General features: G+C 35.4%; 123 protein-coding genes, 3 pseudogenes, 1 riboswitch and 1 other annotated feature (1 of these 128 cut by a window edge). Of the genes and pseudogenes, 86 read left to right on the forward strand and 40 right to left on the reverse strand.

Going from position 1 to position 115,343, the window contains the following annotated elements; translation table 11 throughout:
- Positions 1-149 precede the first annotated feature (149 nt).
- From dld to ACQ4QH_RS04055, 7 genes are all read left to right on the forward strand, one after another.
- Positions 150-1,832, forward strand: a complete 1,683-nt coding sequence (dld, locus tag ACQ4QH_RS04025) for a D-lactate dehydrogenase (RefSeq protein WP_439819345.1) — start codon at positions 150-152, stop codon at positions 1,830-1,832.
- Positions 1,833-2,378: 546 nt separating this feature from the next.
- Positions 2,379-3,383: a tryptophan ABC transporter substrate-binding protein gene (trpX, locus tag ACQ4QH_RS04030; RefSeq protein WP_439819346.1), complete on the forward strand. Its 1,005-nt coding sequence runs from the start codon at positions 2,379-2,381 to the stop codon at positions 3,381-3,383.
- Positions 3,380-4,282 (forward strand): ABC transporter permease, encoded by a 903-nt coding sequence (locus tag ACQ4QH_RS04035; protein ID WP_439819347.1) that lies wholly within the window; start codon positions 3,380-3,382, stop codon positions 4,280-4,282. The genes trpX and ACQ4QH_RS04035 overlap by 4 nt, the downstream gene beginning before the upstream one ends.
- Entirely contained in the window at positions 4,272-5,045 is a 774-nt protein-coding gene (locus ACQ4QH_RS04040) for an ABC transporter ATP-binding protein (RefSeq protein ID WP_439819348.1), read from the forward strand. Before ACQ4QH_RS04035 ends, ACQ4QH_RS04040 begins: the two co-directional genes overlap by 11 nt.
- Before the next feature lie 190 nt (positions 5,046-5,235).
- Entirely contained in the window at positions 5,236-5,610 is a 375-nt protein-coding gene (locus ACQ4QH_RS04045; protein ID WP_439819349.1) for a hypothetical protein, read from the forward strand.
- Positions 5,600-7,459, forward strand: coding sequence for an acyltransferase family protein (locus ACQ4QH_RS04050; RefSeq protein WP_439819350.1), 1,860 nt, complete (start codon positions 5,600-5,602; stop codon positions 7,457-7,459). The genes ACQ4QH_RS04045 and ACQ4QH_RS04050 overlap by 11 nt, the downstream gene beginning before the upstream one ends.
- 22 nt (positions 7,460-7,481) lie before the next feature.
- A complete protein-coding gene (locus ACQ4QH_RS04055; protein ID WP_439819351.1) occupies positions 7,482-8,324 on the forward strand; it encodes a metallophosphoesterase family protein in 843 nt (280 codons plus the stop codon).
- Between the two features lie 57 nt (positions 8,325-8,381).
- Here the strand turns inward: ACQ4QH_RS04055 and ACQ4QH_RS04060 are convergent, their stop codons facing one another.
- Entirely contained in the window at positions 8,382-8,807 is a 426-nt protein-coding gene (locus ACQ4QH_RS04060) for an Hsp20/alpha crystallin family protein (protein ID WP_439819352.1), read from the reverse strand.
- Between the two features lie 198 nt (positions 8,808-9,005).
- On the opposite strand from ACQ4QH_RS04060, the gene ACQ4QH_RS04065 reads away from it, so the two are divergent.
- Positions 9,006-10,340, forward strand: coding sequence for a threonine/serine ThrE exporter family protein (locus ACQ4QH_RS04065; RefSeq protein WP_439819353.1), 1,335 nt, complete (start codon positions 9,006-9,008; stop codon positions 10,338-10,340).
- Positions 10,341-10,411: 71 nt separating this feature from the next.
- Here ACQ4QH_RS04065 and ACQ4QH_RS04070 read toward each other — a convergent pair whose 3' ends face one another.
- Positions 10,412-11,263, reverse strand: a complete 852-nt coding sequence (locus ACQ4QH_RS04070; RefSeq protein WP_439819354.1) for a hypothetical protein — start codon at positions 11,261-11,263, stop codon at positions 10,412-10,414.
- A 149-nt stretch (positions 11,264-11,412) separates the two neighbouring features.
- Between ACQ4QH_RS04070 and ACQ4QH_RS04075 the strand changes: the two genes are divergently transcribed.
- Entirely contained in the window at positions 11,413-11,958 is a 546-nt protein-coding gene (locus ACQ4QH_RS04075) for a TetR/AcrR family transcriptional regulator (RefSeq protein ID WP_439819355.1), read from the forward strand.
- 50 nt (positions 11,959-12,008) lie between these two features.
- On the opposite strand, the gene ACQ4QH_RS04080 is transcribed toward ACQ4QH_RS04075, so the two are convergent.
- Together ACQ4QH_RS04080 and ACQ4QH_RS04085 are read right to left on the reverse strand one after the other, a co-directional pair.
- Positions 12,009-12,365, reverse strand: a complete 357-nt coding sequence (locus ACQ4QH_RS04080; protein WP_439819356.1) for a DoxX family protein — start codon at positions 12,363-12,365, stop codon at positions 12,009-12,011.
- A 21-nt stretch (positions 12,366-12,386) separates the two neighbouring features.
- Positions 12,387-13,463 (reverse strand): lipocalin-like domain-containing protein, encoded by a 1,077-nt coding sequence (locus ACQ4QH_RS04085; protein WP_439819357.1) that lies wholly within the window; start codon positions 13,461-13,463, stop codon positions 12,387-12,389.
- A 114-nt stretch (positions 13,464-13,577) separates the two neighbouring features.
- Between ACQ4QH_RS04085 and ACQ4QH_RS04090 the strand changes: the two genes are divergently transcribed.
- Complete coding sequence (locus tag ACQ4QH_RS04090; RefSeq protein WP_439819358.1) at positions 13,578-14,123, forward strand: TetR/AcrR family transcriptional regulator; 546 nt, start codon at positions 13,578-13,580, stop codon at positions 14,121-14,123.
- Positions 14,124-14,187: 64 nt separating this feature from the next.
- Here ACQ4QH_RS04090 and ACQ4QH_RS04095 read toward each other — a convergent pair whose 3' ends face one another.
- Positions 14,188-16,146, reverse strand: a complete 1,959-nt coding sequence (locus tag ACQ4QH_RS04095) for an alpha/beta hydrolase (protein WP_439819359.1) — start codon at positions 16,144-16,146, stop codon at positions 14,188-14,190.
- A 149-nt stretch (positions 16,147-16,295) separates the two neighbouring features.
- Here ACQ4QH_RS04095 and ACQ4QH_RS04100 point away from each other — a divergent pair, with 149 nt between their 5' ends.
- Positions 16,296-16,802, forward strand: a complete 507-nt coding sequence (locus ACQ4QH_RS04100; protein ID WP_439819360.1) for an NUDIX hydrolase — start codon at positions 16,296-16,298, stop codon at positions 16,800-16,802.
- A gap of 371 nt (positions 16,803-17,173) precedes the next feature.
- On the opposite strand, the gene ACQ4QH_RS04105 is transcribed toward ACQ4QH_RS04100, so the two are convergent.
- Both ACQ4QH_RS04105 and ACQ4QH_RS04110 read right to left on the reverse strand, forming a co-directional pair.
- The gene (locus ACQ4QH_RS04105; protein WP_439819361.1) at positions 17,174-17,365 is read right to left on the reverse strand and encodes a TetR-like C-terminal domain-containing protein; all 192 of its coding nucleotides are present in this window, start codon (positions 17,363-17,365) and stop codon (positions 17,174-17,176) included.
- A gap of 31 nt (positions 17,366-17,396) precedes the next feature.
- Complete coding sequence (locus ACQ4QH_RS04110) at positions 17,397-17,729, reverse strand: TetR/AcrR family transcriptional regulator (protein ID WP_439819362.1); 333 nt, start codon at positions 17,727-17,729, stop codon at positions 17,397-17,399.
- Between the two features lie 144 nt (positions 17,730-17,873).
- On the opposite strand from ACQ4QH_RS04110, the gene ACQ4QH_RS04115 reads away from it, so the two are divergent.
- Positions 17,874-18,647: a hypothetical protein gene (locus tag ACQ4QH_RS04115; protein ID WP_439819363.1), complete on the forward strand. Its 774-nt coding sequence runs from the start codon at positions 17,874-17,876 to the stop codon at positions 18,645-18,647.
- Between the two features lie 32 nt (positions 18,648-18,679).
- Entirely contained in the window at positions 18,680-18,895 is a 216-nt protein-coding gene (locus ACQ4QH_RS04120; RefSeq protein ID WP_439819364.1) for a hypothetical protein, read from the forward strand.
- Positions 18,896-19,017: 122 nt separating this feature from the next.
- Here ACQ4QH_RS04120 and ACQ4QH_RS04125 read toward each other — a convergent pair whose 3' ends face one another.
- Positions 19,018-19,932, reverse strand: coding sequence for a glycosyltransferase family 2 protein (locus ACQ4QH_RS04125; protein ID WP_439819365.1), 915 nt, complete (start codon positions 19,930-19,932; stop codon positions 19,018-19,020).
- Positions 19,933-19,948: 16 nt separating this feature from the next.
- The gene (locus ACQ4QH_RS04130; protein ID WP_439819366.1) at positions 19,949-21,334 is read right to left on the reverse strand and encodes an MFS transporter; all 1,386 of its coding nucleotides are present in this window, start codon (positions 21,332-21,334) and stop codon (positions 19,949-19,951) included.
- A gap of 216 nt (positions 21,335-21,550) precedes the next feature.
- Here ACQ4QH_RS04130 and ACQ4QH_RS04135 point away from each other — a divergent pair, with 216 nt between their 5' ends.
- Both ACQ4QH_RS04135 and ACQ4QH_RS04140 read left to right on the forward strand, forming a co-directional pair.
- The gene (locus ACQ4QH_RS04135; RefSeq protein WP_439819367.1) at positions 21,551-22,222 is read left to right on the forward strand and encodes a 2,3-bisphosphoglycerate-dependent phosphoglycerate mutase; all 672 of its coding nucleotides are present in this window, start codon (positions 21,551-21,553) and stop codon (positions 22,220-22,222) included.
- Positions 22,223-22,269: 47 nt separating this feature from the next.
- The gene (locus ACQ4QH_RS04140) at positions 22,270-22,557 is read left to right on the forward strand and encodes a hypothetical protein (RefSeq protein WP_439819368.1); all 288 of its coding nucleotides are present in this window, start codon (positions 22,270-22,272) and stop codon (positions 22,555-22,557) included.
- 54 nt (positions 22,558-22,611) lie between these two features.
- Here ACQ4QH_RS04140 and ACQ4QH_RS04145 read toward each other — a convergent pair whose 3' ends face one another.
- Entirely contained in the window at positions 22,612-23,481 is an 870-nt protein-coding gene (locus ACQ4QH_RS04145; protein WP_439819369.1) for a DUF975 family protein, read from the reverse strand.
- Between the two features lie 187 nt (positions 23,482-23,668).
- Positions 23,669-23,919 (forward strand) — a binding site (T-box leader).
- Positions 23,920-24,038: 119 nt separating this feature from the next.
- On the opposite strand from ACQ4QH_RS04145, the gene ACQ4QH_RS04150 reads away from it, so the two are divergent.
- From ACQ4QH_RS04150 to ACQ4QH_RS04165, 4 genes are all read left to right on the forward strand, one after another.
- A complete protein-coding gene (locus tag ACQ4QH_RS04150; protein WP_439819370.1) occupies positions 24,039-24,863 on the forward strand; it encodes a MetQ/NlpA family ABC transporter substrate-binding protein in 825 nt (274 codons plus the stop codon).
- A 73-nt stretch (positions 24,864-24,936) separates the two neighbouring features.
- On the forward strand, positions 24,937-26,163 hold the full coding sequence (locus ACQ4QH_RS04155; RefSeq protein WP_439819371.1) for an MFS transporter: 1,227 nt from the start codon (positions 24,937-24,939) through the stop codon (positions 26,161-26,163).
- Positions 26,164-26,276: 113 nt separating this feature from the next.
- On the forward strand, positions 26,277-27,524 hold the full coding sequence (locus ACQ4QH_RS04160) for a hypothetical protein (RefSeq protein WP_439819372.1): 1,248 nt from the start codon (positions 26,277-26,279) through the stop codon (positions 27,522-27,524).
- A 501-nt stretch (positions 27,525-28,025) separates the two neighbouring features.
- Positions 28,026-28,310, forward strand: coding sequence for a glycosyltransferase (locus ACQ4QH_RS04165; protein ID WP_439819373.1), 285 nt, complete (start codon positions 28,026-28,028; stop codon positions 28,308-28,310).
- Positions 28,311-28,599: 289 nt separating this feature from the next.
- Here the strand turns inward: ACQ4QH_RS04165 and ACQ4QH_RS04170 are convergent, their stop codons facing one another.
- Both ACQ4QH_RS04170 and yaaA read right to left on the reverse strand, forming a co-directional pair.
- Complete coding sequence (locus ACQ4QH_RS04170; protein WP_439819374.1) at positions 28,600-29,322, reverse strand: SDR family NAD(P)-dependent oxidoreductase; 723 nt, start codon at positions 29,320-29,322, stop codon at positions 28,600-28,602.
- Positions 29,323-29,435: 113 nt separating this feature from the next.
- A complete protein-coding gene (yaaA, locus tag ACQ4QH_RS04175; RefSeq protein ID WP_439819375.1) occupies positions 29,436-30,176 on the reverse strand; it encodes a peroxide stress protein YaaA in 741 nt (246 codons plus the stop codon).
- A 171-nt stretch (positions 30,177-30,347) separates the two neighbouring features.
- Here yaaA and ACQ4QH_RS04180 point away from each other — a divergent pair, with 171 nt between their 5' ends.
- Together ACQ4QH_RS04180 and ACQ4QH_RS04185 are read left to right on the forward strand one after the other, a co-directional pair.
- Complete coding sequence (locus ACQ4QH_RS04180) at positions 30,348-30,737, forward strand: tautomerase family protein (protein WP_206213667.1); 390 nt, start codon at positions 30,348-30,350, stop codon at positions 30,735-30,737.
- 363 nt (positions 30,738-31,100) lie between these two features.
- Positions 31,101-31,367 carry a GtrA family protein gene (locus ACQ4QH_RS04185; RefSeq protein WP_439819376.1) on the forward strand — a complete coding sequence of 89 codons (267 nt, stop codon included), beginning with the start codon at positions 31,101-31,103 and terminating at the stop codon, positions 31,365-31,367.
- Between the two features lie 107 nt (positions 31,368-31,474).
- Here the strand turns inward: ACQ4QH_RS04185 and ACQ4QH_RS04190 are convergent, their stop codons facing one another.
- The 7 genes from ACQ4QH_RS04190 to ACQ4QH_RS04220 all read right to left on the reverse strand — a co-directional run bounded on the left by ACQ4QH_RS04190 (position 31,475) and on the right by ACQ4QH_RS04220 (position 36,838).
- On the reverse strand, positions 31,475-32,026 hold the full coding sequence (locus tag ACQ4QH_RS04190) for a GNAT family N-acetyltransferase (RefSeq protein ID WP_439819377.1): 552 nt from the start codon (positions 32,024-32,026) through the stop codon (positions 31,475-31,477).
- 54 nt (positions 32,027-32,080) lie between these two features.
- Positions 32,081-32,608 (reverse strand): GNAT family N-acetyltransferase, encoded by a 528-nt coding sequence (locus ACQ4QH_RS04195; protein WP_439819378.1) that lies wholly within the window; start codon positions 32,606-32,608, stop codon positions 32,081-32,083.
- Complete coding sequence (locus ACQ4QH_RS04200; protein WP_439819379.1) at positions 32,605-33,426, reverse strand: alpha/beta fold hydrolase; 822 nt, start codon at positions 33,424-33,426, stop codon at positions 32,605-32,607. Before ACQ4QH_RS04200 ends, ACQ4QH_RS04195 begins: the two co-directional genes overlap by 4 nt.
- 2 nt (positions 33,427-33,428) lie before the next feature.
- Positions 33,429-33,977: a GNAT family N-acetyltransferase gene (locus tag ACQ4QH_RS04205; protein WP_439819380.1), complete on the reverse strand. Its 549-nt coding sequence runs from the start codon at positions 33,975-33,977 to the stop codon at positions 33,429-33,431.
- Between the two features lie 142 nt (positions 33,978-34,119).
- On the reverse strand, positions 34,120-34,560 hold the full coding sequence (locus ACQ4QH_RS04210; protein ID WP_439819381.1) for a hypothetical protein: 441 nt from the start codon (positions 34,558-34,560) through the stop codon (positions 34,120-34,122).
- 144 nt (positions 34,561-34,704) lie between these two features.
- On the reverse strand, positions 34,705-36,072 hold the full coding sequence (locus ACQ4QH_RS04215) for an aldehyde dehydrogenase family protein (RefSeq protein WP_439819382.1): 1,368 nt from the start codon (positions 36,070-36,072) through the stop codon (positions 34,705-34,707).
- A gap of 337 nt (positions 36,073-36,409) precedes the next feature.
- Positions 36,410-36,838, reverse strand: coding sequence for an NUDIX domain-containing protein (locus ACQ4QH_RS04220; RefSeq protein WP_439819383.1), 429 nt, complete (start codon positions 36,836-36,838; stop codon positions 36,410-36,412).
- Between the two features lie 177 nt (positions 36,839-37,015).
- Between ACQ4QH_RS04220 and ACQ4QH_RS04225 the strand changes: the two genes are divergently transcribed.
- The 4 genes from ACQ4QH_RS04225 to ACQ4QH_RS04240 all read left to right on the forward strand — a co-directional run bounded on the left by ACQ4QH_RS04225 (position 37,016) and on the right by ACQ4QH_RS04240 (position 40,524).
- Positions 37,016-38,299, forward strand: coding sequence for an IS1380 family transposase (locus ACQ4QH_RS04225; RefSeq protein ID WP_131470631.1), 1,284 nt, complete (start codon positions 37,016-37,018; stop codon positions 38,297-38,299).
- A gap of 443 nt (positions 38,300-38,742) precedes the next feature.
- Positions 38,743-39,231 carry a GNAT family N-acetyltransferase gene (locus tag ACQ4QH_RS04230; protein ID WP_439819384.1) on the forward strand — a complete coding sequence of 163 codons (489 nt, stop codon included), beginning with the start codon at positions 38,743-38,745 and terminating at the stop codon, positions 39,229-39,231.
- A 55-nt stretch (positions 39,232-39,286) separates the two neighbouring features.
- Positions 39,287-39,937: an alpha/beta fold hydrolase gene (locus tag ACQ4QH_RS04235; protein ID WP_439819385.1), complete on the forward strand. Its 651-nt coding sequence runs from the start codon at positions 39,287-39,289 to the stop codon at positions 39,935-39,937.
- A gap of 38 nt (positions 39,938-39,975) precedes the next feature.
- The gene (locus ACQ4QH_RS04240; protein ID WP_439819386.1) at positions 39,976-40,524 is read left to right on the forward strand and encodes a histidine phosphatase family protein; all 549 of its coding nucleotides are present in this window, start codon (positions 39,976-39,978) and stop codon (positions 40,522-40,524) included.
- 432 nt (positions 40,525-40,956) lie between these two features.
- Here the strand turns inward: ACQ4QH_RS04240 and ACQ4QH_RS04245 are convergent, their stop codons facing one another.
- Genes ACQ4QH_RS04245 through ACQ4QH_RS04255 form a run of 3 tightly spaced genes read right to left on the reverse strand, consistent with a single transcriptional unit; the run spans position 40,957 to position 43,171 of the window.
- Positions 40,957-42,105 (reverse strand): MFS transporter, encoded by a 1,149-nt coding sequence (locus ACQ4QH_RS04245; RefSeq protein ID WP_439819387.1) that lies wholly within the window; start codon positions 42,103-42,105, stop codon positions 40,957-40,959.
- Between the two features lie 45 nt (positions 42,106-42,150).
- Positions 42,151-42,477 carry an AzlD domain-containing protein gene (locus ACQ4QH_RS04250; RefSeq protein ID WP_439819388.1) on the reverse strand — a complete coding sequence of 109 codons (327 nt, stop codon included), beginning with the start codon at positions 42,475-42,477 and terminating at the stop codon, positions 42,151-42,153.
- A complete protein-coding gene (locus ACQ4QH_RS04255; protein ID WP_439819389.1) occupies positions 42,464-43,171 on the reverse strand; it encodes an AzlC family ABC transporter permease in 708 nt (235 codons plus the stop codon). The genes ACQ4QH_RS04250 and ACQ4QH_RS04255 overlap by 14 nt, the downstream gene beginning before the upstream one ends.
- A gap of 127 nt (positions 43,172-43,298) precedes the next feature.
- Between ACQ4QH_RS04255 and ACQ4QH_RS04260 the strand changes: the two genes are divergently transcribed.
- The 6 genes from ACQ4QH_RS04260 (at position 43,299) to aroC (ending at position 49,378) form a co-directional block, all read left to right on the forward strand.
- Complete coding sequence (locus tag ACQ4QH_RS04260; protein ID WP_439819390.1) at positions 43,299-43,736, forward strand: hypothetical protein; 438 nt, start codon at positions 43,299-43,301, stop codon at positions 43,734-43,736.
- Between the two features lie 383 nt (positions 43,737-44,119).
- Positions 44,120-45,418, forward strand: a complete 1,299-nt coding sequence (gene aroA / locus ACQ4QH_RS04265) for a 3-phosphoshikimate 1-carboxyvinyltransferase (RefSeq protein WP_439819391.1) — start codon at positions 44,120-44,122, stop codon at positions 45,416-45,418.
- Complete coding sequence (locus ACQ4QH_RS04270) at positions 45,411-46,223, forward strand: prephenate dehydrogenase (RefSeq protein WP_439819392.1); 813 nt, start codon at positions 45,411-45,413, stop codon at positions 46,221-46,223. The genes aroA and ACQ4QH_RS04270 overlap by 8 nt, the downstream gene beginning before the upstream one ends.
- Positions 46,220-46,990 (forward strand): shikimate kinase, encoded by a 771-nt coding sequence (locus tag ACQ4QH_RS04275; RefSeq protein ID WP_439819393.1) that lies wholly within the window; start codon positions 46,220-46,222, stop codon positions 46,988-46,990. The genes ACQ4QH_RS04270 and ACQ4QH_RS04275 overlap by 4 nt, the downstream gene beginning before the upstream one ends.
- Positions 46,987-48,057 carry an MFS transporter gene (locus ACQ4QH_RS04280; protein ID WP_439819394.1) on the forward strand — a complete coding sequence of 357 codons (1,071 nt, stop codon included), beginning with the start codon at positions 46,987-46,989 and terminating at the stop codon, positions 48,055-48,057. Before ACQ4QH_RS04275 ends, ACQ4QH_RS04280 begins: the two co-directional genes overlap by 4 nt.
- 142 nt (positions 48,058-48,199) lie before the next feature.
- A complete protein-coding gene (aroC, locus tag ACQ4QH_RS04285) occupies positions 48,200-49,378 on the forward strand; it encodes a chorismate synthase (protein ID WP_216811154.1) in 1,179 nt (392 codons plus the stop codon).
- 203 nt (positions 49,379-49,581) lie between these two features.
- Here the strand turns inward: aroC and ACQ4QH_RS04290 are convergent, their stop codons facing one another.
- Positions 49,582-50,535 (reverse strand): AEC family transporter, encoded by a 954-nt coding sequence (locus ACQ4QH_RS04290; RefSeq protein ID WP_439819395.1) that lies wholly within the window; start codon positions 50,533-50,535, stop codon positions 49,582-49,584.
- A gap of 25 nt (positions 50,536-50,560) precedes the next feature.
- The gene (locus ACQ4QH_RS04295; RefSeq protein WP_439819396.1) at positions 50,561-52,186 is read right to left on the reverse strand and encodes a malolactic enzyme; all 1,626 of its coding nucleotides are present in this window, start codon (positions 52,184-52,186) and stop codon (positions 50,561-50,563) included.
- Between the two features lie 131 nt (positions 52,187-52,317).
- Here ACQ4QH_RS04295 and ACQ4QH_RS04300 point away from each other — a divergent pair, with 131 nt between their 5' ends.
- Complete coding sequence (locus ACQ4QH_RS04300) at positions 52,318-53,196, forward strand: LysR family transcriptional regulator (protein WP_439819397.1); 879 nt, start codon at positions 52,318-52,320, stop codon at positions 53,194-53,196.
- A gap of 130 nt (positions 53,197-53,326) precedes the next feature.
- Here the strand turns inward: ACQ4QH_RS04300 and ACQ4QH_RS04305 are convergent, their stop codons facing one another.
- Together ACQ4QH_RS04305 and ACQ4QH_RS04310 are read right to left on the reverse strand one after the other, a co-directional pair.
- A complete protein-coding gene (locus ACQ4QH_RS04305; protein ID WP_439819398.1) occupies positions 53,327-54,781 on the reverse strand; it encodes a hypothetical protein in 1,455 nt (484 codons plus the stop codon).
- A gap of 520 nt (positions 54,782-55,301) precedes the next feature.
- The gene (locus tag ACQ4QH_RS04310) at positions 55,302-55,706 is read right to left on the reverse strand and encodes a Fur family transcriptional regulator (protein WP_150222839.1); all 405 of its coding nucleotides are present in this window, start codon (positions 55,704-55,706) and stop codon (positions 55,302-55,304) included.
- A 128-nt stretch (positions 55,707-55,834) separates the two neighbouring features.
- Between ACQ4QH_RS04310 and ACQ4QH_RS04315 the strand changes: the two genes are divergently transcribed.
- Positions 55,835-56,512, forward strand: coding sequence for a VIT1/CCC1 transporter family protein (locus ACQ4QH_RS04315; protein WP_439819399.1), 678 nt, complete (start codon positions 55,835-55,837; stop codon positions 56,510-56,512).
- Positions 56,513-56,523: 11 nt separating this feature from the next.
- The gene (locus ACQ4QH_RS04320; RefSeq protein ID WP_439819400.1) at positions 56,524-57,210 is read left to right on the forward strand and encodes a VIT1/CCC1 transporter family protein; all 687 of its coding nucleotides are present in this window, start codon (positions 56,524-56,526) and stop codon (positions 57,208-57,210) included.
- A gap of 19 nt (positions 57,211-57,229) precedes the next feature.
- Here ACQ4QH_RS04320 and ACQ4QH_RS04325 read toward each other — a convergent pair whose 3' ends face one another.
- The gene (locus tag ACQ4QH_RS04325) at positions 57,230-57,832 is read right to left on the reverse strand and encodes a TetR/AcrR family transcriptional regulator (RefSeq protein WP_439819401.1); all 603 of its coding nucleotides are present in this window, start codon (positions 57,830-57,832) and stop codon (positions 57,230-57,232) included.
- Between the two features lie 136 nt (positions 57,833-57,968).
- On the opposite strand from ACQ4QH_RS04325, the gene ACQ4QH_RS04330 reads away from it, so the two are divergent.
- The 8 genes from ACQ4QH_RS04330 to ACQ4QH_RS04365 all read left to right on the forward strand — a co-directional run bounded on the left by ACQ4QH_RS04330 (position 57,969) and on the right by ACQ4QH_RS04365 (position 63,226).
- Positions 57,969-59,063, forward strand: a complete 1,095-nt coding sequence (locus tag ACQ4QH_RS04330; protein ID WP_439819402.1) for a lipocalin-like domain-containing protein — start codon at positions 57,969-57,971, stop codon at positions 59,061-59,063.
- A 29-nt stretch (positions 59,064-59,092) separates the two neighbouring features.
- Positions 59,093-59,551 (forward strand): hypothetical protein, encoded by a 459-nt coding sequence (locus tag ACQ4QH_RS04335; RefSeq protein WP_439819403.1) that lies wholly within the window; start codon positions 59,093-59,095, stop codon positions 59,549-59,551.
- Positions 59,552-59,901: 350 nt separating this feature from the next.
- Entirely contained in the window at positions 59,902-59,994 is a 93-nt protein-coding gene (locus ACQ4QH_RS04340; RefSeq protein ID WP_219843350.1) for a putative holin-like toxin, read from the forward strand.
- Positions 59,995-60,444: 450 nt separating this feature from the next.
- Positions 60,445-61,095: an alpha/beta fold hydrolase gene (locus ACQ4QH_RS04345; RefSeq protein ID WP_439819404.1), complete on the forward strand. Its 651-nt coding sequence runs from the start codon at positions 60,445-60,447 to the stop codon at positions 61,093-61,095.
- A gap of 38 nt (positions 61,096-61,133) precedes the next feature.
- Positions 61,134-61,682, forward strand: a complete 549-nt coding sequence (locus ACQ4QH_RS04350; RefSeq protein ID WP_439819405.1) for a histidine phosphatase family protein — start codon at positions 61,134-61,136, stop codon at positions 61,680-61,682.
- A 201-nt stretch (positions 61,683-61,883) separates the two neighbouring features.
- Entirely contained in the window at positions 61,884-62,189 is a 306-nt protein-coding gene (locus tag ACQ4QH_RS04355; protein WP_439819406.1) for a hypothetical protein, read from the forward strand.
- A 10-nt stretch (positions 62,190-62,199) separates the two neighbouring features.
- On the forward strand, positions 62,200-62,751 hold the full coding sequence (locus ACQ4QH_RS04360) for a GNAT family N-acetyltransferase (RefSeq protein ID WP_439819407.1): 552 nt from the start codon (positions 62,200-62,202) through the stop codon (positions 62,749-62,751).
- Between the two features lie 382 nt (positions 62,752-63,133).
- The gene (locus ACQ4QH_RS04365; RefSeq protein ID WP_219843350.1) at positions 63,134-63,226 is read left to right on the forward strand and encodes a putative holin-like toxin; all 93 of its coding nucleotides are present in this window, start codon (positions 63,134-63,136) and stop codon (positions 63,224-63,226) included.
- Between the two features lie 225 nt (positions 63,227-63,451).
- On the opposite strand, the gene ACQ4QH_RS04370 is transcribed toward ACQ4QH_RS04365, so the two are convergent.
- Entirely contained in the window at positions 63,452-63,784 is a 333-nt protein-coding gene (locus ACQ4QH_RS04370) for a winged helix-turn-helix transcriptional regulator (protein WP_439819504.1), read from the reverse strand.
- Between the two features lie 189 nt (positions 63,785-63,973).
- Between ACQ4QH_RS04370 and ACQ4QH_RS04375 the strand changes: the two genes are divergently transcribed.
- From ACQ4QH_RS04375 to ACQ4QH_RS04385, 3 genes are all read left to right on the forward strand, one after another.
- Positions 63,974-65,005 (forward strand): zinc-binding alcohol dehydrogenase family protein, encoded by a 1,032-nt coding sequence (locus ACQ4QH_RS04375; RefSeq protein WP_439819408.1) that lies wholly within the window; start codon positions 63,974-63,976, stop codon positions 65,003-65,005.
- Positions 65,006-65,675: 670 nt separating this feature from the next.
- Positions 65,676-67,505 carry an ATP-binding cassette domain-containing protein gene (locus ACQ4QH_RS04380; RefSeq protein WP_439819409.1) on the forward strand — a complete coding sequence of 610 codons (1,830 nt, stop codon included), beginning with the start codon at positions 65,676-65,678 and terminating at the stop codon, positions 67,503-67,505.
- Entirely contained in the window at positions 67,498-69,309 is a 1,812-nt protein-coding gene (locus ACQ4QH_RS04385) for an ABC transporter ATP-binding protein (protein ID WP_439819410.1), read from the forward strand. Before ACQ4QH_RS04380 ends, ACQ4QH_RS04385 begins: the two co-directional genes overlap by 8 nt.
- 156 nt (positions 69,310-69,465) lie before the next feature.
- Here the strand turns inward: ACQ4QH_RS04385 and thiT are convergent, their stop codons facing one another.
- On the reverse strand, positions 69,466-70,035 hold the full coding sequence (gene thiT / locus ACQ4QH_RS04390; protein ID WP_439819411.1) for an energy-coupled thiamine transporter ThiT: 570 nt from the start codon (positions 70,033-70,035) through the stop codon (positions 69,466-69,468).
- A gap of 74 nt (positions 70,036-70,109) precedes the next feature.
- A riboswitch (TPP riboswitch) is annotated at positions 70,110-70,212 on the reverse strand.
- 761 nt (positions 70,213-70,973) lie between these two features.
- Here thiT and ACQ4QH_RS04395 point away from each other — a divergent pair.
- From ACQ4QH_RS04395 to ACQ4QH_RS04410, 4 genes and pseudogenes are all read left to right on the forward strand, one after another.
- Positions 70,974-71,372 carry a hypothetical protein gene (locus tag ACQ4QH_RS04395; protein ID WP_439819412.1) on the forward strand — a complete coding sequence of 133 codons (399 nt, stop codon included), beginning with the start codon at positions 70,974-70,976 and terminating at the stop codon, positions 71,370-71,372.
- 134 nt (positions 71,373-71,506) lie between these two features.
- Entirely contained in the window at positions 71,507-71,869 is a 363-nt protein-coding gene (locus ACQ4QH_RS04400) for an IS3 family transposase (RefSeq protein ID WP_439819505.1), read from the forward strand.
- 22 nt (positions 71,870-71,891) lie between these two features.
- Positions 71,892-72,047: pseudogene (locus ACQ4QH_RS04405) on the forward strand (IS3 family transposase); the annotation flags it as partial.
- Between the two features lie 178 nt (positions 72,048-72,225).
- Positions 72,226-72,447: an IS3 family transposase gene (locus tag ACQ4QH_RS04410; RefSeq protein WP_439819413.1), complete on the forward strand. Its 222-nt coding sequence runs from the start codon at positions 72,226-72,228 to the stop codon at positions 72,445-72,447.
- 12 nt (positions 72,448-72,459) lie between these two features.
- Here ACQ4QH_RS04410 and ACQ4QH_RS04415 read toward each other — a convergent pair whose 3' ends face one another.
- Positions 72,460-72,924 (reverse strand): GNAT family N-acetyltransferase, encoded by a 465-nt coding sequence (locus tag ACQ4QH_RS04415; RefSeq protein ID WP_439819414.1) that lies wholly within the window; start codon positions 72,922-72,924, stop codon positions 72,460-72,462.
- A 338-nt stretch (positions 72,925-73,262) separates the two neighbouring features.
- On the opposite strand from ACQ4QH_RS04415, the pseudogene ACQ4QH_RS04420 reads away from it, so the two are divergent.
- From ACQ4QH_RS04420 to ACQ4QH_RS04535, 24 genes and pseudogenes are all read left to right on the forward strand, one after another.
- Positions 73,263-74,152: pseudogene (locus ACQ4QH_RS04420) on the forward strand (IS30 family transposase); the annotation flags it as partial.
- Between the two features lie 546 nt (positions 74,153-74,698).
- The gene (locus ACQ4QH_RS04425) at positions 74,699-74,935 is read left to right on the forward strand and encodes a helix-turn-helix domain-containing protein (RefSeq protein WP_259705381.1); all 237 of its coding nucleotides are present in this window, start codon (positions 74,699-74,701) and stop codon (positions 74,933-74,935) included.
- A gap of 840 nt (positions 74,936-75,775) precedes the next feature.
- The gene (locus ACQ4QH_RS04430) at positions 75,776-75,961 is read left to right on the forward strand and encodes a hypothetical protein (RefSeq protein WP_288573377.1); all 186 of its coding nucleotides are present in this window, start codon (positions 75,776-75,778) and stop codon (positions 75,959-75,961) included.
- Entirely contained in the window at positions 75,951-76,178 is a 228-nt protein-coding gene (locus ACQ4QH_RS04435) for a hypothetical protein (protein WP_259705379.1), read from the forward strand. The genes ACQ4QH_RS04430 and ACQ4QH_RS04435 overlap by 11 nt, the downstream gene beginning before the upstream one ends.
- 13 nt (positions 76,179-76,191) lie before the next feature.
- Entirely contained in the window at positions 76,192-76,512 is a 321-nt protein-coding gene (locus ACQ4QH_RS04440) for a hypothetical protein (RefSeq protein WP_259705378.1), read from the forward strand.
- A gap of 20 nt (positions 76,513-76,532) precedes the next feature.
- Positions 76,533-76,952 carry a single-stranded DNA-binding protein gene (locus ACQ4QH_RS04445; protein ID WP_439819415.1) on the forward strand — a complete coding sequence of 140 codons (420 nt, stop codon included), beginning with the start codon at positions 76,533-76,535 and terminating at the stop codon, positions 76,950-76,952.
- A 9-nt stretch (positions 76,953-76,961) separates the two neighbouring features.
- Positions 76,962-77,978: a hypothetical protein gene (locus tag ACQ4QH_RS04450; RefSeq protein ID WP_288573373.1), complete on the forward strand. Its 1,017-nt coding sequence runs from the start codon at positions 76,962-76,964 to the stop codon at positions 77,976-77,978.
- A gap of 309 nt (positions 77,979-78,287) precedes the next feature.
- The gene (locus tag ACQ4QH_RS04455) at positions 78,288-78,599 is read left to right on the forward strand and encodes a hypothetical protein (RefSeq protein WP_439819416.1); all 312 of its coding nucleotides are present in this window, start codon (positions 78,288-78,290) and stop codon (positions 78,597-78,599) included.
- Between the two features lie 10 nt (positions 78,600-78,609).
- Positions 78,610-79,398 carry a DNA/RNA non-specific endonuclease gene (locus tag ACQ4QH_RS04460; protein WP_439819417.1) on the forward strand — a complete coding sequence of 263 codons (789 nt, stop codon included), beginning with the start codon at positions 78,610-78,612 and terminating at the stop codon, positions 79,396-79,398.
- On the forward strand, positions 79,398-80,078 hold the full coding sequence (locus ACQ4QH_RS04465; RefSeq protein WP_439819418.1) for a hypothetical protein: 681 nt from the start codon (positions 79,398-79,400) through the stop codon (positions 80,076-80,078). The genes ACQ4QH_RS04460 and ACQ4QH_RS04465 overlap by 1 nt, the downstream gene beginning before the upstream one ends.
- Positions 80,071-80,409: a hypothetical protein gene (locus tag ACQ4QH_RS04470; RefSeq protein ID WP_439819419.1), complete on the forward strand. Its 339-nt coding sequence runs from the start codon at positions 80,071-80,073 to the stop codon at positions 80,407-80,409. The genes ACQ4QH_RS04465 and ACQ4QH_RS04470 overlap by 8 nt, the downstream gene beginning before the upstream one ends.
- Position 80,410: 1 nt before the next feature.
- Entirely contained in the window at positions 80,411-81,862 is a 1,452-nt protein-coding gene (gene mobP2 / locus ACQ4QH_RS04475; RefSeq protein WP_439819420.1) for a MobP2 family relaxase, read from the forward strand.
- Between the two features lie 589 nt (positions 81,863-82,451).
- The gene (locus ACQ4QH_RS04480; protein ID WP_439819421.1) at positions 82,452-82,991 is read left to right on the forward strand and encodes a hypothetical protein; all 540 of its coding nucleotides are present in this window, start codon (positions 82,452-82,454) and stop codon (positions 82,989-82,991) included.
- Positions 82,992-83,110: 119 nt separating this feature from the next.
- Positions 83,111-84,394, forward strand: coding sequence for an IS1380 family transposase (locus tag ACQ4QH_RS04485; protein WP_131470631.1), 1,284 nt, complete (start codon positions 83,111-83,113; stop codon positions 84,392-84,394).
- A 566-nt stretch (positions 84,395-84,960) separates the two neighbouring features.
- Entirely contained in the window at positions 84,961-85,743 is a 783-nt protein-coding gene (locus ACQ4QH_RS04490) for a hypothetical protein (RefSeq protein ID WP_439819422.1), read from the forward strand.
- The gene (locus ACQ4QH_RS04495; protein WP_439819423.1) at positions 85,743-86,366 is read left to right on the forward strand and encodes a TIR domain-containing protein; all 624 of its coding nucleotides are present in this window, start codon (positions 85,743-85,745) and stop codon (positions 86,364-86,366) included. Before ACQ4QH_RS04490 ends, ACQ4QH_RS04495 begins: the two co-directional genes overlap by 1 nt.
- A 499-nt stretch (positions 86,367-86,865) precedes the next feature.
- Positions 86,866-88,194: a DinB/UmuC family translesion DNA polymerase gene (locus ACQ4QH_RS04500; protein ID WP_439819424.1), complete on the forward strand. Its 1,329-nt coding sequence runs from the start codon at positions 86,866-86,868 to the stop codon at positions 88,192-88,194.
- Complete coding sequence (locus ACQ4QH_RS04505) at positions 88,187-88,570, forward strand: hypothetical protein (protein WP_439819425.1); 384 nt, start codon at positions 88,187-88,189, stop codon at positions 88,568-88,570. Before ACQ4QH_RS04500 ends, ACQ4QH_RS04505 begins: the two co-directional genes overlap by 8 nt.
- 166 nt (positions 88,571-88,736) lie before the next feature.
- Positions 88,737-88,829 (forward strand): putative holin-like toxin, encoded by a 93-nt coding sequence (locus ACQ4QH_RS04510; RefSeq protein ID WP_279230067.1) that lies wholly within the window; start codon positions 88,737-88,739, stop codon positions 88,827-88,829.
- Between the two features lie 505 nt (positions 88,830-89,334).
- A complete protein-coding gene (locus ACQ4QH_RS04515) occupies positions 89,335-91,119 on the forward strand; it encodes an SSURE domain-containing protein (protein WP_439819426.1) in 1,785 nt (594 codons plus the stop codon).
- A 76-nt stretch (positions 91,120-91,195) separates the two neighbouring features.
- Positions 91,196-91,882: a response regulator transcription factor gene (locus ACQ4QH_RS04520; protein WP_439819427.1), complete on the forward strand. Its 687-nt coding sequence runs from the start codon at positions 91,196-91,198 to the stop codon at positions 91,880-91,882.
- A 51-nt stretch (positions 91,883-91,933) separates the two neighbouring features.
- Entirely contained in the window at positions 91,934-92,929 is a 996-nt protein-coding gene (locus ACQ4QH_RS04525; RefSeq protein WP_439819428.1) for a sensor histidine kinase, read from the forward strand.
- Positions 92,930-93,006: 77 nt separating this feature from the next.
- Entirely contained in the window at positions 93,007-93,837 is an 831-nt protein-coding gene (locus tag ACQ4QH_RS04530) for a class A sortase (RefSeq protein WP_439819429.1), read from the forward strand.
- A 210-nt stretch (positions 93,838-94,047) separates the two neighbouring features.
- On the forward strand, positions 94,048-94,155 hold the full coding sequence (locus ACQ4QH_RS04535) for a putative holin-like toxin (protein WP_439819430.1): 108 nt from the start codon (positions 94,048-94,050) through the stop codon (positions 94,153-94,155).
- 527 nt (positions 94,156-94,682) lie between these two features.
- On the opposite strand, the gene ACQ4QH_RS04540 is transcribed toward ACQ4QH_RS04535, so the two are convergent.
- The 6 genes from ACQ4QH_RS04540 to ACQ4QH_RS04565 all read right to left on the reverse strand — a co-directional run bounded on the left by ACQ4QH_RS04540 (position 94,683) and on the right by ACQ4QH_RS04565 (position 96,818).
- Entirely contained in the window at positions 94,683-94,907 is a 225-nt protein-coding gene (locus ACQ4QH_RS04540; protein WP_147161852.1) for a hypothetical protein, read from the reverse strand.
- Positions 94,908-95,138: 231 nt separating this feature from the next.
- On the reverse strand, positions 95,139-95,417 hold the full coding sequence (locus ACQ4QH_RS04545) for a hypothetical protein (protein ID WP_115470475.1): 279 nt from the start codon (positions 95,415-95,417) through the stop codon (positions 95,139-95,141).
- Positions 95,418-95,759: 342 nt separating this feature from the next.
- Positions 95,760-95,954, reverse strand: coding sequence for a hypothetical protein (locus ACQ4QH_RS04550; RefSeq protein ID WP_115470474.1), 195 nt, complete (start codon positions 95,952-95,954; stop codon positions 95,760-95,762).
- A gap of 12 nt (positions 95,955-95,966) precedes the next feature.
- Entirely contained in the window at positions 95,967-96,152 is a 186-nt protein-coding gene (locus tag ACQ4QH_RS04555; protein WP_115470473.1) for a hypothetical protein, read from the reverse strand.
- Positions 96,153-96,164: 12 nt separating this feature from the next.
- Complete coding sequence (locus ACQ4QH_RS04560) at positions 96,165-96,584, reverse strand: hypothetical protein (protein ID WP_115470472.1); 420 nt, start codon at positions 96,582-96,584, stop codon at positions 96,165-96,167.
- A 9-nt stretch (positions 96,585-96,593) separates the two neighbouring features.
- Entirely contained in the window at positions 96,594-96,818 is a 225-nt protein-coding gene (locus tag ACQ4QH_RS04565) for a hypothetical protein (RefSeq protein WP_115470471.1), read from the reverse strand.
- A 373-nt stretch (positions 96,819-97,191) separates the two neighbouring features.
- Between ACQ4QH_RS04565 and ACQ4QH_RS04570 the strand changes: the two genes are divergently transcribed.
- The 9 genes from ACQ4QH_RS04570 (at position 97,192) to ACQ4QH_RS04610 (ending at position 108,883) form a co-directional block, all read left to right on the forward strand.
- Entirely contained in the window at positions 97,192-97,590 is a 399-nt protein-coding gene (locus tag ACQ4QH_RS04570) for a hypothetical protein (RefSeq protein ID WP_439819431.1), read from the forward strand.
- A 191-nt stretch (positions 97,591-97,781) separates the two neighbouring features.
- A complete protein-coding gene (locus tag ACQ4QH_RS04575) occupies positions 97,782-98,030 on the forward strand; it encodes a hypothetical protein (RefSeq protein ID WP_439819432.1) in 249 nt (82 codons plus the stop codon).
- Positions 98,020-100,263, forward strand: coding sequence for a toprim domain-containing protein (locus ACQ4QH_RS04580; protein ID WP_439819433.1), 2,244 nt, complete (start codon positions 98,020-98,022; stop codon positions 100,261-100,263). Before ACQ4QH_RS04575 ends, ACQ4QH_RS04580 begins: the two co-directional genes overlap by 11 nt.
- Positions 100,260-100,853: a hypothetical protein gene (locus ACQ4QH_RS04585; protein ID WP_115470467.1), complete on the forward strand. Its 594-nt coding sequence runs from the start codon at positions 100,260-100,262 to the stop codon at positions 100,851-100,853. The genes ACQ4QH_RS04580 and ACQ4QH_RS04585 overlap by 4 nt, the downstream gene beginning before the upstream one ends.
- Before the next feature lie 4 nt (positions 100,854-100,857).
- On the forward strand, positions 100,858-102,747 hold the full coding sequence (locus tag ACQ4QH_RS04590) for an AAA family ATPase (RefSeq protein WP_439819434.1): 1,890 nt from the start codon (positions 100,858-100,860) through the stop codon (positions 102,745-102,747).
- On the forward strand, positions 102,740-104,767 hold the full coding sequence (locus ACQ4QH_RS04595; protein WP_439819435.1) for a type IV secretory system conjugative DNA transfer family protein: 2,028 nt from the start codon (positions 102,740-102,742) through the stop codon (positions 104,765-104,767). The genes ACQ4QH_RS04590 and ACQ4QH_RS04595 overlap by 8 nt, the downstream gene beginning before the upstream one ends.
- A 7-nt stretch (positions 104,768-104,774) precedes the next feature.
- Positions 104,775-105,896 carry a TraM recognition domain-containing protein gene (locus ACQ4QH_RS04600; protein WP_439819436.1) on the forward strand — a complete coding sequence of 374 codons (1,122 nt, stop codon included), beginning with the start codon at positions 104,775-104,777 and terminating at the stop codon, positions 105,894-105,896.
- Positions 105,897-105,922: 26 nt separating this feature from the next.
- Positions 105,923-108,274, forward strand: a complete 2,352-nt coding sequence (locus tag ACQ4QH_RS04605) for a pLS20_p028 family conjugation system transmembrane protein (RefSeq protein ID WP_439819437.1) — start codon at positions 105,923-105,925, stop codon at positions 108,272-108,274.
- 54 nt (positions 108,275-108,328) lie between these two features.
- Positions 108,329-108,883, forward strand: a complete 555-nt coding sequence (locus ACQ4QH_RS04610; protein ID WP_439819438.1) for a hypothetical protein — start codon at positions 108,329-108,331, stop codon at positions 108,881-108,883.
- 116 nt (positions 108,884-108,999) lie between these two features.
- Here ACQ4QH_RS04610 and ACQ4QH_RS04615 read toward each other — a convergent pair whose 3' ends face one another.
- The 3 genes from ACQ4QH_RS04615 to ACQ4QH_RS04625 are packed head-to-tail and all read right to left on the reverse strand — an operon-like array spanning position 109,000 to position 110,076.
- Complete coding sequence (locus tag ACQ4QH_RS04615; protein WP_439819439.1) at positions 109,000-109,275, reverse strand: hypothetical protein; 276 nt, start codon at positions 109,273-109,275, stop codon at positions 109,000-109,002.
- A gap of 2 nt (positions 109,276-109,277) precedes the next feature.
- Positions 109,278-109,676: a hypothetical protein gene (locus ACQ4QH_RS04620; protein ID WP_439819440.1), complete on the reverse strand. Its 399-nt coding sequence runs from the start codon at positions 109,674-109,676 to the stop codon at positions 109,278-109,280.
- 55 nt (positions 109,677-109,731) lie between these two features.
- Entirely contained in the window at positions 109,732-110,076 is a 345-nt protein-coding gene (locus ACQ4QH_RS04625; protein WP_439819441.1) for a ParA family protein, read from the reverse strand.
- Positions 110,077-110,370: 294 nt separating this feature from the next.
- On the opposite strand from ACQ4QH_RS04625, the gene ACQ4QH_RS04630 reads away from it, so the two are divergent.
- Both ACQ4QH_RS04630 and ACQ4QH_RS04635 read left to right on the forward strand, forming a co-directional pair.
- Complete coding sequence (locus tag ACQ4QH_RS04630) at positions 110,371-110,577, forward strand: hypothetical protein (protein ID WP_439819442.1); 207 nt, start codon at positions 110,371-110,373, stop codon at positions 110,575-110,577.
- Positions 110,570-110,755: pseudogene (locus tag ACQ4QH_RS04635) on the forward strand (IS30 family transposase); the annotation flags it as partial. The gene ACQ4QH_RS04630 and the pseudogene ACQ4QH_RS04635, both read left to right, overlap by 8 nt.
- Positions 110,756-111,312: 557 nt before the next feature.
- Here the strand turns inward: ACQ4QH_RS04635 and ACQ4QH_RS04640 are convergent.
- Positions 111,313-112,326: a LacI family DNA-binding transcriptional regulator gene (locus ACQ4QH_RS04640; protein ID WP_439819443.1), complete on the reverse strand. Its 1,014-nt coding sequence runs from the start codon at positions 112,324-112,326 to the stop codon at positions 111,313-111,315.
- 220 nt (positions 112,327-112,546) lie between these two features.
- Between ACQ4QH_RS04640 and ACQ4QH_RS04645 the strand changes: the two genes are divergently transcribed.
- Together ACQ4QH_RS04645 and ACQ4QH_RS04650 are read left to right on the forward strand one after the other, a co-directional pair.
- Positions 112,547-113,914: an SLC45 family MFS transporter gene (locus ACQ4QH_RS04645; RefSeq protein ID WP_439819506.1), complete on the forward strand. Its 1,368-nt coding sequence runs from the start codon at positions 112,547-112,549 to the stop codon at positions 113,912-113,914.
- 49 nt (positions 113,915-113,963) lie between these two features.
- A protein-coding gene (locus tag ACQ4QH_RS04650) for a glycoside hydrolase family 13 protein (RefSeq protein WP_439819444.1) crosses the window boundary here: on the forward strand, positions 113,964-115,343 show its 5' portion. It continues 306 nt past the right edge of the window; only the first 1,380 of its 1,686 coding nucleotides appear in the window; its start codon is at positions 113,964-113,966; its stop codon lies off the right edge, out of view.

Consider the following 115,343-nt stretch of genomic DNA (forward strand, 5'->3'; position numbering starts at 1 on the left):
GTTACTTTAAAAATAAAGGTGTTGACCTTCGTTTGTGAAAAATAGTACAATTGTGGGTTGCTGAATTTCATAATTTTATCGTTTTAAAAGCTCAGAAAAGTGGTATATTAGAGTATAGATTGTACAACTTTAGGAGGTAGGTTAGTTTTATGTCTACAGTGGAGGATTTAAAGGCCATTGTTGGTAGTCACCATATTGTGACTAACGCGGCTAAGTCATTACGTTATCGTAAGGGATATCGTTCAGGTTATGGAGAGGCATTAGCAGTTGTTATGCCCGGAACCCTTGTTGAAATGTGGAAAGTTTTGAAGGTTTTGCATAGAGATAATATTATTATCATCATGCAAGCTTCAAACACTAGTTTGACTGAGGGATCAACTCCAACAGAAGGTTATGATCGTGATGCAGTTATTGTTAAGGGTAGCCGTATTAAAGATCTACAACTAATTAACCAAGGAAAGCAAGTCATTGCCTTCCCAGGAACAACCTTATTTAATTTGGAAAAGTCATTACAACCATTAAATCGTGAGCCACATTCAGTTATCGGTTCATCAACATTGGGTGCATCAGTTATTGGTGGGATTAACAACAATTCAGGTGGTGCGTTGATCCAACGTGGTCCAGCTTATACTGAGTTGGCATTGTATGCACGTATTGATGAAAATGATGAGCTACATTTGGTAAATCATTTGGGTATTGATCTTGGTGAAACCCCAGAAGAAATTTTGGATAACCTTGCAAACCGTCGTTTCGATTTGAATAGTGTACCAAATTCTGATGAGCGTGTCGGGCACAACCGTGATTATGAGAAGCGTGTTCGTGATGTGGATTCAGACTTACCAACACGTTACAATGCTGATCCTAAGGGATTATATGAGGCATCAGGTGCTGCTGGAAAGATTGCGACATTCGCTGTTCGTTTGGATACGTATCCATCAGAAGGTGAATCACAGGTGTTCTACATTGGAACAAATTCACCAGCCGTTTTGGAAAAGATGCGTCGTCACATTTTGTCTGAATTTAAGAACTTGCCTGTATCAGGTGAGTACATGCATAAGGAAGCTTATGATTTGGCAAAATTGTATGGTAAGGATTCATTGATGGTTATCGACAAATTGGGAACAAGCATGTTGCCAACGATGTTCGGTATGAAAGCATCTGCAGAACGTATGCTAGGACATGTGCCATTCTTTAAGCCATACTTCCCAGATCGTTTCTTGCAAAAGGCAGGGCACTTGTTCCCTAACCAATTGCCAAAGCGTATCGAAGATTATGCTAATCGCTTTGAGCACTATGTTCAATTGAAGATGTCAGGTGCAGGTATTGATGAAGCACGTGCATACTTGACTGAATTCTTCAAAGAAGAAGAGGGTGACTTCTTCGAGGCTAACGCTGATGAAACGAATAAGGCATCATTGCACCGTTACGTAACGGCTTCAGTTGCAATTCGTTATCAAGAATTGAAGCAAGATTCAATTGATATCTTGCCACTTGATATTGCGCTACGTCGTAATGATGATGACTGGTTCGAGCACCTACCAAAAGAAATTGATGATAAGATCGAGTACAAGTTGTACTATGGTCACTTCCTTGATCACGTTATGCACCAAGACTATATTTTGAAGCCAGGTGTGGATGGTCACGAATTAAAGCAAGAAATGCTGAAGTTGCTTGACAAGCGTGGTGCCATTTATCCAGCTGAGCACAACGTTGGTCACTTGTATGAAGCAGCTCCTGCATTGATTGAACACTATAAGAAGAACGACCCAACAAACAGTTTCAACCCTGGAATTGGAAAGTCTTCTAAGAAGAAGTGGTGGGGCATTTACTAATAACTGATTTTATCAGTTTAAAAATTTACTGAAAAATGAGGCAATAGTTGTTATTTTTGTTGAGATGACGACTATTGCTTTTTTGTTATAAATTTTTCCTATCCAAGAAGAGTTAATTTTATGAATTTCAACATATTTGAGAAAAAATTTACCGAAATGATTAATACTATGAGGATTTATTGATAAATATTAGAGATTTTTATTTTTTGTATAATTATATTATTATTTTTATTCTTGACAACTCATAAATCTTTTTTTATTATTGATTTAATCAATGAACAGAAAGGACGAAGAAGAATGCAAAAGTCAGTAATTAACAATTTGAACATGGCTTGGCAAAGCCGACACACAGGGTCGTAGTTCCTACAACGGATACGATCTGGCAAACAGTTTGTATCCGTGTCGACTTCTTTTTCGTTTGTTAAAGTCTGCATGGTCCAACATAGCAGGCTTTGATATTACCATTTTTAGGGTAAACCAGAGTATGCTGGTTTGCCCTTTTTTTTGTCAAATTTACTTAATAGTCTATGAATTGGAGTGAATGAAATGAAACGAATGCTTACGTTTATCGGGGCAATCTTAGTTTTTTTGGGATTTTCCTTAGTAACTCAGCCAGCACAAAATGCAAGTAATACATTGGCACAACACAAAATAATCAAGGTTGGTATTTTACAATTGGTTAGTCACCCGGCTTTAAATCAGATTCACCAAGGTATTATTAGTGGCTTGAAAGATGAAGGCCTTGTGGAAGGCAAAAACATCGAAGTTGAATTTCAAAATGCACAAGGTGACCAAAGTAATATGAAAACGATGGCACAACAACTGGCAGATCATAATGATATGCTATTTGGGATTGCAACCCCAGCCGTTCAGTCACTGGTCAACGCGGCTGATAAGTCCACGCCGGTTATGTTGGCAGGAATCAGTAATCCAGTTGGCGGAGGGTTAGTTAAGTCAGAAAAACATCCGGGCACTAATGTGACTGGTACTTCAGGTGATTCTCCTTTAGACAAACAATTGCAATTAATTCGAGACGTCATGCCACAAGCAAAAAAAATCGGTGTCATCTACACCTCTTCAGATTCTGGTGGGCAAAGTAATGCTAAGAAGTTTGAGAAGCTCGTCAAAAAAGCCGGATTGCAGCCAAAGATGTATACAATTGCTAATACTAACGATATGCAACAAATTAGCCAACAGATGGCTAGTGATGTCGATGTCATTTATGCTCCTCAAGATAATGGCGTCGCTTCATCAATGAAGACATTAGTTAATAACGCAAATAAGGCAGGTAAAGCTGTTTTCACAGCTGCTGATACCATGGTTACTGACGGTGGGACTGCTTCTTATGCAATTGATCAACATGACTTGGGTCGTTTAGCGGGCCATATGGCTGCTAAAGTTATACAAGGTAAAAAGCCTGAAAATTATCCAGTTGAACATGTTGTTAAGGGTCAATATGTCATTAACCAAGAACAAGTTGATAAATTACACATTCATATACCAGAAAAAATAATGAAACAAGCACAAAAAAGTGGGAGGGTAATTAAATGAGTTTAATAACATCTAGTATCGGGCAAGGATTACTTTGGGCCATTTTAGGGGTCGCCTTATTTTTGACATTTCGAATATTAGACTTTCCTGACATGACGGTTGAAGGAACTTTTCCACTTGGTGCCGCCGTCACTGTTACTGCTATTACACATGGCGCTTCACCAGTTTTGGCTACGCTTTATGGCTGCTTGGCTGGAGCAGCTGGAGGACTGATTACCGGTTTGTTATACACCAAAGGCAAGATACCAATTTTATTAGCTGGAATCTTGGTTATGACTGGTTGTTTATCGGTCAATCTACGTGTTATGGGTGGATCTAATATTTCCTTGATAGGTAAAACGACCTTTTTTTCAGCCAATATTTTTCAAACACTGCCCAAGTATTTTGATAGTATCATCATCGGCGGAAGCACAATCATTATTATCATCATAATAGTCATTTTGTTTTTAGAAACAAATCTTGGTCAAGCTTTTATCGTAACTGGTGATAACAAGATGATGGCCCGTTCTCAGGGAATCAATACAGATAATATGACGATTTTAGGTTTAACATTATCCAACGGCTTAGTTGGGCTTTGTGGTGCTTTGATTTCCCAAAGCAATGGTTATGCTGATGCAAATATGGGAATCGGCATCATCGTGGTTGCTCTAGCCTCGATTATTATTGGTGAAGTCGTATTTGGTGAGTTGACCTTGAATCAACGCTTAGTTGCCGTTACGCTAGGTAGTATCATTTATCGCTTCGTCTTGTTGTTTGTCTTGCAGCTTGGTTTTTCAACCAATGACTTAAATTTGATTTCTGCAATTATTTTAGCTTTCAGTATGATGTTACCTAATTTACGGCATGCGTTGCACTTAAATGATATTTTACGAAAGGGGCTCAGCACAAATGATAAATAATAATAAGGCAGTCCTAGAATTAAAGGATGTTTCCACAGTTGTAAACCGCAATACGCCTAATCAAACAAAAATATTAAAAGGATTAAACTTAACTGTCTATCCTGGAGATTTTATTACGATCATTGGATCAAATGGTGCTGGTAAATCTACTTTATTTAATACGATATCGGGCGATATTTTACCAGATTCTGGTCAAGTCTTACATAATAATCAAGACATCAGCCACACTTCAGTTGAAAAACGAACAAAGTTTTTAAGTCGTGTTTTTCAAGATCCAAAGATGGGAACCGCTCCTAGAATGTCAGTTGCAGAGAATCTTTTGTTAGCCACCAAACGTGGTAAAAGACGTGACTTACGCTTTCGTCATTTGCATGGCAATAAAGAACATTTTCAAAAACTAGTGGTTGGCATGGGTAACGGGTTAGCACAACGCTTGGACACGCCAACTGAGAATTTATCTGGCGGGCAACGTCAAACGCTAAGTTTTTTAATGGCGACCTTAAATCGGCCAGACATTTTATTACTGGATGAACATACAGCAGCACTTGATCCAAAAACCAGCGCTGCCTTGATGAAGCAGACAAGTCAAACAGTGGCTGAACAAAAGTTAACTTGTTTGATGATTACCCATCACATGGAAGATGCACTAAAATACGGAAATCGGTTAGTAGTACTGCATGATGGACAGATTACTCTAGATGTCAGAGGTGCAGATAAGGATCAAATGACGATTCAACAGATTATGAATCTTTTCGTAGATTAGTAAAAATTTTCAAGGAAAATGGATTTTCTTATCAATCAGGCTAATTTAGTAGGGCAGACTAGTTTCAGCTAGTCTGTTTTTTGTTTGATATTTTATTAAATAATTCCTAGGTAAAATTTAAAATAACTATGCAAGTTTCATAATGTGTCTTATTATTAACATAAAGTGACGGTGCGCATAAGGAGTATTTATGAAAACAAGAAACATCACACAAGTCATAGTTGTTGTTATTTTGTTAATTGCGGCAGTATATAGTTTGACCCCTGACAAACAAAAGCGTCATCAACAATTGACATTAGATAATGGCGGAATTGTTTATCAGGGTAGTTTGTTCAAATATAAATTTAATGGTTCAGGAACGGTAAAATTTCAAAATCATGATCGTTACGTTGGGCATTTTTCTAATGGACAATTTAGTGGAAATGGAAAATTTATTTCACATGATCATTGGGAATTTGATGGTAAGTTTAACAAGAATTTACCTGATGGGCACGGTATTTTAAAAATGAATAAACAAAGCTATCAAGCAACCTTTAAAAAGGGGGAATTGATCAATGCGCATTAAGTGGTTCAGCTTCATAAGAATCGCTGGTTTATTGGCGGTATTGTCCTATCATTTCTTTTCCAATGCCTACACGGGTGGCTTCATTGGTGTAGATATATTTTTTACTTTCTCAGGTTTTTTGATTACGGCGTTAATGATCGATGAATTTTCAAAATCACGTCAATTTCAATTGATGAAGTTTTATCAACGACGCTTTAACCGCATTGTGCCACCATTATTGCTATCGGTCTTGGTGGTAATACCATTTACATATTTTGTAAGTCCAGATTACATTACGGGATTGGGGAAACAGGTTGCGGCAGCAATTGGGTTTACGACAAATTATTTTGAAATTTCGACTGGTGGTAGTTACGAAAGTAAATTTATTCCTCATTTATTTGTTCATACCTGGTCGTTAGCAGTTGAAATGCATTTTTATATTTTATGGGGGTTAGTAGTTGCGTTAATTGCAAGAAAATTACAACGTTCTCCCTTAAGTCAAGGCGAAGCTTTAAAGTCCTTTCGATTCAGACTTTCGGTATTATCATTACTAATGATCATTATTAGTGTTTTGATGATGGGGATACGTAGTTTCAATTTAACTGATTATTCTGCAATTTATTTTTCGAGTCTGACGCACTGTTTTCCGTTTTTTGTCGGATCTTTAACAGCAACATTTACTGGTATTCAGTCAGTTCCTAGACGGTTTAATAAAAAATTAAAGCAGGCAAAATTATTGCCAACGATAAGTACATTATTTGGTGCTTTTATTGTTTTAGGTATTCTTGGTTATTTACTGAAATTTGACAACCAATTGACTTATCTAGGGGGAATTTTATTTGCAAGCATTGTCGCTGCTTTTGCTATTGTTAAAGCCCGTACATTACATCAGTTGACACCAAATATTAATGAACCTAAGTGGGCAACCTTTATTGCAGATATTAGTTATAGCATGTATTTGTACCATTGGCCATTGTTTGTTATTTTTTCACAAATAACGAGTGTCTTTTGGGCAGTTATTTTAACCATTGGTATTGGGGTACCATGTTCAGCGATTTCTTACTATATTATTGAACCAATATTAGCAGGCAAACAACCGCATGCCATCAAACGAACAACAGTGATTCCTAAACTAAAGTCGGCGTTATTAATAATAACCATTGTTTTATTAGGTGTTACAGGATACACGATTCACTCGGCACCAACTTTAACCAGTTTGGAGCAACGGTTATGGGTGGGGAGTATTTACCAAGCTCGTGATAATTTAAATACAACGCGAGACATTGTTGCAGCATCCATTAAACAACAAGAACAAGCAAAAGCGCAGAAAACAGAAAATAAAAAGATTGCAACGATTCCGAAGGGTGTTTCTATAATTGGGGACAGTGTCACATTAGGTACACGTGATTATTTGCAAAAGAACGTTGCTGATAGTACAGTCGATGCTGCTGGTGACCGGACGATGGATTTGGCGTACCAAGTTATGATGCGAGCGCAATCGAATAAAATTTTGCGACAGAATGTGGTCATTTGTATTGGGACTAATGCGCTACCCGGTAGTCAGGAACAATTAGAAAAATTAATCACTGATTTAGCACCTGGACATCGATTAATTTTAGTGACCCCTTACGATCGTCGAGCAGACGCCACTTGGAACTCGTCAAAATTAGCAGACTTTGAACGAACCTTACCGCAAAAATACAATTATATAACCGTTGCTGATTGGCAAAAGATGGCGCAACAACATCCAGAAGTTTTTGACGGCACGGATGGCGTTCACTTTGCGGGTCGACATTCAGGAGATGTTATTTACGCTGAAACAATCAATCAAGGTCTACAACAGGCCGCTAAAGGGCCGCTAAAGAAATAAAGTTGAAAAAGGGTAGTGAGAGATGAAGAAAAGAATTGCGATATTGTCAGATATTCATGGTAATGTGACGGCACTCAGAGCAGTGATAGCGGATTTATCTAAACAAGCGATTGATGATTGCTGGTTTTTGGGTGACTTGGTTATGCCAGGACCTGCGACCAATGAACTATTTGAGTTATTAGAATCTATTGATACATCGGTCTATATTAGAGGTAACTGGGATGATTGCTTTTTAGATGTTCAGCGGAACATCGTTGGCAATCATTTCGATGATCCCTCTGATGTTTATATTGGTGTACTGGGGCAATATGTTGCTAATCACATACAAAGCAACTATCAACAAAAGTTAGCGTCATTGCCAATTCATGCGATTAAAAAGGTTAATGGTCTAACAATTAATTTGTCACATAATCTAAATACACTCAATTCAGGACCAGCGCTACTAGCAGATGCAGACACAACTCATTTTGATGAATTATTTTCAGACAACACCATTGATATTGCAGTGTATGGTCACGTTCATCATCAAATGTTACGTTACAGTAGCCAAGATCAATTAGTGATTAATCCAGGATCTGTTGGTCAACCGTTTTTTAAGCATGGCCGTTTAAATGCTGATCGACGGGCACAATATGCAATTCTGACAATTGATGATACTGGCTTGGCTGAAGTTATTTTCCGAAAAGTGGCCTATGATCTTGAAGAAGAATTAGCAATTGCAAAAGAAGCCGGTTTACCATACTTAAATTTGTACCAAGAAATTTTGTTTGATGGTGTTGCTCATACGCATGATGATGAATTATTGGATAATATAAATGAACAATATGGGTATCTTAAATCATTGCAAAAATTGCTTGATAAATAAATTAAAGAAGCTGATGCATGTATTATATGCACCAGCTTCTTTAGTTTAATAGTAGTACTAGTCAATCGTAATCCGTTGATTATGACTAGTTTCTGACTTTGGTAGTGTTATCTTTAATACACCCTCATTGACTTGTGCCTTTATTTTATCAAGTTCAACAGCTGGTAAGTAGTAACTACGTTGTAAACGACCTGCCGTACGTTCACGAGTAATTACATTACCTTTGTCATCCTTTTCAGTGTTAGAAGTGTGTCTTGTAGCGGTAACTGTTAGCGAATCATTCTGGTAATTCAAATTAATGTCTTGCTTATTAATCCCAGGAACATCAATTGATACTTCGTAATGATCATCTAGGTCTACAACATCACTCTTCAACTGCTGATTTTCAGCACTAAATGCTGGCATTAGATGATTAAAATCATTAAAGAAGTGATCCCAATCATGAAACATACCATTAAATCGGTTTGATAACTCGTTTGCCATTATAACTTCCTCCTAAACTGTTTGATTTTGAGATTGATAATTACATCACTATCTCCAACTACATTGTAGATGCGCAATTTTTTAATTGCAAAAATTACATTCAGTATCAAGCGATTAAGAAATACAGTTGATATGAAAGAGCTATGTTACAATGAAAAGTATTGAAAAAGTGATGTACAGCAAAGAAGGTTTTAAAAAATGGTAGAAACAAATGATGGGCTCGTAGCAAATCATATGCAAATTCCTTGGAAAGAACTTGCCGATAAAGAGGCTAACAATTTAGTAATTAATGCCTCTTTGAAGGAAAAAACAATTATTGTTGGCCGGGTGGGGTTAATTATGTTGTCTTGTGGTACGGGTGCTTGGCGAGTACGTGAAGCAATGAACACAATGGCACGTATTTTAAAAGTTTATTGTTCAGCTGATATTGGATTAATTTCAATTTCATATACTTGTTTTGATGACGTGAATAGCTATACAGAGTCATTATCATTAAAATCAAGCGGTGTGAATACTGATAAACTGACAAATATGCAGCAATTTGTCACTATGTTTCAAAATGAAGGAGCTTTTTTAAAAGTAAAAGATGTTCATCGATTATTAGATCGAATCGATGCAAAAAAGGGCAATTATACGCCCATTTTACTGGGATTAGCTGCAGCATTGGCCTGTTGTTCCTTCGTGTTTTTACTGGGTGGCGGTCCAGTTGAGATGTTGTGTACTTTTTTTGGTGCAGGGTTTGGTAATTATACTCGTGCTAAAATGAATGGTAAGCATTTGACTATGTTTGCTGGCTTAGCTGCTGGGGTGGCGGTAGCTTGCTTGACATATCTTATTTTTTCAAGAGGATTAGAACTGCTTTTCCATATCAATATTGCGCATGAGGCTGGTTATATTGGGGCGATGCTATTCGCTATTCCAGGTTTTCCATTTATTACTAGTGGATTAGATTTAGCAAAATCAGACCTGCGGTCCGGTATTGAGCGCTTAGTGCACGCCGTATCAATAATAGTCATTGCAACCTTAGTTGGTTGGCTAGTTGCATTAGCTAGTGATTTAAAACCAGATAATTTTTTGCCATTAGGTCTGGGACCATGGTTGATATGTTTATTTAGAATTCCAGCAAGTTTCTGTGGTGTTTTTGGTTTCTCGGTAATGTTCAATAGTCCAGTTAAAATGGCGGCAACAGCTGGATTGATTGGGGCAGTTGCCAACACACTTCGCTTGGAATTAGTTGACTTGACACCGCTGCCTGCAGCAGCAGCAGCTTTTTTTGGGGCGCTAACGGCAGGTATCTTAGCATCATTATTTCATAAACGGATGGGATATCCACGAATTTCACTAACCGTACCAGCAATTGTTATTATGGTTCCCGGTTTATATATGTACCGGGCAATGTATTATATTGGTGTTGGTAGTATTTCAAATGGTGCACAGTGGCTTGTTTCAGCGTTGATGATTGTTCTTTGTCTACCATTAGGGTTAATTGTTGCTCGTATGTTAATGGATCCGGATTGGCGTCATGCGGGATAGTTGATAAATAATTTAAAATGAAAAAACCAGTGTTGAATTTGTGATAAACAAACAGCACTGGTTTTTTATAATTATTTATTCTTATTTGCCATATGGTGAATGGCTGTTTCTAGCAATTTCTTTTGAATGAAAGAAGGGTGCTGTTGGGCAGCAATGTGTAATCCATTATTAAACTCAACCATCAAATGCCATTTATGACCTTCTGCAATTTCTTTAGGTGCTCCTTCTGGTAGTAGGACACCTAATTTAATTTTCATGCCATCATCGATACTAGAAAGTTGATGCATACCTAGCATCTTGGTATTTAGACCATTATTCTTTAGGAAAGTGTTTCCTGCCATGACAATGTCAGCATTTTCTTTTGGTTGCACAGAGAAATCGGAATCAATTTTACCTGGTTTTAGATCAAGATATGAGGGATCTTTATACATTCCAAATGTTTCGATAATAACCTGATTGCCAGCTTTATCCGCATCAAAATAGTAATGTTCTGGATGAATTTTTGATGGCGTATATAAGTTGTTTTCTTTTGCCAATAATTGGTTAAACATCATAAATTGTACTAATGAGATACCATGTACTTCGACATCGACATATGCTTCTTGCATATTAACACCTTCACGTGAATTATTGGCAATTTCTGTCCACATCTCATCACCACGTGTAATTTCTGGTTTAAAAAGTTCAAGTGTTTTTTCTTTACCAATGCTTTCGCGAGTTTGAGCCAATGCCTCTTTAGCTTCAGATAATGGTAATCTTAGTAAGTCTTCATAGGGGATGACAGTGTTATCTTTTTTTATTTCAATATTTTTATCATTAAATATTTTAAAAACATGATGGTACCGACTTAATTCCATATCATGAATTTCTTCTTCACTAATTGGTTGGCCATCAACAGAAAAGTTAATTGTATAGTTATCCATCTTATCATGCTCCTTTGTCTATCGTTGCGTGATTACTTATTAATTTATAACCACAGTATATAGAATATGCAAACCAGTTAAAACAGCAATATGCCAATTAGTGTATAATAAAACAACACGTGTAGAATAAAAGTAGAAGGGGATATGAAATGGATTTGAGATTTTTAAGAACTGAGACAATCATAAAGGAAAAGTTTATTGAGCAACTATCAGCGATGTCATTTCACGAGATGACTGTCACTAAGTTGGCAAAGGCAAGTATGATCGATCGGACGACCTTTTATACACATTATGCTAGTACTTTTGAATTAGCCTCAGCATTAATCATGGACTATTTAGCACCATTTAAAAATGCCTTTGAATTAAGTCAGAAGCAGCGACATTTACAAAGTCACTTTGATAGCTATCATTTCTTTTCCGATGAGTTAGTTGATTACTTATTGCAAAATAAACATGATATTCAATTATTGCGAGAAATTTCTTTAGGAAAGAATAGTTTTGATCCACAACTGAGACAATTATTTATTCATGTCTATTCAAAATTGTTTAATCGAAAAGAGTCTGACTTTGTTATTTATTTGATGGTTAGTTTAGCGATGAGTAACCTTGAATTTGTTTTGAATGAAGGTAGATTGCCAAAACGAGATGAGTTGAAAGATGGCATTGACTTAATGTATACTGCTATCAATCAATAAAACGCTCCTAGAGAACGGTTTCTCTGGGAGCGTTTTATTCTAGTAACTAACTAAACAGCATAAATTGCAATAACTAACAGCAATATGAATACGACAGTTACAAAGGTAGCATTTTGATATTCTTTAAATTTTAAATGAGTGAAAAAGGCGCCAAGCATAATGATTATTAAACCAATCGCTGCCCACATTGTTAATACAGGTAGAATATTAGTTGCTTTTGGTAAAATTAGCCCTAAAGCACCAAGCATTTCTGCCGTTCCAATGAACATAATTAATCCCTTTGATTCAAGATGGTCCATCTTTTTCAATTCAGCTTCTTTTTTATTATATTGGAAAGTTTTTGAAAAGCCAGAATTTAAGAATAATAGTGCTAATAAAATTTGTAAAATCCACAAAACAATAACCATGTAAAAATACCCCCTAATAGGTTATTCCGAGATTGTCTTACCAAAGTACATCAATTCCCAAATACCATTGGGATTGACGGCTTCGTCAACAACCTTGTTATCTTCATACTTTGTTACCTTGATTGTACCAGTGAATCGTAGATAAGCACCATCAAAGCCACTTAACTTAGCAAGTAGCTTTTTGAAACCAGACATTTCGTCAATCATTTTAAATCCAGAAATGATTTTTTCCATGCTGTAACTGACGACATAAGTGTTTTTCTCACCTTTAACAGTGTACTTTAAGTTTTTTTGCACAGGTTTTTTTGTTTGTTCATCAATGAAAACATCAGAATCTTCCACAATCATATTACTTTCATCACCACTAATAATTTCACCATGATCAGCAATCATCATAACTGGCATTTTTTCATAATTATAAGCCTTTTCAGCAGTTGTTTCGGTCGAAATGACTTTATAGTCCTCGACGTCTGCACGACCCCAGTACCAGTGATGCATATGTTTGAGCATTAATTCATCACCCCAGTTATGGTCATGATAACCTTTTCCAGATACTTCAACTGATTGTCCATTGGTCACTAGGGTACCAGAAACGTCAGCAGCTGGGACGGCAGGTAACCAACTAAATTGTTTGTTACCAAACAAGTTTGCACCAGCAGCTGGTCGCCATGAAGAAAGGGTATTCTTAATATTTAAATCTGCTTTGAAGTTGTCTTTTTCAAAGTGGAGGGTATAGGACTTTAAGTCACCAGTGAGATAGTTTTTACCAATATGAACATCGCAATAGTCAGTTCGTGCAGAAAAGTTCTCTGCGGTTACATCTTCGCGGTAGCTGGTGGTTTTTCCATTCGCATCAGTGATTTCAAATGAAACCCAAGGTTTTAATTCCGTGCCAAGGTTAAATGAATCCTTTGTCATAAATGTTGCTACGACACTAGATCCATCCGTCAAATTTGCATCGAAATACCACCATTCAAAATTCTTTTCGTCGGCTTTTGTACGCATGCCATCTTCCCAAGGACGAATAATATTAGGTGTAACATTAAAGCGGGTATAGTCTTCAGGTTTATTTGCCGCACGGGCAATCATCTTTGCCATAAAAATCTCCTTATGAATGTGCTTTATAATATGATATCCTTAGAGTAACCGTAGACTTTACATGTGTCAACTTTTCACTGTTAAGTTTGTCAAAAAATAGAAAGTGTCAAGATTATGTACGAAGGAAATAACCCAACTGCTTTGCAATCAAAGCAAATGATCATTAATGCCATGTTTGAATTATTAAAGGAAGAAAGCTATCAAAACATCTCAATAAAGAAGTTAGCTGATCGTGCAAAATTATCACGCCAAACATTTTACGCTAATTTTGCTAATCGTGAAGAAGTGATTCGCAGTGAATTAGATCGCATCTTTGTAGATTATAAGCAAGCAATTGATCAATCTGATAACTCATCAAACCAACTGATTCGTTTATTTTTTAAATTTTATAAGTCACATGAGCAAATGATTGATGTGCTACTTGCTAATCATTTGGAACCATTGTTAACAGAAGTTTCACGTGAATGTATGAATAGTTTGCAAATTTCTAATGAAGCGAATAACCAATATGTTTATGGATTTGTTGCTGGTGGATTGACTCAAATATTATCCGATTGGAACCAGAGAAATAAAGATTTGCCAATTGAGGCGTTAGCAAGTTTGACGGAAAGTTTATTAAACCCCCAATCATTTAATACAACGACTCAAGAAGAAAAATAAAAAGATGATGAACTGGAACAATAGTTAGTTCATCATCTTTTTTGTATCCAAAAATAGGCAAGAATCACTTACCCCATAAGTAATCTGTTAATTTATCGTTGACGACAGGATTATTAATATGTAATCGACTGTGTTGACCGCCTTCGCCTTTAACTTCGAACTCCTGATATGAACGTGCTCTGTCAGAGACTAGGTATCGTAATGATCTAACTGATTGAATTGTTACCAATCCGTCAGAAGCAGTACCATCTTTTAAGTCACCATAGATATTTAGAACACGGGTGTTTGTCGGAAAGTTGGGTTTGCGTTCAAGTAATGTCTGATATTCCTCATGAATAATCTTGGGTCGGCCAGCCTTATTTAGTGAATTTTCATGAGGTGCATCATCCCAAAGATCAGCTAAATTACCACTTGTTGGTTGATTTGCATGACCCTTGTCTAAAATACCATTATAAGGACCTGCTAAAACAACCATTTTATTAAGTTTTGGTAGGCTTGGATCAGCGCCCCAATACATACTGTAATACACCCAAGCATAGGCGCCCATTGAATGACCAACAACGTTGAAATTTTTGATATTGTACCTATTTTTTAGGTAAGCAACGATGCGATGAAGTCCCTGCGCATAGCGTACTTCACCAACACGATTGTTATCAAATTGTACCAAAATAACTGGATTATCATTATTACCAGTTAATCGACCTTGTACTTGTAGCTTATTATCGCGGGTGACATGAATGACCATTTCTTCAGTCACAATATTCTGTTCCGTACCAATCTTAATGAAAGATTGTTCAGCACGCAAACTACTTGACCAACCGTGCATAAAAATGGTCGGCGTAGTTGACATGATATAGTTCTTAGAAGTTTGTGATTGTTGTTGATAAGAAGAAAATGCCCACACAGATCCCAGAGCAGATAGACCAATAGCGACAGGAAAAGCGATTTTGACACGATCGGCTTTCTTTTCTTCGGCACGTTGTTGCCACTTATAATAAAATTCAGTGTCCTTAAATCTGCGAAGTAACCAAGCTAGTAAAATCGGTGCTGTCAGGCCAATAATAATTCTGAAATACCAGTTATTTGTAAAGACAGACAAAGTGGTTAAATCAAATGCTGCCCGATGATAAAACATGATGATGTCCGTATTTTTACCAATAAAAGTTAGCAGTGCAAAATTACCAAGTCGTTCAAGTCCTTCACAAATAATAAATACAACTAAACATAGAATTGGTGGAATAACAAAGGCTTGTAGTCCATTGTGAATATTAGAAGATTTTAACCAGAGGACAAAATCAAGATTATCAGTCGCATACAAGTATAGTAGGATTACGAAGAATAATGTACCAATACCAGCAAAAACTTGTTTCGCATGCCAATTGATTTTTGGAAATATTTTAAATGTGTAGTAACCAAGTAGCATCCAAAAGACGGCTAGAAAAGAAATCTGGGCATCCCAAGGAAAATCAGCACTGCCAAAGAACGTGATGTTTTGTAGGGCAACTCCTAGTGCAAATGAGCCAATAGCAATGGCAAATTGCAGCCAAATTTTTTTTATATAGGATATCAGTAGGGTCGTCATAAAAATGGCAAGCATATAAGTAGTCATGTACCAAAATACACTCAGATAATCATCTAGGGTACTTCCACCATAGATTAGGCGTCCAAAGTACGAAAATGTATACTCCCAGGATTGCTGTCTAAAAAAATGACTTAAAATAATTAAAATTGCGCCATTTAAAAAATAGGCAATTACTAAAGGCTTAATACGATGACCTAGCAAATAAGACCAACCTTTGAAGTCATGACTAATTTTTTTAAGGAAGAAACCACCAATCATGAAAAATAATGGCATATGCCACCAGTAAATGGCATTATAAGTAACATCCAATCCTTTGCCAGCAACATCATTGATTGCATGTCCTGTCACAACAGCGATAATTCCAAAGCATTTGGCATAATCAGCCCACAAAATTCGTTTATTCAGTTTTGGCTTGTTTGTATCTATTGTGTCTGTAGTCATAAAAAGTTAGCTATTCATCTCCTATAGTGATAAATTTTATCTTAAACTTAAAATAACGTATTTTTCCAAAAAAAACATTAAATAAGCTTTATAGTAGTACTAAGGACTACCAAACGTATATTATTTTTAAGAAAAGTGGGGAGAGATATATGAGTAAAGATAAATTTCATCGAGCTTTTGGTGTGTATGGTATTGTCACGATTGACAATGCGTTAGTTGTCATTAAGAAAAATGGTGGGCCGTATATCAATCGGTTTGATTTGCCCGGGGGTAGTTTGGAAGATGGTGAATTTCTAAAGGACGCAATTATACGTGAAATTAACGAGGAGACCGGTCTGAAAGTTAGCAAAGTCAATCAGCTGGGTATCACGAGTTTTAGATATCCATGGCACTATTTAGATTACGAAATGAACCAGCACATTGCGGTATTTTATCAAGTTAGCGAGTATGAGGGTGAGTTATTAGAGACAGTCGCACAATTTGACGGTCAAGATTCTTTAGGTGCTGTGTTGGTCAGCCTAAACGATTTAAATGAACAAAATGCATCCCCACTGGTTCTTAAAGCGAAAGATTACTTGGAACATAAGTCTTTTGAAATAGATGATGTTGAATATCAATCTTGGCACGTTTTAAGTGATGGCGAACAAGTATTTTAAAAGTAATTTTAAAAGCACAGCAATTTCCTTGTGAAAAAGAAGGTTATTGTTATTGTTGTGCTTTTGAGAAGGCAACTAATCAAATTGTCAGTGCAACTATATATGGGGGGATGCGGCTAGTTTGATAAATATTTTAACTTTTGTGATAGACAAAGGACTGACATCAGCTAATTTAGAGCAGTTAATCTTTGGGTTCCCGGCCGTTTCGTATTCTATATTAGGATCACTTAACCCGTGCGGTATGTTAGGATAGCGAACTTTAACTACGCTGGTAAAGAAGACCTTGAAGCACATGGTTAAAGTGTTTATTTAATTGAATAGCTTACCAAAAAAGCAGCTAAATTTTTCATGAATTTAACTGCTTTATAGTTTTAGAAGGCTCTAAAGTCTTCAGACAGTAGTGCTATTAAAACATTTGCCATGGTTTCTGGTGTTTCTTGTGCATCACTTTTTAGCCACTGAATGATTGTATTCAATAGTGCACCCGAGAGAAAATACAAGGTATATCTTTTTACAGAACGTTGTGGGAAATCCCCTAAGATTAATTCAGCGAACTGATTCATATCATCCTGTAAAAAAGTTCCAAACCCACTATCATAACCCACTATCATATAGTAATAATAAACGATCTTTTTGATACAGATAGTGTTGTAGCGCGATAGTTAACTTTTTTTCATTAAAAATATCTGACAAAGATTCAGAAAAAGTAATTAAATCTGCAATGTCATGTCGTTGATTTGCCATGTATGTTTCAATAATTTGTTCTTTAGACCTAAAATTGCGATAATAAGATGCTCTTGCAACACCGGCTGTTTGAACAATATCAGTTACAGTAATTGTGGAAAAATTTTTGCGATTTAGTAGTGTAAATAAAGCATTCTCAATTTTTCTTTTGACCTTTTGGTTTGCTTCAACACGTTTATCCATAGTTTCTCCTTATTTAAAATATATATTCACAATATCTGATACAATATCAGCTAAATTATATCAGATGAAAACGCTTTAATTATATCTAGATATGATACACTTTGTCTACAAAGAGAATTAATTAGACAACAGAAGGAGATCAATATGGAAAATTATCAGGTTGAATTTGAAATCGATGGTTACACTTATTCGCAACAAATGATTGAAGCTTTTGAATTTGAACGAAACAAACATGTTTTACATGAAATGATTTATCTTGGTGCTGATGTTACTGACCACGATAAATCGTTGAGCTATATTGATATTGATTTTTTGAGTAAGGAAGATGCAGCACGAATCAATCTTGAAAATAAAATTAAATATGGTACTGATGGCCTTTTGTCAATTTATCGTGACGAAATTAAACGTACGGATAAAATGTGGAAGAATATTATTTCACATTATCATGAAGGCGATTCCTATGAACCATGTATCACACACATGAAAGTTACTGGTGTATCAATGGATGATCTTGGTGAAGGATTGATGCTAGCAATGGCTGGAGATAATGCTTCTCTGGCTGCGAACCCAGAACATTATGGTCATGTTATAACTGAGGAAGTTCCAGCCGGTTTTGAAGGTATGGGAATGTTTGGTGGTCCAAACCTCATGCGCATTCAATTTGCACCGGATATCGACATTCCTATTGATATCCCATCAGACTATTTACCCTTTACCATTGGCTATTCTGAACTTGGTGATGGTACGAACATGCATACTTTAGCTGCGCATTATATCAGAGATACGGATAATGGGTTAGAGATGCTACTAACTTGTTCTTTCCCTAAAGGAACACCTTTAGAATTGGTTAAAGGTCATGAAATTCATTTAGCCAGCGAGTTTTTAGGCTTGGTAAAAATTGCTGCAAAACAAATATAAAATTAATTGTATTATTAATGAAAGGAGAAATTATGTCAAAATTTAATGAAAAATCGACTTTTGAGGAAGTTTTAAATACACCAGAAGGGAAGGAAATTGCTCGGAAACATCTGGGTAGTTTATTAGATCGACCATCTGTTGGCATGATGAAAAATAAATCACTAGTTGAACTACGTAACATGATTCCGTTGCCACCAATCAAAAAGAAGTTTTCTGCAATGATTGATGAATTACTTACATTAAATTAATGTATTTGTTATTAATTGAGAATAAAATTATAATGTGCATATCCATTGTTAGTATTGTTTTAAGTATAAATAACGTATAAAAAAGGACAATAACCCTAATGAAAAAGGGATATTGTCTTTTTTTAATTAGATTTCAAATTTGACGATATTCGTACAGCTGCTGCCATACCACCATCCCCATACGAAGGATTAGCCATGAACCTCTGAGAGATTGTGCTAATCTCATTTTTTGTTGCACAGGCATGTTTAATTTCGTCCTCCCAATTAGCTAGCCGTTCATCAGAAGTGGTTTCAATATCAAGTAAGACTTTGACAATATTATTTTGATACGATGCCAGGTGCTTATTAATAATTTCTTCCATTAAGGATAAACGATTTGACATACTTTTAACATTTGAGGAAGTTGGAGTTGTGCGATAGGCAATTAAGGGTTGATCTACAATACCGATGGCTGAATCTGTATTTGTCTCAAGTAAGCTTAAGAAAAATTCCCAATCTTCATAACCAGATTGCATTGTTTCATCATAACCTATACTTTGATCGTATGTTTCTCTTCGAAGTAGATGGGTCGCTGGACAACAATTGTGCGATAAAAATGATTGCAAATGTCCACCAGATGGCTTAATAATTGCATCCAGAACACCAAAAGTTTTCAACCAGGATGAGGCTGCCACCAAGTGAGGGTGCTCATTGAGTATATGAGCCGTTGACTCTAGAAAAGTGGGCATTATTTTATCATCACCATCTAACACCAGAACAAACGTAGCACTTGTTTGCTTTATGCCATTGTTTCTGGCGACTGAAACACCTTGATTTTTTTGATAAATCACATGAACTGGGATGGCTGCTTGCTCTTGTTCAAGTGTGTGTAGTACTTCAAGTGATTCAGAATCAGAGGAACCATCATCGATAATATAAATGTTACTAGGTTTAACAGTTTGCTTGAGAACAGATTCAACTGCTTCAAGAATTAAGTTTTTTTGGTTATAGCTGGTAATAACGACATCAATTGTTGGTGCATCACTGATTGGTTCCATGAAATTATCTCCTATTTTATCGTGTTTTGTATTTTCGACTAAGCAAGACAGTACCCAAACTGATTAAAGCTAGCATCACTAGCAGGGCATAATCTATTTTTGTACCTTGAACAGTTAACAGTGCCTTTGAACCATGTTCGAGCTGTTTAACAGAAATGACGGCAGCCAAGACATTTGTTCCAAAAGAACCGGCAAATTGTTGAAAGGTATTGAATAGTGAATTTAAATCGGCATTTAGTTCCGATTCAATATGCATACTAGCATCAGACATTGAAGTACTGAATCCTAAGTTAAAGCCGACTCGTAATAGAATGTAGATAACGGTGATACTGAATGCGGTTGCAGCTGAGGTTGTCACAAAGAACAGACTGGTACCAATCAGAAGCAGGATACTTGAGCTAATCAATGGGACATAACTTCCATGTCTATCAAAAAGTTTACCAGCATAGGGCGAGACAGCGGCTCCTAATAATGAACCAGGTAATAAAATCAATCCAGCTGAAAAAGCACTTAAGTGTAGATTTTCTTCAGTAAATATTGGAATAACGATTGAAATACCAATGTTAATAAATTGCAGTACAAAAAAATTGATTAAGCGTAGTCTTATTACTGGATGATGCAAAATGCTGAAATTTAAAATTTTATTTTCAGATCTTTTTAGATGCAGAAGTAATAAACTTGCAAAAACAATAAAAGCAAGCAAGAGTGAAACGAATTTCAAGCTTTGGAAACCAGCATTAGCAGCGTCCGCAAATGCTAGACTCAGACTAACAAACATAACGGTTAGCAAGACAACGCCCAACCAGTCAAATTTTTGGGTGGTATTTTGGGCCGGTAAGCGAATGTAAGTTTCACCGAGTAAAGCCGTAACTATTAGTAAAAATAGCGCAATAATAAAAATACCTCGCCAAGACCAAAATGCTGTTAATGTACCACCATAGGTAGGTCCAAGTGCTGGTGCCAAGGAAATGATCATGGCCGAAAATCCAATATACACGCCACGTTTGCTTTGTGGAATTAATGATAGTACCAGATGATACATGAGTGGTGTAGAGATTCCAGTTGAGATGGCCTGTAATAAGCGACCTAACAGCAGTACCGGAAAAGCACTGGCAAATAGACAAAAAATGGTTCCGATTAGATTAAAAATAATAGCAACAGTAAATAAGGTACGGGCAGAAAATTTCTTGGTCAAGAAACCGGTCGTACTCATAATAATGGTTACCATTAAAAGGTATCCTGAGGTGACCCATTGCATTGTTCCTAATGATACTGAAAATTCTCGAGTAAGGGAGGGTAAGGCAACGTTTAATGATGTTTCTATTAAAATACCTAGAAACGACAATAAAGCAACTGCACTAATGGCATATTTTGTTTGTTTACTAACAACTTGGCTTTCCATGAAAATCCAACTTCCTTTCAAAAACATTGTTGTATAAATAAAATATCAACACGCATTCATCTTACAACTTTGGTAGCAAAAAACAAATTTAAAAAGCATGTTACATATTTAACAAATAGTAAGTTGCGTTTATAATGGAGTCATTATGGTAATGTTTTACCATCGGAGTAATTGAAGCTTTTTTACAAATTGCACAATAAATTAAGGAGACTGAACATGGTTAAATTAATCCTGATGCGTCACGGTGAGAGTACTGCAAATAAAGACAATACTTTTACTGGCTGGACCGACGCAGCACTTACGGATAAAGGACGTGCACAAGCGAAAGAAGCTGGTGAAATATTAAATAAAGAGCATATTCAGATCGATGATGTGCACACATCATTGTTAAAGCGGACCATTACCACTGCTTATATTGTTTGTGATGTATTGGCGATCAACTGGATACCAATTTTTAAAGCTTGGCAATTAAATGAACGCCATTATGGTGCTTTAGCAGGACTGGATAAGGACGAAGCACGTCGTCGGTTTGGTAAACAACAGGTTGAGCAGTGGCGCCGCGGTTATCAAGATATACCACCACAATTGTCGGTTAGAGACCATCAACCGATTTATGATCGCATTGGTGTAGATGTACCATTGTCTGAGAGTTTAGAGATGACCTTTGTAAGAGTTAAAAATTATTGGGATTTGAACATTGTGCCACGTTTGCAAGCAGGTAGAAATGAAATGATTGTTGCCCATGGTAGCAGCCTACGTGTCTTAATTAAATATTTGGATCAGGTTGCTGATGATCAATTGGACCAAATTGATGTACCAAATGCTAAACCTATTATTTATACGTTGGATGATCATTTACGAGTTGTTAATAAGCAGGTATTTAAGTAGTGTATTGTCAATACTCAGAATATTTTTTGGAAAACAGGGTGCCCATTATGAAATATATTGAAACAGTTGATGGTAGCGAACTCCATATTCGTGAAGGTGTTTTGCATTTGATGGGGAAAAGACGCCACATAGCTAAGGATGTTTGGATTATTGTGGGGGATGATGCACAAATTGAAACAGAGTATTATGAAACCGAGACACCAGATAGACTAGGTTTTACGAAGTTTTTAGTTATTCCACGCAACGATAAACAGTTGATTGAAATAATTGAAGAAGTTGGGTTAGAAAATGCCAGTCAATCAGGCAAGCAACAATTAATCATTGTTGAAAAATAATACTATAAAAATGCGAGCATCACATTTTGGTGATACTCGCATTTTCTATGTGTCTTAAATTTGATTTGAAGGCTTTAATATAATGGGTTGAATCTTTTTTTGTTCGTTTGATTCATCAAGTTGTGATTGTTTATTTTGCGCATTATTTAATACGTCAAAATATCCGGCTAGTGTTAATACCATGTAAGGAATGGTATAAAAACCAGCTAAACCTAATGTAACCAATGTTAACAATCCCCACCAGAAGAAACTTAATTGCATAACAAACAACTCCCAGCGGTGACTGACCATCAATTCACGTGATTTGGCAATTAATTGAAAGCCCTTGAGTGATTGATCATTATAGCCAACAAAGGGTACCAAGATGTACTTGTACCACTTTATAATATAAATAAAGGTAAACACTACTAGCAAGATGACGCCAATCGCTAGTAACCAATAGACAAAACTTGGCACAATTGTATAACTTAATTGTGCAATAATCATAATTAAGGCTGAAGCCTGGACCATTAAGTCGCCTAGAAATGCCAAAATTGCCCAACCGATGAGATAGATTGCAATCATCCAGACACTAAGCCATAATGTTTTTTGCCAAGACTTGGTGAGGTAAGTTTTAAACCACGATTGCATTGGACGTGCTGTTGCTGTTTCATCGCGTAATTGTTTTATAGATTGATAGGATTGAATATATTGGGTATAAATGACGATAAAGGCGCCAACGATTGATAGAATTAGATTTAAAACTAGTGGTGTTGTGGCTGTATTGTTTTCATCCATCAGGAAAGAAACTAAAAATTCCAGATAAAGTATGACAATGATCGGTGCCTGTAGGCCAATATTTCCCCATAAATCTCTATGTAGAACTGTTTTAGCGTTTTGTTTTAATTGTTTGCGAATGGATTTTCTGTCATAAGGTGCGTCCATGTTTTCCTCCTTGATCATTTCTATTACTAGGGTAACATACTTTAATTGATTCGTAATAGAAAGCATACAATCCAATCATTTATTTCCTCGCTTCATGTAGTTTTGTATAACTAATAGCAAGTACATTATGAAAAATGAGATAATTTTAATATACTTATTGACTTTTCATTTTATGCCAAATATAATGTATGCAACGAGGAAGAGGTAAGTAGTTAAACCTAAGTTGTTCAGAGAGTTGTGTGAGGTGGAAAACAACCAATCTTAGTTAACGAAAATGGCCTTAGAGTGTGAGAAATGATGAGTCACTGTGATGAGTTGTTTCCGGTAGTGCCCGTTATAGCGCTAGAGTATCACCGCATAAATGCGCGTACTTAATTTGAGTGTCCATTTTATTTGGACAGAACTCGGGTGGTAACACGATTATTAGTCGTCCCGTTGATATGACATTATGTCGTAGCAACGGGACTTTTTATTTGGAGGGGAAATGAATAGTTGTAGTTGTTAAGCAAGATTTTAAGTATTAAGAAATGGTAGTTTTGATTATTAAGGAGAAGATTATGAAGAATAGTATTAAATTTAGTATTGGCTTAGCCACGGTGACATTGGCTACTTTAGCTGTCGCACCATTAAGTGTTAACGCAGCATCAAGTAAGACAGTAACAGTAGGTGTTGTTGGTGATACATCACGTGAACTTTGGCAAGATATTGGTCAAAGAGCACAAAAAAAATATGGTATCACCATTAAACTAAAAGAATTCAATGACTATGTTAAACCAAATCAAGCGTTGGTTGATGGTAGCTTGGATCTAAATGCTTTCCAAACAAAGATTTTCTTTGATGACCAAAATAAGAAGATGGGCAATAAATTACAGTCAATTGGTAAGACGGTGATTGTCCCAATGCGTCTCTATTCTCTAAAGGCTGATAAGATTAGCGAAATCAAAAAAGGGTCAACAATTGCTGTGCCTAATGACGCAACTAATGAAGCACGCGCCTTGAATGTCTTAGTACAGGCTAAATTAATTAAGTACAATAAGCAGGTCACTGATCCAACAGCTAAGGATATTACTTATAATCCTAAGAAATTGAAGATTAAAGAAGTAGATGCTGGCCAAGCTGTTTCATCATTGCAAACGACAGATGCTGCAGTTATTAATGGTAATTTTGCGCATGATGCAAATTTGAAGGATAAGAACATATTATTAACGCAAAATCTAAAAAAGAACGTTAATCCATATATCAATTTAATCGCAGCCCGCAAGAGTGAAGCAAACAAGAAAGTTTATAAGCAAATTGTAAAGATCTATCAAACAAAGGAAACAAAAGCTGAGATTAAAAAGTTGTTTGGTAATTCGCAATATGCAGCTTGGAATTTGAAGTAGCCTGAATTGGCTAAAAAAGGGTAGAGTGTCGTCTTTTGTCTCAACCTCAAAATTTGTGAAGAGGGTGAACTGGTTGTTAACGAAGCAGAAATCTAAAGAACAATTATACATTGCATCTATAGCTTTATTGGTTGCAAATTTTGGTAGCAGTATTTTTTCATTTGCTATGGGACTATTTCTCTTACGTCAGTATTCATCAGCTAGTATTTTTGGGATTTCTCAGGCTATTGGACCTATTGTCAGTCTTGTGATAGCGCCAATTTTGAGACTTGTTATTGATAAAATAAACAAAAAACAAATAATACTTTTTTCTCAAATATTAAGCATTATTGGGCTTATATTTTTTGCTTTTTTTATTGTTTATTCTGACAATCAAACTTTGTTGTTAGTAATATTCATTCTTGTAGTACTAAAGCTGTCAGATCAAATATTTGATGTTGCGTATATGTCGTCTGCGACATTAATAGTAAATAATGCAGATATTCAGAAACTCAGAAGTTACGAGCAAATGGTTTCTTCGTTTTCAAGCATTATTGGACCAATTATTGCAGCGACACTATTTTCTACTTTTAATATGAATTTTGGAATATTTATCATTACTGAATTAATATGCGAGATTTGTGCTTTACTCTCAATGTGGTTAATTAAGTACACAGATAAAACGTCGCACAAAAATATTGCATACGAAAGAAATGAATTGACATATATTTTTAAAGATAAATTGCTTTTATTTGCAATTTGGTTTGGTTGTGCCATTAATTTTTTCTATACAGTATTCAGTATTGGGTTGCCATATGTACAAATTCACGTCTTAAAGTTACCCAACCATGTCTACGCTTTATCAGAGGCTGCCGTTTCAATTGGCATACTGATAGCCAGTTACGTGCTTTCAAAACGTTCAGAGTTTAGGCATCCGTTGTATATATCTTGGAAAATGACATCGATTTTTAGTGTACTATTTTTATTAATGGGAATGTTTTTATTCTCCAATGTCCATTCAAAATTTGTTTTTTCAATTTTTGTCATCGTTTTTAATTTTATAACGGGCATCATGATAGCTTTGTTAAATACACCAACATTGGTTTGGCTAACGATGCATGTCCCTGAGAACATGCAAGGCAGGGTATTCAATGTGTCACGAACATGTGTACAAGTATTGATTCCAATCGGCATAATTATTTTTAGTTTCTGTTTTGATAAATTAAATGCCGGTACAGTTTTTATTATCTCTGGTCTACTTTTCTTTGTTTTAGTAGTCTTATATCCCAAGTTCTTTAAGTTAGACATTAAAAAGGGTTGAGTTTTGGTAGTGTGAAAGATAAGTAAGTTGTTAAGCATTAAATTTCATGAATATTGAAAAAATCTTGACTTCGAGTACATAAATTTGGTTGGGGGGAGCGAGGAAATTTTAGGATGAAGTTATTACTTAACAACCGTGTTTTTAGAAGTTTGGCATTTTCCAATGTATTGAATATTTTAGGCACGACGCTCTTTAACTTTGCTTTTATTGTTTACATTAATAAGGTCGAACATGCAGAAATTTGGATTACAATTATTTCCGTATTGAATTGGGTTCCGATTCTTATGGGGGCATTAACAGGAGATATTGCGGATCGTACAAAACATAAAGTAAAAGCTTTTGCTATGATTCGCTGGGTTCAAACATTTATATATATTATTGTCGCCTTAATTATCCAGCAACCAACGATATTGTTTATTGTAATTATGCTATTTTTAAATGTTTTGTCAGATTTTTTTGGTGGTGTTCGTTCGGGTATTTACAATCATTTATTAAAGGTTAACTTGGGAAATGATGAGTTCCAAGAGGCAGAAGGGCTTTCACAAAGTGTGAACGTTTTAATTGATCTGGTAGGTGGCGGTATTGGCTTGGCATTGCTTGCTTTAGTTAATCATAATTTTGCATTTTTTGCTATTTTAAATGCGGCGACGTTTGCTTTGTCTGGGCTAATTGTATTTTTGTCGCGGAAACAGATTAGAGAACCAAAAGAAAATCAGACAGGTAATCAACAAACTCAAAATTCATCAAATTTTATGAAGCGTATGCTATTAGGTCTTCAAGAAATACGAAAATTATCGGGGATTAAATCTGTTTTGTCATATTTGATTGTAATCAATGGGTTAGGGGCGTCAACAAATGTATTGTTTGTTTTATCGCTACGTAATCATGTGGTGTTATGGCATTTTAATTTTAGTGAAATGTTTTTCCTGGTTACTTCGATTTTTTCAATCGCTATGTTTGTGAGCTCCTTATGGACATCTGACGTGTTTAAGCGAATAGGTTTATCACATTTATTATTTATCCATTTGCTTGTTCAGTTTGCTATGTCAATAGCATTTTTATCTGGAAATGCCGAGATGATTGTCGTTGGAGTTGCAGCACTAGGATACACGCTAGCTAAATTATCGCCAAGATTCTATGGTAATTTAATGCGAAATTTGGGGAATACGCAAATTGGTATGATATTAGGATTGATTAATTCTGTTTCATTAACTTTGCCAGTCGTGATGATTGCTTTTTTTGGCGCTATATCTTCAGCTGTTGGTGTTCAAATTTCTTGGGGTATTTATGCGCTATTGACAATTATGTTGTTTATACCGCTTGTTATTTTGCGTAAAAATATTAATTCTTTTGAGAAATAGTAATATGAAATACCCCATAATAGTTAGATTGTATTGGCCTAACTATTATGGGGCATTTCATTTTTTCACTTCCAAAATTTAACTGTTAGCCAACTTGCTAAGGCAATCATTGGTACAAAACCAATTAATTTTTATAATCAATTCTGTTTCTGGCAAACTATAAATATAAAGTACGGTCACTACTTTATTCAAAATAAAGACACCGCCTTTATGTGAATAGACCTTTAACAAAATAAATAACTAAAGTTTCAAAAGATTGTGCATAGTCTGGAAATGAAGCATCTGTGATTCTTACGTCAATGGCATATAACAAATTGAAGGCCTGTAACCCCTGAGTTATTTTTTCTTGATCAAAACCAGCTTCTCCCATTTTCTGAAAAGAATAGTGATGGTAAATTATTCAGCTGACTACTTTAAATTAATGGTAAAAATCTGGGAAAGCTTAGCAAAGAACAGTTACGAGAACTATACTACAATTCTGACTTTGGAATTGCGCCATTAATGACTAATTTTTCCTTAGTACCTTTTGAAATGATGAGTTGTGGTTTGCCATTTCTAGACTTTGAAGAAGGGACTGGCAAAGATTTTATTCCTGACGACTGCTGCTACTATACTAAATTCAATGAATATGATTTGTTACATTTATTTGAAGAAATTTGTAATGAGCCCACAAAATTAGAAAGAAAAACTAAGAATGCTAAAAGCTATTTAAACCAAATCACATGGGAAAAAACACTAGCAGATTTCTTAGATATCATTGGAAATATCGAACGAAAAGCCATTTAATATAAGCATTTTCGTCAATACCAACAGGTTGGGTATTTTTAAACCAAAGACGAATCGAGGCAGCAGAAGAACCATACTCCTGAGTAAGTTCATTATAGGATTCGAGCTACGTTTCTTTGTTTTAGTAGTTTTATATCTAAAATTCCTTAAGTTAGATATTTAACAAGGTTGAGTTTTCGATTGTAAATTAGCGGATGAGTTGCTATAAAATGCAAGTCATCCGCTTTTTTATAAAGAGATAAGTTTAATAAAGAAATTACAAAATTAGATTTAAGAAACGGCCGTTTGATCAGTCTTGAATTTCTGAGAGAACGTTACCATTTGGACCAATAATTTTACCATTCTGTTCTTTGTCAGCTAGCATAATATTAATGATATCACGAGCCCCTTCAACAACTGATTTCATATACGGTCCTTGTCTATGACCATTGATATCTGTTGAGACACCGCCAGGAAAAATACCAAAGATTGAGATTGGCAATTTTTTGTTGATAACATCAACAGCTAATGTTTGAATAAGGCCATTCAAAGCTATTTTAGAAACGCGATAAGCTGCTGGATTATACCAAGTTGTTGCTGTGAATGGACCAGTGATAGCTACAATTTTGCCTTTATTTTGCTTAATAACGGGTAAAAAGTGTTGAATAACTTGTAAAGTTCCCCAAAAATTTATATCAAGTGTTTCTTTATAATCCGAAAGAGGTGTGTCTAAGGCTGATTTTTGCATATCAGCAGCAATTCCTGCATTATTTACGAGGACATCTAAATCGGGATGTTCTTTTTCAACATAATTGGTGGCATTTATCAAAGACTCTGAATTTTGAAGGTCAACTTGTACCAAATCAAGCTGTGCACGTGTAATCCCAGCTTGAACCAACTCATGCAGCGCAGTCTGTCCTTTTGATAAATCTCTAACACCTAGAATAACTTTATAACCTTGTAATCCCAGCTGTTTACTCATCTCAAAGCCGATACCACGATTTGCTCCAGTAATTAAAATTTTATGTGTCATTAGTTCTCCTTATATGTTGAGCGACAAAATTATCTTTATTTGGTTGATTTGTCTTCTACTTTGTAGTGATTAAACGAAGGTTATAAAATACGTCTTAAATCTACCATTAGCTATTATTTATTAACAAACACCAATCTTTTTGCAGTTGAAAGGGGTGCATCAAAGGTATATGTTGCGGATTGAAAACTTTTAAGTTGTTCGACGGTTGTTAGTTGATTTTCAACGATAAAACGAACCATTTCACCACGCGCAATCTTTGCCAACGTGGCTTTTATCTTTAGTTTGCCATCTATAAAGTGAGCAAATACAACATCAATGAATTGATCATTTGTTTTTAAATAGGGCGTGATTGCTTGAGAATATTCTTTAGAAGCCAAATTAATGATTGGGCCTTGTTGATGTACGGCACGATACAATTTATCGCCCCAAAATTCATATAGATTTTTATTATCAGCAACTTGTAATTGAGCGTTCATCTCTAATCGATAAGGAACGATTCCATCAAAAGGACGCAAAGCACCGTAGAATCCAGACAAAATCCAGAGTGTTTTTTGCAAATACTCTAAAGCAGTTGAACTAAAAATACTTGGTGCCATATATTGGTATTGAATACCTGAGTAACTTAATATGGCCGGTGTTAAAGGATGCTGTAAATCCATATGTTGTAGGTTTTGGTAGTTTTCTTTCGTCAATTTGTCACTCGTATGCCATAATTTTTGAACATCCGCGTAGGACAAAGTACGCATTTCTTGAAGAATTTCAGCAGTGTTCTGTAAATAACGTGGTGTATTTATTGGCAGAAAGTTTTCTTCGTCAACAATCATTTTCTTTGCGGGTGAAATAATAATTTGCATAATAAACTACCTCAGTTTAGGAATCTTTCTAGTTGTATCAGGTCTTTATTAATAATGCTCTTTAATGAATTAAGTAGTAAAATAAAAAACTAGATACAATAGATATTGCTATGAATATTCTAACGTATTTACTACGATATTTAAAAAGGGACGATGAAAGAGGGGAATATCATGCCACTTGTACGATTTGATTTAATTAAAGGACGCACACAAGAAGATATTGAAAACATTATGAAGATTACTCAGGAAATGGTCGTTAAGGACTTTCATGTCGATCAACGAGATTGTTACCAAATAGTAACTCAGCATGAATCCTATGAGATGAATATTATGGATACAGGGCTGGATATTGAAAGAAGTCAAAATGTGCTAGTTATATCTATTACGAGTCGTCCAAGGGAGAAAAGTGACATAGAGAATTTCTATGCTGACTTAGCGAACGGTTTGTCAGAAAAGAAGCTTGTTGAAAAGAATGATTTAGTTGTCAATATGACTATTAATGGGGATGCTAATTGGAGCTTTGGATTTGGTGAGGCGCAGTTTTTGACAGGTAAATTGTAGAATAGTAGCCATGAGCTATTGATAATTATATTAAACAAACTGGACCTCCTAAGTAGATTTTTTCTTAGGAGGTCCAGTTTGTTTTTAATAAATAGAAATGAAATTTACCGATGAAATAAAAAAATTATAATTTAAAGAATACAAAGTATAACAAGGTGGGAAATAGTAGAAAAATAATTTATGAGATTAATTAAATCATAGAAAAAGCGCAAGTAAGGATTAAAAATATGTCATATTTTGTAAAAAAAACTATTCATTAATTTTCTATATTTTTTGGGGGATAATTACTACAATCATTAATATTTCTACTTAGTTACTATTATTATATGTTAATTTAAATAATCAAATATCTGTTGTTATATCTTGGTTAGTTTCAGTTTTTTTGCTTTTATTTCAAATAAATTATGGGTTTTTGATTCTAAATTTATATTTAATAATGGGCTGGTAATAGAATTTTGCTTATTTCTTTTGACTAGAATTACAACACTATTTTTGGAAATGATAATTATTTGGTATGGTGTCCAATATTTGTGCCAAAGTCCAGTTGTTTGGAAGTTTATAGATAATATTTTTGTTGTAATTATTAATTACTATATCAGTAAATTAATAATTTTTAGAGAGACGCAGTAATAATAGCATCATTTGAAAGTTAATCTTGATTATAAAAAGAGCATCCCGAAAGTCAGGTTTTCTAACTATGAGATGCTTTTATATGATGGTTAAAGGCGAGTACTATGTTAACGACGATTTTTCCACTCATCTTTAAGCACTGTCCAAATATTGCCATCATGAAATCCGTCTGACAATAGTTCATTGGCCCGAATTGAACCATCTAAATGAAAGCCTGCTTTTTGAGCAACATGATTACTACGCGCATTATCAACTGCCGCATGGATTTCTATTTTATTAATCTTATAATCATTAAATCCTATTTGGCACATGCCAGCTACAGCACGATGCATGATACCCTTACCGATAAATTTAGTTCCTAGCCAGTAGCCAATTTCTGCACTTTGATCCATTTCTCTAAATCTATTAAAGCTAATCATACCGGCAGGGTGATTTTTATAAAGGATAATCGTTGTCATTGAGGTACCTATACCAAATTTTTCTAAATCGTTTGATAAAAATTTTTCTTCGTCTACAACGGCCGTTGTACCTGTTACCCAAGGTAACCAAGTTACTAATTCATTTCGACTTTCATCAATTAGTTGGAACACGGTTTCAGCGTCAATTTTTGGTCTAGGTAGTGCCAGACTGACCTCGTCGTCGATTTGATATGTAAACATTTTGTTCCTCCATAGAAGGTTATTAAAAACAGAGTGGTTAATGGTATTTTACGATCATTGCATCCATTCAGAGCGTAAAACACCGTATTTAACTGAATCCCAGTATTTGTTTTGCCAAAATCTAACTTGTCGAACTTCAGCCTCTTTTTTAAGAGATAAACTCTCAGCCAAAGCAATCATGCGATAATTACCAGACCATGTTGTTAAACCAATATGAGGTAGGGGTGTCATTTCAAATAATTCGTCAATCCATTGCTTTAAGGCAGTCTTACCGATGCCATGATGCCAGCTATCTTGTTTATAAATGACAATACCAACATCTAACCATTGTTTTAATGGTTCATCCTCATAGTGAGCCGAGACCATGCCAACCATGGTATTATCAACCCAGATGATCTTACGCATGGGATTTTGTACATAACTATTTTCCAAATCTAAATCAATAAATTTTTGTTTCTCAGGTAGTTTGTCATGAAAATAGGGACCATTCCATTTTGTCCATTCAGCGTCGGGTTTACTAAAAGCTAGATTCCAAAAATCTAGTAATTCGTTACGTTTTAGTTCTTTTAATTGTAAGTTCATGTGTTGTTATTTTCCTTTAAAATTTTAAGGATGGCTTCACTAATTTTTTCGGGAAATTCAAAATGAATATAATGATTTTTCCCTAAGGGTTCGATAGTTGTTTTTTCAGTGTAATATTCTGAATGACTATATTCATTAATTCGATAGGGACGGACAAAAAGAGTAGTTGAAACGGTTTGGTCTAAGCTTAAGTTTGAAAAATCTGGACGTTTTAAAATATCGATTCCAAGATTTAATCCGTGTGGTTTTGTGATTTTGGAATCTTTTTCTTCAGAAATCAGAGCAGTGTTCCAAATTTTATCAGCTAAAGTTTTTTGAAATGAGGTGTAAATTCTTTCATGCATTAGGTTAGTAATTTCATCTTCCGTCATTTCTGAATCTTCTTTTGCGTCTCTATTGTAGTTTGCTTCATCGGGTGGGTCTAAGAGAACTTCTTTCGTTATAGGCTCGATGCCAATGAAACCAATTAACTGATTTAATTTTTGTGCAATGGATAAGGCATAAAAACCGCCTAAGCTATGGGCTATTATCACAATTTTTGAGGCATGTTGATTTTGTATGATTCTCGTAATTAAATCAGCTTCGTCTGTTAATAAGAATGACCTTGTGGAAGAAGAACTTAGTCCAGAATCTAAATAGTCAATTGCTAAAACACCAATTTCTTTTGGAATTTTTTGTATAATGGGCTGAAAAATTTGTGCAGTATCGTAAGGTCCATAGCCATTAAGAAAGATTAACAGTGTATCTCCAGATCTAACTGATATTTTAAAAGTTCCTAGTGAAGTATTTATGTATTTATCTTTTAAAAGGTTAATCATTATTATTGATTCCGCCACTCATGTTCAAGTAATGACCAAAGATTTTCATCATGAAAACGGCCAAAGAGTAAGGCATGATCTCGTAACTTGGCCTCTAGATAGAAACCGGCATTTTTAGGTATTTGATTACTCGCACGATTGTCCGATGCAACATAAATTTCGATTTTATGAACTTCAAACTTATTGAATGCTAAATCGCATACACCCTTTAATGACCGAAGCATGATTCCCTTTCCTGTAAATTCAGTGCCTAGCCAATAACCAATTTCAATTTTTTTATTATTCTTATCCCAATTTTTAAGAGATATTGACCCAACAATTTCATTTTTATACCAAATAACTAGATTTAGGGAACGTGTCGTACCTAAACTGTGCGCGTTTCTTTTTAGCGTTTCTCGTTCATCTGCAATACTTTTAATTTTTAATACCCAAGGTAACCAGGGTATCAGTCCATTACGACTGTCATTGATTAATTTAAACAGGGCAGTTGAATCGATTTCAGGTCTTGGTAAGGATAAATAAATTTCATCATCAATTTTATATGTAAGCATAAAAATAACTCTCCGCTTTGATAGGGAAGATTAGGGTTCATAAAACTTTGTACATGAATTGGAATGTTTTGTACAAAATTTTGATTAAAGTAATTTATACAATAAGTATTCACATATGAAGTGGTTACTAATTATTATAATCTTATTCTAATTTTTGTATACGCTTATTTAATATTTGTCGGCGTGTACTAAAATCAACATCTTGAATATTTTGCTCGATTACCCAAGAATAGTGGAAGGGGTCTTTCACAACACCATTCCATATACCTAATTCTTCATCTTTCATTAAGGGTACAACTACTTCAAATTCTGCACTTATGACTCGTTCAAATAGTGCATTTGCGTCATTAACAACAATGTTGAACCACATGGATTGGACGGCATTCGAGTCTGGCACTTGCCATCCCATCTGAGGATTAGCATCAAATAAGTGAAACTGCATATCTTCAATTTCAAAGATTACTTCGTTAAATGATAAGTTGGATAGGTTCTTGCTAGATTCAATTAACCTAGTTTCAAAAACAGTCGCATATGTTTGATACGCTTTTATTGCGTCTTTAACTACACAATCAATAATAAGCATGCTGATTACTTCCTTTACTGTTTATTTCAGATTTTCTATGTGTGCTGTTCCAGGTATTATTATTTATGGTGAGATTCATTGTATAGAAAAGGATACGCTAAATTTGTTCTAGCGTATCCTATAAAGTAATTTTTTAGTCTTTAATTAATACATTACAGGTTTTATGTTAGCAAATTCATAGATACCCCAGTCGCTTAGTTCACGACCATAACCAGAATCTTTGACACCCCCAAAGGGTACTTGAGCTTGAGAACTCAAAATAGAGTTAATCGTAACTTGACCAGTTTCAATTCGTGAAGCAAGTTTTTTACCACGTTCAATATTTTTGGTGTAGATAGCGCCACCTAGACCATGTCGAGAATTATTTGCAATTTTGATGATTTCGTCGTCTGATTGTGCTTGATAAATTTGTGCTACTGGACCGAATAATTCTTCTTCAAACATAAGATTTTTTTCATCCATACCAGTTAAAATCAAAGGTGAGAAACCTGCGCCATCACCGCTGATAGGTGTCGGATTACCATACAAAACTTTAGCACCACCAGCAATCACTTTTGCCACTTGAGTCTGTAACTGTTGTTGCGCTTTCTTAGATGAAAGGGGAGCTAAGGTTGTATTTTCATCCAATGGATCACCCAATTTATATTTAGTGAATTCTTCTTTTAATGCGGCTAAAAACTCAGGATAAATACTTGAAGAAACAATATAACGTTTAGCAGCTGTACATACTTGACCAGCATTGGTCAATCGTGCTTTGGTTGCATCTTTCGCAGCATCAGCGATATCAACATCATCTAAGACAACAAAAACGTCAGTTCCACCAAGTTCCATAGTTGATTTTGTTAAATTTTCACCGGCACTAGCGGCAATTCTACGACCGGCATTTTCAGATCCTGTTAAGGCAACACCCTGCACACGAGGATCTTCAATAATCCGATTAATCTGATCATAATCAGCAAAGATATTGGTAAAGGCACCTGATGGCAAACCAACATTATCACACGCTTCTTGAAAAGCTAGTGCTGCCTCGGGTACAATGCTAGCGTGCTTGAGAATAATTGGGTTTCCTAAAATGAAATTAGGGGCAAATACACGCATGACTTGCGTATATGGAAAATTCCATGGTTCAATTGCTAAGACAATACCTGTGCCAGAAAATTCAACTTGAGCTTGTCCGTTAGGTAGGTCATTGTATGGCTTAGGCTGCATGAACTTCACACCATTTTCAGCGTAGTAACGTGCAAAAGAGCCGTTTTTTTTAACTTCTTGACGAGCCTCTGTCAATAATTTTCCCATGTTAGTTGATAGTACACGAGCATATTTTTCTATATTTTCTTCGAACTCATCAGCTAACTTATACAGAAAATCTGTTCTTTCTTCGACAGCTTGACTCTGCGATTGCTTATAAAAATCTTGAGCTGTGTCTAAGATAATATCTAATTGCTGGTCAGTTACGTTATCAAAGTCACGAATTTTTTGTCCGTTATATGGATTCACTGCTGCATAACTCATGGATAGTTACCTCCTTAAAGGGAACGGGTTTTCGTTACAACCTCTATGATAGAATTTTTTCTACCAATAATGCCAATTTTTTGCCTACAATTTAATTGTATACATAGCGTATTACACGGAAATAGTAATATATTATTATGAATATAAATAAAGAGTTGTCGTTCTTAAGAGAGTGGAGGATGATAATTCTTTATTTTTTAAAGTAAATTCTACAGGTTGAAAGGCGGTTTGAAATCTTTATTTAAGCAGTCACCATTAAAGTAGCCTGAGCCTCGTGTTTATATGAAGATGATCAGTATGCAGTATATGCTATTAGCAATGTCAAAGTTAGTATAAATTAATTTTCAAAGTAAATTTCTTTAATATCCCCTCTAAGCCATGTATTGTAAACAGTCTCAATAACCCGGTTCAATTTACAAAATCTAATTTTGTCTTTATTGAGCCAATAAGTTTTTCCTTCATACGTCTGTTTTATATCTCCCTTAGAAGTTTTCAAATTATATTCAGCTTCATAAACGAAAATAAATTCCTTATTTTGATTGCCTAAATTAAAATTAACGATGCTTTTCAAGCTTGGTTCTTTTATATCAATTCCAGTTTCTTCTTTGATTTCGCGAATGACAGATTTTTCAATAGATTCATTTGGCTCAACATGTCCTCCAGGAAAGGTAATGGTATTTTCAAATTCGGAATCAATTTTATCCATGACAAGAATATCGTCGCCATTTCTAATAATGCACATATTGGTAAGTTCAATTTGTTGCATTCTTTTCACCCGGATTATTCATCAAGACAAACAAAGACCCGCTGAAACAGCAAGTTAATACCGTTTCAACGGGTTTTGCGCTTTCACCCGTTGGGTGAAAACCATAGGAGCTCTTTTTTATGATATTTTGTTAGTGAAAAACAAACCAAATACTCAAAAATTGGAGCGTCTAAAATTATGACTCAAAAAGTATTACCTAGCAACCCTTTAGTTGCAGTTTCAGACAATGGGGCACCAATTACCTCGGATGGTGGCAACGTGCTGCTTAGTATGTTTCTGAATTCACCTGTAGTTTCCAGGCTCTTTAATAACGTTGAATTCAACGATAATCGCAAAAGTCCACGCTATGCTAAGGTAGAATTATTATTGCAAATGCTCATTCAAGTTATCGAAGGTTATCGCAACGACGACGTTGCAGATTACTTGACCCAAGATATCGAACATCGACTTGTTTATGCGCAAAACATGGCATCTCAACCAACTATTTCCAGATTTCTATCACATCTCACGAACGAAGACATTGATGAGCTACAAGAATTAAATCGTCGTATTGTCTCTTTAATTGATGAAAGATCAGCCAACACTGAACTGGTGCTAGATTTGGATTCAACCTACTTTGAGACCTTTGGTCATCAAGAAAAAATTGGTTTTAATTATCACTACTTGAACGTCGGTTACCATCCGCTTATCATGACCGATGCTTTAACTGGAACCGTGCGTCAGGTATCGTTGCGAAGTGGCAATACCTATACCGGTAATGGTGCAACTGAATTTGTGCAAGGGTATCTGTCAACTAGTCTATCCGCTCAACATCAGACAATTATTTTGCGTGGTGACAGTGGCTTCGCCACGCCAGACTTGATGGAAACATTAGAAGGCAACAATATTTTTTATACCATCCGATTGAAGTCAAATCCTCGATTGAAGCGTATGGCACTTGATGGACGATATGTTAATTTCGACAATCTTTTGATGATTGAAGGTCAGTTGACGACCGATGAATTTGAGTATCAAGCCGCCTCATGGGACAAAGCACGTCGTGTTATCGTTTTAAATGATGAACATGGCGGTACACAGTTCATCGTCACTAACCTAAGTCTTCCACAAAAAGACATCGTCCGTGTTTACCGCAAGCGTGCGGCGATTGAAGATATTATTCGCGAGCTTAAAGGTGGATTTGCCTTCGGCAAAACTGATAGCAGTTCATTTTTCGCCAACAAAGCGCGCATGTGGATCTCAGTGATTGCATCAAACTTGATGCGGTTGATGAAGAGTATTGCGTTGGACGACCAGCAACAATCGTGGACAATCAACACCTTTCGAGACCGTTTGTTAAAAATCGGTGGACGTGTCACTAAGCACGCCCGCAAGGTGATCTTGACGTTAGATAGCCGCAACCAAGAACAATTCGATGGTCTGTTCTGGCGAGCTTGGGAACGACTAAATGCTTTGTGGCAATAAAACAACGAATTATATTTTCAAAAAAATAGCAAAATCTGGCTGGTTTTAGTGTGCCCATTTTTCTCAAAAAACGCTCAATCGAAAAAAACACCCTGAAACTGTGCCAGGGTACCGGCAGTTTCAAGGTGATTTATCGTATTTTACTGATTTAGCTGTGGTTAAAAATTTAGTGCATGAATAATCCGGGTTTCAATGTTTTTCTCCTGCTTTAGTTATAGTTGAAAATCATAAAATTTATTTCTATATATTTTCTAATTAAAATGTAATTTATTTCACGAAAATTATAACTTAATGATGAGTCCATAGCAAGAAAAAGTTAAAAAAGTCGATTATTCAGTTTATACTAAGCCTCATTTTATGCCTCTATGCAGGTTTATATCTATCATGAATGATTTTAGCGTATAATTATCATTATAAATTAATGTTACGTTGAGGGTTATAATATGAATTTAATTAAATTGGAATTTGAACTTGCAAAGATTACTGATGTAAATAGAATCATTAAAATGTATAAGTCAGGATTCAAGGAACTATTTGAACGCTATCATGACATTGATACAAATCCATATATGGAATCAAAAGAAGTTATATCTAGAAAAATTCGTCAACAAAATAGTTATTTCTTTTTCTTAATTTATAATCAACACGAAGTAGGGATTATTAGAGTAATGACAGATTCGGAAGACAAAGCACGCGCCAAGATTTCGCCAATACTTATTTTGCCAAAATATCAAAATAATGGATTTGCTCAGTCAGCATTGTTTCATATTGAGAATAAATTTTCTAATGTTAAGGAATGGGATATTGATACCATTAAGCAGGAAACTAAGTTATTACATTTGTATACAAAAAGTGGATACACACTAACCAGTCAGCCAGAATTACATATCAAAAATGGCATGGATTTAGTTTTTTTGACTAAATATGTATAAGAATATGGCAATTTAAAGCAATTCCATAACTAATTATTTAACAAGAGGTATAAAAATGAAAATAATATTTTTACCAGGTTTAGGCCAAGATGCTGCTGCATGGAGTAAAGTAATAGATAATTTGAATATAAATCTTGAACCAGAATCATTAAACTTATTTTCAACAATTGATGACAGTACAGAGTTGACTTTCGAACTACTGCACAGAGAAATAACACAAAAATTGCAAGTTATAGATGAACCATATATTTTGTGTGGGTTATCATTAGGTGCAATCTTGGCTTTATCAAGTGCACTGGATGGTAATCGATTAGTAAAAGGTCTAATACTTTCTGGTGCCCAATTTGAGAGTCCTAATAAATTATTGATTGACTTGCAAAATCTTATGTTTCGATTTATGCCTAGTAAAAATTTTATTGAATTAGGTATTACAAAGAAACAAATGATTGCATTTTGTCAATCAATGAAGTCATTAAATTTGCGTCTAAAATTAGTTCAGTTAAATATGCCAACCGCTATCATTTGTGGTACTAAAGATAAGGCTAATTTACCGGCATCCAAAGCACTGCATTCTGAAATTCGTGATTCTGAGATAAAAGTCATTGAAGGTGGTCACATGCTAAACGAGGAGACACCTGTTGCGTTTGCAAAAATAATTAATGAATTTTATGCAAAATATTTTTCAGTTAGAGAACAAGTAAGTTGAATTTATAGATTTCAAACATAAAAATGTATGAGGTGAAAATGAAAATAATTGATCTAGTACGACACGGGGAGCCTGACACATCAATACATGACGACTTTCTAAGACCATTAACTTTAACTGGAATTAGACAAGCGGAAATGGTTTCGTCAAAATTACAAAAGCAATCATATACACATATTTTCGCAAGCCCACTGCGTAGATCTGTTGAAACGGTAGTTCCGTTAGCCAAAAAGCAGAATATTTCAGTTGAAACTAATAACCTTCTTGTTGAGCGAAAGATGCCAGAATGGTTTGATTCAAGTCAAAAATTTACAGATTATATTAACCATCAATGGCTAGATTTTAAATATTATCAAGCCGGGGGAGAATCATTACAACATGCTCAAACTAGGTATATTTCTTTTATTAAGGATAAATGTAAAGAGGATGAGCATATTGCCATTGGTTCACATGGAACGGTGATGAGCACTATATATGAACTTGTTCATCCAGGTGAAGGTTTTGAATTTTGGGAGAGTTTACCATATGGTTCAACACTAAGATTGAAAGTCAGTCATGATGCATATATTTATGCGGAATTGGTTTAATAAATTTGTTAAAAAGATAGTATAAATGCTCCCATAAAAAAGTTAATGATAATTATTATCATTACGTCACACTATTGCAGAATATTTAACGGCTAGATAAAAGTAAAAAGTTGTCATTTTTTCATATGACAGAATGACAACTTTTGTATGTTAAAATTCTACAGGTTAAAAGGCGACGGCTGACTTCTGACTATAGAAAGAAGGTGATGTCTATGAATGTTATTCATGAACATCAGATTCCAACTATATCGACAACCACTAAAGGAAGTAAGAAAACTAAAAACCGCCCAATACTTTGACAAGTAGGGCGGTTTTAATTTCATATTAAACAGCCACTGTTGAAGTAGCACGGGGCTTTTCTGATTACAGATAGCGTATCGCATGACTTAAATAACTAACCAAATAGCGGGCATATGTTCATAATCACAATTTCTAATATTTTGGTTTAACATCCCGTAATAACAATAAAAAGAAGACAACAATCAAGTGAATAATAAAGATAGTTAAAAAGGTTGTATCAAAACTAAAACTAGTTATCATAAAACCACCTAGTAATGGCCCTAATGCACGACCAATTGATCCAGAGAGACTGCCAATTGCTTGAATGGTACCACGATTAGTATCATTAGCGTAGTGATTTAACAAACTTGGAATGGCAGTTAGCGCAAGAATTTCACCAATAGAGACAAACGTAATGCCAAGGACAAAACGCCAATAATCGTTAGTATTAATAATAAATAAATATGATAAAGCAAAAGTTAAAACACCTAAAATTACACGTAATTTATCTGCATTAAACGTTTTTGGAAATAGGCGAACAATAAAAGGCTGTAAAGCAACAATCTCTATTGTACTGATTGTAAATAATATGCTGTACTTTTTGACAGAAATACCATTATTAGTCATTAGGACAGAAACATTACTGTTCCATTGTTCATAACATGCCCAAATAATAATCATCGTTAAACTAAGTAATGAAATGTAGCCAAGTGTACGCTTATTAAGTGAATTGTGAAAGCTGTTTTCCGTATCTGAACTACGCAGAGCATCAGTTGAAACAAATTGTGATTTGATAATAAATAAGGCCAGTAAAAAAAGAACTGCTGAGCTACCAAACACTAGCTGAATATTGATACTAAAAAGAATTCCTGATAGGAATGTAGCCAACCCCATACCAATGTTCGCAGCCCAGTAGCCGTTGTTGAAAATATTAGCATCGCTTTTTTGTAAAAAAGCCAAATAACTGTTAATCGAAGCATTTAAAATTCCTAAGCCAGCCCCATACATCGTTAACAAAATTGGATATAATGGCCAATAGGGGTATAGTGCCAGTAGAAATAGTGAAATGATGATAGTAACTGTACTAATATACATCAGTGGCTTAGTTCGCCATTTATCAAATAATCGACCACCTACCAAATTTCCTAGAGCCATAGCACCAGAAAAAAGTAAAAGTGTGTAACCGGCAACAACCAAGCTCATATGCAACACATTGTGAATATAAAGTGTAGTGACTGGCATAATTAAGCCAATTCCCATATTTACTAACATGTTTGTGACTAAAATGTATTTATTTTTCAAGAGAACAACACGACCTTTCGCATTACAAAACATGATTTACCACTATTAATTTAGGATGTTGATTAAACTTAAGGATAAAACACCAATTAGGACAATCAGTAACAGACTTTTTGTAAGTATTGCAGTCATTATGGTGGGAATTGATGCTATTAAGTTTGGCCAATCGATGCTTGGCAAATGGCCAATGTGTTGAATAAATAGACTTTCAAACCATAAACTAGACATTATGGCAATAGGGACAAAGCTTAAAAATTCAATGACTTTTTTTGATAGTGTCATATTTTTTAGGATGACCAAGGGTAGTATTCTTGAGAGCCAAGTAGCCAAGCCACAGCCAATGACCGTGTAGAGTATATAATTAGTTAAGGGCATTTTTAATCACCGTCCCAAAATAACATGCAATAATTGTTGCAAACAGGATAACCAAATTTGCAGGAATAAAAATTAGCCCAAGATAGACAACTGCAAGGGTAAAGATAATGACCATTAATTGGATATTTATTTTTATTGATTGATCAGAGATTATTTGTAAATATAACAAACCAATGAACATCGCAGTAATGGCAAAATTAAATCCAAATTTTTCGGGATTCGTAATTAAGCTGCTTACTGTAGCTCCTAAAAATGTCCCAAATATCCAAGCAAGATAAGAAACGATATTTACCGTATGAAACCACCGGAAATTTAAGTGATTATTAGTGTAGTTTAATTTATTCATGCCCAGGGCAAAGCTTTCATCCGTAAGAAAGGTGCCAATGAATATGTTTTTAATCAATGATTCTTTCTTGAAATAGGGTGCAAGAGTAGCACTCATTAGAATTAAACGTGAGTTAACCAAAAATACAGATAAAACTATCGATAAAATAGGACTATGTGTCAGTAACATGGGAACTAAGACAAATTGGGCCGCTCCTGCGTAAACAATTATTGAAATAAGTAAAATAGTCAAGAGATTCAAACCAGATGATTGACCAATGATACCAAAAGTAGCACTAATGCCAATATAGCCAAAAATAGTTGGTAATGCTTCTTTAAAAGCGGCTTTTGGTGTTAACAAATTAATCACAGTACACCTCCTTATACAAAAATTGTTCCTTTATTTATTGACCGTATTGTATATTATAAAAAATGTAATGTAAATATCAATTGGCTAAATGACACAGAAACTTTTAATTAACTGCCGTTGAAGTTGTATGAGGCTTTCTTTAGATCAATTACTATCTTCAATTTTTAGTGATCAGAAAGGCAAAATTATTTTATTTAAAAACGATGAAATATACAATAATTTATCACCTAAAGGGAAATTGGCTTATTTGAGAGATATTCAAAACGGGTACCAAGTTGATCCTGATGAATTTAACGATGTTAAGCAATTGTATGTTGAACCAGAGGAAATGTACAATCTGGTTAAAACAATTGTTCAACTAACTGATGATCAGAATAATACAGAAAAAGTATTGCAATATATTGATAAGCAAAGTAGTCCGAAATCAATTCCTAGAGTTGTTCAAGACTTGCGTCAAATATTAAAAACAGATATCACTGATAGTGATGGGAGATGGATATTGTCATGTGTCATGGCACGTTCAGATGACTACTGTCAAAAAGTAGTACAGTTAATTGCCAGTTAACATTCATAAAATAACGACATAAGTATTGGGATAATACCTAATACTTGTGTCGTTTAATTACTATTTTCAAATTAGATGTTGACAAAAGATGATAATACGCATAATATTACGACTGTTAGTAAATTTATGAGGAAAGAGTTAATGGATATGACATTTAACAACTCAAAATTTAATAATTTTTATTACTTCTATTTCTAATCATCGTGATTAATGTGCGCGGCACGTCGATCACGACGTGCCCGAAATAGAAGCATTTTCTATTGCGAATCGGGCGACTAAGATAGCTCGATTGGAGATAGAAAAATATAACCAGCTGGATATTTTTCTGAACGAATCGGTGCTATTATGGCATGCCGGTTCGTTTTTTTTATCCGGAGGAACATATGACAGAAAATCAAGGATTGGTTGGCGAAATCCAGGTCGCCAGTGACAAAAGTATGACACATCGGGCAATTATCTTAGCTGCGATGGCCAGAGGAAAAACAATCATCAACAATCCACTAATTGCTGCTGATACAAAACAGACGATACGAGCAGTTCAACAATTGGGAATTAGTGTTACACATGAGCAGTCTAGTGTCATGATAATCGTTAGCCCAGGAATTGTTGCCATTAAAAAAATGGTTAGTGGTAACAGCTTAACTTTTGATTTTGGTAATTCTGGGACAACGACACGTCTAATGATTGGTTTGTTGGCTGGAATTGGTCAGTCAGCAGTTATTACTGGAGATGACAGTTTATCTAAAAGACCAATGGATCGTGTTGTGACATTGTTAGAAAAATATGGTGCTAAGATTGAAACTCATGAAGGTAAATTACCGCTGACTATCAAACAAGGAATTACGGGAAAAGAGATTCGAGAGGATTTACAAATACCATCTGCACAGGTCAAGACGAGTTTAATGCTTGCCGGTCTAGGTGCCAATATACCAGTTATTATTTATGATAAATTTGGGACACGAAATCATACAGAAAATATGCTGCCTACTTTTGGTGTGAATGTAAATCAACAAGCAAGTATGATTTATATTCCTGAAAATCAGTCGTTACATGGAACAAAATTGACTATACCAGGTGATGCATCTTCTGCAGCTTTTTGGCTAGTGGCAGGCACATTGGTATCAAATAGCCAAATCACATTACGTAACATAAGCATTAATCCTACTCGAAGTGGTGCTCTTCAAGTGTTACAAAGAATGGGCGCTGATATTTTGATTAGTAATCAAACAAATGATGCTGGCGAGGCATTTGCGGACATTGTTATCAAAACAGCGAAGCAGCTAAATGCAACAGATATAAATGAACGTGAAATGCCTGCACTTATTGATGAAGTCCCGATTATTGCTTTAGCAATGCGTCAGGCAAACGGCATTAGTCATGTGACGCATGCAGAAGAATTGCGTGTAAAAGAAAGTAATCGCATCATGTCTGTAACAGAGACCTTGAATTCGTTTGGTGCCAAAATTAGGGCAAATCAAGATGGCTTTACGATTAGTGGACCTGCAAGTCTTAAAGTACCTGTGAAAAAGGTATCTGATCATGACGATCATCGAATTGCAATGTTGCAGGAAATTACAGCACTTGTTACGAGTGATGGGACCACAGATTTTAAAAAAAGGGATAGTGTGAAAATATCTTACCCACAGTTTTATGAAGATTTGAAGGAGTTAACGCATGCCTAAAATCATTGTTATTGGTCTTGGTGCTATGGGAGCATCTCTTGCAGAGGCACTCAATACACATCAAAATTATATCGTTTATGGTTATGACTTATTGGATAGTGTCTCACAAACAGCTGTTTCCGATGGTGTGATCCAACAAGCAATTTCTTGTAATCAAATAAATAATACATCTGTTGATTTAATAATTTTAGCGACCCCTCCAACTGCAATCAGTGAGCTATTAAGTCTGCTTGATCCACAACAGTTGATCTTGGATCTTGCCTCTGTTAAAACACCTATTATGCAGGCAAGTGAAAACCATTTCCATTTTGTGGGTGGTCATCCAATGGTTGGTACTGAAAAAAAGGGTTATGGTGGACGACATGCAGTTAACTATAGGTCAGCAAATTTCTTTTTGATGGGTAAACAATTAGATATCAACCATGTAATTGATTTGCTTGAACCAATCCATTCACACTTCATTCAAACAACAGCTAAAGCGCATGATGAAAATGTTGCCATGACTAGCGATATGCCACACATAGTTGCTGATGCGCTTGTTGCAGCCGTCATAAAAAATCAGGAGACTGAAACGACATTATCAGAATATGTTGGGCCTGGATTTAAGGATACCACTCGCATTGCTGGTGCTAATCCAGAACTATGGTCACAAATATTACATGCAAACCGAGATGCGACATATATAGCAGTAACGAAATTTTTAGAAGAATTACAAAAATTACAAGAAGCATTAAGTGAGAATGATCCTTCAGTTTTAACGGCGATATTAACAAAAATACAAAATGGAAGGCGAACATTATTATGAAAATTATTTTAATTGGTTTTATGGGTGTTGGAAAATCAACAGTGGGGAATAATTTAGCAGAAGTATTGCATAAACCATTTATCGATTTGGATAGTATGATTGAAGAACATACTGGGCAGAGTATTCCTAACTTTTTTTCAAAAGTAGGTGAAGGTTCTTTTCGAACAATTGAGGCAAGTCTTCTGACAAAAGCACTTCAAATGGAAGAGGTTGTGATTAGTACAGGAGGTGGAGTTGTTGAAACTCGCCAATGTGTTGACATACTACGGAAATCTGGTGGCCTGGTGATTTGGTTAAATGGCACGTTTTCTACGGTAACTGATCGATTATTAAACACAGTGGTTGATCGTCCACTCTTGTCAGGGAAGCCATTACCAGACTTTTTCAATCTTTGGAAACGACGTCAGAATATCTATGCGGATACTGCTAATTTTGAGGTAATTACAGATCATAAGAACATTACTGAGATTAGTAATGAAATTATTCAACATATGGATCATCCAACAAAATTTGATACGCTCCGAAGCCAAATTGATTCATTTGACAATGCAACTCTGCAACAGCTGGCTGCACGGATGACTGTTGTTGACCAAGTTGCTTTGATTAAGAAGAATCACAAAATTCCAGTCCTTCAAACTGCACGGATGGCAAACATGCGACAAAGATTAAACAAAGCGTTTGTGGGCAAATTATCAAACGAATTAATTGAAGAATACATGTCATTCGTTACTGGAGCCGCAATTTCTAGAGAAGAGCAACAAATATGAAAATAAAAAATTTAAATAGCATCCAGACTCAAATTAGTATTTATCTCATTTATATTGTTCAAGGGTTTGCATTAATTATTTTGGCACAAACCATTGTTTCATTAACACACATATGGCAAACAAATTTAGCAGGTGCAACAAGTGTTGTTTCAGCTATTGGAATTGGTAAATTAATTGCTTATCCGTTGCTTGGTGAATTAGCCGATCATATTAGTCGTAAAAGACTACTCTTTAGTGCAATTTGCACGTATGCATGTTTTTTTGCTTTCATTCCGTTAACAATGGCTGTCTGGCAAGGCATGATTTTAACAACTTTAGCTGGTATTGCGAATGCAGAACTAGACGCGGTTGCTTACCCAACTTTATTACAAGTACATCATGGAAAATCTAGTGGAAATGTACTCATAAAGGCAATGATTTCACTTGGAGAAGGCGTGTTACCGTTAATCATTCTACTATTGGATGACCGTCGTCTGTGGTTCGGATGGGCATTCTGGAGTGCGATTATTTTGCTGATTGGTGCGGCTATTAGTCTGTGGTATTCAAAAATACCTAATCATCTTATGGATGCTACGCATGAGCAAATGCCGGATACAAGTACAAATAACAACGAACATTGGTACCTAATGAATGCAATCTTTTTGTCCTATGGATTTTTTGCAATGTGGTTGATGGTTCATTTCACACAATGGGTAACCCAGTATTTTGAAACTATTGGTCATTATTCGTCAATGCATGCGCATTTGCTAATGACTAGTTATAGTATTGGCTCTGTGATTGGTGTCATAACAGTCTTTTTGTTAACTAATCGGCAGGTACTAAGTGAAAAGTTATTATTGATTGTAATGAATCTTGTATCATTCTTTAGCTTAATTATTATTCTAGTTGATCAAAATCAATCGTCGATGATCGTCACTATAGGTGTTACCTTATTTGGTATCTCTGCAGCGGGAGGAGCTTTACAATTGGGTATTGGTCAATATATTGCGCAAAAACCGGCAGCTAGTGGTCGATTAACTGGATGGTACTTTTTTCAAGTAGTTTGGCTATCTTTATTATGCCATTGATTACAGGTCATTTTGCCGAAAACAATTTGCAACAAGTCATGCAAAGTTTAATTTTCGTGGCCCTAATTAATGTCGTTTTAATTCTTGTGTACTTATGGGTTAGTCGTGAAACTAATCTGAAAAAAGACGGAGGTCAATAATAATGAGATATATGACAGCGGGCGAAAGCCATGGACCAGAGGAAATCGCCATTATTGAGGGGATTCCAGCTGGATTAAAAATTACTCAAGATGATATCAATCATGAACTTGCACGACGGCAGCATGGTTATGGTAGAGGGCAACGACAAGTAATTGAAACAGATAGTGTTAGCATCTTATCAGGTGTACGGCACCAAATAACATTGGGTTCGCCAATTACTCTGAATGTGCATAATGATGATCATAGTCATTGGTCAAAAATAATGGATCCAAACACGCCGGCCACTGCCGAGAATTCAATGCGAAAAGTCTTACGTCCACGACCTGGTCATGCGGATCTTGTAGGGGGAATGAAATATCGTCACGATCAGGATCTTAGGAATGTTTTGGAGCGGTCTTCAGCTAGAGAAACCGTCATGCGAGTTGCTGTTGGGGCTGTTGCCAAAAAATTATTGCAAGAAATTGATGTAGATGTACATGGTTTTGTATGTAATATTGGTCCGGCACACAGTGATATGAGCATATTGACGACTTTTCAAAATCTGGATGAAATTCGTAAAACTTCTGAAAAATTTCCGACAAGAGCGCTGGATGTAAAAGGTGATGCTGATATGCAAGCGGTAATAGATCAAACAAAAATCAATGCTAATACAGTAGGAGGTACTGTACAAGTAATGGCAACAAATATGCCAGCTGGGTTAGGCTCATATGTATCAGCAAATGAAAAGTTGGATGCTAAGCTTGCACGAGCAATTATTAGTATCAATGCATTTAAAGGTGTTGATTTCGGTGGTGGATTTGCCAATGCTGAAAAATTTGGTGATGAGGTTATGGATGAAATTATTTGGGATGCAGATAAGGGCTTTTCCCGTACTAGTAATAATTTAGGTGGATTTGAAGGTGGTATGACCAATGGCGGTGTCATTGTCGTCCGTGGTGTGGTTAAGCCAATTCCTACTTTATATCGACCTATGCAAAGTGTTGATATTGATACACATGAAAATCACAGAGCATCAATTGAGCGGTCTGATACAACGGCAGTTACCGCAGCAGCAGTTATTGCAGAATCTATGGTTGCTATTGAGCTTGCAAAGGCAGTATTGGACAAATTTGATGCTGACAGTATTGATCGTTTAAAGGAACAAGTGGCAGAATATCGTAATGAAATCCAAAAGTTCTAGTCTAGGAACTAAATGTTTAAGAGATTAGTTAAAAAATCCGTGTGTTTGCATGAAAGGTTTTTGCTTAACAAAATAATGATCAAGAGATGGAAAAAACATCGAAACTGAATGAGTTTCGATGTTTTTTAGGGTATTTACACGTATTGATAGTGAAAGTGTTCTGCATATTTGTTTATGTGCATACCACTTGTCTAATTTTTTAATTACAACATCGTAATAATTTGCATCAAAATTGGTACGACAATCACGAATAGGACAGTCGAAGTTGTGACAACATTTGTCGCATATTCGACGTCACCCTTAGCATCACCAACCAAAATTGGCAAAACAGCTAATCCAGGAGCAGCAGCTTGGATAACCAATGTACCTTGTTCAACTGATGGAATGTTCATTGTATGCTTAAACAGCATCATGATAATAATCATAACGGCAGGGGCAAAGACAAATCGACCAATTAGAGCGACAATCGTATCACGATCGAAGTGAATTGACTTTAAACCAGCGTCTGCTAGGACAATACCAATGTAAATTAATGACAATGGTGTTACCACGCCACCAACCATTGAGAAGGTTTTATCAACTAACGTAGGTAAAGGTAAGTCTAGTAACAACCATACTAAAGCAACGATAAAGCCTAACAATGGAGCAGGTAACAATTTCTTCCAGTTAAACTTTCTGGTATTGTCAGACTTTGGTCCGTCATTAGAAACAAAGAAGATACCAATTGCCCATGTTGAAACAGTGTTAGCAAGATAGTAAACCAAGAAGAACGACAATGAATGTTGTCCAAATAATGCCAAGTTTAACGGCAAACCGATAAAGATTGTATTTGCGTTCACGAACATGTTTATGAACGTGCCACGACGGCCTTCTCGAACCTTCAAAATTTTCGTCAAGAGCCAAGCAATTAGGTAGCCAACAGCAAATGAAATAATGACGAAAACTAATGACCCAGAAAGTGCAATCAATTTTGAACGGGTTAAGTTATCCAAAACACCAACGAAGATGTTTAAGGGCAGGGCAACCTTCATAATTAAGAATTCAATATCATGTTTGAATGAGTCTTGGAACTTGCCACCGTTTCGTAGTAAGTAACCCAAAGCAATCACGAAGATAATCTCAACAACGGATGAGATTGATGTTAGCAATGCAGACATTTTACGAAATAACTCCTATATTTGATTAGTATTTAGGTGTCCATTGAGCAGACTTAACAGCAGCTTCAACGTCATCTATTTTAATTTGATTTAATCCTTCAGCAATTGCTTGTTTAACTACAGCAACTGCCACACGAAATGACATTTCTGACAAACGTGATACAGGTGGCAAAACAGGAGCACCAGGTTGAGAAGTGTCAACCATACCGCCTAAAGCATGGGCAGCAGCCGAAATCATACCGTCTGACAATATCTTAGCTTTGGCAACAATTGTTCCCAATCCCAAACCTGGGTAAACTAGCATGTTGTTAGCTTGGCCGATTTCGTAGGTTACACCATTTGAAGCCACAACTGGATCGACAGGTACGCCAGCAGCAACCAAGGCTTTACCGTCTGACCACTTAATCAATTCATCTGGCATTGCTTCGTGTAACTTTGTAGGGTTTGACAATGGAAAAATTTTTGGGTGATCAGTGTTAGCAATCATTGCCGCAACAATCTCCTTGGTAAATGAACCAGGATTAGTTGACGTACCGACCAAAACAGTTGGTTTAACAGTCTTAACAATTGTTAATAAGTCCGTTAATTCATCAGCATTTTCAAATTCTGAACGTGAACGAGCAAAAGGTTTTTGTTCAGGTGTCAACGTTTCATCATCGTCAAATAATAGTCCTTGACGATCAACCATATAGAAGTGCTTACGAGCTTCTTCTTCCGATAAACCTTGTTGCATAAATTCGGCCAAGACACGACTAGCGATACCTGTACCAGCTGAACCACCACCGTACGTCAAGTATGTTTGTGACTTAATGTCTTCACCAGTAATAGCCAAGGCACCCAAAACAGCTGATGTGACAACGATTCCAGTTCCTTGAATGTCATCATTAAACGTTGGCCAGTTTTTCTTATACGTGTTCAAAATTTTCGTTGCCGTTGAACGTCCAAAGTCTTCAAAATGTAGGTACATGTCTGGGAACAGTGATTGTGCAGTCTTAACAAATTTATCAATGAATTCAAAGTATTGTTCACCGTGAACACGTTCGTGGCGGTTACCCAAATATAGTGGATCTTCCAACAACTCTTTACGATTCGTACCAGCGTCAACAGAAACTGGTAAGACTGAGGTAGGGTCGATACCGGCAGCAGCCGTGTAAACCATCAACTTACCAACGGCAATATCAACACCCTGGACACCCCAGTCACCAATTCCCAAGATACCTTCAGCATCAGTGGCAACTAATAATTTAATCTCGCGTCCATCAGCAGCATTTTTTAGCGTAGCTGCAATGTTCTCGGGGTGATTAATATCCAAGAAGGCAGCGTTTTGTGGATTTACAAATAATGCGGAATAGTTTTCGATTGTGTCTGCAATGGTTGGATCATATACAATTGGCATGAATTCAGCAACATGTTGATCTACCAAGTAATAGAATAAAGTACGGTTTGTGTCGAATAATGTTGATAGAAAAATACGCTTTTCAACGTTGTTAACCTTTGTTTCGTATTGGGCATAAGCCTGATCAGCTTGCTCTTTGATTGTTTGAACATGGGCTGGTAACAAACCAGTTAAGCCAAGTTTTGCACGCTCTTCTTCAGTAAAAGCAGTACCCTTATTCAAGAAAGGGTTGTTTAAAATTTCTTGTCCACGCATTGTGTAATTGTCTCCTTAAAATTAAATAATAATTTCTTAACGATGCCTAGTTTACTATCTATAAATTTTTATAGTCAAATTATGCAGATATGATAAAATTTATTTATAAATCAACGGATGGAGGAATTGTTATGAATTTAAAGGATCTGTCATATTTTTCTGCCTTGGCGCAGCTGAAACAGTTCACTGCTGTTTCTGAGCAATTCGGTGTCACTCAGCCGACAATTACATATGCTATCAAACGACTAGAGGATGAGTTTGATAGCGAACTACTCGAACGTCATGCTTCAAAAAAGTCGGTAGAACTAACTCGAACTGGTGAACTTGTGTTGGATCTAGCTAAACAAATTCAAAGTGAAATTACCTTCACGAAGGAAGAGATACGGTTACATTCACTAAAGAAACTGCGATTCGGATTGCCACCAATCATTGGAAATTATTATTTTTTACCGGTCACGCGTGAACTTGCTAAAACGCATTTACTTCCAAATTTTGAGGCAGTAGAACTTGGGAGCGATGATTTAATGGCACAAGTTAAGGATGGTAAATTAGATTTTGGCTTAATTGCATCGATTGACGATGTCCATATTCCTGGTGTTAATGAAAAAAAAGTTGCCTCATTCCCATTTGTATTAGCAACCACGAAATATGACATGCCTGATGAATGCTATTTTGAAGATGTTGCAAGTGAAGATTTCATTTTGTTTAATGAAGGATTTATTCACAGTCGTGTCTTTAAGGAACTAACATATAACACGGAAGTTTTTCCCCATATTTTGTATCAAACCTCAAATGTTGAGGCGCTCAAAAGCGTAGTAAGGGAAGGTTTGGGCATGGCATTGATTACAACTTTGGCGTTGCGTGAAACTGATCATGATATGCATTACATCAATCTATTGAACAAAAACTTACCAACATTCAACATTTTTCTTTTAACACGTGAAAATGTGCCACTAAATGATCCTCAGCAAGCAATTTTGCAAACTATTAATAATTACATCAGTAAGTAAACTAATAATTACATCAATAAGTAAACAGTCATTCACTTAAAATGTGCCTGATAAGTGAAGTAAGACAAAAAAGCCGCCCTCAACTTTGTCGAGTAAGGCGGTTTAAGATTATACTTTGAAGTATACTTATTTAATTTTTATGATGAATAATTTTAACAAAAGACCATGTTTTACCTTCATCTATAGAATGATAAAGAGCTTGTGCAAGACCACCTTCATAATCACCCTGAGTTCCTTGACCAACTTTCATTTGTAGACCATCTTTTGTCTTAGTAGGCATATCAGGTGCAACAAATGGTTCATAATCATCTTGATTGTCTAATGATATTTTTTTTGTATCATAGGTCACTTCGGAAAAAGTTTTTCCAGCATCTTCAGTACGATATAATTTGGAACTAGTACCTGAGTTCTGTGATAAAGCAACAAATCCAAGGGACTTGCTCAAAAACTTTACATTTAATGCTGTACCACCTTCTCCATGAAATGGATCATTATTCAGAGGTGTCCAGGTTCTACCACCGTCATTAGTCTGCATTAATTTGTAATAATACGTACCTAGTGCAGCATTGACCACTTGTAGACGATACCCAATTTTTTTGCTTCTGAATGATTGGACTTCGTTTGTGTTTAAATCAGTTGTTGGATCTGGTGCTGGTAAGTCAGCACTTGCCTTTATGCGACTATCAAAGAATCTAAAGAATGCTTGTGCTGTTTCTCCATGAATGTAAATTGGCACATTATACTGGAATGTTTGCTCAATGTCTGTGGTATCACCATTTTTATTAACATCAATAATTCCTTGTTGTGTAGGCTTTAATTGTGTTATTCCAGCATAGTATAAATCGAAAGTTGATCCAGCTTCATTTTTTAAAGTATTAGAAAACTTTGATGTATTCGTAATTTTTAACAGAGGGTCAATATTGTTAGATTTTTTAACTACTGTAGCATCAAAATCACTTTGACTTCTACGAATTATAATTTTATTACTTTTACTAGTGTCGTAATTGATTAGGTATGTTTGTCCAGATTTATTCTTATTTTGACCGGTTAGATAACCCTCGAACAGGGTGATTTTTCCATTATGATCAAAAGTAATTTTCAACGGGTCATCAGGAGATACATAAAGTTTATTTGGTAAGTTTACTTTTTGTCCTATGCTAGCAAAAAATTCATTTAAACCGTTATTGTATATGTTATCTTTTGTTACTTTTACACTACGAACTTTAAAAATATAATCTAGCCTGTAATTAAGACGGGTACCAATTTCCTGTGCACTTCGATATTGACCAATTACTAGTATAATGCACAATGAAAGAAATATTGCAGGTCCTATAAAATTCCAAGACTTATATAAAGTTCGTGATGAAAAATACTTTTGTACTTTTTTCCAAGAATTAAAATGGATAATACACCAGATGAACCAAGTCAAAATACTGATGCTAATTATGATGACTAAGGGAAGGTTTAAAAGTACATTACCAAAATTTGCTATATTGATGAGTAACCAAACTAAGATAGCAAAAACTACAATGACAATTGGATTAAATAGTCTAGCCCAGAATAAGTATTTTTCTTTTTTAATCAATTATTTTCTCCTACTATTTATTGTTGAGTTTCTAATTAAATTTTAAAGTTATGGTCCTATAAAATTTAGATTCATGAATAAAAACCACTCTTTAACTAGTTGTGTATTAGTGAATCAAATGCAAATATGGTCAATTATAAGATTATATTCAGTAATCGTTTTCACTTTTTAATATACTATCAAAAGTGGCGTAAGCATATAATTTGCTATCATTTGCGAACACAAAACCAATTTCAAAAGTAGTCAAATAATCAGTGATGAGTTACTTATCCCAACACATCGACAACAACAAGAAGTAAGGCAAACTAAAAACCGCCTCATGCTTTGATAGGTAAAAAGGCGGCTTTAAATTCAAATTTAAACAGTCAACGTTGGCGTAAGTAAGGACTCGTGTTATCGCACGGGGCTTTTTTGTTTACGAGTAAATTATAACGTGACTTACGTGGACATAAAAAAACACAGTGATCTGAATAGATTTTACCCTGTTCAAGTTATTGGGTACATCGAAACAGTTGTGTTTTTATTTTGCATCTTTAGGGTCAATACCATATAGCTCAATATGATAACCAGAAATATTGAGACCACTGGCTTTTCGAGCTGCGTCAAGTAATGGTTGTACGTCAAAATTATTAGCATCGATGATTTCGTGCGTTTTCTGATTGATGATGTGGTAGTGTGGTTCACCATAGTAATCAAAATGACGTTTATCATCATTACTATCAATAACAATGACTAACCCAGTATCCACTAATTTTTCAAGTGTGTTGTAAATGGTGGCTAGACTAATTGATTGTAAGTCAGCATGGATCATTTCAGCTGTCGGATGAGTTTTATGAGACATCAGATAATCTAAAATAATCATACGCTGAGTCGTCGCTTTAAGTCCACGCCCTTGCAATATATTTCGTAATTTTTGCTCAAGCATCAGCATCTCCGTTCAATATGACCTCATTATATCACGTCTAAAATATTCTACAAACCAACTTGAATTGTGCGACAAAGAGGGTTATGATTTTAATAGATTAGAATGATTCTAAAATAGGAGTGATGATAATGTCAGAAAAACAAAGTTTGATGCAACGCGACAATATTATTCGTGCAGCAGTAATGGGAGCAAATGATGGCATCTTGTCTGTTTCGGGAATCATATTGGGTGTTGCAGGCGCCACAAGTCATACCGGAACTATTTTGTTAGCTGGATTTGCAGGCACGTTAGCGGGTACTGTTTCAATGGCGATGGGGGAGTACGTTTCAGTCAGTTCACAACATGATGCAGAAGAAAAAGTTCGTCGGGAACAAACAAAAGCATTAGCGGATGATTATAATAAGGAGTTTGACTTTGTCCAAAAAAAATATGAAGCGCATGGTATTTCATTAGAGTTGGCCCAACAAGCAACTCGAGAAATGATGAATATGGACCCCTTGGTGACAACTGTGCGTGAACGTTATGGTTTTTCGTTAGATCATGAGTTAAGTGCAAAAGATGCAGCTCTAGCATCTTTGATTAGTTTTCCGATTGGTTCAGTGCTACCGATGTTGGCAATTTCACTGTCATCACTTCGTGTGCGAGAATTAGTAACTTTTTTTGCTGTTATTGTGGCTTTGGCCATAACAGGCTATACAGCCGCCTACTTAAATGGTGCTGAAAAAAAGCATTCTGCAATTCGTAATGTGTTTGCTGGTGTGTTTACCATGCTTGTAACTTATGCTATTGGTAGCTTATTTAGATGAGGGTAGAGATAATGGAAAAGAAAAATAGTATTAAAATGACTATGGATGAGCGATTGAATACTATACGTGCCGGTGTTCTGGGGGCAAATGATGGTATTTTAACTGTTGTTGGTGTTCTTTTTTCTGTGGCTGCTGCAACAACTAATCATTTTGCCATTTTTATTGCTGCCTTAGCTGACCTACTAGCATGTGCATTATCAATGGCTTCTGGTGAATATGCATCTGTTAGTTCACAAACTGATAGCGAAAAAGTCGTTGTTGCGAAAGAACGACAATTACTGATTGATGACTTTGATGGACAAAAGCTTGCAGTCACTAATTTTTATCAAGAACGTGGTGTTTCAAGACATACGGCTGATAAAATTGCAGATGAACTACTCGCTAAAAAACCGCTAGAAACAGTTTTGAGTGTTAAATATGATTTCACGTTAGGCCATTATATGAATCCTTGGTCGGCAGCGTGGTCATCATTGTTTAGTGCCGCTATTGGTGGTGCTTTCCCGTTAGTAGCTTTGGTATTGGTAACTGGGCACTATCAATTTGTCGCTACAATTGGTGCAACAGTTGTCGCTGTTGCATTAACTGGATTTTTGAGTGCTAGAATCTCTAATGGTCTTATCAAACGTGCGATTATTCGAAATATTATTATTGGTCTTGCAACAGTCGCCATTCATTTTGGTATTGGAAAACTATTTTGAAATAGACTTACCCATGAAATTATTTATCATTATAGAAAAGAATGCCATCAGAAAAGAAGGGTGTCAAAAGTTTCTTCATGATAGCGAGAAATTCTTGTGGCGTCTCTTGGAAATCAGATTTTACCCATTCAGAAATTAAATTAAGTGCCATACCTACTAAGGCTGTTGAGGCATAGCGCTGAGGAATTGCTAACTGTTCTAATAAATGTTTTTCTTGCCAAATTTCTTGATCTGTTTCAATTAATTTATTAATGAATGAGCGATCTTCTGTTGAGTCTAGAAGAGTAGAAAATTTTTTTCCATTACGATAGATATATAACACAAGTTGTTGATAATAATACTCCATCTGGGGTTGTTCTGTTTCTGTTTTTTGTGTTATGAGTGGCGTTGGAACTTGTAGGGTTACTTTTTTAAATTCAGACAGTAAATCATCTTCAATAGCAGTTAACAAATCGTCTTTATTAGCATAGTGTTTATAAAACGTTGCATGATTTACGTTTGCCAAGTTTAAAATTTGTCTAACTGTAATCTTGGAATAATCTTCAGTATAAAGTAATTGCCAAAATGCTGTTTTAATTGCATAATTAGTTTTTTTAATTCGTAAATCTGTCTTTGTTGTCATGGTGGTATTTCCTTTCTGATAATAGCCACATTTATGAATTTTGTCGGTTGTGTACTGACTATAAGGGGATTATAGTACAGATTATAGACAGATGTCTATTTGATTTAATCTAGCCTGAATAGAAGGAGTGATTTTTATGGTAAAAGCTCGAGTAATGGACACATCAGCAGATTTTAAAAAATTAGGGATTGATCCTACAAAGGTACAAACGTGGGAAGATGGACGCCGTGATACGGATGAAGCTGGTCATAATGAAGTTTGGTACTTTGACGGTATCTTAGATGATGGTGGTAAATTTATGGTTGCTTTCCGGCCAAAATCACCTTACAAATTAAATGAAGCTGGTGACGAACCTAATACTAATATTATGATTACTACTCCGGATGGAGCCACTAAACAGGATTTCCAATCATATTCAAGTGAAGAATCTCATATTGGTAAGGATAAATGTGATTTGCAATTTGGACCACATACTGCAGTTGGTGATTTTAAAAACTATGATGTTCATTTTGAACCAGTTAATGGTGTTGGCTTAGATTTACATTTTGAAGCACTGGTTGATCCATTTAGACAAGGTAATAGTGCGGTTATCACTTTGGGTGAAAATGATGAATATCATTATACTGATTTAAATGTCCCTAAAAATAAAGTAACCGGAACTCTATTTTACGATGGTGAGAAACATGAGGTTACTGGTCTTGGTTATCATGACCACCAATGGATGAATATTCATCCAATGCAGGCTTGGCATCACTGGTTGTGGGGTCATTTGTACACTGAGAAGTACACGGTGATGGTTTATGATTTTGTTTCTAATGAGCGTTTTGGATTTGAACGTGTACCATTCTTTGGTATTGAAGATAATAAAACAGGGCATGTGGTTTATATGACAGACGGTCATGTAACTTTGGATTCTGAATTAGAAATCAATTCAACAGGCAAGGTTTTTCCTAAGACTAGTGAGTATACTTTCCAAAATAAAAACGATAACAAAAAGGTTATTTTCACGGTTAAATGGCGTGATGAAATTGAAACACGTGATATTTATGGTGATGCAAATGAACAACAAAAGGCAGCCTACGATCAAATGGGTATTAACCCAGTCTATATGCGATATTACGCAGATGGTGATGTGAAGATTATTGATGGTGATAATGTTGATGAGTCGTCTGGTGATATGATTTATGAATATAACTATTTAGGTAAAGAGGACGAACGTGCAGATGTTTAATCAATCTTTTTGAAAGAAGGACTTAAATAATGGCAGGGTTAGTAAATGTTGTGAAGTGGCAAGTTCCCGTAAAAAATCATGATGACATGATTAAGCTAATGTCAGGTGGTATCGAGCGTGATGGTCGTGGAATCGATGAACAGCGCTGGCATCCAGAAAACATTTTGTATAGCAAAACTAGAACATTTTATCGGGTTAATGAGCGAGATCCTGAAATAGAAGATTGGTTCTTTATGGATGAATATGATGACCCGGAACTATTTAAACAACAAATTGAGATTTGGAAGGATAGTACAGACACTGTTTCCTATGCTAAAGAGCACCATGCCCGATGGAAGCGGATTGCAGTGCCAGGTTCTTTTGATGAAAAGCAAGTACAATTTAATGAAATTGAACCGCTAACGATTAATTTTGAACCCTTTGCTCGGCGACAACGAGCAATGCAACGAGAAAATGATCCGTGGTGGTGCTTACCTAAAGAAAAATAAATTATGGCGCGTTTTTCTGGTCCACAAAATCATGGACATTTGAAGATATAACAATTAAAGTTTGCATAACCAGTTATTGATTTGGAATGAGTTAAACAACGCTTGCTTACAAGGACAAATTCACGAATTTATTTTTCTACTATTTTGTTTTTTGAAAGATGACAACCTAGACTACTCGTATACAAATTAAAAAGTCGTTGAATCCGTTGATATAACAAGGGTTTAACGGCTTTTATGATATAATAAATTCATGGGTTAAAAGGCGGTGGCTAATCTTTCCGAAAGGGGTTGATGCCTATGGACAAGTGTTCGTAGACTTCAAAATCTAATGAAAGGAGGATTAGCTAAACATGTCTGTTCACGATGCAATATCTTTAATGATATTGTTCGGGAGCTTTTTGTTGGCATTGTTGACATATATCGACAATCACAACAAGAAGTAAGACAAGCAAAAAACCGCCCTTAACTTTGACGAGTGAGGCGGTTTAAATTTATATTTACTCAGCCACAGTTGAAGTAGCCCAGGCCTCGTGTTGGTAGCACGGGGCTTTTTGTTTAGATTCATTATAGCATGCGATGTTATTTTTTCAAAATTCAGACACTAATAAATCTAGCTGTTCTGAATAGGAGATAATAATGTCTTCCTATTTAAAAATAAAGGTGATTATTCAGAATATATTAAGTTCCCTGGTTTAATTTTATATCTATCATAAATGATTTAAGTGTATAATCATCATTATAAATTAACTTTATATTAATTTTTCTAATGATAATTTAATCAAGGCGAGTTTTGAACTTGCAAAGATTATCGTGTAAATAAAATCATTAAAAGTTATCAGAATATGACAAATTAAAGCCTTTCCGTAACTAATTATTTAACAAGAGGTATAAAAATGAAAATAATATTTTTACCAGGTTTAGGACAAGATGCCACGGCGTGGAACAAAGTGATAGAAAATTTAAATATAAATCTTGAACCAGAATCATTAAACTTATTTTCAACAATTGATGATAATACAAAATTAACTTTTGAACTACTGCATAGAGAAATAGCACAAAAATTGCAAGTTATAGATGAACCATATATTTTGTGTGGGTTATCATTAGGTGCAATCTTGGCTTTATCAAGTGCACTGGATGGTAATCGCTTAGTAAAAGGTCTAATACTTTCTGGTGCCCAATTTGAGAGTCCTAATAAATTATTGATTGACTTGCAAAATCTTATGTTTCGATTTATGCCTAGTAAAAATTTTATTGAATTAGGTATTACAAAGAAACAAATGATTGCATTTTGTCAATCAATGAAGTCATTAAATTTGCGCCCAAAATTAGATCAGTTAAATATGCCAACCGCTATCATTTGTGGTACTAAAGATAAGGCTAATTTACCGGCATCCAAAGCACTGCATGCTGAGATTCGTGACTCTGAGATAAAGGTCATTGACGGTGGTCACATGCTAAACGAGGAGACACCTGTAGCGTTTACAAAAATAATTAATGAATTTTATGCAAAATATTTTTCAGTTAGAGAACAAGTAAGTTGAATTTGTAAATTTCAAACATAAAAATGTACGAGGTGAAAATGAAAATAATTGATCTAGTACGACATGGGGAGCCTGACACATCAATACATGACGACTTTCTAAGACCATTAACTTTAACTGGAATTAGACAAGCGGAAATGGTTTCGTCAAAATTACAAAAGCAACCATATACACATATTTTCGCAAGCCCACTGCGTAGATCTGTTGAAACGGTAGTTCCGTTAGCCAAAAAGCAGAATATTTCAGTTGAAACTAATAACCTTCTTGTTGAGCGAAAGATGCCGGAATGGTTTGATTCAAGTCAAAAATTTACAGATTATATTAACCATCAATGGCTAGATTTTAAATATTATCAAGCCGGGGGAGAATCATTACAACATGCTCAAACTAGGTATATTTCTTTTATTAAGGATAAATGTAAAGAGGATGAGCATATTGCCATTGGTTCACATGGAACGGTGATGAGCACTATATATGAACTTGTTTATCCAGGTAAAGGTTTTGAATTTTGGAAATATTTGCCGTATGGTTCAATATTAAGATTGAAAATCAGCCATGAATCATATATTTATGCTGAATTGATATAATAAATTTGTTTAATTATGACACTAGAAAAAATTTTTTAGATTTTTAAGAGGTAGAAAATTAATTCAAAGTTATAAGAAAAGTGGAGGAGCCCTAAGCATACTACCTATTTTTTGGGACAGGGTATTTTTCTTGACGATATTTGTAATATTGTTGTTAAGCCTATTTCAAATTCAAATAATACCTTAGGAGAAATATTAATTATGATTATTATTCAAATCATGTTGCTTTTATACTCAGCCCTGATTTTAATCGCCTCAGTACAGTTTATTAAAAAAGAAAGTAAACATGACTTAATAATATATGCCAATTTATTTTTCACAGTAATAATTATTGTGCTCGATTATTTTATGGGAATTTTAATTGTTAAATGGATTATCACCTTTTCTCTGGTAGGTATGCAGATAACAGCAATGCTTAATGGAAAGCATCAAAACAATTTTCATTTATCACATCATGTAACTAGAATGATTATAACCATTATTTTTATTACATTTATGTTTTATTAGGGGGATAAAAATGTTTACATATCAAATTGACAATGAAGTTAGTCTAGCTTTACCAAGGCCTAAGATTGACGCTGAGCCTTTATTTACTCTTGTTGATGAAAGCAGAAAAGAATTAGAACCATGGTTGCCTTGGGTAATAGGTATGAAAAGTGTGGATGATGAAGAAAAGTTCTTAATTGATGCTATGAAACACTTTGGGACAGGTTACTCATTGAATACTACTATTCTTTTTAAAAATCAGCCTGCTGGAATGATTAGTTTTAATAAATTTAGGGCAATGGATCAAAGTACAGAAATAGGTTATTGGTTAGGAACAAAATTTGTAGGTAATGGAATTATGCATCGTGCAGTGTCTGGTATGTGTGACATAGGATTTTATGATTATAATATCCATAAAATAGAAATTGGAGCAGCAGTGGAAAATCAGCGGAGCAATCGTGTTGCTAAAAAAGCAGGCTTTCATTTTGATGGTTCTTTTCGAGATATAGAATTATTATCAGATGGATTTTATGATGGTAATATTTGGACGTTACTTAAAGATGAATGGAAAAGCAAAAAGTAAAATGAACTTCCAGTGGATTTAAATGATGATCGTAAGATTTCATTACAAAATTTGAAGGAAAAAACGCCATACTTAGAAATTGGATGGGAAAAATAAATTTATTGCCTGGTAGTGAATGAGTGCAATCTTAAAAATGTTGACCAATATAGATAAACGGCAGGTAAAATGCTCAGAGATAAATTAATATCGTATCACATCTAAAACCTTAATATATACAAATTAAAAAGTCGTTAAATCCGTTGATATAACAGGGATTTAACGACTTTTATGATATAATAATTTATGGGTTAAAAGGCGGTGGCTAATCTTTCCGAAAGGGGTTGGTGCCTATGGACAAGTGTTCGTAGACTTCAAAATCTAATGAAAGGAGGATTAGCTGAACATGTCTGTTCACGATGCAATATCTTTAATGATATTGTTCGGGAGCTTTTTGTTGGCATTGTTGACGTATATCGACAATCACAACAAGAAGTAAGACAAACAAAAAACCGCCCTTAACTTTGACGAGCTAGGCGGTTTATATTTAAGTATAATCACAGCCACCGTTAAAGTAGCCCAGGCCTCGTGTTGGTAGCACGGGGCTTTTTGTTTACAAGTAAATTATAACATGACTTGTTTTATTGACAAAATTAAATCCATAAGAAAATTTATTATGTTTTTTATCAAAGTAACCAATCTTTTCTTAATTACAGGGATTTAACTAAACTAATGTTTTTAGATATCCTTCACCCCAGTTTTCCATTGCATTAATTACTGGCTTAAGGGTTTGACCAAATTCTGTAATTGTATATTCAGTTTTAATTGGAATAACAGGATAAATTTTTTTATCTATAATGCCGTCTTCTTCTAGCTCTGCTAATTGTTTTGCAAGCATACGTTTGGTTACATAGGGTAGTCTATGTTGTAACTCTGAAAAACGCAATACTTTATCTTTAAAAATATGATATAGAATAACACTTTTCCATTTTCCAGAAATAAATTGCAGCGTATTTTGAACAGGGCAACCTGCTTCACAATTATAAATTTCCCTCATCATAATGGCCTCTTTTATAAATATTTTCCATATTTCTCCTTAATATAATTAATATTATCACGACATAATACAATTTAGTTAGGTGAATTATGATTCACCTAGTATAAATTTTTCCACCATGTGTCTTTAAATTCACGTCTTAACATAATTTCTAATGCGACTATTATTTATGTTGTGAGGAGGATCGATATGACAAATAAAATTAAGGCAGTGGGTTTCTATCAGCATTTACCGGTTTCTGAGAAAGATAGTCTACAAGATTTAACTATTTCAGAACCAGTTTTAAAAGATAGAGATATTCTAGTTAGAGTGGATGGTGTCTCAGTTAATCCAGTGGATACAGGGGTGCGACGAGGTGGACGAAAAAACAAACTAGTACATCCTAGAATTATTGGTTGGGATTCAGTGGGGCAAGTTATATCCGTAGGAAAAAAGACGAGTTTATTTAAGCCAGGTGATCGGGTTTGGTATGCAGGAGAATTTACACGTTCAGGTAGTAATGCACAACATCAGGTAGTAGATGAGCGTATTGTTGGACTAGCGCCTAAAAACTTAAGTAATCAGCAAGCCGCAGCTGTTCCTTTAGTAGCTTTAACCGCGTATGAGTCATTGTTTGAAAAGATGGGTGTTACTTTAAAAAGTAATAACCAAAAGGTACTGCTGATTATCAATGGTGCTGGTGGTGTTGGATCGCTAGCCATTCAACTAGCAAAATTAGCAGGATTAACAGTTATTGCAACCGCGTCCAAAGAAAAATCAGTTGAATGGGTGAAAAAATTGGGAGCAGATTTTGTTATAGATCATCATCGGGACTTGATTAAACAGGTTAAGGACTTACACTTACCAGAAGTAGACTATATTCTTAATTTAAACAATTTGGATGCACATTGGAATGAAATAGCAGAAATTATTAAACCTGAAGGTCATGTTGTAGCTACAACAGAGAATAGGCGACTAATTGATTTGCAAAAACTTACTAAAAAAAGAGTTACGTTCAGCTGGGAATGGATGTATAGCAAATCGTATTATCAATTAGAGTCAATGATTACTCAGCATAATATTTTAAATAATATCAAGGATTTATATGAACAGAGAAAATTAATTCCTGTAGATACCATAAACTATGTGCCTATTAATGCCAATAATTTGCGTAAGGCACATGCGGATGTCGAATCCGGAAGAATGGTGGGTAAAGTTACACTAACTGGATGGGAGAAATAATTATAGTATGACTTTTCCGATTATTGAATGAACAAAATATACGTGCAATAAAGCATAGTAGCATCTTGATATTTTAAATTTGACTTCTCTAAAAATTAAATATAGATTAAAATTATTGAAAATAATTAATCGAAATCTAACAAACAAAATGTGTTTTATGGAGGAGGTAAAATTATAAATGAAACTATGAATCTTTTGGATTTGGATATGGAACAAATTGAATTAAGAAGTGATCAAGCAGCAGTGAAGGCTGGAGTTACAGCGTCGGGTTGTTGTAGTAATCCTGTAGAACCCAGGTTTAATAAGGTCTTAATATTTAATTGATTAGCTATTTTAGAAAAGATAAGTGTTTATTTTATAAAGTCTAAGCAATTGTCTTTTTTGGGGAAGGCATAAAATGAGGTAAAAATATTAAAAAATTTCCAAGTAAGGCCTCCTATGTTAAGCAGTAGGACAGTATTTGAAATTTTAAATAAGGAAGATAATGACGAAATATATTTGTATTTTAAAACAAATGCGTTGATTAGAGAAGCAATATTTTTGGCGAGTAACTCTGAATATAATAGTTTGTCCGATTATAGTGGTTTGAGTGGGAAAAAGAGACTAAAATCAACAAACCACAATTGACAAAATGTTTCTTACATTTCATGAGTAGTGAGGCAATATGGTTATGAAAGAAAAAAATTTCGTATATAAATTTTTAAATAACTTCAAGTGGTTGCTTCGTATGGCGAAAAAACAGCGGCGTTTATTGACTATTTATCTGCCAATAAGTGTTTGTTTGGGGGTAGTTACTAATTTTTTAGGTATATCTTTTCCTTCAATAATTATTTTTTTATTAGATAGGACAGTTACTTTAAACAATGATTTTGTAATTATTCTGTCACTAAGCTTTATTTTAGGTGTTTTTTTATGGATAAGCGGTTGGCTTGTAACGAAAGTGTTTTGGGAGAGTATTAAGGTCCGTATGACACTACAAGTGTTAGATGGGAAAGGGTTTATCAATCTACCTTATTTTAAGTTAATCAATGTAGATACACAAAAAGAACGTGCTCAAAGTGCTGCCTATGGATATGAAAATGATAATAGTGGTGTGGGACTTTTTGTTCCAGCGATGGTTTTACTCTGTCAAAATGTACTAATGTTAGTGATTGCTGGTGGTGTGTCAGCCATTGTGGCCTGGTGGAGCCCAATTATTGTCGCCATTACGTGCATAATTTCTTTCAAAATATTATCATACTTCAGTTCACAGCGCTTAAGGATACAAAAAGATCTAGGAAAAGTTTATTTAGAACAAAATTATCTTTATAGGAAATCATTTGATACTTCAGCTGGACAGGAAATCCGAACATACTTTCTGGAAATAAAGTTCGGACTCAAAATTAAACAATGTAGAGATGAAATTACAGTTATAAAGAAAAAATTAGCTTTGAATAGTTTTAAAGCTAAGACGTTGATTGTTCTTGTAAATTTTTGTAGGTCAATACCTATCTACCTTGTGTTGGCACAAAAGGTTTTTCATGGTGAAATGTCTGTTGTAGAGTTTTCATTTTTATTTTCTTTGCTGGGTATGCTTGATGTCTATATTAAAGAGGGAAGTAATAATTTAGAAGAGTTCTTAAATGCAAACAATGATATATCAAAAAGTCGAGTTTATCTTGATGCTATTGAGAGAATGATTACATTGGATGAGCATGCTGATAATCAGGGGCTACCCGAATCTATTTCACCAGACCACTTAGAAATTCAGTTAAAAAATATTTTTGTGAAGTATCCAGATCAGGAAAAATTCATTTTGAGAGACATAAATTTACGTATTAAACCAGGTGAGCATATTGCACTGGTTGGTTTAAATGGTGCAGGGAAGACGACTTTAGTTCTAACGATTATGGGAATTATTGAACCTTATTCTGGTGAAATTTTAGTAAATGGCATACCATTGTCAAAATCGTGGGTAAGAAGCTATCAGCGCCTCTTTGCACCAGCTTTTCAAGAGAATGTTTTATGGGCGGATACTTTAGAGAAAAATATTGTTATTTCTGAGAGTATTAATAAACAAAAACTAATGAAAATAGCTGAGCAAGTGACTTTAAATAAAACCATTAGTAAACTACCACAAGGTATGCAGACATATTTAACGCGCTATATACATGATAACGGGTTAATACCATCTGGTGGTGAATTACAAAAAATAATTTTAGGGAGAGCTCTATATAGAGATAGCCCCTTTATCATTTTGGACGAACCGACGGCAGCATTAGATTCACTAACTGAGAGTTTATTATATCAGCAGATGGAGAACTTATTTAAAGGGAAAACCAGTCTGTTTATTTCTCATAGACTAGCATCCACGAAATTTGCAGATAACATTATCTTATTGAAAGATGGTCAAATTGAAGCTTATGGTTCACATAAGGCTTTATTATCAGAGTCTGCAGAGTACAGAAAAATATTCAACGTGCAAAAACAGTTGTATGAAAGTGAGATCACTAATGAATAAAGAATATGGCTTTCATGATTTTATTTTGACAACGAATGAATTATACCCGCATATGGTAAGCTTTCAAGTAATTAGTTCGATTTTGCAAGTAGCAAATCAGCTATTACTTTTAACTTTCTTAGGTAAAATTATTAATGTTTTAATTACCACAACTATGAATGAAATTGTTTTAATTATCGTTGTTTTCTTATCACTAACCCTTTTTTTGCGTGTGGTTGATAACTTAGTGAATGTACAAATTGAGAAGGGTAAGCAGATGCTAAATATTAGAGCAGAAGCTAATCTGGCTGAGAGACTCAATAATGTAAACTATAAAACACATATTGATGATGATTTTAGAAAATTATACAGTGCCGTCAAAACAGGATTTGAATATACTGGTGGATTTGATATATTTGTTTCAAATATTATTAATAATATGACAAAGTTTACGACAACATTAGTAATTTCAGGTGGGTTGATGGTAAAAATATTTTCTTCACCGTCTTATGGAACAACATTAAATTTTTTTTATGAATTATTTATTTTTTGCTTGCTATTAATCCCTATTATTTCTTCAATATTTTTGGCTAAACAAGAAGGAAAAGTCATGGAAAAATTTTTTGCCTACAATATGAAGTTTAATAGAGCTTTGGATTATTATTCTGGTATTCTGTTTAAAGAACCTAAGTATGCAAAATTTTTGAAGATTTATGATCCTCAAAATAAAATCACGAATCAAGCAGGGAAAATAATTACTGACCAGGTCAATGAAGATGAAAGATATCAGTTGAAAGCAGCAGTTTTGGGCAATGCAGGTAGTATTGTGACAAGTTTAGTTATTGGAATTCTATACTGTTTGTTTTCGATTCGTGTTCTTGATGGAAGTTTATTACTTGGGACAATGGTGACGAGTGTTGGATATCTACAGATACTTATTGGTAGTTTGGGCCAATTTTTTTCAGCATGGAGCAATCGCAAAGCTGCGTTTACGACAATGTCACAATATATTAAATTTATGAACTTTAAGTTAACTAATGTTAATACACCAGAAGAGATTGAATTTGATGGTGTAATAAAAAAAATAGAATTTAAGCATGTTTACTTTAGATTTTCTAACGATGAGGATTATATACTAACTGACGTAAATTTTGTTATTGAAAACGGCGAACGAATTGCGATTGTGGGACCAAATGGTAGCGGGAAGTCGACTCTAATTAAACTGTTGTTACGACTTTACCAACCAAGTCAGGGACAAATTCTTATTAATGACATCAGCATAGAACACTATGAATTAGGTCAGTATCAAAAACAGTTTAGTACCGTCTTTCAAGATTTTAATATATTTGCTTGGTCAATTAAGGAAAATATTGTTATGGAACAAGCATTTGATGAACAACGACTGTTAAAAATATTGAAATTAGTGGGACTAGAAAAAAGAATAAAAACTTTATCTAAAGGGGTTAACACACCGGCAACAACTGAACTAGATGAAAGTGGTGTTGAATTGTCTGGCGGAGAACGACAAAAAATTGCAATTGCAAGGGCGTTGTACAGAAATTCACAGGTTGTTATTTTGGATGAACCTACAGCATCGCTAGATCCAATTGCAGAAGCTAATGTTTTCAGTAATTTTAACGGGTTAGTTCAAAATAAAACTGCTATTTTTATTTCACATCGTATGAGTGCAACACAATTCAGTAATCGTATCTTAGTTATGGCTGACGGAAAGTTAATCGCTTCTGGCAACCATCAACAGCTCATGAAAGAACGGGGATTATATTATGACATGTATCAAAAGCAAGCACAGTACTATGATGACTAAATGACATTTTTATTTAAATAACAAATAATTTCAGTTAAATTGAAGATCAAGACTGGAATAAAACTCAGCTAAATGTAAGCACCAGATCGAAGAGTTTTGCCTTCGGCCTGGTGCTTTAAACTGGTTGAATTTTGTCCCAGACCCTTTATTATATCCTTATTGATTAGTTACCAGTAACCTTTTAAAAGCACTGAACATAGCCATGATGATCAGGGTGGTTAGAATAAAGCTTGGTACCATGTATGAAACATTGTAGATTGTGGCATAGGCAAGTACAGATTGATGACCTGTTGCGCCAGCACTAAAATAAATCATCGCCGAAATAATATGTACAATTAAGCGTAATAAGCTACCTAATAGAGTTCCTATGAAGATAAAGAATATTAGGCGACCATTCTTTCCCTTAGATATTGCGGCTTGAATAGATTTTGAAAAGACCCCGGCGCTACCCACAAGCATGAATGCTAACGGATAATCTAAAAATGCTTGAATGGGATTAAGAATGTAAGCCCCCAGTAACAATTGAAGGAGTCCAAAAATTAGGCCTGTGATTGAACCAGCTTTTAAACCATGTCTAAATGCAATAACAAATATAGGCAGCATCTGGAGGGATATACTGCCTCCTTGTCCCCAAGCCTTGAAAGAAAAAAGGTCTAAAATAACGCATAAAACTGAAAATAATGCTATTTCTACTAATAAATGGGTGTTAAAATGTTGTGTTTTCATATTTCATTACCTCTCTGAAAATGTAAATTTTACATAAAAAAACAACACCCAATAATTGACCATATAAAGAGTAGTCAATTATTAAGCATTGTTTCCTACGCGAGGCTTACCTCACAGGTTCAGAGAGTTTGGAAAAATCCATCTCAGCTTTTATATAAAGCACCCCTAAATGTCTTGATATTGTTTCTTATGTACCAAACATTATATCTGATAATTATTAAAAACTCAATTGATAGTAGTGGCTGCAAATATTAGTTGTTATATTGCTATATTTTTATACTGACTTTTGTGTTTGGTGGTTTTAACCGATTTCGGATATAACTCCAAATGTACCCAATACAGAAGGAAAGGGCACATATTAAGGCAACGCTAATCTTTTTGATTAACCACCAAATCAATCTTAAAGAACCCAATACATACCCAATAGCTATTCGATATATCAAACCAATTAATAATCCGGCTATATTAACTACTAATTACAATAACAAAACTAATCATAGATGGTACCTTTGTACAAATATTAAAACTTATTTGCTTTGTTGTGTGTTGTACGACCGGTATTTTCGAATGTTATGATGTTTGTTTGAATCATTTGTTGGTACCTCTTAAATTTTTTTTGTTCAATTGCTTAATTAACTAATGTTTATTTTATTTTGACAGGAGGACAATTAAACAGCTGGGCCAAATAATAGGGACGGCAACGCCGTGTTATTTACCCTTGGTATTTGGTCTAGTGATGCATAGGACAGTCACTGGCTGTTTTATCGTTTGGATGGCAAAAGGGGGAAATGTTAGTAAATTGAGCAGGATTGAACAACGTGAACCATATGCACCCGTACCCCTTGTTTAGGGGACAGGGGTACATAGTAAAGACTTGAACATCTCTTATTATTTCGATAGCATACAGATTATAAGTGAATTATTATGTTGAATTTTTAATGACTGGAAAGGAAAAAATTATCTTATTCAAAAACGATCAAATATACAATAATCTGTCACCAAAAGGGAAATTAGCTTATTTGAAAGAGATTCAAAAGGGCAATCAAGTTGATCCGGATGAATTTAATAATATTGAGCAAGCGTATGTTGAACCAGAAGAAACCTTTGATTTAGGAAAAACAATGATTCAGCTAACTAATGATCAAAAGAATGAGGAAAAAGTATTAGCATATATTGATAAGCAAAATAATCCGAAGCCAATTCCAGAAGTCGTACAGGATTTGCGTCGAGTATTGGACACAAATATAACAGATGATGAGGGCAGGTGGATTTTGTCATGTGTTATAGGTTATTCAGATGAGTATCATCAAAAGATAATACAGTTAATTGCTAGTTAATATTGATGAAGCACAAGCGGAAAAAGAACGCTACAAGGTGGAAAATGCTAATGTGCTTAATCTTGAAGAACGTTGTGATCACTTAGAAAAGATGAAATTTGATCTGGAAGGACAGGTTGGTCAATTGCAAGCTGATGCTTCAAGAAGTCGTCTATCGACTCGAGGCAGAACTTAGACTAGTTAATTTATTGCGGGTACCACCTATTTCAGAGGCAACTTATCACTACTGGAAACGTTGTTTCAATCGAACAGATAAAGATCAAGCACTCAAACTAATTATTCAGAATATCTGCAGAGAAAATCCACACTATGGTGTCCGACGTGTTTACCTTGCTTTAAGGAAAGTGACCACTTTTAAAGGGGTTAATCACAAGAAAGTGCAACGCTTAATGCATGAAATGCACCTTCAAGGTGCGGGGTACCGTCGAATATCACGACGTTATGATTCGTCAAAAGGGTCTGAGGGAAAGCGAGTAAAAATCGTTTACACATCGTAAGTTTAAAACAGACAGACCCAATCAAAAATTAGTTAGTGATGTCACTGAATTTAAACTGCCAAGCACGGGTGAAAAGGTGTACCTAGAACCAATTATGGATTTGTATAATAATGAGATTATCACTTATGCATTAAGCACACGACCTAATTTGGCATTTGCTTTAGAACCTTTACAATAGTTATTGCATAAGTTACCTAAATTAGCCTACCGAACAACCATTCACACAGATCAAGGATGGCAGTATCACCATCGTTCATGGCGCAAATTACTTAGGCAACACCACGTGTTTCAGAGTATGTCACGCCGTGCAACATACTTAAATAATGCAGCAATAGAAAGTTTCTTTAATAAATCCCTTGAAAAACTATGCATCCGCACAAGAATTAGTAAATCAAATCAATAGTTGGTTGAATTATTACAATAATCAACGTATACAAACAAAATTAGGTGGTAAATCGCCGAGAGAATTCGACAAATTACCACCTAACAAACAAATTATTAAACTTTATCTTTTTGGGTACACCTCACTCTTTGACATAGAGATTGGAGATTATTTTGACAAGGTTTTGAAGGAGTGATTTAATGAGTAATTATTTTAATGGCAATACAAATATCAATTGGTAGCCTTTTTCGCCTAAATATTTTTTCCCAGTATCTTGAAAGCCACATTTTTTATATAAATTGATGGCAGGAAGGTTGTTTTGATTAACGCCTAAAGTAACTGATTTGATTTTTGGAAAAGTTTTTTTCATAAAATGAGGAAGTGCATTCAGTGTTTTAGACGCAAAGCCTCTACCAGTGTACCTTGAATCTGTTGAGAAACTTTTAAGTAAAATTGTGTTTTCTTGTTTTGTATAATTAGCTTTTTCTGTCCCAGTGTCTAAAGTAAAGAAACTGACTAAGGTGTCATTACTGAATGAAAGCACTGGGAAACTGTCTTTACTTTTTTTAGCCAGTTTTATTGCAGTTTGAGGATGTCTAGAATAATAATCGTTTTTCAGAACATAGTTAGCTATTTGTTGTGCGTATGGTTCAGAATATTGAATTAATTTCATAAAAACTCCTTTAATGTTAGAGGGGCTATTACTACAAATCAACCCTCTTGACTTTGTTTCATTTAATTGTATTATTTTCTCCACCAAAATAAACTTGTTTTGTAATCTTTCTCTAGTTTGTTTTTTACTTTTCTGTAATCAATAGTAATGTTAAATGTAACTTAAGAAGAAGTTCTTCTCAGAATTAAATTATAGGGGCTCTATATTATGAGCAAATTATTGAAATTACAAAAGTTAATTAAGAAGAACTCAAAAAAGTCAAATGCCGCTTCAGGTTACATGGGAACTACAACTCCATAATTGTTGTGATAATGTAGGGTACTAAAAAAGCTATTCGTGCAGGGCGGCCTTCATCATTAACGCAATACAAACGCCAAATTATTCAACAGGAAATTCATGAACATCATTTTACTCCAGGGCAAGTGGTCGCAAAGCATCGACGTTTATTTTCCAATACAACAGTCATCTACACTTGGATTAATCATAATCAAGTTCCGGGTGTCTCAAGTGATGATATTTACCAATGCATGGGAAACGTTTTCAACGCAATATTAATCGACAGCTGAGAGGGCATAAAGTCCATCTACATAAACGATTTAGTCGTAAGAAACATCACTTCAAACCCGTAAAACAACCTGAAGAGACCATTCACTATATTGGCAAGCGACAGAGTATTAATGAACGCCCAGCAAAGGTCAATTACCGCAAAGAATTTGGACATTGGGAGATGGACGGGGTGGAAGGTTCGGCTAATGATTCATTATTAGTCACGTTTGTTGAACGAAAAACACGCTTTCAAGTTGCTTTGAAAGCTAAATCTAAGCGAACGCTTGATATTTTGAAAGTAATCATGCAATTTAAAGGTCAGTTTGGTGTTTATGTGAAATCAATCACATGTGATAATGGTAAAGAATTTGTAAATGGTTTGGTATCCAAGTATATTCTGCAATACTTAGGTGATTTATACATCGCCAATAGTTGTGCACCATATGAACGTGGTACCAATGAGCGCACTAATCGTAATCTCCGTGCCAAATGGTATTTTCCTAAAGGTACGCGGTTTAGTGATATTAGTCAACGGCATATCGATCAAGTTGTTAAAGAAATCAATAGCAAACCGTTAACGCATACCTATAAACAACAAAAATCACCACAATATCTGTTTAAACGAGCAACTAGGCGTCTACGGCAACGTGCCCAGCGTGACAATCAGTTAAAGGCTAGCTAATAACAGTAGTACATCAGTTTGATCAATCGAAAAAAGTCAAGGAACACCTGGTTAAAATTTTATTTGATGAGGTGCGTTTTGTTGTGCCTTGAAATGCTAGTCTAAATTAAAAACAGTACAGTACCTAGATTGTGTTCAAAAGTTATAAAGCGTTAATTAAAGCTGAAAATGTCAATAAAGACAAAAATTTTTGCTAAAATGATTTTTTATAAAAATGTAAAAAAATGCCAGTAAAGCTGGTGCGATAACGTTTACAGTATATGCAAAAAATGGCAATAAAAATAATGTTGCATCAAATACTTGACAGTTATTTGAAGCATTACGTTTATATTTAAGGCAACAAGAGACATGGAACCCTTGATATTACAGGGTTTGTAATCTTGCTGCCAGTGAAAAAAGTGGAGCAGTTAATGCTTCTACATAACTGACAGCAAAGTCCCTTGTTAAATCATAGGGGCTTTTTTATATGTCTCGATGCCGATGTGTTCGGTTTATTTTTTGGGCTGAACGTATCGAGTACAATACTTATAGAAAGGAGGTTTGCCGATGAGCTATGTTGATGAAAAGACGTTAGCTAAGGCATTTCGAGAGTGGCGACGAGAAAATCAATATTCGATGAGAGCAGCTGCTAAAGCGGCTAACATGACCGTACCAGCCGTGCAACGAATTGAACAAGGCGCAGTTCCTGAATTAAGAAATCTGCAACGAGTTGGGGCAGTGTTTCATATGACAGGTGGTCAAGTATTTGATAAATACTTTAGCGATATACAAAAAGATCAATAACCTAAGATAACATCACATCGACCAAAATGTAGGATGTTATCAAAAGCTATTGATCTTCCAAATTTAAATAAAATACCCTCTGTTGATAATGGTACTGGCATACCGTTTGGAACAGATAGTACAAATTGCATTTTTGTAAAAAACGATAAAAATGTAGTTGGTTTTAGTGCGCTCTTTTTGACTAAACCATACGTCTATCAGTATAGCATCTTTTGTGTTACTTGTGAAGATATGGCCTAAGCCATATCTTGTGGCCATAAGCGTTTGGGAATGCCGTTACTAATGTCCGCAGAGGGGGTGTATTAGCGTTTTTTATTACACCAACATTAGCCCCGAAGCAGTTACACAATGCGACGTCGTAATCCTGTATGGGCGGTTGGAGTTCGCATCGCTCACACGTCGCCAGAAGGGTGCCTGAGAACGACGTAGCGGGCGTTTAAAGTAATGTGAAGTAATGATATTCACTGGTGGTGACAACCATGTAAATGCACAAAAAGGTCAGGGTGGACGTACTGAAAATGGCGTCACACGGCAATCATAATTGATTCACGGTGCTTAGTTCATAATTCGACCGTTTCACTCGAAATGATGTTGTGATTGTGGCTGGGCAGTGCTGGCTTTAAACGTGTGCCAATTCTTGTAATTGGACGACAAAACAGTGATTTGGATCACTCTGATCGAGGTTAGTGTTTTGTTGGGATAGCTCGCTTTAAGGGCGAACTCTCCTAACTAACGCTACGCGTTGTTTTGATGAGTTAAGCACCGGTAGATAACATGAAATGCTTCACCGAATAATGAAAGCTTTGTCGTTAAAGTGAGTAGCTAGAGAGGAGCACAAGGATGTTAGCAAATGATTTTATATTAAGTCAAAGAGTAAGTAAGAGATGTGAAAAATTAGTAGGTATTTTGTGGAGTAAGTGGTTGCTAATTGGTTTATGGCAACGTACTTTCATGAAATGGCAGAAGGGGGCTGTATTAAGTGGGTTAGTGCAGCAGAGCCAGGGAGGTAACGAGGATGGATTTTAAATACATTGCAGTTGATCTAGGGCGTCAACGTATATTAATAGTAGCTAATTCAATGGCAGAACTTAATCGATTGATTTTGTCTCAAAGAGGGCAAACAATTATTCAAAAGCAAGCAGTCTGGATCTATCGAATTGATAGTCAAACATTAAATCAAGTCCAACAAAAGATGACACAAACTGGTGCATCATTTGGTCAGTTAGTACGTCCAGTTGAATAAACGGGGGTAGTTTATGTGGGAACAAATGGAATTACCGTTGTTTGTTGACGAACCTGAAACCAATATTTATTTTGCTAGATGTTTGCAAAGTGATGGCTTAGTTGGTGTGGGGCATTTTGTCAGCGTACTAGATAAAGATGAGATACTTGTGGGACAAGTAATGGTAGCAAAAGATGGTCAATTATTTGTTATTGAAGATGCAGCAGTTAATGAACAGATTTCGTATAAAGATTGCTTAGTTGAGGTAACAAAAACATCACAAAATTTGGAACAGTTTCTAATAGAAAAGTTGCAAGGTGGTTGCGATGATTTAGAACATCTTTTTAATAAGTAGGAAGAAAGAAGGGGTAAGTTATGCAAACAAATATTCATGTTGGTCGACTTGTAAAAGATTTTGAACTACAAACAGTTGGTGAAAAAAAAGATATTAAAATGGTACGTTTTGGTTTAGCAGTGCAGCGTTATTTAAGTAAAAAAGCTCGTACGGATTTTATTTATTATGTGGCATTTGGTAAGACTGCTGAGATGCTTTATCAATATGCAAATAAAAAGGGTGCGCCAATCGAAGTACAGTTCAATATACGGAGTGAAATGTATGAAACGACAGAGGGGCAATCACAATATCGGGCAACTAATGTGGTCACGTCATTCATGCCGTGGACGACGAAACAATCTGAAAAAGAGATTGCTAAAAATGACGGTATTGTTGATGAATATGAGTCGACTTTGCAAGGACTAAATGGTTTAACAGATGAAGATTTAGAGATTAGGTAGGAGGCTTTAATGCAACATGTCAAAGTGAAGTATAGCGAAAAGCCACACTTGAAAGAAGGGGCTGGATGGTGGAGTAGAACTTGGTATAACTGGCGAGTATGGCGTGGTAACCACAAATATAATCGGTATGATCAACAGCGAAAATCAGTGACAATTAGGTTGCTTGGTTTACTTGGAATTGGTGTTGCAATCATTGCTTATTCAATGATCATGCCGCGTCCATCAGGTACCGTTTCAACTAAGCTTAATCAGGAAATGGCATTCGGAAATCAAGGGGCAAATGTACAGCTGACAGAGAAAAGTTTTAATGAAGATTCGGGGTTACTTGAGCTACATTTTAAGTTTACTGGTAATAACAATGAATCAACTTTATCAGGTATTAACATGAAACGCTACAAGCTTTCATTTGCAGGTGATCGTTATATTCAATCAGGCCAATCTGAGTATCATATTATCCCAACGTCAGCGAATACAATGGTTGTTCAGTTTGAAAAATTAAAGACAAATTTCCAGGATGTTCGGGTCATGTTTGAGGATAAAACTGTTGATACTGCGGACATAAATATTGCAACTAATGAGAGTGATAGCTCAGTTAAAAAGACCCAATCAAGTGATCAATTAGCAACGGTGATTGTTAATAACGATGATCAATTGCACCTGAATAACAAGCTCGATTTAAAGAGTAAGAAGCAGTTAGTAATCGCACAAACGAGTGACAACATTCAAGAACAACAGCGACACATTAAGAAAGATAAGGCAGCAATTAAAAAGTGGCAAACAGCTATTGATGAACAGGAAGAAAATGTTAAATCAATCCATGTACAAATGAAAGATATGACGGATGATGAACAAGATCAAGCGAGTGAATCAATTGAAACGTATGAGTCGAAAATAACAGATTTTAAGAAAGATATTTCTAATGCCAAAGAAGATATTTCAGACGAAAGAAATAAGATTCAACAATTAGAAAAACAAAAAACTAAGCAACAAAATGGACAGTTAAATGTCCCCAAGTTATCTGAATAAAAGCTTGCGGAATTGACTAATAAAAATGACAATTCCGCAATATTTTTACCTAAATCAGGGGGGTATCACTAGGGTAGACAGAGGGTTACCAAAGGTGTAGCTATGGGGGTAGCTTTAGGACATCCGAGGGGTTACCACTAGGGTAGCCAATGACAATGTTTCCAAGGTTTATGAATCCCCGCACAGCGGGACTCCAGAACAACGTCCTGGGATTCCCCCTTAACCTGTTAATTATTATTGATTTATTTTATTTATTATTTTGTCTTGGAAAACAATTCTAATATGCGCATTGGAGCGGAGGTATAGTTTATGGCAAATATTATTCAAGTAGAAGGGTTATCTGAACATACAATTAAAGTGTTAAACGATGAATCAGAGCGCAATAACGTTTCACGTAATGCACTTTTACAAATTATCATAGATAACTTTGCGCAGAACTTAGAACAAGCAAATGCTACTGAGATTTTATTAGAGCCATTGCAGGATGTTACTAAACAGTTAAATACGTTGACTCATGCAACGACTGAATCACAACATGCCATTTCAAAAGATTTAATGACATTAAACGATTCAATTAATCGAATGATCCAGTATATGTACGACGATTCTTACGGCAGATAGGGAGGTCAGCATGTATAGTTTTCATCATCGTTGGATTCGTCGATTTAGTATCATTTTCGTGATTATTTTGGCACTGCTTATTTTTATAAAACGTGATGCGATTTTAGATAAAGTCTTTAATCGAGTTGGAGAATCCAGTGCTGCACCTGTTGCTAAAAATATTGATAATCAATCTAATGACTTAGCTGCAAAAGATTACACGAACCAACAAACAATTCCAGTTGCAAATAACCAACCCAACTTTAAACAAAGTGAATTAGAAACACAAAAAGGCGGTTGGTTAGACCTATCACGACGAGATTGGTTAGGTCGGCCAAAACAAGCCAATGCCATGTTAGATAAAACGCGAATGCCAACCGAAAAAAGGAAACAATTAACAGTTAAAACGCCTGGCTATCATGTTTATAAATTTAACCAGGCCGGACAGGAAAACTATCTTTATAATCGGTCACATTTAATTGGTTATCAGTTATCTGGTTTAAATAACGATGCCCGCAATTTAGTTACTGGAACGATGGCATTTAATGCGACTCATCAATATGATCAACAACAGTCAATGGAAGATTACGAGAATGCAGTTTCTGATTATTTAAAACAATCATCTAAACATTTTGTTCGTTATCAAGTAACACCGTTGTATCGAAATGTGGAACGTGTCCCACGTGGTGTAGAAATGCAAGCTCAGTCAATTGGTGATGATAGTATCAAGTTTCATGTGTATGTATTTAACAGTCAACCGGGCTGGCAGATTAATTATTATACTGGAACTGCTTTACAGAAAAATGGGGAGAATAAATAATGCAAACATTAAGTGAATTTCGACAAAAATTAAAGCGTAAAAATCAGAATCGATTAAAGTATTTAAAAAAGAAATTTAAAAACTATTCAGATGAAGATTTAGACCAACAAGTAGCAGATGAAGTCCATGGCATTATCAATGTTTCGCAAATTTTAGATTACGATCCTACTGATGAAAAGTTATTAAAAAGACAGATTGCTATTAAAACTAGCCGTCAGGAAGTGTGGTATCGCAATGCAATGTCTACTTGGTTATCGCAGCATCCAGAGGTCGGGGTAAGTGGTGAAAATAATGCGGGCATGTATCGCTTTGCCTTTACTTTTTTTGTTAATCAAGTCATTCTAAATCCAAAGAATAATAATCTATCGTACGGTGACTTATTGAAAGCAATGGACGAAATAAATGATGTCGATCCAATGCTGAATGAAATTAATTATCAGATGAAGGACTTAAAGGAAATTGTTTCATTTACAGCAGCGATGGAGTATTTAGAAAATGTCACGTCATTTGGCCCGGCTCGACAACTTGATGATGTTATACAAACAGATATTCGATCAGAGTTAGACGATTCTAGTCAGTATGCGAAAGACTTTGCTGCTTATCAAGAACGTCGTAAGCAGGATCTAGCTCATAAACAAAAACGTCGTAGTAATGAAGGATTGGAGTTTAAACATGACTAAAACATCATTTGATTTACAAGCAGCGTTGGAAAAGTTACATGAAGAAGATTGGTTGCATCCAGAAGAAAAGGCTTTTAACGATACTGATGACATTATCGAATCAGACAAGGATAAAAAATATCAACAAAAGTATTATTGGGTGGCACAATTTTCACATATATTAATTAATCAATTTAACCAAAGTAACCGTGCTTGTTCACGTATTTTACGGCAGTCTGATCATAAATATATTGCACGTGCGATGAAACGTTTCCCAGAAAGTGACTTTAATAATTTATCAGAAATTAAAGAAGCTTTGGATACGTATTGCAAGGAGCAGGGGGTGAAATAAGATGGCAAAAACAGGGGGCTTTGCTAATTTTGCAACTGGCGAAAAAAAGACCGGTGCCGTATTATTACCCACGCATTTTACAACGGCATCACAAGCAAATAAAGAGGGTAAACAATTTGGTAATTTAGTGCGGACATATGCGGCAAAAAGTTCTAAAGTCATGGATGAAAATAATCAGTCACTGGTGGATGTTACCGATGCGGAAATGAACTTAACCGCTAATGATAGTTTTGGGTACAGTTCTCGTTTTTCGGCAACGGGGGACGAACACCCACTATTTGATGGGCAGACATTGAACATGACTGATGAGCAGATGGATCGTCTAGAAGATCGTTTAAATACCGCACAGAAAAATGGTAATATCTTACATGAAATGGCTTTTTCAATGCGTGGTGATTGGTTAGTTGAAAATGGCTTATACGATCCAGAAACTAAGCAATTAGACCAAGACCGATTAAAGCGTGCGGAACAGCATATTGTACAAAATTTATTTGATAAAGGTGGGCCGCAGCCGTTAGGTGAAAGTCCAGATGATGTTATTTGGTTTGGCGCTGTCCATCAAGATACGGATCACTTAAACATGCACATTTGGTATGTTAAAGAATCTAAAGAAACACGGCCAAGTATGTTGCATAAGTCTGGTGAACCCAAAGGGGTGATTGACTTTAATGCTAAGAAACAAGCAGAGAGTAAATTTCGCTACGAGCTAGAATCAGACGCTACTAAAATTAAACGCGCTGATATCTATGAGGCGGTGGGTAATTACCGTAGCAGCATTAAAAATGATACGTTATCTAGGCTAGATGAAACGCACCATTACACGGCCGACCTGCAGAAAATTTTTGAGGTATTACCAAAAGATTTACGGGGACGTTGGAAGGTTGGCAATACTGAAAGTTTAGTAACTGATGACGCTAGCCGGATGGCACCAGCTAATCGGCAAATGAATCAATTAATTGATAAGATGCTAACACATGAATTAAAAGATGATTATCAAGCTTTTCAAGCAACAGCACAAAAAATGGACGGCATGATGAAGGAAACACATGGTCACCAACATAAAGGGCAGTTAAAGTGGTCAGAAAAACAAGATAACCGACTGCGTAAGGAATTAGCTAACGGAATTTATCGTCAATTCAATGAAAATTTTAAAGACGATCCTAATGACCAACAGAGGAAAAGTGCAACTGATCAACCATTTCAAAAAGATCAACACGGTAATTTTGAAAAGATTCGTCATGCCAATGGGATTGATAATGAACACCAAAAGGACATAAAAAGACCAATGGTTCACCAAAAAACGTTGGCACCAGTTGGTAAACTTAATAGGATTTCTAAACGAATGACCAAACAAAGCCGACAAGAACTACAACAGATGCACCGTATGATGCATGATATGGATAGTTCTATGGTACAAAACGTTAGTGATGAATCACTTTCACGACATATTTAAACATTAGATGAAAATAAAATGTTGTTGTTCTATTTTGTGACAGAATAACAACATTTTTAACGTTGAACTAAATTTTACATGATAAAAAGCAGTGGTCAATTTTTGATTAGAAAGAAAATTCTGCTGTTGACTAGAGTCTTATGTAAGGAGTTATCAAACTATCTCTGTAAATTTATATTGTAGCACGCTAATTTAGTTTCTTGAATTTTATACTAAGCATTGAAATATACAGTTGAAATTAAATCTATAATAAAGCACTTCAATAAATGGCGCCGAGAAAATATTATAATTTCTCCACTTGATTTGACAATTTGAAAAGATAAAATTATATAATTATTATGGTTTAGAACAACAAAGATAAATACATGACTAAATAATTAGTATTATAATAAAATAATAAATTAGAATAGTTCGAGTTTTTAAATATTATTCTACGATTATTGTTACGTGAGAAAGGGACTGAAATGGCACGATTACACTATAGTAATGTATTAGATACTTTTATAAGTTTTTTAGAACAAAATAAACAAATTTTTTTGAAAAAGAAGATGATGATTTAAAAAAGGAGCTAATAGAGTTTATTGAAATTTTGAATGAACTCAAGAATTTTTTGGAGAGTACTAATATAGGCTTTGCAAATTATGATAAATTATCTCCATTGTCTTCATTGATTGATGATTTAGAAAAAGATAGCTCAAAAAAGTTAAGGGAAAATGACCTAAGTAAGGCAAAAGAATTATATTTGTTTAATCAGAATGAAAATAACTCATCTTTTGAAGATGTTGGGACTATAAACTCAAGGGATAATAAGGATAATTTATATAAAGTATTGAATTTTTTTAATAAATCTATCGAAAAAAAGTATAAAAAGTTAATAACACAATTAGGGAGAAATGTATTTAAAGTAATTGATAATAAACAAACTAATAAACAAGTTTTTTTATCTTATGCTCATGATGATTATTTTTATACGTTGGCATTAGTTGTTTTCTTTTACGATAAGGAGAATATAATGTTATTTGTTGATTGGATGAAAAATCCTGCTCATGCAAATGGAATTGTTATAAAAAAATTTTTAACCCGGATTATTCATCAAGACAAACAAAGACCCGCTGAAACAGCAAGTTAATACCGTTTCAACGGGTTTTGCGCTTTCACCCGTTGGGTGAAAACCATAGGAGCTCTTTTTTATGATATTTTGTTAGTGAAAAACAAACCAAATACTCAAAAATTGGAGCGTCTAAAATTATGACTCAAAAAGTATTACCTAGCAACCCTTTAGTTGCAGTTTCAGACAATGGGGCACCAATTACCTCGGATGGTGGCAACGTGCTGCTTAGTATGTTTCTGAATTCACCTGTAGTTTCCAGGCTCTTTAATAACGTTGAATTCAACGATAATCGCAAAAGTCCACGCTATGCTAAGGTAGAATTATTATTGCAAATGCTCATTCAAGTTATCGAAGGTTATCGCAACGACGACGTTGCAGATTACTTGACCCAAGATATCGAACATCGACTTGTTTATGCGCAAAACATGGCATCTCAACCAACTATTTCCAGATTTCTATCACATCTCACGAACGAAGACATTGATGAGCTACAAGAATTAAATCGTCGTATTGTCTCTTTAATTGATGAAAGATCAGCCAACACTGAACTGGTGCTAGATTTGGATTCAACCTACTTTGAGACCTTTGGTCATCAAGAAAAAATTGGTTTTAATTATCACTACTTGAACGTCGGTTACCATCCGCTTATCATGACCGATGCTTTAACTGGAACCGTGCGTCAGGTATCGTTGCGAAGTGGCAATACCTATACCGGTAATGGTGCAACTGAATTTGTGCAAGGGTATCTGTCAACTAGTCTATCCGCTCAACATCAGACAATTATTTTGCGTGGTGACAGTGGCTTCGCCACGCCAGACTTGATGGAAACATTAGAAGGCAACAATATTTTTTATACCATCCGATTGAAGTCAAATCCTCGATTGAAGCGTATGGCACTTGATGGACGATATGTTAATTTCGACAATCTTTTGATGATTGAAGGTCAGTTGACGACCGATGAATTTGAGTATCAAGCCGCCTCATGGGACAAAGCACGTCGTGTTATCGTTTTAAATGATGAACATGGCGGTACACAGTTCATCGTCACTAACCTAAGTCTTCCACAAAAAGACATCGTCCGTGTTTACCGCAAGCGTGCGGCGATTGAAGATATTATTCGCGAGCTTAAAGGTGGATTTGCCTTCGGCAAAACTGATAGCAGTTCATTTTTCGCCAACAAAGCGCGCATGTGGATCTCAGTGATTGCATCAAACTTGATGCGGTTGATGAAGAGTATTGCGTTGGACGACCAGCAACAATCGTGGACAATCAACACCTTTCGAGACCGTTTGTTAAAAATCGGTGGACGTGTCACTAAGCACGCCCGCAAGGTGATCTTGACGTTAGATAGCCGCAACCAAGAACAATTCGATGGTCTGTTCTGGCGAGCTTGGGAACGACTAAATGCTTTGTGGCAATAAAACAACGAATTATATTTTCAAAAAAATAGCAAAATCTGGCTGGTTTTAGTATGCCCATTTTTCTCAAAAAACGCTCAATCAAAAAAACACCCTGAAACTGTGCCAGGGTACCGGCAGTTTCAAGGTGATTTATCGTATTTTACTGATTTAGCTGTGGTTAAAAATTTAGTGCATGAATAATCCGGGTTTAAGTAAAGAATTGTCTAATTCAGATGATTTTTTATTTTTAAGATCTTTACATAGTGAACTAAGGATTAGAGGAAACCAAAATGTAAGGCAATGGTGTGCTTGGGAAGTAGGTTATTTTTATCAAAATATTTCATCGAATAAGACTAAGACAATGTTCTTTACTAATTACTTATTGAGTGCTGATAAAACAAACAAATTTTTAGACGATTTCACTTTTTGTCAGAGTCTAAATCAATTTTGAAGATGCTTAATTAGATACATAATTAATGACAAAGTTGATAAAAAGATAAGCACTAAACTGATTGCATTAGTAAATTTAATAGCTAATTAAAATGCAATAAGTATATCTTAAAAAAATAATAAAATGGGGAAAACTTATGACAATCGTATTAATAACTTTATTTATCATACTGTTAATCGCAATTGGATACAGACAAAAAAAATTAAAATCATCTAGTCAATTGTGTACTGTCATTCTATTGCTACTGGCATTAGTTATTTTTGTATATCTTTTAGGATCTTTTAAAGTTTTTGACAGCACTACGGTAAAAAAATATGTTACTAATTTTAAAGAATTGTTGGAAATAATTATTTTAATACTTGCTGTGTTAGCATTTTTGGGGGCTTCAATTGGATTTTTAGACAAAAAATATACTTTAAGAATAGATAAGTTTAATATTGGTGGCATTAATGTTCTTTTCGATAAATCTAGTGAAATTTATGTTAAAACTGTTGGAACATATGTTTCTTCTAAAAGATCACTTTTTAGTTTTAACGAAAAAAGAGATAATATTTATGAGGTTTTAAATGCTTACTACGATGTTTATAATTTTATACGAAGTAATTTAGAATTATTGGATTATGAAAAAAATAGTGATTTGTACAAAACTTCTGTTAATATTTTAAAAGAATTAAACAAGTTCCTTACAAAACACCAAAATGATTATAGACGTTGGTATGATAAAGTTATTTCTGATGATGAATGTATAGCTTCTAATAAAGGTAAAAGAGCACATAACACTACTATAGAACAAGTTCAGAAACAATATTATAGATATGATGAATTATTACAAGATATCAAGAATCTAAATAATTATATGTCAGAAGAAAAAATTAAAAATATGCTTAAAATTAACGAATTTATTTGGGGGGAAGAATAATGCATAAAACATTTATTAGTTATCACCATTCAGGAGAACAAGATTTAAAAGATGAACTTATAGACCATGCAAATATGGGGGAATATTTTATTGATAAATCCGTTTCAGATGGTGATATTGACCCATCTTTGTCAGAAGAAACAATAATGAGAAAATTAAGAGAAGATTTTATTAAAGATTCCTCTGTAATAGTGGTTTTGATAGGTGAACAAACAGCTGACCGTCCTTTTGTCAATTCTGAAATACAGGCTGGGTTGTGGGGACAAAGTCCTGTTGGGTTGATAGGTGTAGTTAGAGATGATTTGTATGATCGTATCTATGACAAAGATTTATGTAGTGTACCCGGATGCAATTGTGGCATAACATTAAGAAGACGAACTTCTTTGTTTTATGAAAAGGTCCCTTTCTTGATTAGAAAGAATAACGCAATCCTTGAAAACAACAAATCTGCTTTTCCACATTATAGTGATTCTGAAGCATATTGTGGTATTTATAGATACTCTAATTTTTTTGAAAATGTTGAAAAATATGTGGACGAAGCATTTGAAAAAAGAAATAAAGTGTTTGATATAAAGAAGACAAACGATTCTGATGTACAAACAATCAATAATACTCATGGTTGATAATTATTGATGGAAATATTAGAAAATTTAAAAATTTAAATGAATGAGTAATATTTTGCTTCGTTTTAAAGAAATTTCAAGTGTCAGTTGATTTAAAATGGCAAACATGTGTTCGTCTTATTAAATATTGTAGCTAATTTAAATAAAAATACAAATAGATATTCATTTTACGAGTTTATGAACAAAAATAATAAGTCTAGCTGTATAACAGGCTGAAGATTAACGTTAAGTACGTAATTAATTTAAGTCAATTCATGAGGGATTATAGTAATGAATCAGAGAGTAAGGGCATCAAAATGGTACATGCTTTCTCAAATCTGAACATCAATTTATTTTTATCACTTATAAAACGAATAAAAGTTGTCATTCCCTTAAGGAAAGTGACAACTTTTTTTATATGTTTTATCTCTAGTGAGAGTGGAATAATATTGCATAACTTATTCATTAGGTTTAAACTAACTTTGTTAGGAAATAATAAATTATCTAATGAGGTGTTGTGATGGATGTACAACAAGTGACAAGCAATGAACCCAGACGAAAAGTGATGGTCATTGATTCTAAAAGCTTTTATGCCAGTGTTGAGAGTGTTGATAGGGGCTTAAATCCGCTGACTACATTATTAATCGTGATGAGTCAACAGGAAAATACCAATGGTGGGTTGGTTTTAGCAGCGTCACCACGGGCAAAAAAAGAATTGGGTGTTAAAAATGTGATGCGTCAACGTGATGTACCATTTGATGATCAGCTATTAATTGTCCAGCCACGGATGAATCGATATATTGCGATGAATAAGAAAGTTAATGATATTTTCAGGCAATTTGTAGCCGAGGAGGATCTGCATTTATATTCCATTGATGAAAGCATCTTAGATGTTACTGATACATGGGAATATTTGAAATTTGTCTATGGCAAAGATCTGACTTTAAAGAAACTTGCCCGCATTATTCAATTAAAAGTGAAACAAACCCTTGGTTTATATCTGACGGTAGGGATTGGTGATACGCCAGTGATGGCAAAATTGGCGTTAGATATTCAGGCAAAACATGATTTTAATTTAATCGGCGAATGGCATTTTGAAACAATTCCTAAACATCTTTGGTCAATTACTAAGTTAGACGATGTTTGGAGTATTGGTAAACGAACGGCGAAGAGTTTAATGCGATTAGGCATTCTCTCAATGCGTGATTTAGCATTAGCAGATCCCTATTATTTGAAACAAAAGTTAGGTGTACGCGGTGAAGAATTATTTGCTTTAGCATGGGGTGTTGATCGTAGTATTTTGCGACATCGGCATCATATTAAAGATGGCAATGTTTCTAATAGCCAAGTTTTACCACGCGATTATAACCGAGTTGATGAGATTAAGGTGGTTATTCGGGAGATTGGTGAACAGGTGGCAGCAAGGCTACGAGCTAAAAATGAAGCAGCCGGCACGATTTCATTATTTGTCGGGTATTCGTATGCGACTAGTGAAATGAAACATAGTCATGGCTTTCATGTGCAAACTAAAATTGTCCCTTCGAATCAATCTAACATTATTTCAAGTGCGTTAATTAAACTATTTGATGCTCACTTTGAGGGCGGCAACGTGCGTAACTTAGGAGTTGCTGCAGGTAAACTACAACCGGCAGGTTATGATCAACTAGACTTACTCACACCAGTCAAGCAACAATTAAATGCATCAAAGATTGACCAAGTGATTGATGAGATTCGGCAGAAATTTGGTGTGACGAGCTTAGTCAAGCTCTCCTCGCTAAGTCAAGGGGGCACGATGATTCAACGAGCTGGTTTAGTGGGTGGTCATAATGGAGGAAACGCGTATGGCTGATCAAGATGAGTTAACGAATCAATTAGTCCGAGCAGAGCGTTTTTTTCGCAATGATTATCATGATCGAGGCATGGTGAAATGGCAAGGGTACTTTTTGAGTGATCACACCGAAGATGTGGGCAAATATTCCCAAAAAAGAGCTATTAATCGAGAACGACAAGATCAACCGGAAATGTCGCAAGAAGTCATTAGTCAATATCTGATGAAAGCCTTTGACCAACGATTCCCGGTGACAATCCAATTACGCAATCATACGACTAGTGGTCTTGCGAGTCCGTTTTATCATGGCAAAGTCATGGGCTTTCAGGGAGATAATGTGGTACTTTCCAATAATACGCAGAGCTTTCCAATAACAGATATTTTAGCAATTAAATAATGAAAAAGCCGGTCACAAACCTGATAATATCGGCATTTGTGACTGGCTTTATGTTAGAATATATTCATGGGTTATAAGGCGGTGGCTAATCTTTCCGAAAGGGGTTGGTGCCTATGAACGAGTGTTCGTAGACTTCAAAATCTAACGAAAGGAGGATTAGCTAGACATGTCTGTTTTCCAAGCAGTATCCTTGATGATACTGTTCGGAAGCTTCTTGTTGGCATTGTTGACGTATATCGATAATCACCACAAGAAGTAAGACAAATTAAAAACCGCCCTTAACTTTAGCGAGTCAGGCGGTTTAAAATACTTTTTATAACAGCCACCGTTGAAGTAGCCCTGGCTCCGTGTTACCAGCACGGGGCTTTTTCTATATAAACGATTATACCATGCTATCTATTTTTTTGCTAAAAACTACTTAAATTAAGTAATTATGTCCATAAAGGAGACATGTGTATCAAATATTAACACTACTAATGATATAACCGTTGCTTGTACTGGATAAAAATGAAAACTATTTAAGAAAGGTCAGATAATTTTTAGTGAAGATCGTCTACAAAGGAATGTTAAAACGTCAAAAGAAAAAAATGAATTTGATAGAATTGTGACAATTGTCTATGAATAATTTAACGTCCGTATTGAACTAATGTTTAATTAATGTTTAATTAAGAATTTGATTATCGTTATTTAATAGCACTCCTATATTATAGGTGACATAGAGAAAATAATATGTTGTTAAATAAATACGATTCGAGGTATGTATTATGGAAAGTACAAAAAAAAATTATAAAATGTATAAAGCTGGGAAGATATGGATATTCAGTTCAATTATTGCTTCTTCCCTAGCTATTGGAATAAATACTTCAGTTGATAATATACATGCGGATGGAAATGTCAATAAAGAGACAGCAATGTCTATGAAGAGCACAAATGATAAATTAGTTCAAAATATTCAAAATAATATTACGATCCCAGCTGATTACGTTAAACAAGCCAAGGATGATGGGCCATTTACCGCTGGTGTAAACCAAGTGATTCCCTTTGAATCGTTTGGTGGTGATGGTATGTTGACTCGCTTATTATTAAAAGATGCGCAAATGTCTCCTTGGTCAAATAATGGTACTGCTATGAATCAAGCCTTACTGCCGGTAAGTGGATTGGAGGATGGTCAGTACTTTTATGAAGTTGATTTAGCAGGTGATCTATCTGGGCTACAAGGACAAGCACTTATTGATAAATTGAGTGCAAATGGAGCGAAGACGTACGGTGCTACTGTTAAGATTTATAAAGCAGGCGCAGATGGGAAACCCGACTTAACACATACAATTGCAGTTAAAAGTGATGTTAAAATTGCTGTCGATGATGACGAAAATGATAAATCAGATTCAAAATTAGTGCAAAATATTCAAAATAATGTTATGATCCCATCTGACTACGTTAAACAAGCCAAGGGTGATGGGCCATTTACCGCTGGTGTAAACCAAGTGATTCCCTTTGAATCGTTTGGTGGTGATGGTATGTTGACTCGCTTATTATTAAAAGATGCGCAAATGTCTCCTTGGTCAAATAATGGTACTGCTATGAATCAAGCCTTACTGCCGGTAAGTGGATTGGAGGATGGTCAGTACTTTTATGAAGTTGATTTAGCAGGTGATCTATCTAGGCTACAAGGACAAGCACTTATTGATAAATTGAGTGCAAATGGAGCGAAGACGTACGGTGCTACTGTTAGGATTTATAAAGCAGGCGCAGATGGGAAACCCGACTTAACACATACAATTGCAGTTAAAAGTGATGTTAAAATTGCTGTCGATGATGACGAAAATGATAAATCAGATTCAAAATTAGTGCAAAATATTCAAAATAATGTTATGATCCCATCTGACTACGTTAAACAAGCCAAGGGTGATGGGCCATTTACCGCTGGTGTAAACCAAGTGATTCCCTTTGAATCGTTTGGTGGTGATGGTATGTTGACTCGCTTATTATTAAAAGATGCGCAAATGTCTCCTTGGTCAAATAATGGTACTGCTATGAATCAAGCCTTACTGCCGGTAAGTGGATTGGAGGATGGTCAGTACTTTTATGAAGTTGATTTAGCAGGTGATCTATCTGGACTACAAGGACAAGCACTTATTGATAAATTGAGTGCAAATGGAGCGAAGACGTACGGTGCTACTGTTAAGATTTATAAAGCAGGCGCAGATGGGAAACCTGACTTAACACATACAGTTGCAGTTAAAGATGATGTTAAAATTGCTATTGGTGATAAGAAAGATGGGTCTAGTTCAAACAATATAATGGATTCAAAAAATCCAGATATGAATAATAGTACGATGAATTCAAAAGATTCAGCCACTTCAGATGCAAATAGTGGTATGATGAATTCAAAAGATTCAGCCACTTCAGATATGAAAATGAAAGAGGCTGCCATGTTACCAAGTACTGGTGTTAATGAAAGTAAGCCATTAGTTCTTCTAGGGACATTGTTATTATCAATCTTTTCATTATTTGGACTGATAATGACGCGTAAAAATAAAGCAAAGTAATTATATTTTAGTTTAGTAAGAAATAGCACCATACTCATTAAGTATGGTGCTATTTTTAGAGGAGGTTATTATTGTTATGAAAGCAAATATCTTATTAGTTGATGATGAGTTTGAAATTGCAGAAATTAATATGAAATATCTTACACGAGCTGGCTACAATGTAACTGTTGTATACAATGGAAAAGAGGCGTTAGATAAATTTCGTAAGCAAAGCTTTGATTTAATTATTACAGATATAATGATGCCAGAAATGGATGGGTATGAGTTAATTGATGAAATTCAATTAATGAGTGAAAAACAAGCTTTTCTTTTTATTACAGCAAAATCATCTGATCAAGATAAAATCTTTTCTTTAAGTTTAGGTGCTGATGACTATATTGTTAAACCATTTAGTCCCCGTGAATTAGTCCTACGTGTAACAAATATATTGAGAAGAGTAAATGAAGGTAACAATGAATTTACTATATTAGGTAATTTAAAAATAAATTATCATGCACACGAAGCCGAGATTAATGGTCACCGCCTTGAGTTGACAGTTAAAGAATTTGAATTGCTATGGATATTAATAAGTGATTCTAATCATGCTTTTTCAAAATCCGAATTATATCAGAAAGTTTGGCATGAAGATTATCGAGAGAATATAGATTCAAATACGTTAAATGTTCATATTCATGACTTACGAACAAAGTTATTAGAAAATGGATCTGAATCTACACCTAAAATAAATACGGTTTGGGGTTTAGGATACAAAATGGAGGAATAATTTATCAAATTAAAAAATATAATAATTTCAGGCTATCTGGTGTCCATAATTTTGACAACAGTTGTTACATTTATTGCTGTTAACTATATGTTAATTGATAAAAAAGAAGGATATTTAATTGTTTTTGCAACTTTATCTGCAAGCCTGTTGGGCGTAGTTATTAATTTGTTGCTACTAAGGCCAATATTTAAATCATTAAATAGCTTACGTAATCAAACAAAGAGTATCTCTAATAGTGAATTTGCTGTGATTAGTGATATTCATTATCCTTTAGAATTTAAAGAACTTTCAGATGATATTAATCATATGTCACTTAAACTAAAGGATACATTTGAAACCTTACACGCAAGTGAATATGAAAAAAATATAATGATTGGCCAGTTATCACATGATATTAAGACGCCTATTACATCAATAAAATCAACAATTGAAGCTATTACTGATGGGATTATTCCCAAAGAAGAAGTTGGATTCTATTTGAATACAATGAACCACCAAACTGATCGATTAAATTCATTAGTCGAGGAATTAAGTTATGTTTCAAATAATAAAGAGCATAATGGACCAATTACAAATGTGATTGAAGTATACGTAGATCAACTAATAATTGAACTTTTATCTGAATTTCAATTTCAATTAGAAAATGAACATCGAAATGTTGAAGTCAACATTATTCCTGAAAATGCTAATATATATACGGAAAAGGATAAATTATATCGGATACTTTTTAATCTGGTTAATAACGCACTAAAGTATTCAGATAAAGGAACGAAAATAAGAATTGATACAATCTTAAAAAGGAATTTATTTACTTTTAAGATTACAGATCATGGTAAAGGAATACCTCCAAAAGACATTGATAACATATTTCAACGTTTATACCGTGTTGATGAATCCCGAAATTCACAAACCGGAGGACACGGACTGGGCTTATACATTGCTAAAGAACTTGTTGAACAATTGGGAGGCCGCATTTCCGTAAAAAGCGAAGAAAATAAAGGAAGTACTTTCTCTGTAGATATTCCAATTAGTTTCCCCATTGAATAAGCAAGTTGATATTCTTATAATTTATTGTTACCTTTTAGAATTAAATTTAATTGAAATGTATGGAAAGGTAATGAAAAATGAAAACGGCAAAAAAAATTTTTCAAATCATTTTAACGATCATTGTGTTATGTAGCGTTAGTTATATCTGTTATCAGCAAGATTGGTTTGATATCCACAATAAGGCAGTTCAAACTATTCGAACACAGAAAGTGAAAATTGATAGTCATAAGAAAATTCGTTTGAACGAGCGTAATCAAGTTAGACAACGACTAATGCGTGAAACACAAACTGGATTGAAAAAACAGGGATATGTTAGTATTCCTACCGTAGGTATCCTCGAACCAATTTTTAACGATGCCTATTCAGAAAAAGGACTGCAAGCAGGTGCCAATTACGCAAATCGTAGTCAAGTCGATCCAACTGGTAAGCAGGTACCAGTGATGGGGCAGGGTAATTATGGATTAGCAAGCCATAACTTTGATGATGGGTTAACTGGTTTTAGTGGATTACAGCAGAATTATCAAAATGATGCACCATACTTGGTAAATGGGCAGCAGCAAACAAATAACTGGTTGAATCATAAAGCGATTTACTTAGCTAATAAAGATGGTATTTATGAATATCGGATTAAGCAACAAAGATTGGTTAAAGCTAATGATGTGAATGTCCTTAATCCTACAAAACGTGCACAAGTGACAATAATTACCTGTCTATTTCCTAGCACGTCATATCGTATTATTACTACAGGATATTTGAAAAAAGATTATACATGGGCAAAAGCGCCTAGTAGGGTTGTTTCATACTTTGATTTAACAAAGCAAAAAACCAATGCACATGTCGATTGGTACAATCCAGGTATTGAAGAAGGTGCTAATGGTAATGCCGGTGGTACAAAAGCAAGTGAATAATTAAATGCAAGAGGAATTAGTATTAGTGGATATCTAAAAATTTGTGATTTGAGATTTATAGTTAAATGCAACCTTATGCTTTTATCAAATAGGTAATATAAAATGTAGGTTGCAAACTTGATAATATCAGTGTTTGTAATCTGCTTCATGTTTCATGAGTTAAAAGTCGATAGGTAATCTTTCTGAAAAGGGGTTAGTGCCGATAAACAAGTGTTCGTAGACTTAAACACTTATTTCCAGGCAGTATCTTTAATAATACTGTTTGGAAGCTTCTTGTTGGCATTGTTGACGTATAGCTACGATCACCACAAGAAGTAAGACAAATTAAAAACCGCCCTTAACTTTGACGAGTCAGGCGGCTTTACTTTATATTAACTCAGCCACCGTTGAAGTAGCCCAGGCTCCGTGTTACCAGCACGGGGCTTTTCGTTTACCATCAGATTATAGCATGAATTAATTAATTAACTAAATAACTAAGATTATGAACCTAGACCAATCTTAGTTGACATAAGACCGATTATAATTAGTTGTTGATTTGGCGGGCTTGATCGATGCTTGCTCACTAAGACAAATTCACAAACTAATTTTTAGTTGATTTTGTTCTTTCACAAAGTAGTTATCCTTGTAAATTTCACAATCTAGACCAATTGTTTTACTATTCATTGTTTTGAATCATTTTTGTTAGATCTCTTTGGGAAACTTCTTTTTTAGGCAGGGATTGGGTTGCTTTACCAAGTTATTCAAGTAAAGTTTCGATATTTTCATCTTTTGATTTATCATACTTATCTTGTTCTTTTTGCTGATCGTTGGTTAATTTCATTTGTTGGCTCCTTTTTTGGATACTTTTATACTGACTTTTGTGCTTGGTAATTTTGCCACCGATTTCGGATATAACTCCAAATGTACCCAATACAGAAGGCAATGGCACAGATTAAGTCGACACCAATCTTTTTGATTAACCACCAAATCAATTCCAAAGGAATCAATACACACCAAACAGCTATTCGATATATCAAACCGATTAATAATCCGGCTATATAACTACCAATTACAATAATAAAACTAATCATATATGTTGCCTCCTTTCATGGGGGTTCTAAAGATATATGTATCCTAACTGTATGTCGTAGTTAGGATTCCTGGCAATTTGCAGTAGTTCATTAGTATAGTTTATCGCATCAATCTATGACGCAAGGAGGATGCCAAGGCGATCTTTAAGGCGGCCACTTTCCATAATTTTTAAGTTATTTTCACTATATCATTTTTTGTGAATAAGCTGTTGAAATGACCCACGGGTAAATCTATTGATTCGTTACCTGCCAATTAGCAAGTTGTTTATTAATTAGTTTTTGTAATTGAGATAAAAAGTTGACGTTCGACATATGTTTTTGAAAAGTTAAAGCAAGGATACCAGCTAAATATTGCGTAAAGTAATTTGCAGTAGCTAAATCGCTCACGAATAAACGAAAAGTTGTCTGACCAAAAGCCGGTGTAAAAATACCAAAACTTATTTGATTGGTTGTGTGTTGTACAACCAGTTGATATGTATTTTCGGGTGTTATGATGTTTGTTTGAATCATGTGTTATTACCTCCTAAATTTTTTCTGTTGGTCAATTGCTTAATTAACTAACGTTTATTTCATTTTGACAGGAGGACAATTAAACAGGCGGGCCAAATAACAAGGGCGGCAACGCCGTGTTATTTACCCTTGTTATTTGGTCTAGTGCTGCTTAGGACGTAGTCCTTAGCAGTCACTGGCTGTTTTATCGTTTGGATGGCAAAAGGAAATGTTAGTAAACTGAGCAGTGTTGAACAACGTGAAACCATTTGTTCCCCTTGTTTTAGGGGACAGGGGTAGTATTGGAACCCCGCTTGGCGGGGACTGGGGTATGCAGAGAAGGGCGCAGTGCGCCCCTGGTTCTTAGATTGTCATCCAGTCGCTAAATGGTGTCTCAATCTCAAATTGAGCATACTGTAAGTCGTTGCTATCCAGGACGATTTTTTCGTCTAGGTAAGCTTGCCGGGCTTGTTCATCAATATCTTTTTCGTCGTCGACTGTTAGCGTGACCGTCTGTGTTAGCGTTTCTTCATAAGTTACTATTATATCTTTTTTCATGAATTACCTTAATTACCTTTCAAAATCGTTTTTAACATGGAAGTGAACAGATTGCATATCGTCGGGGGTTAGAACGATTTCGCCGTTGTCATACATTGTCATGGCTTTTTCGTCTAGGTCGTCAATATTCATTTCTGGGGTCATCTCAAGTTCAACTTCTTTTTTGCGATACTCTTCAAATACTACACGACATTTCATGGTCAATTCTCCTTAGTTGTTAAAGTGGTAGGTTGTGCCATTTAATAACACGTCATTAAAGGTTTCATATGTTTGAGCGTTTAACATGTGCGCCTTTTTGTTTTGTTCAAAGTCGTCTGATACTAGCGCTAGGGCTTGGTATTGTTGTGCTGACATGGTACTTGGCTTAATGCCCATATCAAGTAGTACAAGCGCTTGGTAGAACAATCGAGGACTTTCTTTTTGCAAGCCGTTCAACATGTTATAAATGGTTTCAACCAGTTTTACGCTAACGTTGGCGGAAACCAGTTCTTCATAACCAGTTGATAAAGCTTTTTTGTAATGCTCCTTTGGTACTTGGGTTTCCTGGTAACCATAAGTAATATCTGACATAGCTTGCGCCATTTTTGTTAAGGGCAATTTTGTAAAATCATCATAATAAGTTTTTGTCATTTTTAACTCCTATCCTAATTTAAAACCTTGAAATTCGTCATTAGCTAATCTGATAGTGATTTGTTCATCTCTAGCTTGTGCAACAATTAAGTGAAAAATTAAATCATCAACTTCTTTGGTTGATAAATCAACGTCGGAATAACTTTCGTCATGTTCAGGAAAAGGGACTGGTGTTGGACGGTCTCCACGCCATGAAAAAATAGACAATGAAAGGTCGGTTGTGTTTTGTGACATACTAAAACTCCTTGCTTAGGCCAGGTAACCTATAAAAATTTTTCTGCCAGCGACCACCTGTTGTCGCTGGGTTTGTCGTTGTGACGGGAAATTTTTTGCAGGTACCGGGACAAAGTACAAGGGCGGCGTAGCCGTGCTATTTACCCTTGTACTTTGTCCTAGTTATCCTTAGTCGCTTGGCGACTTAGGACTAACTGGTGCCTGCTATAAATGATAGGCACATAAGGCAGACCCAGTGTCATCAGGTGGTTGGCAGGCGTAGGCCTTCTTAGACCCCCGCTGGCGGGGACTGGGGTACATAGTAACGACTTGAATATATTTTATTATTTCGATAGCATACGAATCATAGATGCATTATTAAGTTGAATTTTTAATGACTGGGAAGGGAAAAACTATCTTATTTAAAAACGATCAAATATACAATAATCTGTCACCAAAAGGGAAATTAGCTTATTTGAGAGAGATTCAAAAGGGCAATCAAGTTGATCCGGATGAATTTAATCATATTGAGCAAGTGTATGTTGAACCAGAAGAAACCTTTGATTTAGGAAAAACAATGATTCAGCTAACTAATGATCAAAAAAATGAGGGAAAAGTATTAGCATATATTGATAAGCAACATAATCCGAAGTCAATTCCAGAAGTTGTACAGGACTTGCGTCGAGTATTGGCCACAAATATTACGGATGATGAGGGCAGGTGGATTTTGTCATGTGTTATTGCTTATTCAGAAGAGTATTATCAAAAGGCCATACAGTTAATTGCTAGTTAATATGAACAAAATAGCTCCACAAGTATTGGAAAAATATCCAATATTTGTGGAGTTTTATTTTGTTTGTTTTTGTATTAAAGATTTGATTTTAGTGGTCATAAAAGGGGTGGGGCGTTTTTACATTGGCCTTTTAAATTCAGTTACGATAACCATAGTTAATCAAAACAAAAAAGTAATGGGGGAATTGACACATGGTATCAAAGAAATTAGCAGCACGTTTAGCAAAGAAACAGGACGAATTAGAAAATGCCCAAGAAAAGGTGACAACACTTAAAGGTGAAGTAGCCTACCTTAAGAAACAGGTGGAGTTAGAGTTGGTGCAAAAGCTACAACAACATTTGCAAACAGAAGACTTAGTAGATGTTGAAAAGTTTATCGAGCAAGTTTCACCAATCGAATCACAAACTGACAATGAGGGTGGTGAGTTGAATGACGATTAATCGTGAGGCGATGAAAGCTTTACCTATCCAAGGATACTTAGATTATAAAGGTATTGATTATACCACTGAACATAATCGTTTACGGTTAGTGGATCATGATAGTTGCATCATTAATACTGATAAAAACGTCTTTTTTTGGAATTCTAAGCAGTTATCCGGTGATTTAGGGGATTTTATTAGTGCTTATGAAGATGTCACGCCAAAGGAGGCTTGGGTGCGCTGGTCTGACTATAAAAATCATTATGATAATCAAGACGAACAGGCACAAGACAAATATAAGCAAAAAAGCGCAACAAATAATTATCAATTTAATTGGAAAAGATGGCGTACCTCGCAATCAACTAACAATACTGAAAATTATTTAGTGAATGAACGAGGCTTTGATAAAACCTTTGTGCAGCGTTTGACAGCATCTGATTTTATTAAACAAGGGAAACCTCGCCAAGACCGGCAGACAAAAGAATGGCAAAAGCCGGCCGTCTTATTTCCTTGGCATGATGAAAAAGGCGAAGTTGTCGGATTAGATCAACAAGGAACTGAAATTGATTATGAGAAATATGGTAAGCTTGGTACGCAAAAGAAAGTTGCCGCTGGCTCAGATTCTAATTACGGGTATAACTTCCATACAGGGAATGGTGCTGATCAACTATTAGTATTTGAATCACCAATTGATGCTTTATCGTACGCACAACAACACTTTCCAGAATTGGCGCATGAAAATGCGACATTTTTATCATTATCAGGAACTGATCATCAAAAAGTGCTGTCACAATTAGATCGTATGAATCAATTGAACGGTCATTTGCCTAACAAATTGGTGCTAGCGACTGATAATGATTTAGCCGGGTTTAAAGCAGTTGATCAATTTAGTGTTTTGCAATTTGAAGGCATGGAAAATATCCGCCAAGTACCAACCAAAGGAAAAGATTGGAATGACCAACTAAAAGCAAATGATCCTGGTATTAAAACAATGACAATGGAAGAAAGTCATAAACGATTAGAGGCATTAGAGACTTTCAGTAAGCAAGCTAAGCAACCATCGAACAAGTCCATGAAGGTTAAGGATGAAAAACAAGTCGCTAGTGCTAAGTCAGGACGATTAGCACGCGAGCAACGGCGGACTGACCGAAAGGGCAAAAGTCGTGAAAAAAATGAAGAGATTATCAAAGATGCTTTGCAACGTGTGAAGAATTATCAAAATGATCCGAAAGAAGTACAAAACTATTTAGATTTTGTGGCTCAAGGACAAAACTATTCACCACGAAACACGATGCTGATTTATGGGCAACGTCAAGACGCCACTATCGTGAAGGGATATAAGCAATTTGCCGAACAGGGCATTCAAGTTAATAAGGGCGAACAAGGTATGAAAATATACGGCGCCCCTAAAAACTTGCAAAGCATTATCGCGCCAGATGGTAAGCAAGTTTATTGGCGTGATGCAACCGCAGAGCAGCGTCAACAAGCTAAAACTGGTGACCTAGAAATGCGGTCGATTAAACATTATCCAATTCAAACAGTGTTTGATATTAAACAAACAAATGCCTCACTTGATGATTTACCCAAATTGCTGCCTAATCGACCAGTTAATTTATCAACTGATCAATCCGATGAACAGTTACAAACGGTGTATGACACGTTGAAAGAATACGCAACTGAACAACAACATGTGAAGGTGATTGATCAAGATAAAGGGGCAATGAAATTTTTAGCAGATCACAAGCCAATGACAAGTAATGGTATTGCGAAAGGTGCGACTGTCATTAATCGTAAGGATCCAGAAGATAGAAGTATCGTCTTACGACCTGATTTACCAGTCACCGACCGAATTGCGACACTGGCGCATGAAATGGGACATACAGCGTTGCATCAACAGAGTGACGCTAATACCTCAACTGCTGAGAAGGAATTACAAGCAGAAATGACTAGTTATGTTGTTTTAAAAAATATTGGTGTTGAACCGGGTGATATTAGTGAAAAGTACATGAGTGATTGGACGAAAAGACTTAAAAAAGTCGCTGATATGAAAGATAGAAATCCTAATTTAATGGCTGATGTGACCAAAGCGAGTACGTCGATCACTAATTATTTGTCAGACCGCTTATCTGATGGCCAAACAATAACCAATGAGAGACGGGTGGCGCCTAATATACATCCAACGGCTGTACAAATGGCCACGAATCAAGCAATACAAGATCAAGCACAAGAGGAAACAAGAGGACGAACAAGATGAGCAACACGACAATACAAGGAAAATTAGTTCAAGTTGCACGCGGTAATGGGCTATATATGTTGTCAGTTGAAACCGGTCGGGCAGACGGTTTACTGGTATTACCAGCAACGGCCGAGCAATATCACCTATTATTTCCAGCAGGTGACCCCGTACTAAATGACCACTATGAAATAACTTTTAAACAAACACCTGAACAAATAAAATTACTCAGTGTATTTGATTTAGCTGATGAAGTGGTACCAGCGGAATTAGTTCCCACTTTAATCACGACACAAGATTTTGACTTACAAGGAGAAGAGTTTATGGATACAAAAAAGGAAGCTGCTGCTTTAGAGAAACGTTTAGCGGCCATCCGACAAGATGAATCATTGATGCAAGATATTCAAGCGGAAGTTGATCAAGAAGAGCAGCAACGATTAGCAAATATTAAAGCACGGCAAGAAGGACAAGGTATTGAGCAATTATTTACCGAAGAAGAAATTGCCAATATGAACGCCTATAAGCCAAAAACACAACCACAAGGTGCCTCATTATCGGCACGAACGCAAGTTGCCACCGATGCTAATGATTTACCAATGGAAGGAGATTAATCAAATGACCAATACACCATATTTAGATCGTTTTACTACCAACTTGAATCAAATCATTAGCGCTCAACCGGATGAATATGGTGCCTTTGGACGTGATGTTGAATTAGGACGATTAGTGCGCATCTTGAATCAACATAAAAAGAATAGTGCTGCTATTTTGGGTGAAGCGGGTGTTGGTAAAACGGCGTTAGTCGAGGAATTGGTGAAGCGAATCATAACGCAAGATGATATTTTGCATGGGACGTTATTAGACCGACAGGTAATTTCTCTAGAGTTAGCTAGTTTAATGGAATCAACAGCTGGTAGTAGCTTTGCCTCAAATTTGCATCATATCGTTGATGAAGTGAAAGCCAATCCGAAGATTCTATTATTTATTGATGAAATGCACGAATTGATCGGTACAGGTGCTGAGGGTGGCTCAGGTATGGATGCCGGTAATATTTTAAAGCCAGCCATTGGTCGTGGTGAAATTCAAGTGATTGGGGCAACGACTAATAATGAATTTCGTCAATATATTGAGTCAGATAACGCGATGGAACGTCGTTTTGATAAAGTGCTGCTGGATGAATTTACACCAAGTCAAACGCGAGCAACTTTAAAACAGATTGTCGATGATTTACCAGCAGGTGTTGAGGTACCGGAAGAGGCATTAGATACAATCATTAATTTTTCTGACCGCTACATTACAACCCACTTTTTCCCCGAAAAGGCGATTACCTTACTAGATAATGCGCTAGTTGAATCAAAAATGAACAACCATTCGGTAATGATGGAGAGTGATATTGCAAGTATTATCCACGAAAGGTATCACGTCCCCATGTCTGTCTTAACCGAAGAGGATGATAAACGGTTATTTCAATTGTATGAACGGATGCAAACGCAAGTAATTGGTCAAGATGCCGCTCTAAAGAAGATTGTTACCAGTATTCGCGTTCGTGCGGCTGGTTTAGGTGATATGACGAAACCATTATCATTTCTACTGGCAGGCACACCTGGTGTTGGTAAAACCGAAACCGCTAAGGCAATTGCGACACATTATTTTGGTGACGAGCGACAACTAATTCGTTTTGATATGTCAGAGTTCAAGTTTGCTAAGCAGTCTATGGCAAGATTTGCGGAACGGGCGGCAGATGCCGTTAAGTTTAATCCCTATTCAGTTTTGTTATTAGATGAGATCGAAAAAGCTGACCCAATGGTGTTGGATTTATTGCTACAAATTTTGGATGATGGTCGTTTAACCAATGAACGTGGCCAAACGATTAACTTTAAGGACTTAATCGTTGTCATGACAACGAATATTGGGCATCAATTAATCATTGAGCGGGCAGCAAAAAGTGAAGCTTATCGCCGTGATTCGCAGCATCAAGAAACCTTTGGTAAGAACTTTGAAAATGCATTATTAGGAGCTGACTTACGACAAGAATTTATTAGTCGTATTGGAGCAATTATTATCTTTGAACCGCTAGAAATACCAAATGTTAAAAAGATTATTGATTTAAAACTCAGTCATTTAGATAAACGAGCGCAGCGACAAGGTTATCACTTAATCTTTCGTGATCAAGATGTGATTAATTTAATCCCTAGTTTTTCTGACAGCCTTGAATATGTTGGTGAACAGGTAGTTGAATCACACTCATTAATTGATTTTTTGGTTGATAAGGGTTATCGAAAGAGTTTGGGAGTCCGTCCGTTGGATGATAGCATCATGGATTTCGTTCAAGCAAGGATGGCTGAATCTATTTTGAACGAACGGCGAACAGGGCAAGCCAATGGACATACATTTGTTTTTCGTGCTTGGGGAGCGCCACCAGATGAAACACATCCTAAAGGTAGTTGGCAGTCAGTGGTGACTCAAGTTGACTTAGACACGCAGAAAGTAGGTATTCATGAGTAAAGAATGGTTCGGGAATCGTTATGAGCAATCGCGTGCCTATGAAAAAAGTAGCCAAATCAGATTACGCGGTCGTTGGTGGTTTCAATTAATTGTTTTTCTATTATATTGCTTGGTTGGTGTAATTTTTGCCATCCTGTTAGGAACCCTATCAGAGGTCATTTGGTACATTATTCGTTCAGGTCTTGGAAACATGGCATTAAACATGTTCAATGTATACTTCCAACCGGCGTTTAGCTGGGAATACTTGCAACAATACGCAACATTTACCTTAACTGGTGGCGTCTTACATGAAAATTCTTTTGTTATTTGGATTATCATGCTCCTTGCTTTTGGGATTTTCTTACGGTTAGGGATTAAAAACTGGTATGACTGGGTACAAAAATTCGGAGATCGTACCACTAACCAAAATCGTTGGGCAACCTTAAAAGAAATAGATCGTACTTATGTTTTAATTCCAGATCGCAATAAGTTTTATAAAGGTGCATCCGGACAACCAATTAGTCATATATCGGGGTATTCCTATGAATTTCTTCGATTACATCCAATCCTTTGGTTAAAGCAAATTGGTAAAAAACTTGGAGGATTGAATCGTGAAACCTTTCCCGGTTATTATCAAACATTACGACCAAAACTGATGAATTTGAAGTTCACCAAGCGTTGGTTCAAAGGACAGGAAACAGTTGAAGGTGGGTTTACTGGTTTTTACTGGATTGATCCTAAGCCAACACATGCCATCACAACTGGTGCCACGCGTTCAGGTAAAGACCAACGTCGTGGGTATATCTTTATTGATATTATGCGGCGTGCAGAAATTCAACCAAATATTATTGATACCGATGCGAAAAACGAAGATGCCAAAATGTCATTTATCCCTTTGCAAAAAGCGGGTTATGAAGTGCAGCTATTAAATATTGCTGATACTGATTGGTCAGAATCATGGAATCCATTTCAAGTTGCTTTGAATTATGCAATGGATGGTGAACTTGATAAAGCCCGTGATGAGGCAATGGTTATCGTGCAAATTATTGGTTCTTCTAGTTCATCGGAAGGTGGCAATGATATTTGGGATAAGACCGCCGAAGATACGCAACTAGCAATTATTTTAATTCTCTTGTGGTTAGCCATTGAAAATCAAGACCAAACCCTAGCAACACCTGCCGGTGTCCCGCAATTTATTAATTCAGTTAATCAATTTAATGATCCAAAAGATAAAAACATGGATGGTTTAACCCAATATTTCAACATGTTACGTGAACTTGATCCGATGCCACCAATTATTAATGAGGCGATCCTAAAAGCTGGTTCTTATCTAGGAGCAACTGGTGATACGAAGTCGTCGGTTATGTTTACCTTGCAAAGCCGTTCAAGCTTATTTGCGTCTGAAACAGTCGCACGACTTACCTCACGGTCAACTATTCAAATTGCCGATTATGGTTTCCCCAGAATGTTAAAGGTCAATGTACCAACAGGTTACGCAGGTACAACGGCCAAGGTGGAATTATATAAACGTGAAGATAAAGAGGCAAAAGGTAGTTATCTAGAACAGGATGCCGTCAAGGTGAGTCGAGCTGGTGTTATTCAATATCCATTTCATGAAGTATTTCCGGATGAGTGGTTAATCAAAGTTCACTTTGCAGACAAAGGAAATCCGAAACATCTACGGGATTCATGGATACAAATCAGTGGTGAAAAACGTGTCAAACGTAATTTAAACCACACCATTAAGATTAATCCGCACAGCAAGCATTCAGTTAAAAAAATCGTGACGTATCCATTGGAACAACATTTAACTAATGGTAGTAAAGAGACTGATAATAAGGCAACGTTTAGCTTACGTTATTCAGAGGCACCGAAAGCGGTATTCATCGTGACACCTCAAAGCAACGATAATTATGCCGCGATTGCCTCGCTATTCTTAGGACAAGTCTTTTCAGTTAATACACAGATTGCCTCAGAAATTACCCGTCGTAAGATGGATCGTCAGATTATCTACACGTCAGATTATCTACAAATTGAATGAGTTTTCAATGTTTCCAAGAATCCCTGGTTTTGATAATTTCTTAACGCGTGGACTAACTTATGGTCACATTGTTGATATGTATGTCCAAGATGATGTGCAAGTTGCTAAGCAATACTCAGAATCAGAAGCTAAAGAAATTATGAATAACATGTTGACGCAGTTTCATATTCAAACCAAGGATCGCGATACTAACCAGGCTGTTTCTGAACGACTTGGTGAAATTGAAGTTCAAAAAGAAATTGTTAATTCTCAAATGGGTGAGCAACAACAAGATAAAGGTAATCGACAAATATCCATTGATAAAATGCCGTTACTTTCTGCTAAGGAACTTGAAGAGTTGAATGATGGTGAAATGGTCATTATGCGTACTGCTAAACGTAATGATAAGAAATGGCGTCGTATCCGACCACTGCCAATCTTTGATACTGGTAAGACATTGATGCCAAATGCGCATGATCTAATTGGTCAAAGTTATCATTTGGATTACTACACAACAGACTTACGGATTAAAAACAATACTAAGAGCCTCAGCTATCAAGATATTTTCCAGGATTACAGTGGTTATTATCAACAATTAGCTACACAAGTTAATCCGGAAACCCAACCGGCAGAAGAAAATTTTCAGGAGCCAGCAACGGTAGCAAACACAGCGACAACCCCGGAGACGACAGCACCTGAACCAAGCGGTAATCATGTTGCAGCTACGCTGCCTGAAAAAAACACATTAGAATCAGCATCTCAAACAATCTTTAATACAGAAGAGTCAACTGATACTAAAACTAATTCAGCTGTTTCTGAGCCTGATGACGTTGGAATTGACGACTTTACATTATGGCAACAAGAATTTGAGAAGGATCCAACTGCATCTATTCTTACAGGAACAGATTTAGCAAATCCGGGTGTAATACAAAAGTTTGAAGAATTGGTCATTGCCGAATTAGAAGATAATACCGATTTATCAGAACAACAGATGAAGGCGCTAAAACTAGCTAAAGAACATGTATTAGTTCGAAAGATGCCTGGTATTAAGACACGTCAGGAATTATTACATTTATTTAATGACGAGCAAGAGGAAGTCTTTAACTTAGAAGAGGATGTAAAAGAATTCAAGGCAGCAAATGCTGGGTAATATGAATAAATTAAGGAGGAAAAGCGATGTTTGGGTTAATAACTCTACCAGCTGGTGGCGTGAATAATGCCTTTTACGAATCGTGGGCGGATTATTTACAACCTAAGTCACGGATGTTTCTGTCTGTTTTACAAATGATGTTTCAAGGACTTGCAGATATTTTCTATGATCTAGCCAACGCTGTTTTAACGGCTTGGAACGCGGCCTGGAAATTGGCTGATTTTAGTGGTTTATTTACAGATGCCAAAGAAGCCAATGATATGACCGGTTATCAGTTAGTCCAATATACAGGCATGTTTTTCACGATAGGACTTGTCATTATGTCGATTATGATGGCTATTCAATTAGTGCAATTTAATTTAACTTCCGGTAGGCGTGGTAAAGAATGGCCAGCTGGAATCGTCACCGCTGTGATCATTATCGCTTTAGTACCTATGCTGATTTCAGGGGGTACTAAGGTTGCTGAGAGTATGAATACGACACTGCTTGGTGATAATACCGAGTCTGCAAAAAATGGTGGCCATAGTATTTTAACGGACGTTTGGAAAAATAATTCTGTTGATTTAAAGAAGGTGGCACAAGCCAATTTTGATGTTGATGAAAAACATATTCATGATTACAGTCCGATCAAAGAAAATTCATCGAATGCAATTGTTAAATCATCTATTTTTACTAGCGTGATTGATGATAAAGACAAAAAAGACATTAAGGATAAAAATGCTAGAAAGGTATTTGAAAATAAACAAGGTGACGATGATAAAGAAAAGTTGGATAAAGGTGGCTGGATCAAAGGAAGTGAGGATGCCTATCCACGAATTAAAGTAAATTGGATGGGAATTATTGCTGCTGAGATTGTCTTTGCGATTGTCGGTTTCTTAGCAATCATTGAATTAATCGTACGCTTTTTCCGATTAGCCTATTATTCGCTAACTCTACTTGCATTAGCTTTCCGTGATATGGAAGGTAAAAAAGCAATGCAAATACTGCATGTGATGGAAGGTAGCATTCTAGGAATTGCCTTGTTACCACTAAATGTTATTTTATTCTTTGCTTTCGTGCAATGGGGTATGACAGCAATTAATAATCAAAGTTTATCATGGGGGCCTTATACGGTTGTTAGTGTTGCGCTACTTTTAGCTGCTGGAAAAGGTCTGTTATCTGGTTTTGCGTTAGTTGATGATTGGACGGGAACACCTACTGGACATGGTGGTACTGCTACTGGTCTGATTGGTGCTGGTGCCGCAATAGCTGGTGTTGGTCATAGCACTAGAGGCGCAGTAGCAACGCCTTTTTTCCATGGTGCTGCTAAAGTTGGCCGCGGTGCAGCTAAAGCTGGGGAAAAGACTGCCAATGGTGCCAAATCGCTTAAAGATAAAGTGGCACAAGCACGGAAACGTGGTGATGATACTCAAAATGATGTCCAAGGTGGCAAACATAAGAAGTCTGATCTAATTGATGTAGGAACAGGCAGTAATTCGTCAAACTCAGATGCTGTACAACAAGCTGGTAAATCCAGCTCATCTGGTACTGGTAATAAGGCCACAACGAATAGCGATGTTCATCAATCAAAGAATGTCACAGGCATTCCAACAACTAATACAAGTCAAGCGGCTAACCAAGAAAGTCATGACAATGATACAAGACAATCAGGTACGATTAATGGGCCTGGTAATCAGCAGACAGGATCTAGAACACCAGCGGATGCGCATAATTCAGGTATTCAACCTGGTAGACCATTGACGAGTCGCAATAATCTATCTGGTAGTCAGGTAAGTTCTAAAAATAGTGGTTCAACTGTAAGTAGTCAAACGACAGGTTCATCTTTAAATAATGAGCTGTCTAATCCGTCAATCGCTTCAAGTTCGGATTCAAGTGATAACAGCACGGTGCCAGTTGGTATGAGTATTATAACGAATACGCCTAGTTCGTCGCCAAACAATTCTTCTGGGACAATGAACAGTAACACCAGCAATAATCCAAGACCATCAAGTAACTCGCCAAAGACCACACAACCTACGGCAGTTGGTAATACGTCACAGCCTGGTAACCCGGTCAATACAACGGTACCTGCTGGTAATATTGGTAATCGAGTTACAAATTCTGTAACGCATACAATGAGTCAGCAACCAAGTAGGTCAACGGATATGCCAAATGCTAATCCAAGTAATAGATCGACTAATAGTAATTATCAAAGCTTTAATCCACAATCAAATCCAAAGCCTGCTGGAAATCCAGGGGTAACACAAGATTCAAGATTTAGTGAATCTAGACAATCGCAAAATAAATCACAGAGTCAGTATTCTAGGCTACAAAAAGAGTTACAAAATGATCTTAAAAAAGCTTATCCAAAGACAAATGCTAATAAACAAAGATTATAAAGTCATGATAACCTTAAAGAGGGTCGGTAATGAATTAGTAATAAGGAGAGTTATATGAGTCTAAAACTAAAATGGATTATTGGGACAATTATTGCATTAATCGTTGTTGCTGGAGGTGCGTCTTATGGAATTTATCAACATAACAAACCTCTGACAGATCAAGAGTTCAAAGAATTAGAAACTGACAAACAATTTGATAAAGCTCCTGAGGGTCACTACGTGCACTTACGCAAGAATGATGCTACGTTATATAGAACTACCTGGAGTAAATATAAAATTAAAAATTTTATGATCAATTGGGGAAGTAATGATGTTATTACAAATGAAGATGGAACTACAACAAAGAAAACTTTAAACTCTAATGGGACTACTAATATAAAAACAAAATTAGGAACTAACCATGTCTTTAACGATAATATTCTTCTTGATGAAGAAGAAGGTGATGGGATTTTAGGTGAAATTTGGGATAGTATGTACGACAATGGCTACTGGGAGTCTAAAAAGAATGTTTCTGATAAATCAGATCTTTACAAGTGGTATTTCAATAGTCCGCAACAAGCGCAAAAGGACGCTGACGTTAAAGATAATGTTACTCAGATTGTTCGATAATATTAAGTATACTTAGAAACATACTTATAAGTATACGCAAAAGTATAATAATAAATATACGCATAGTAAAAGGCACCACGTTACGCAATGTGATGCCTTTTTGTGTACTGAATATTTTATTTTTCTTGGTCGAGTAGTGCTTGGAAAACATCGACGGCAAAACTTGATAAACCATTGTAGCCGTTCTTTTTAGCTAACTTAACGAGATCTTGTTTCATGCTAGGCAACATTGTAATGGAAACGGATTGTTTACGTTCAGTTGCCTTTTTTTGATTTAAGTCCACCCCAGCGACCAAACTTGCTGCCGGATTGTTACGGACAGGATTATTGGCAAAAGCATCTTTCATTTGTGATTCAGAAGAAGATTGATTTTGTTTTGAATTAAATGACATGGTTAAGCCTCCGATTCATTTTGAATAGTCTGTGTCATTTGGGTAAATTGATTGATGAGGTGTTCTTTGAAACCAGGATATTTTTTAATTTCACTATCAGGCATATCGACCACGGCTTGTTTTTGTGCCGTAGACTTTCGCATAATTTCACGGGCGTTAATTTGAGCAATAACGTCAGGCATATTATCTAGCGCTTGTCTAAATTCGCGACTTTCTGTGGTGTTATGTTGTATTTTATTACCAAGAAAATAGACTTTTGCATCAATGTCACTAACACCGGTGCGTGGATCAACGCTATCCTTTCGATAATCAGCCATGCGTAAATCAAACTGAGTTTTTAGTTGTTGAAAGCCATATTCACTAGGTTCAAGTGGCACGATATACAATATCACTGACTGCAATCATATTCTTCGTTAGTAAACCAAACTCTGGATGGGTATCAATTAAAACAAAATCCTAGCTTTGAATTTTTTCAGCGTTAGCGTTCATCCATTGCATTAGTAAATATTCACGATACATTTTGGTTTGGATTAAACCTTCCACACGATCTAAATTAGGTGAAGCGGGTAATAAATCAATATTTTTCGTTGCGTTTCTTATCTCAGGGTCACCATCAATGAACACGTCTAACAAAGTATGTTCAATGGTAATTAAGTTATACGAAGAACTTAAATTAGCCTGAAAATCACCGTCGATTAATAAGATTTTATAGTTGTTTTTTGCTAGCCAAGCAGCGTAATTAAAGATAATAGTAGTTTTACCAACGCCGCCTTTTGAACCTGTAAACGTCATAATTTGCATCTTATTTTCCTCACTGTTTCTTTTATTCTTGTCAAAATGAAATAAACATTAGTTAATCAAAGGAACATTAGATTAATGACTATAAATATTATAACACCAGGGTTAATAGCTAAGTATACTTAATACCCGGATTATTCATCAATATAAACAAAAACCCGCTGAAACAGCAAGTTAATACCGTTTCAGCGGGTTTTGCACTTTCACCCGTTGGGTGAAAACCAAAGGAGCTCTTTTTTATGATATTTTGTTAGTGAAAAACAAACCAAATACTCAAAAATTGGAGCGTCTAAAATTATGACTCAAAAAGTATTACCTAGCAACCCTTTAGTTGCAGTTTCAGACAATGGGGCACCAATTACCTCGGATGGTGGCAACGTGCTGCTTAGTATGTTTCTGAATTCACCTGTAGTTTCCAGGCTCTTTAATAACGTTGAATTCAACGATAATCGCAAAAGTCCACGCTATGCTAAGGTAGAATTATTATTGCAAATGTTTCCCTAAGGGAACGCAATTAAGCGATGTCAGCCAACAACAAGTCAATCAAGTGGTCGCTGAAATTAATAGTAAGCCATTAACGCACGTTAATAAGCAGCAGAAATCACCACAATATCTGTTTAAACGTGCGACTAGGCGTCTACGGCAACGTACCCAGCATAACGATCAATTAGTAGCTAGCTAATTGAAAAATGGTTAAACAACATACATAACAGCAGTACAGCAATTTGATTAATCGCAAAAAGTTCAGGAACATCTGGTTAAAATTGTATTTTGATGAGGTGCGTTTTGATGTGTCTTAAAATGCTAGTCTAAATCAAACAATACTACATAGATTATGTTAAAAAGTTACAAAGCACTAATTAAAGGTAAAAAAGTAAATAAAGACAAAATTTTTGCCAAAATGATTTTTGTTATAAAAATGTAAAAAAATGCCAATAAAACTGGTGCGATAACGTTTACAGTACATGCAAAACCTGGCAATAAAAATAATGTTGCATCAAATACTTGACAGTGCCCGATCATGTTTAACTTTCGATAATATATATTATGTAAACTAAAATAAGTAATTTTTCAACAATATAAATATTGGCAATAATTCTTACATATCCCCTGATATTCAGCTATTTATACTGACAAATAATATCTAAACATTTAGTACCTAACAAATTTTGATATTAGATATAAAAATAATCCGTAAATTTTATCTATAACAGTAATTATTCACGGATCATTTTTATTTTATTTCGTTGAATTCAGATTTAAAACACTGTCACGTTGAATTAATTCTGTTGGAATGTAGATAATTTGAGGTTCAGTCTTTTCTATATTTGAGTTCAGAAAAAGCTGCATAGCAATACGTCCAATTTCAGGAAAATCTTGTTTGACAGTTGTTAGCTTAGGTCGAGCTATTTGAGTTTGTTGGAGACCGTCAATGGTTACAATAGAAAGATCTTCAGGAACTTTTTTCCCATGATCATTCATTGCGTTTATTAGTCCTTGACCAATCATATCAGCAGTTGCAATTGCTGCTGTAAATGGCAATTGATTTATGTCATAACCAGTTGTAACACTCATATAACCAGTTTCGTACGAGTGATCATTACCATATAGGAAAATATTTTCATACGCTAAGTAATGGTCTGTCATTGATTTAATAAAGTTTGTACGACGAGTACTTGATATGTTAGTTGTCAGTTTTGTATCACCAATCAAGGCAATATTTTTGTGTCCCATAGTTATTAGATAATCGACGATATTATTCATCATTTCAAATTCGTTCGAAGTAACCGCAGAAATTTGTTCATTAAGCACAGCTGTTAAAGAAACTACTGAGATCTGTTCTTCTAGAAGTTTATCGATCATCCAAGAAGGAATATCTAAAGACAACATAAAGACAGCCCCCACCTGCCTAGATAACAACGTTTGAAATACTTGGTACTGATGATCTTCGTCTTCATCTAGATATGTAATTAATAATTCATAACCTGATGAAATAGTCGTTTCATAAAGTCCCTTGATTATCTCATCAGCAAAGTTTGTATGTATTAACGGTACAACGACGCCAACAGCACGACTTTTTTTACTTGATAAATCAGCCGCATTTTGATTCTTGTAATATCCCATTTCTTGTGCTAATTCTCTAACACGTTTTGCTGTTACTTCACTGTAGCGACCACGATTTGTCAGTATACGCGAAACTGAAGCAACCGATAACCCGGCTGAATTAGCAACGTCTTTTAAAGTGACTTTCATGAGCAACTCCTAACTTGTATCTTGATGTGTTTAATTATACACGGACTTTCTTGTAACACCATACAAATTGCGACAAATTCACAAACTTTTAGTTTTTAGAAACAACTTGACATAACAAATGGAAACGCTTACAATAATTGCGTAAACGTTTGTACAAGTTTTGCAAAACTTTTGAGATTTTATTTTGATTTATGAGGGGTTTCATATGGATAATTCAATGATGACAGGTAGTGAACTGAAAGAATCAGCAACATCTACTTCTAAGATAGTTAAAAATAGATTACCAAATTTAACAAAAGTTCAAATGTTTATGATGACATTTGGTTATTTTGGTACTCAAGTAGCTTTTTCAATGCAAACCGGAAGCATGGGTCGTATTTTTCAAACGATTGGTGCAGATCCGAATAATTTGGGATTTTTCTTCATCCTACCTCCTTTGGCTGGAATGATTATGCAGCCACTAGTTGGCTATTTCTCTGATAAAACATGGTTGCCAAAACTTGGACGGCGAATGCCCTATTTGATTGGTGGATCAGTTGTTTCGTTTATCGTTATGTTGATGTTACCTAATGCTGGTTCATTAGGTTTTGGGTTCGGATCTGCAGCTGCACTATGGTTTGGGGCCGTGACAGTATTATTTATGGACTTAGCAGCAAACGTTTCACAACAACCATTTAAAATGATCATTCCTGATATGGCGAATGAAACACAGTCAAATTCGTTATGGTCAATGCAGAATGTTTGGGGTAGTTTAGGAAGTTTAGTAGCGTTCGTTTTCCCCTTCCTCTTAACTGCTTTAGGAGTTGCAAATACTGCACCACGTGGTGAAGTACCGATGTCTGTTAAAATTTCATTCTATGCATCGGCAATTATTCTGGCTCTTTCGGCTTTCTTCACGATTAAAAACGTTAAAGAATATACACCGGAAGAAATGGCAAAGTATCACAATATTTCCGCAGCAGAGCAAAATGAAAAGTCTTCAATTGTCAATGTATTGAAAAGTGCCCCAAAGGTATTCTGGCTATTAGGTATTGTTGAATTCTTTGTTTGGTTTGCGATTCCTTATATGTGGACTTACTCAACGGGTGCCTTAGCCGAAAACATTTGGCATGTGACAGATCCATCAACGGCTGGTTATCAAGCAGCTGGAAATTGGTTTGGAATTGTTCAAGCAGTGTACTCTATCGTTGCAATTATTGTTGGACTTTTCTTTGCACGTTTAACTAAGAAGACTCGTCGACCTGCATATACGGTCAGCATGATTCTTGGAGGTATTGGATTTTTAATGATAGCATTTGGCACAACCAAGTTGTCATCAATCATCGCCTTTGCTCTATTTGGGGTTGCTTGGATTGCATTAATTACTATTCCATTTACAATTTTGACAAATGCACTAGATGGTAAACATGATGGTATTGTTTTAGGACTATTTAATTGCTTTATCTGTATTCCACAGATTGTTGCATCATCTATTAGTTTTTTAATTCTACCAGCTTTAGGTGGTTCAATGGCACATATGTTTATTGTTGCAGCAATAGCCTTCTTTATTGCAGGAATTGCAATTTGGATGGTTCGAGATGAGATTTAATATAATTAACTAAATGAAAGATAATCAATAAAAAGAATTGGAGAAAATAATGACAAAAGAAAATATTAAATGGTGGCAAAAAGCAGTTGTTTATCAAATCTACCCTCGCTCATTTCAAGATTCAAATAATGATGGTATTGGGGACTTAAAAGGTGTTGAACAACATCTAGATTACGTTAAGAAATTAGGTGCAGATATTATCTGGTTGAATCCAGTTTACAATTCACCAAATAAAGACAATGGTTACGATATTTCTGATTATCAAAGCATCAACCCAGAATTTGGAGATATGGAACAATTTGATCACTTGTTGGCAGAAGCGCATGAACGTGGTCTGAAGATTGTGATGGATTTAGTTGTTAATCATTCTTCTGATCAACATAAGTGGTTTATTGAGAGTCGTTCTTCAAAGGATAATGATAAGCGTGATTTCTATATTTGGCGTGACCCAGTTGATGGTCATGAGCCTAATAATTGGGGATCTTTCTTCTCTGGTTCAGCTTGGAAATTTGATGAAAAGACAGGTCAGTATTACCTACACCTCTTTGCCGAGGGACAACCAGATCTTAACTGGGCAAATCCTAAATTGCGTGAGACTGTTTGGAATATGATGAATTGGTGGGTTGATAAAGGAATTGATGGGTTCCGTATGGATGTTATTTCATTGATTTCTAAGCCAGATGGATTACCTGATGGCGAAGTTCCTCAAGGAGATATCTACGGTAATTCAAATCGTGCTGTTGCCAATGGTCCTCATGTTCATGAGTATTTACAAGAAATGCGTAATAAAGTACTGAACAATGCTGACATGATGACGGTTGGTGAAGCCTCAGGTGTTGATATTGAAAATGCTAAAGAATACGCATCAAACGATGGCAAAGAATTGAACATGGTATTTCAATTTGAACATGTTGAATTAGATGGTAATCCTGATGCTGCTTTAGGAAAATGGTATGATCAACGTGTTTCTCTACCTAAATTGAAGGAAAATCTAAGTAAATGGCAATATGAACTAGATGGTAAAGCATGGAATTCATTGTACTGGAATAACCATGATCAACCACGTGCAGTTAGTCGCTATGGTAGTGACAAACCTGAGTTCCGCGTTGTATCTGCTAAAATGGTTGGTACCCTACTACACTTCATGCAAGGAACGCCTTATATTTATCAAGGTGAAGAAATTGGTATGACAAATGCTTATAACTTAGGCTGGGATGATTTCAATGATATTGAAATTTTAAATGCGCGTGAGTATTTGGTTAATAAAGATCACTTAATTGATGATGATACATTGTTGCGCTATGTTCACTACAAAGGACGTGATAATGCACGTACCCCTATGCAATGGACTGCTGGTAAGAATGCTGGTTTTACTGATGGTACTCCTTGGTTAAAGATGAATGACAATTTTGGCGAAATCAATGTTGAG

It is taken from the genome of Weissella paramesenteroides (genome assembly GCF_051903945.1).
GTDB classification, from domain to species: domain Bacteria; phylum Bacillota; class Bacilli; order Lactobacillales; family Lactobacillaceae; genus Weissella; species Weissella paramesenteroides_A.

Excerpts from the sequence above, each read along its gene's own strand:
- dld (WP_439819345.1), top strand. The coding sequence starts at position 150 with ATGTCTACAGTGGAGGATTTAAAGGCCATTGTTGGTAGTCACCATATT.
- trpX (WP_439819346.1), top strand. The coding sequence starts at position 2,379 with ATGAAACGAATGCTTACGTTTATCGGGGCAATCTTAGTTTTTTTGGGA.
- ACQ4QH_RS04035 (WP_439819347.1), top strand. The coding sequence starts at position 3,380 with ATGAGTTTAATAACATCTAGTATCGGGCAAGGATTACTTTGGGCCATT.
- ACQ4QH_RS04040 (WP_439819348.1), top strand. The coding sequence starts at position 4,272 with ATGATAAATAATAATAAGGCAGTCCTAGAATTAAAGGATGTTTCCACA.
- ACQ4QH_RS04045 (WP_439819349.1), top strand. The coding sequence starts at position 5,236 with ATGAAAACAAGAAACATCACACAAGTCATAGTTGTTGTTATTTTGTTA.
- ACQ4QH_RS04050 (WP_439819350.1), top strand. The coding sequence starts at position 5,600 with ATGCGCATTAAGTGGTTCAGCTTCATAAGAATCGCTGGTTTATTGGCG.
- ACQ4QH_RS04055 (WP_439819351.1), top strand. The coding sequence starts at position 7,482 with ATGAAGAAAAGAATTGCGATATTGTCAGATATTCATGGTAATGTGACG.
- ACQ4QH_RS04060 (WP_439819352.1), bottom strand. The coding sequence starts at position 8,807 with ATGGCAAACGAGTTATCAAACCGATTTAATGGTATGTTTCATGATTGG.
- ACQ4QH_RS04065 (WP_439819353.1), top strand. The coding sequence starts at position 9,006 with ATGGTAGAAACAAATGATGGGCTCGTAGCAAATCATATGCAAATTCCT.
- ACQ4QH_RS04070 (WP_439819354.1), bottom strand. The coding sequence starts at position 11,263 with ATGGATAACTATACAATTAACTTTTCTGTTGATGGCCAACCAATTAGT.
- ACQ4QH_RS04075 (WP_439819355.1), top strand. The coding sequence starts at position 11,413 with ATGGATTTGAGATTTTTAAGAACTGAGACAATCATAAAGGAAAAGTTT.
- ACQ4QH_RS04080 (WP_439819356.1), bottom strand. The coding sequence starts at position 12,365 with ATGGTTATTGTTTTGTGGATTTTACAAATTTTATTAGCACTATTATTC.
- ACQ4QH_RS04085 (WP_439819357.1), bottom strand. The coding sequence starts at position 13,463 with ATGGCAAAGATGATTGCCCGTGCGGCAAATAAACCTGAAGACTATACC.
- ACQ4QH_RS04090 (WP_439819358.1), top strand. The coding sequence starts at position 13,578 with ATGTACGAAGGAAATAACCCAACTGCTTTGCAATCAAAGCAAATGATC.
- ACQ4QH_RS04095 (WP_439819359.1), bottom strand. The coding sequence starts at position 16,146 with ATGACTACAGACACAATAGATACAAACAAGCCAAAACTGAATAAACGA.
- ACQ4QH_RS04100 (WP_439819360.1), top strand. The coding sequence starts at position 16,296 with ATGAGTAAAGATAAATTTCATCGAGCTTTTGGTGTGTATGGTATTGTC.
- ACQ4QH_RS04105 (WP_439819361.1), bottom strand. The coding sequence starts at position 17,365 with ATGAATCAGTTCGCTGAATTAATCTTAGGGGATTTCCCACAACGTTCT.
- ACQ4QH_RS04110 (WP_439819362.1), bottom strand. The coding sequence starts at position 17,729 with ATGGATAAACGTGTTGAAGCAAACCAAAAGGTCAAAAGAAAAATTGAG.
- ACQ4QH_RS04115 (WP_439819363.1), top strand. The coding sequence starts at position 17,874 with ATGGAAAATTATCAGGTTGAATTTGAAATCGATGGTTACACTTATTCG.
- ACQ4QH_RS04120 (WP_439819364.1), top strand. The coding sequence starts at position 18,680 with ATGTCAAAATTTAATGAAAAATCGACTTTTGAGGAAGTTTTAAATACA.
- ACQ4QH_RS04125 (WP_439819365.1), bottom strand. The coding sequence starts at position 19,932 with ATGGAACCAATCAGTGATGCACCAACAATTGATGTCGTTATTACCAGC.
- ACQ4QH_RS04130 (WP_439819366.1), bottom strand. The coding sequence starts at position 21,334 with ATGGAAAGCCAAGTTGTTAGTAAACAAACAAAATATGCCATTAGTGCA.
- ACQ4QH_RS04135 (WP_439819367.1), top strand. The coding sequence starts at position 21,551 with ATGGTTAAATTAATCCTGATGCGTCACGGTGAGAGTACTGCAAATAAA.
- ACQ4QH_RS04140 (WP_439819368.1), top strand. The coding sequence starts at position 22,270 with ATGAAATATATTGAAACAGTTGATGGTAGCGAACTCCATATTCGTGAA.
- ACQ4QH_RS04145 (WP_439819369.1), bottom strand. The coding sequence starts at position 23,481 with ATGGACGCACCTTATGACAGAAAATCCATTCGCAAACAATTAAAACAA.
- ACQ4QH_RS04150 (WP_439819370.1), top strand. The coding sequence starts at position 24,039 with ATGAAGAATAGTATTAAATTTAGTATTGGCTTAGCCACGGTGACATTG.
- ACQ4QH_RS04160 (WP_439819372.1), top strand. The coding sequence starts at position 26,277 with ATGAAGTTATTACTTAACAACCGTGTTTTTAGAAGTTTGGCATTTTCC.
- ACQ4QH_RS04165 (WP_439819373.1), top strand. The coding sequence starts at position 28,026 with ATGACTAATTTTTCCTTAGTACCTTTTGAAATGATGAGTTGTGGTTTG.
- ACQ4QH_RS04170 (WP_439819374.1), bottom strand. The coding sequence starts at position 29,322 with ATGACACATAAAATTTTAATTACTGGAGCAAATCGTGGTATCGGCTTT.
- yaaA (WP_439819375.1), bottom strand. The coding sequence starts at position 30,176 with ATGCAAATTATTATTTCACCCGCAAAGAAAATGATTGTTGACGAAGAA.
- ACQ4QH_RS04180 (WP_206213667.1), top strand. The coding sequence starts at position 30,348 with ATGCCACTTGTACGATTTGATTTAATTAAAGGACGCACACAAGAAGAT.
- ACQ4QH_RS04190 (WP_439819377.1), bottom strand. The coding sequence starts at position 32,026 with ATGTTTACATATCAAATCGACGACGAGGTCAGTCTGGCACTACCTAGA.
- ACQ4QH_RS04195 (WP_439819378.1), bottom strand. The coding sequence starts at position 32,608 with ATGAACTTACAATTAAAAGAACTAAAACGTAACGAATTACTAGATTTT.
- ACQ4QH_RS04200 (WP_439819379.1), bottom strand. The coding sequence starts at position 33,426 with ATGATTAACCTTTTAAAAGATAAATACATAAATACTTCACTAGGAACT.
- ACQ4QH_RS04205 (WP_439819380.1), bottom strand. The coding sequence starts at position 33,977 with ATGCTTACATATAAAATTGATGATGAAATTTATTTATCCTTACCAAGA.
- ACQ4QH_RS04210 (WP_439819381.1), bottom strand. The coding sequence starts at position 34,560 with ATGCTTATTATTGATTGTGTAGTTAAAGACGCAATAAAAGCGTATCAA.
- ACQ4QH_RS04215 (WP_439819382.1), bottom strand. The coding sequence starts at position 36,072 with ATGAGTTATGCAGCAGTGAATCCATATAACGGACAAAAAATTCGTGAC.
- ACQ4QH_RS04220 (WP_439819383.1), bottom strand. The coding sequence starts at position 36,838 with ATGCAACAAATTGAACTTACCAATATGTGCATTATTAGAAATGGCGAC.
- ACQ4QH_RS04225 (WP_131470631.1), top strand. The coding sequence starts at position 37,016 with ATGACTCAAAAAGTATTACCTAGCAACCCTTTAGTTGCAGTTTCAGAC.
- ACQ4QH_RS04230 (WP_439819384.1), top strand. The coding sequence starts at position 38,743 with ATGAATTTAATTAAATTGGAATTTGAACTTGCAAAGATTACTGATGTA.
- ACQ4QH_RS04235 (WP_439819385.1), top strand. The coding sequence starts at position 39,287 with ATGAAAATAATATTTTTACCAGGTTTAGGCCAAGATGCTGCTGCATGG.
- ACQ4QH_RS04240 (WP_439819386.1), top strand. The coding sequence starts at position 39,976 with ATGAAAATAATTGATCTAGTACGACACGGGGAGCCTGACACATCAATA.
- ACQ4QH_RS04250 (WP_439819388.1), bottom strand. The coding sequence starts at position 42,477 with ATGCCCTTAACTAATTATATACTCTACACGGTCATTGGCTGTGGCTTG.
- ACQ4QH_RS04260 (WP_439819390.1), top strand. The coding sequence starts at position 43,299 with ATGAGGCTTTCTTTAGATCAATTACTATCTTCAATTTTTAGTGATCAG.
- aroA (WP_439819391.1), top strand. The coding sequence starts at position 44,120 with ATGACAGAAAATCAAGGATTGGTTGGCGAAATCCAGGTCGCCAGTGAC.
- ACQ4QH_RS04270 (WP_439819392.1), top strand. The coding sequence starts at position 45,411 with ATGCCTAAAATCATTGTTATTGGTCTTGGTGCTATGGGAGCATCTCTT.
- ACQ4QH_RS04275 (WP_439819393.1), top strand. The coding sequence starts at position 46,220 with ATGAAAATTATTTTAATTGGTTTTATGGGTGTTGGAAAATCAACAGTG.
- ACQ4QH_RS04280 (WP_439819394.1), top strand. The coding sequence starts at position 46,987 with ATGAAAATAAAAAATTTAAATAGCATCCAGACTCAAATTAGTATTTAT.
- aroC (WP_216811154.1), top strand. The coding sequence starts at position 48,200 with ATGAGATATATGACAGCGGGCGAAAGCCATGGACCAGAGGAAATCGCC.
- ACQ4QH_RS04290 (WP_439819395.1), bottom strand. The coding sequence starts at position 50,535 with ATGTCTGCATTGCTAACATCAATCTCATCCGTTGTTGAGATTATCTTC.
- ACQ4QH_RS04295 (WP_439819396.1), bottom strand. The coding sequence starts at position 52,186 with ATGCGTGGACAAGAAATTTTAAACAACCCTTTCTTGAATAAGGGTACT.
- ACQ4QH_RS04300 (WP_439819397.1), top strand. The coding sequence starts at position 52,318 with ATGAATTTAAAGGATCTGTCATATTTTTCTGCCTTGGCGCAGCTGAAA.
- ACQ4QH_RS04310 (WP_150222839.1), bottom strand. The coding sequence starts at position 55,706 with ATGCTTGAGCAAAAATTACGAAATATATTGCAAGGGCGTGGACTTAAA.
- ACQ4QH_RS04315 (WP_439819399.1), top strand. The coding sequence starts at position 55,835 with ATGTCAGAAAAACAAAGTTTGATGCAACGCGACAATATTATTCGTGCA.
- ACQ4QH_RS04320 (WP_439819400.1), top strand. The coding sequence starts at position 56,524 with ATGGAAAAGAAAAATAGTATTAAAATGACTATGGATGAGCGATTGAAT.
- ACQ4QH_RS04325 (WP_439819401.1), bottom strand. The coding sequence starts at position 57,832 with ATGACAACAAAGACAGATTTACGAATTAAAAAAACTAATTATGCAATT.
- ACQ4QH_RS04330 (WP_439819402.1), top strand. The coding sequence starts at position 57,969 with ATGGTAAAAGCTCGAGTAATGGACACATCAGCAGATTTTAAAAAATTA.
- ACQ4QH_RS04335 (WP_439819403.1), top strand. The coding sequence starts at position 59,093 with ATGGCAGGGTTAGTAAATGTTGTGAAGTGGCAAGTTCCCGTAAAAAAT.
- ACQ4QH_RS04340 (WP_219843350.1), top strand. The coding sequence starts at position 59,902 with ATGTCTGTTCACGATGCAATATCTTTAATGATATTGTTCGGGAGCTTT.
- ACQ4QH_RS04345 (WP_439819404.1), top strand. The coding sequence starts at position 60,445 with ATGAAAATAATATTTTTACCAGGTTTAGGACAAGATGCCACGGCGTGG.
- ACQ4QH_RS04350 (WP_439819405.1), top strand. The coding sequence starts at position 61,134 with ATGAAAATAATTGATCTAGTACGACATGGGGAGCCTGACACATCAATA.
- ACQ4QH_RS04355 (WP_439819406.1), top strand. The coding sequence starts at position 61,884 with ATGATTATTATTCAAATCATGTTGCTTTTATACTCAGCCCTGATTTTA.
- ACQ4QH_RS04360 (WP_439819407.1), top strand. The coding sequence starts at position 62,200 with ATGTTTACATATCAAATTGACAATGAAGTTAGTCTAGCTTTACCAAGG.
- ACQ4QH_RS04365 (WP_219843350.1), top strand. The coding sequence starts at position 63,134 with ATGTCTGTTCACGATGCAATATCTTTAATGATATTGTTCGGGAGCTTT.
- ACQ4QH_RS04370 (WP_439819504.1), bottom strand. The coding sequence starts at position 63,784 with ATGAGGGAAATTTATAATTGTGAAGCAGGTTGCCCTGTTCAAAATACG.
- ACQ4QH_RS04375 (WP_439819408.1), top strand. The coding sequence starts at position 63,974 with ATGACAAATAAAATTAAGGCAGTGGGTTTCTATCAGCATTTACCGGTT.
- ACQ4QH_RS04380 (WP_439819409.1), top strand. The coding sequence starts at position 65,676 with ATGAAAGAAAAAAATTTCGTATATAAATTTTTAAATAACTTCAAGTGG.
- ACQ4QH_RS04385 (WP_439819410.1), top strand. The coding sequence starts at position 67,498 with ATGAATAAAGAATATGGCTTTCATGATTTTATTTTGACAACGAATGAA.
- thiT (WP_439819411.1), bottom strand. The coding sequence starts at position 70,035 with ATGAAAACACAACATTTTAACACCCATTTATTAGTAGAAATAGCATTA.
- ACQ4QH_RS04395 (WP_439819412.1), top strand. The coding sequence starts at position 70,974 with ATGACTGGAAAGGAAAAAATTATCTTATTCAAAAACGATCAAATATAC.
- ACQ4QH_RS04400 (WP_439819505.1), top strand. The coding sequence starts at position 71,507 with ATGCTTCAAGAAGTCGTCTATCGACTCGAGGCAGAACTTAGACTAGTT.
- ACQ4QH_RS04415 (WP_439819414.1), bottom strand. The coding sequence starts at position 72,924 with ATGAAATTAATTCAATATTCTGAACCATACGCACAACAAATAGCTAAC.
- ACQ4QH_RS04425 (WP_259705381.1), top strand. The coding sequence starts at position 74,699 with ATGAGCTATGTTGATGAAAAGACGTTAGCTAAGGCATTTCGAGAGTGG.
- ACQ4QH_RS04430 (WP_288573377.1), top strand. The coding sequence starts at position 75,776 with ATGTTAGCAAATGATTTTATATTAAGTCAAAGAGTAAGTAAGAGATGT.
- ACQ4QH_RS04435 (WP_259705379.1), top strand. The coding sequence starts at position 75,951 with ATGGATTTTAAATACATTGCAGTTGATCTAGGGCGTCAACGTATATTA.
- ACQ4QH_RS04440 (WP_259705378.1), top strand. The coding sequence starts at position 76,192 with ATGTGGGAACAAATGGAATTACCGTTGTTTGTTGACGAACCTGAAACC.
- ACQ4QH_RS04445 (WP_439819415.1), top strand. The coding sequence starts at position 76,533 with ATGCAAACAAATATTCATGTTGGTCGACTTGTAAAAGATTTTGAACTA.
- ACQ4QH_RS04450 (WP_288573373.1), top strand. The coding sequence starts at position 76,962 with ATGCAACATGTCAAAGTGAAGTATAGCGAAAAGCCACACTTGAAAGAA.
- ACQ4QH_RS04455 (WP_439819416.1), top strand. The coding sequence starts at position 78,288 with ATGGCAAATATTATTCAAGTAGAAGGGTTATCTGAACATACAATTAAA.
- ACQ4QH_RS04460 (WP_439819417.1), top strand. The coding sequence starts at position 78,610 with ATGTATAGTTTTCATCATCGTTGGATTCGTCGATTTAGTATCATTTTC.
- ACQ4QH_RS04465 (WP_439819418.1), top strand. The coding sequence starts at position 79,398 with ATGCAAACATTAAGTGAATTTCGACAAAAATTAAAGCGTAAAAATCAG.
- ACQ4QH_RS04470 (WP_439819419.1), top strand. The coding sequence starts at position 80,071 with ATGACTAAAACATCATTTGATTTACAAGCAGCGTTGGAAAAGTTACAT.
- mobP2 (WP_439819420.1), top strand. The coding sequence starts at position 80,411 with ATGGCAAAAACAGGGGGCTTTGCTAATTTTGCAACTGGCGAAAAAAAG.
- ACQ4QH_RS04485 (WP_131470631.1), top strand. The coding sequence starts at position 83,111 with ATGACTCAAAAAGTATTACCTAGCAACCCTTTAGTTGCAGTTTCAGAC.
- ACQ4QH_RS04490 (WP_439819422.1), top strand. The coding sequence starts at position 84,961 with ATGACAATCGTATTAATAACTTTATTTATCATACTGTTAATCGCAATT.
- ACQ4QH_RS04495 (WP_439819423.1), top strand. The coding sequence starts at position 85,743 with ATGCATAAAACATTTATTAGTTATCACCATTCAGGAGAACAAGATTTA.
- ACQ4QH_RS04500 (WP_439819424.1), top strand. The coding sequence starts at position 86,866 with ATGGATGTACAACAAGTGACAAGCAATGAACCCAGACGAAAAGTGATG.
- ACQ4QH_RS04505 (WP_439819425.1), top strand. The coding sequence starts at position 88,187 with ATGGCTGATCAAGATGAGTTAACGAATCAATTAGTCCGAGCAGAGCGT.
- ACQ4QH_RS04510 (WP_279230067.1), top strand. The coding sequence starts at position 88,737 with ATGTCTGTTTTCCAAGCAGTATCCTTGATGATACTGTTCGGAAGCTTC.
- ACQ4QH_RS04515 (WP_439819426.1), top strand. The coding sequence starts at position 89,335 with ATGGAAAGTACAAAAAAAAATTATAAAATGTATAAAGCTGGGAAGATA.
- ACQ4QH_RS04520 (WP_439819427.1), top strand. The coding sequence starts at position 91,196 with ATGAAAGCAAATATCTTATTAGTTGATGATGAGTTTGAAATTGCAGAA.
- ACQ4QH_RS04530 (WP_439819429.1), top strand. The coding sequence starts at position 93,007 with ATGAAAACGGCAAAAAAAATTTTTCAAATCATTTTAACGATCATTGTG.
- ACQ4QH_RS04540 (WP_147161852.1), bottom strand. The coding sequence starts at position 94,907 with ATGATTAGTTTTATTATTGTAATTGGTAGTTATATAGCCGGATTATTA.
- ACQ4QH_RS04545 (WP_115470475.1), bottom strand. The coding sequence starts at position 95,417 with ATGATTCAAACAAACATCATAACACCCGAAAATACATATCAACTGGTT.
- ACQ4QH_RS04550 (WP_115470474.1), bottom strand. The coding sequence starts at position 95,954 with ATGAAAAAAGATATAATAGTAACTTATGAAGAAACGCTAACACAGACG.
- ACQ4QH_RS04555 (WP_115470473.1), bottom strand. The coding sequence starts at position 96,152 with ATGAAATGTCGTGTAGTATTTGAAGAGTATCGCAAAAAAGAAGTTGAA.
- ACQ4QH_RS04560 (WP_115470472.1), bottom strand. The coding sequence starts at position 96,584 with ATGACAAAAACTTATTATGATGATTTTACAAAATTGCCCTTAACAAAA.
- ACQ4QH_RS04565 (WP_115470471.1), bottom strand. The coding sequence starts at position 96,818 with ATGTCACAAAACACAACCGACCTTTCATTGTCTATTTTTTCATGGCGT.
- ACQ4QH_RS04570 (WP_439819431.1), top strand. The coding sequence starts at position 97,192 with ATGACTGGGAAGGGAAAAACTATCTTATTTAAAAACGATCAAATATAC.
- ACQ4QH_RS04575 (WP_439819432.1), top strand. The coding sequence starts at position 97,782 with ATGGTATCAAAGAAATTAGCAGCACGTTTAGCAAAGAAACAGGACGAA.
- ACQ4QH_RS04580 (WP_439819433.1), top strand. The coding sequence starts at position 98,020 with ATGACGATTAATCGTGAGGCGATGAAAGCTTTACCTATCCAAGGATAC.
- ACQ4QH_RS04585 (WP_115470467.1), top strand. The coding sequence starts at position 100,260 with ATGAGCAACACGACAATACAAGGAAAATTAGTTCAAGTTGCACGCGGT.
- ACQ4QH_RS04590 (WP_439819434.1), top strand. The coding sequence starts at position 100,858 with ATGACCAATACACCATATTTAGATCGTTTTACTACCAACTTGAATCAA.
- ACQ4QH_RS04595 (WP_439819435.1), top strand. The coding sequence starts at position 102,740 with ATGAGTAAAGAATGGTTCGGGAATCGTTATGAGCAATCGCGTGCCTAT.
- ACQ4QH_RS04600 (WP_439819436.1), top strand. The coding sequence starts at position 104,775 with ATGTTTCCAAGAATCCCTGGTTTTGATAATTTCTTAACGCGTGGACTA.
- ACQ4QH_RS04605 (WP_439819437.1), top strand. The coding sequence starts at position 105,923 with ATGTTTGGGTTAATAACTCTACCAGCTGGTGGCGTGAATAATGCCTTT.
- ACQ4QH_RS04610 (WP_439819438.1), top strand. The coding sequence starts at position 108,329 with ATGAGTCTAAAACTAAAATGGATTATTGGGACAATTATTGCATTAATC.
- ACQ4QH_RS04615 (WP_439819439.1), bottom strand. The coding sequence starts at position 109,275 with ATGTCATTTAATTCAAAACAAAATCAATCTTCTTCTGAATCACAAATG.
- ACQ4QH_RS04625 (WP_439819441.1), bottom strand. The coding sequence starts at position 110,076 with ATGCAAATTATGACGTTTACAGGTTCAAAAGGCGGCGTTGGTAAAACT.
- ACQ4QH_RS04630 (WP_439819442.1), top strand. The coding sequence starts at position 110,371 with ATGACTCAAAAAGTATTACCTAGCAACCCTTTAGTTGCAGTTTCAGAC.
- ACQ4QH_RS04640 (WP_439819443.1), bottom strand. The coding sequence starts at position 112,326 with ATGAAAGTCACTTTAAAAGACGTTGCTAATTCAGCCGGGTTATCGGTT.
- ACQ4QH_RS04645 (WP_439819506.1), top strand. The coding sequence starts at position 112,547 with ATGACAGGTAGTGAACTGAAAGAATCAGCAACATCTACTTCTAAGATA.